Below are 115,343 nucleotides of genomic sequence, written 5' to 3'. Positions count from 1 at the left end.
CGCAACTGACAAAGCAGGAAATACAACTGAAATAAAAACCGTATTTACAGTCACAGTGGATTTTGACAGCTTAAGCTGGTTAACTGAAAGCTTTGTTAATCAGGATGGTATAGCCCATTCTCTTACAAAGAAATTAGCATCAGCTAAAGAAGCAGCTTCTATAGGGAATCGTGAAGCAATGGCGGGTGTACTTAAGGCCTATACAAATCAAGTTGCTGCACAAAGCGGGAAGTCGATTACCACTGAACATGCTGATTTGCTCATATCATTGGCAGCTAATCTAAAATAATAATATTGAATGAAGGACCAAAATAAAGCTGGTCCTTTTTCTTATTCAATCCCTAGCTTTTGAATAAATTTTCAAAATAATGTAAATAATTGTAATAAAAAGCTTTTAGGAGAGTTTGTTTATGTTACATGATAAAAAGTATTACGTGGAAGATCCAGATTTTTTAGAGAAAAGAATAAAGGTTGCCAAAATGACGAAAGATCCTTTATTGCAAATTGAAATGTTTGAAAATGAGACAGCAAAACAAAGGTTGCTGCAATTGGTTTCCGTTGCACAGGAGACATTTTTATATACGAGGGATACGGTGGAAATACATACCTCAGATCTTAATCTTTTGTTTAGAGCAATACTTCATTTAGTCAGACTAACGAAAGATGATCTTTCCGATCTTGAATATTGCTATGTTTTAAGTAATTTAGATAATGTCACCACGAAATTGATACAATGTTGTGAAGAGATAAAAACATATTCGGACTCACCGATGGTTCGAAAGAAGAAACGGCAAGGTTACTTTGATTAATGAAAAAAGGTGCTGGCTCAAAATTAGAGACCAGTACCTTTTTTCCAGCTATCCCCTTTCCCCTTTAAGCAGCATCAAATCAAGATATAACTGGCATTTTTGATTAAAGTCAGAAAAGTCTATATTAGTGAGTTCAGTTATTTGCCTTATTCGATAATTTAAGGTGTTAGGATGAATAAACATCTGCTCTGCAGTTGTCTTTAACTTACAATTATTTACTAGGAAATATTCAAGTGTTTTTAATAGCTCTGTTTGACTCTCTTGATCCTTTGCTTGTAGGATCTGCAAACATTTATTTTGGTAATTTCTTCTCTTGTTCTTATCTTGGATAACATCAAGATACCGGAAAATTCCCAGCTTTTCATATTCATATGGGACATTTTCCTGCGTGCCCAATTGGTCAGCAATCTCCACAACCTCAAGAGCTTCTTCATAGCTTGAGGATAGGAGCCTAATATCCTGATATTCATTTCCAATCCCAATATAAATATTCGAATAGCGCTTCTCATCAAAATTCGTTAATAAATTTTCAATGATCAGTAAGCCTGCTGCTGTCGGGGAATATTTAAGGGAGTAGCAGCCGATAATCATGACAATATTTGATTGATTAATTAGAACATGACTGGTATTATCCTTTAAATTCAGATAGGATTTGATCGTTTCTTTTAATTCCTCAACAAGCTCTTCCTCCGCATTCACAGCATTCACCACCATGATGGTGAAAATCGACGGCAGGACGATATCCAATTGTGCCGCTTCCCATCTTAGCTCCTTCTCATTTTTAAATCCATGATTAATCGCCTTTCTAAAGAAGCGTTCGATTTCTTCTTCCTTCTGCTGCTTAATCTTATTCTTTTTATAAATGGTTTTCCCTACATGAAAGGAGACTTCATATAAAAACTCCATTTCTTCTTCTGTAAGATTCTCTTCTATTTCTTGAACCCAAATATACCCCATAATCATATCTTTATATTTTGCGCTTACCACTACGCGCTGGTTTAAGCCAATTTCCTTCATTTCATTAATTCTAAACGGAGTCGGAATGGTTTTTAATTGATCAATGATTCCTGTTTCAACAAATCTTTCAAAAATATTTAACGGGCATTTTTTTGCAAAAATCGTTTGCTGATTCGCTTGATCAAAGTGATCCACATAATAGGAATTGTAAGCTAGCAGAAAAAAATGATCACTTTCAAGAATCACCGGTTTTTTTAATCCATTGCTTATATGATCGATCATATCATTTAGATCAGATAAAGAGAAAATTCGTTCTAATAACTCGTTCATAGGCCTCGTTCTCCTACTTCGTTTTATCCTTATCATACTTTGCAATTGGGTGAAAGTATAGTTCAATTGGCAAGAAATCTTCCGAGATTTCTTGCGTTAAGGATTTCATCTGCCCTTCAAATGTAAAAATCCCCTGAAAGCTCAGGGGATTTTACTTTTATCTTTATAAATCATTAAATTTCAATTGATATCATTACATTGATTTTGTAAACTCAGAAAACCTCTCACTAACTTGTGCAGAAGGCTTATTAGTAAGTAAACTAACAATATACACAGCTAAAAGACTTGCTGCAAACGCTGGTACCATTTCATACAGGAAATCGGACAGCCCTAACTTTGACCAAACGATCACGATGATCGCTCCTGTAACCATTCCTGCAAGCGCACCCCATTTTGTCATTCTTCGCCAATATAAGCTTAAAAGAATGACTGGACCAAATGATGCCCCAAAGCCAGCCCAAGCATAGCTAACTAACCCTAGAATTGTGTTGTTTTGAGTCCATGCCAGGCATAAAGCTAAAATTGAAACAACTAATACGCATAATCGCCCCATGAAAACAAGCTCTTTATCAGAAGCTGACCTGCGGAAAAAGGTCTTGTAGATGTCTTCAGTTAATGAACTTGATGTAACAAGTAATTGTGAGGAAATTGTGCTCATAACCGCTGCCAATATTGCAGATATTAGGAAGCCTGTAATTATAGGATGGAACAGGATATTTCCTAATTCAATAAAAATCGTTTCAGGGTCAGCAATTTTCATACCTTCTTTCGAATAATACGCAATACCCAGAAAACCTGTTAACATGGCACCAATCGTGGAAAAAATCATCCAGTTCATCCCAATTCGACGGGCCCTTTTGATTTCTTTTACAGACGTAATCGCCATAAAGCGGACAATGATGTGCGGTTGTCCAAAATAGCCTAGCCCCCATGCAAATAATGAAATGATGCCGAGGAAGCTTGTTCCTTGAAAGATATCCAACAGCTCTAGATCAATTGAACGAATTTCCGAGATAGCTTCTGTTGGACTGCCAATTTGGAGCAATGTCACTATAGGCACTAATATTAACGCAACAATCATAATAATTCCTTGTACAAAATCAGTCCAGCTAACAGCCAGGAATCCCCCAAATAATGTATAGGCTACAGTGACCCCGCCAATAAGCCATAACCCTGTATGATAATCAAGATTTAAAATGCTATTAAACAGCACACCGCCTGATACCATTCCAGACGAAACATAAAAAGTAAAAAAGATAATAATGATAAGACCTGAAAACAAGCGAAGGATCTTCGTTGTATCATTAAAGCGGTTTTCTAAAAAGGCTGGAATTGTAATGGAGTTATTCGCCATTTCCGTATAAGTACGTAAGCGTGGTGCTACATAAAGCCAGTTAGCCCATGCCCCCAATGTTAGACCGATCACAATCCAGGAAGCCGATAAACCTGTCGCATACATGGCACCAGGCAAGCCCATCATAAGCCAGCCGCTCATATCAGATGCACCAGCACTTAATGCTGTCACTGCCGGACCAAGATTCCTTCCTCCAAGCATATAATCTGATAGGTTTGCCGTACGTTTATAGGCATAATAGCCGATTAAAAGCATCCCAACCATATAAACACAAATCGATAAAATTAGCTGCAAATTAACCATTTTATTCCCCCATCCATTACTTTGTTTCAATTTTTATATAAAATATTTTATAAATATACTATAAAAGTAGAATAATAGAAAGCAGATTTTTTCCCAAAAACTTTATCTGCTTTCCATTAATAATGGTTACAGCATTTCACTAATTGTTTTTGCTTGCATATGGAGTGCTAAGTAATCCGGACCTCCTGCCTTTGAATCTGTTCCTGACATTTTGAAGCCGCCAAATGGGTGATAGCCAACAATTGCGCCTGTGCAGTTTCGATTAAAATATAAGTTTCCTACGTGGAATTCCTGTTTGGCACGTTCGATATGCTTTCTGTTGTCGGTAATCACCGCGCCTGTTAGCCCATATTCTGTATTATTGGCAATTTTAAGAGCCTCATCAAAATCTTTTGCCTTGGCAAAAGCAACCACCGGTCCAAAGATTTCTTCCTGCATGATTCGTGCATTTGGATCAAGATCGGCAAAGATTGTCGGCTCAATAAAATAGCCTTTCGAATCATCACCGTTTCCCCCGCTCATTAAACGGCCTTCTTCTTTCCCAATCTGAATGTAATCCATAATCTTATCAAATGAGCCTTGATCAATAACCGGCCCCATATAGGTTTCTGCCTTTTCTGGATTGCCAGTAATTTTTTGCTCTGTAATTTCTACGACACGTTGCAGAACTTGATCATACACATCTTCATGTACAACAGCGCGAGATCCTGCTGAGCATTTTTGTCCGGCAAAACCAAATGCCGAAGTAAAAATAGCTTGTGCAGCAAGCTCCAAATCACAGTCTTTATCGACAACAACTGTATCCTTTCCACCCATTTCAGCAATCACGCGTTTTAAATGCATTTGACCTGGCTGAACCTTTGCTGCGCGTTCAAAAATACGAGTACCTACTTCACGAGAACCAGTAAAGGTAATAATGCTTGTTTTTGGATGATCAACTAAATAATCCCCAACTTCAGCACCACTGCCTGGAACAAAGTTTACAACTCCCTTTGGCAACCCTGCTTCTTCTAAGACTTCTACAAATAAAGCAGCGATTACTGGTGTTGCACTAGCTGGTTTTAAAACGACTGTATTTCCCGTCACAATTGGAGCAACTGTTGTACCAGCCATAATCGCAAATAAGAAATTCCAAGGCGGGATCACAACTGTAACACCTGTAGGCGTGTAGATATATTTATTGATTTCACCTTCACGACTATTAACAGGCTTGCCTTTTGCCAATTCGATCATTTGGCGGCCATAGTATTCCATAAAATCAATCGCTTCAGCTGTATCAGCGTCCGCCTCATTCCATGGTTTTCCTGCTTCTTTCACTAACAGTGCAGAAAAATCATGCTTTTTACGGCGCACGATGGCTGCTGCTCTAAACAAGATGTTTGCTCTCTCTTCCGGATTCCAATAACGCCATTCTTCAAAAGCTTCTGCTGCAGCTTGGATCGCCATCTCAGCGTGCTCCTTTGTCGCTTTGGAAACAGTTCCGACAACTTCTTCTTTATTAGCGGGGTTATAGGATATAATTTTATTTTCTGTTGAAACTCGCTCACCATTTATCACAAGCGGATAATCTCTTCCCATTATTTCGTTTACATTAGCTAGTGCCTTTTCAAAGGCGATGCGGTTTTCCTCAATACTAAAATCTGTAAATGGTTCGTGTTTGTAAGCTGTTGTCATAATAATCGACTCCTTTTCGTTTGGTTATTTTTTTGTCATTCCCTTTAGAGCAAACGCAATATTTGCCGGACGCTCTGCAAGTCTTCTCATAAAATAGCCATACCAGTCATTTCCGTATGGAACATAAACTCGCATTTTATAGCCTTCCTTGACTAGTTCCTTTTGTGTTGCTGTTCTCATCCCATAAAGCATTTGAAACTCAAATTGAGTGGTTGGGATATCATGTTCTTTTGTCAATTTTTTTGTATATTCAATCATTGCATCATCATGTGTTGCAATGGCTGTATAATTTCCATTTAATAAATTCATTTTTATGAGCTTTTTGTAATTTTCATCAACATCTGCCTTCACTGGAAAGGCTACTTTTGCTGATTCCTTATACGCTCCTTTTACTAATCGTAAAAAAGGTTTATATTGATTTAAATCTTGGAGATCTTTTTCTGTTCGATATAAATATGCTTGTAAAACTGTGCTAACATAGGTGTAGCGTTGTTTAAAATCTTTGAAAATATCAAGTGTTTTTTGGCAGCGTTGTTCATCCTCCATATCGATCGTAACCATTATTTTGTGCTTTTCAGCTGTATCCAAAATTCTCGTCATATTTTCAAAGACAAGGTTTTCATCAATGTCTAAGCCTAAGGACGTCATTTTTAATGAAACCTGAGAATCCAAGTTTTGTGCAGCTATCGTTTCAATTGTTTGAATGCATTCTTCTGTACGTTCCCTTGCAATAGCTTCATTAGTAACAAACTCACCTAAATGGTCAACTGTAACCGAAAGCCCCTCTTCATTTAATTCTTTTATAAATTTTATGGAGCTAGGAAAATCAAGACCACCGACAATCTTACCTGCTGCAATATTTCCTCCCCAATTTTGGGCTGCTTTATTTAACGCTTTATTTTTGGATAGATATAAGAAAAAATCTCTAGTAAGTACTTGCACTGCATACACCCCCATAGGATCAAGCTAATAAAAGTTTCATAATGTTTCCTTAATGATAATTTTACAATTGTGACCAAACTGTAACAATGTAGCGGAAATACAAAGATTAAGCCTTGTCTTTGTGTATAAAGCACAATTTATTGTGTAAACGCTTTAAAGCGCTAGAATCTTAGACTTTACCACTTTTCTAAGTGGTCTATATAATACTTGTTCCACAGATTGGGGATGGTTAAACAATTGATGTCATTTCCAATCATTCGGTCTTTTACCTACCATCGATAATAAGGAATTTATCTGTGATGAATAAAAATGGATCCTACCCAGTAGAATCCATCTTTATGATTTACCTATTCTCTTGTTTTTCACTAGGGATTAGTATATCCAGCCGATAATCAAGCTCTGCATCACATGAAACGGCAAGTGGAACGACCCCGTGTGCTGCATCGGTGTGCCCTAGCATGCGATTGCTTGCAGCTATTAGTTTTTGGCGTTTTTTAATTCTTGACAGCCGCTCTTCTCCAAGCTCGTGTCGGGTTGATTTTATTGTATCGAAGGAGAAGCTTATCTCTCCATTTTGAAATGCTTCTTGATCTAAAAACTCGAGGCTCCCCTCACGGAAATTTAGATAGAGCAAATCACCTGTTTTTAAATAGAGAATTCCTCCACGATCTTTTGCTTCTGGAGTCATGTGACCAACTGCAGCACCATAGGTTACACCTGAGTAGCGGCCATCACTAATCAGAGTAGCTAAACGCTTCAGCTTTCGATTGGCGTTTATATGCTGCATCGGAGTAAACATTTCCGGCATACCAAATGCTACAGGACCCTGCCCGGATATTATGATTGAGATTTTTAAGCTTCCTTCCTTCACCATGACATCAAATAGCTCTTCATAGCCTAATTGTTTGTAAGATTCATATAACTCAGGTGTATTATGAAAAAGCATCGCTAGTAAATTTTCGAAGGAAAAGCTGCGGTTATCTCTTAGCTCATCTAATAGCTTGCTATTTAATAAACCTTTATTTGCCTCATCTTCATTTTCATAGTAAAGTACAAATGCACACTTTTTATCAAACATATTAAGCTGATGTGTTGTCATGCCGCTAATCTTTACAACAGCGCTTTCAAAGAAGTTTCCTTTAAGAACATCAACACCGCTGAATGCTCGTCTAGGAGTTGATAAAATGATTGGATTTTCTTTTACATTACCAGCAGATAATGCGCCTGTTTTAGTTGATAAGCGATCAAGCCAGGTTGTACCAGTAGCAGTAGGTGCTTCAACATCCATTGGGACACCATTTTCAAGCAATTCATGGAAAAGTGTCTCCATGCCGCGGCTAGATCCTGAGCAGCATTGGGTAGCCAAAGCAAAAATATCCCGGCCTTCTGTTAAACTATAATTAAATAAATCTGGTATTGGAACCTCGTGGTGGATCTCATCCAAATCCCATAGGCTGAATTTGTAACCTCCATATAACATAGCTGCCACAATATGCATCATAAGGTTGGTTGAACCTCCTGAAGCACTATGGATACGGATGGCATTTTTAATATTTGCCGCCATAATATTTGAAACGCCGTAAACAGGATCATTTATCATTGTTGCTAAACAATCCAGCGATTGATTAACTTGTTCTTGTGTAGGAGGTGCTGTAAGCAGTTCTAATGCCGGATGGACAAGTCCCATGCCTGCAACGAGGTGGCGTGAGCTATTGCCAGTTCCATTAAATGCACAAACACCGCCTTGGCCATCACATGTATGTACCGCAAGCTGTCTTTCATATTCATCATGCTCGGTTTGAGTAATAAACCCATGCTCCTTTGCCCGCTGCAGGACACCTTGAAACGCTGTATTTGAGGAGCATTGCAGGATATATGCCATCGTATCACGGAGGTCGAAGGCAATATCCTCCGCTCCTTGTGCTTCTGCACGTTTTGCCACTTCCTCAAGTTCAGCAAACAATTCTTCCGGAATAATCCCTCCTTGGAGGACATGTGCCGGAGCAAAGCTGGCAAAAAATGGCGCCTCACCGCGATCTTGTCTGACACGATCTAAATGAGCAAGCGCACTGACCACTCCCAATGGCTGTTTATCACAGCCTTGAATCACAAATGCACCATGGTAACTATGTGCTTCTAGCTGATTAACGACCATTTGTGCAACAGCATTCCGGCTTTGCAAAGAATAACTCATCCCTTGATTACTTTGGGCAGTTCCATCACACATAACAGGAGTTGAAAAATAAAAAGGCACACCGCCATTTTGCCAAATGCGGATCGCTGCTCTTGCAGAGGTTTGAAAATCCATAATATGTGCAGGATGGTCAGAAGATCCGCCAATGATAGCGATTCTAGGTGCATTTTCATGTAAGCGATTATACACCTCTTCCAAAGTCCAATCAGGCTTTCCGCCCTCATATGCAGATCCAAGTATTTGTTTTGAACGATCAAGTAAACCAGCAACACAAATCGGCTCATTTGCTTTTCCTTGAACATTGTCGCGGTAAGGGTTAATTGAGTTGTTGATATATGGGTACTTGATGGACATTATTAATATTTCCTCCTTTTGTATAGGGGGGAATGTCAACCATTTCTCCTCTCCCTTTATAAGTAAACCTCTCTAGCAGTATTCTCTACTTATAGGACTGTTCCTACTAAAATGTAGCTTTTTCACTAACTGCCGGAATACCTAATCCTTTTGCACCAGGCTTAGACATAATAGCATCTGGATAATAGCGTTCAATCATTTTCATGCCAAGCTGTGCCCTGCGAACTCTTTCTTTACATAGTGCTATATTTGTTGCATCGAGATGGGTGCCGGAAGGGTAAACATCTGGATGATTACGTAGTCCGAATTTAATGTAGACAGGTGCTAATACGCGAATAAACTCCGGAATTTCATAATGCCGAATAAATCCCCCGAAATTATCCGGTACTTCAACATATAGATCAATTGGGATGTCAATTGCTTGTCTAATCGCTGCCAGCTTCGGTAATGTTAGAGCAGTTGGAACATTATATGTATCCGCTCCTATATCCTGCATTAATTTAATGGACACAGGATTTGCCGCCATCATTTGAACTGACACCTTTACGACAAAATTCTGAGGAAGAATGCCTTGTTTTTTCATTTCCTTTGTTAATAACAACAAGCCCTCATCCGCAACTAAAGCACCTCTTAAACCAAGCTCAGCGCCTCTTTTTAAATCCTCTATCGCATAAACAAGCTGATCTGCCCCTTCATGACGAAGGGCGATTACCTTTCCGGCACTTGTCAACGGCTGTGCACCTATATCCCAAGTGCCTCTTGGTCCGACAAAAAGACTTAGTTCCATTTGTTTTTGAGCACTCATTAAGCACATTTGCTTAATCTCTTCGTCGGTTAACAACATAATGCCGCTTCCTTGTGAAACACGGTGAACAGTCAGGTTTAATTTCTCGATTTCATCAAGAGTCGCCTCTAAAGCTTTTGGTCCTTCAACACTTGGAATCTCAACACGGTATTGCGCCCCATCAGGAAAGCGTTTAGTTGAGGTTGGAAGATCATATAAATCTCCTGGTGCATAGCCTAATGATGCCAGAAAATCTCTTGAATCCTTCATTATCGTCACTCCTTGAACTTAAAATTTTTGAAAAGTAATTCGACATTAAGAGAAATCGCTTACAAACATCTCTCAAGAAAAGAATCCGATAAAGAACATTCAGCCTCTTTTATACAAGATCAGGTAATTGAATTATATAAGAAATAAGACCTCTCCATTAGAGAAGCCTTATTTCCAACACCTTTACTAATTATGATTGTTTAGCAAGGCGAATTACATTCCAAGAAAGCTTAGGTAATACTGCAGTTACTACTCCATTCTCAAGTTCAGCATTTCCATTTGAATGAGGAGCAACAGGTGTACCTTGAGCAGAGTTCGTTTGTTTAAGATCATCATTTTCAAGAACAATATGCTCAATGACCTTATAGCCTTCAAAATTACGAATATCGCACTCTAGATGTAAGCCATCATTCAAATCACGGTTTACAGCGAAAATCGTTAATTGTTCATTTTCTTCATTATATACTGCTGTAGACTCTAGTAATGGAACATCTGTAAAATCTTTACTATCATATTTTGGACTTGAAATAACCGGATTAAGGGCTACCCCTCTACCATAAACAGATGTATGCATATATGGGTAGAAAATCGTTTGCTTCCAAGCAGTTCCATTATCTTCAGTCATAATTGGCGCAATAACGTTTACTAGCTGAGCAAGGCAAGCAATTTTCACACGGTCCGCATGCTTTAATAATGTGATCAGCATACAACCAACTAATAATGCATCTTCGAAGTTATAAATATCTTCAAGCTGTGGAGGCGCAATACTCCATGGTTCAATTAACTTATCCTGTTCTCTGCTATGGTACCAAACGTTCCATTCATCAAACGAAAGATTAATATTCTTTTTGCCGCGTTTCTTTGCTTTAATATAGTCGGCAATCGAAATAACTGATTTAATAAAATCATCCATTTCAAGAGATAGTGCTAAATAGTTAGAAATATCATTGTCTTTGTTTCCATAGTATTGATGTAAAGATATAAATTCAACATGATCATAGGTATGGTCTAAAACGGTTGCTTCCCAATCGGCAAACGTTGGCATGCTGCGGTTTGAGCTTCCACAGGCAACCAATTCAATTGAGGGGTCAACCCATTTCATAACTTTTGCTGCTTCTTGGGCAATTCTGCCATATTCAGCTGCAGTCTTATGTCCAATTTGCCAAGGCCCATCCATTTCATTTCCTAGACACCAGGTTTTAATGTTATAAGGGTCTTTGACACCATGGGAGATTCGGAGATCACTATAATAAGAACCACCTGGATGATTGCAATATTCAACTAGATTTCTAGCTGCATCAATACCGCGTGTTCCCAAGTTTACAGCCATGTTTACTTCAGCATTAACGAGCTGTGCCCATTTCATAAACTCGTTCGTTCCAATTTCATTTGTTTCCGTTGTACGCCATGCAAGCTCTAAACGGCGCGGACGCTGGTCTACCGGCCCTACTCCATCCTCCCAGTTATATCCCGATACAAAGTTTCCGCCTGGATAACGAATAAGCGGTACTTGAAGTTCCTTTACCATTTCAATGACATCTTGGCGAAAACCATTTTCATCTGCTTGTGGATGTCCAGGTTCATAGACACCGCCATATACGGCACGACCTAAATGTTCAACAAAGGAACCATAAATTCGTTTATCAATCTCAGAAACTTTAAAGTCCTTCTCTAAAATCATTTTTGCTTTTTTGCTCATAATGTTTCTCCTTTCAATATGTAAATATAGTAGGAATTGGAAAATATACTAGAAAGAAAAGGGTCAAAGCTATTTTGAGCAAATGTGCCTGACCCTTTGCACTCTCTTATTGACCTATATTCGCTTCTACTGTTTCTTGCGCTTGTTTTAAAGCTTCTTCAGCAGATTGTGATTTCTGTCTAAGAACATTGTTAAACGTGTTTGTATTTAATTCAGTGATAACATCAGGATAATGTTCAGTCACATTGATATTTGGAATTTCATCTTTAATTTCTAGTAATGTATCAAAGATATCATTACCAAAATATTGATAAAACTTGTTATCTTCACGAACAGCAGGGTCTTCCCAAACATCCCAGCGTGGCGGATCAAAACCTAAAACCTTCCATAACTGAATATTAGCTTCCTTCGAAAGCTTGGCAAATGCTAAGAACTCTTTTGCAAGCTCAGCATGTTCTGTTTGGTTCGTAACGACTGTACCTGTTCCCCCCATACCAACTGAACGATCTCCACCTTCTTCCCAAGCTGGCATCGGACGGATCACCATTTTACCCTTTAGGTCTGGCATGTAGTCTGTGAAACGGCCCATATACCATAAAGGCATAGAAATGGAAGCAGCTTTTCCTTCATTCATGTATGCATAAAATTCCTCAGCATGCACTTCTCCGCCTGGAGTAAGTTCAGCAATCTTATGCTTGTCAACAATATCACTTAAAAATTGCAGTGTTTTGATATTCGTTTCATTATCAAGCGTAATATTTCCCTCTTCATCAATAAAATCTGAGCCTTGCTGCGCAATCATCGACTGAAAATTAATCATATCTCCTGTCTGTACAGTCGTCATAACAGCATCCGTGTTTTCAACTACTTTTTTACCTGCTTCAACATAGTCATCCCATGTCTTAATGGTTTCAATATCAACGCCTGCAGCATCCATTATTTCTTTATTGTAGAACATGACAGTTGCTCCAACATGCGTTGGCATCCCATAGTAGTTCCCGTCTTTAGCATAAAGGTTAAGCCGTGATTCAATAAAATTAGCCTTTTCAGGTTCTACGTATTCATTCATTGGCAATAATTGTGGTTCACCTTGTAAGTAGTTTGGGAAACGGCCAACTTCGATATCGGCAAGATCAGGTGCACCTTCACCAGATTGTAATGCTAATAATAAGTTATTGTGCATTTGGTCATAAGGAAAGGTTTCAGCAACCAGTTTGATTGGTCGATCAGGATTTTCTTCATTCCAACGATTTGCTGCATCTTTAAAGAATTCCATGTGCAATTCAACAAAAGTCCAAAATTTTAATTCAGTGGCATTCTCGATGTCTCCGCCTGTTACTTCAGACTCAGTCGCTTCACCACCGGCTGATTCTCCACCGCCACCGCCCGAGCATGCCATTAGCAGGGCTGTCATTAAACTTAAAAGTAAAGCTAACAAACTTTTCTTTTTCATGTTTTTTCCCCCTAATTTATTTTTAAAATTGCATTGTTAATAACTTATTTAATACAGCAAATACTTCACCTCCCTTAAGGAGACTGGAATTGAAGGCTAAGTTTAACGCTTACATTTTTACTACTTAAACGTTTAAATCATTAATTTATTTCAGCAGATAAATGCGTTGTTCTCTCTGTTTTAGCAGTTACTTGTTGTCTCTGGTCAAGCTGGTTAAAGATTTGTAATGGCAGCCACATGCAGCAAATTCCAATTGCACTAACTGTAAAAAAAGGGATTACACCTGGATAACTAAGCGAACCATATACAAGACATAAAACTATTGCACCAGATACGATCGTATATTGAAGCTTAGATAGTCCAATAATGAGTGCATTTTTAAAATGTTGGAGGCAGGTAGCCTTATAGTGTACAAGTAATGGAAAGGACCAGATTACGAGTATCGTATAGAAAAAAATAATAAAGTAAAACGCAAATGGCACAATAAAGATCATTTCACTATTATTACTAACAATCACTCGATAGTTGAAATAAAGAATGATTCCCATTACTGATAAGGTCCAGCCCATCAAATTTGCAGCCTTAAATTCATGAAGGTAAATGTCTTTAAACGTAGTCCAAATTTTTACTTTATCACCCATTAGCCACTTTCTTGCAATACCTAGCACAGCAGCCGTAGCAGGGAAAATTCCGGCTACAAATAAGCCAAGGATAGAAAATATAAACCAAAGTATATTCAACATGACAAGGCGTATCACCCAATGGAGCATGTTATCTAGTTTTGTGACAATCTGGTTTCCATTCATATGACTTACCACCTCTTTTTACGCTGAATGAAATTATCCTTTTACCCCACCAACTGTAAGACCAGCAACAAAGTAACGCTGGAAGAAGATAAATAGAATGATAATTGGGACAATTGTCATGACTGACCCTGCGATCAAAATATCGTAGTTATTCCCATAAGGAGTTAATAAAGTTGCTAGTCCAATTGGTAATGTAAACATATCATTCGATCTCAAAACAATTAATGGCCATAAAAAGTTATTCCAGCTTCCTAAACCTTGAAGAATAGCCATCGCTGCCATTGATGGCGCCATAAGCGGCAACATAATTTTAAAGAAAATACCATATTCATTTGCACCATCTATTCTAGCAGCATCCATCAATTCTTTCGGTAAACCAAGAGCATATTGTCTAAAGAAGAATACGGCTACTGGCGCAACTACTGCAGGAAGAATAACAGCTGTATAAGTATTGATTAAGTTTAAATTAATCATTAATTGAAATAGTGGAAGCATGAGTATTTCAAATGGAACCATTAAAATAAATAGAACGAATCCAAAAATAAGATTTTTCCCTTTAAAATCGTAGAGTGCCAATGCATACCCTACCATTGAGGAGAAGAATAATGATAAAACAATCGTGATGACAGAAATCACCAAACTATTCGTAAACCAACTCCAATAATTTCCCCCTTGAGAAAAGATATACAAATAGTTATCAAGACTCATCGTACTTGGATCAAAGACTAAGCTAATCCCGTTCCTCATTAATTCCGATGAGGGTCTAAAGGATGAAATTAATAGATTTAAAATAGGGAATAGAGCAATAAAGGAAATAATAACAAATCCGATGTTTGTAGCCCAAATTAAGACTTTAGAATTGTTCTTTTTCATTTATTGACCCTCCTTTTTAAATGCTCCAGTAAGAATTAATTGGATAAAGCTAACAACAAAGATGATTAGCATCAAGATAACGCCAATTGCTGCACCGAATCCCATATCATTTTGTTGAATACCTTGTTGATATAAGTAACCAACGACACTTAACCCAATATTTCCTGGTGATCCAGCTTCCCAAAATACAAAACTTTCTTCAAACATTCTAAATCCATGGATCACTGAAATGGTGACGACAAATATCGTTACTGGCTTTAGAAACGGAAGAGTGACATGATAGAATTTATTAAACGTTGTTGCTCCATCTATTTCTGCAGCTTCATATAATTCCTTTGGAATATTTTGAAGCCCTGCCAAAAAATAAAGGATATTTACCCCCATCCATTTCCAAGAACAAAGTAAAACCATTAAAAACATCGCAGACCATGCTTGGTATCTCCAATCAACAGATTCAAATCCTAAAAAGTTTAGAATTTGATTAGCTGCTGCAGTATCCGTTTCACCAAACATTAGTCTAAAAACCATACCAGAAACAATTGTAGACGCTAAAGCTGGTAAAAATAATGAAGCCCGGAAAATTGTTTTTAATTTTACTAACTTAGAATCTAATAAAACGGCTAAAACAATTGGGAGAATGGTTAAGATTAAGACTGTTAAAATAACATAAGTCGTTGTATTTGAAAGCGCTTTATAAAAAGTTGGATTGAATACTCTCGAGTAATTGTTTAACCCTATAAATGTAACTTGACCTGGCAGTACTTTTTGGAAGCTCATAATAATAGCTTGGATTGACGGAAATAAAGAAAAAATCAAAAATGAAAGAATGAAAGGAGAAACAAAAATATAAGGAACAACTTTTTTTGAATTTAAGAAACTAAGTAATTTTTTCTGACTTTTAACCGGTGCTGCAAGTTCTTGGGATTTTATCCTTGATTCAGGTAACATAAAAAACCCTCCCCAGAAAATACTTATAACGCTAAATTTTTAAACCTTTGTCTATGAAATATTGTTGATAAAAGTAAATAGGAACTATGAAATCATTCGATAAAATTCATTGATGAAAAGAATTTTTGAAAATTAAAGATTATTGCATTTCCGATCTCAACTTTTCAATGACCATTTTTTAGCTAAGCAGCTTGTTATTTTAAGTCTTATCTTAGTTGCTAGAAATATGAGGTAATTTGTGGGCGAATATTTTTAGAACTATGTGCTTTTCATTTTGTAGCCATCTGTTAAAATACATGATGATTTAAAGAACATACTTTGAACTTGATACACCTCCTCTGCCTGTTGTTAACGCTTACACAATCGATTAAAAAAATAACTATGTAAGCTTTCTCTACTTTTCCTTATAATTTGTACGAACGTCTTTAAGTTTTTTTATCTTACAAACTCGTACGCATATATTTCTATTGCCTATTATATGAGAGTATTTTATTAGTTTCAATAGTTTTTTTAATTTTTTTAAAATTCGAAATCAACTTTACTGAAAAATCAGCCATTAATCCCAAAATCTATTGGTTCACTAATTTGTTAAGGTCTAATTCTTTTGTTGAATTACGTATAATGAGATCTGGCTCAAATACAACAGATTGTACTTTTTCAGCCATTTTTTTGGATTGACCGTTTTTCTCTTTCAATAGGTCTACGATCATATTTGCAGCTTTTTCTCCCATTTTGAATTTGGGATGACAAATCGTTGTTAATTTTACTTCCGTTAATTTCCCCATAAAAGAATCATCAAAGCCAATTAGAGATAGATCCTCTGGAACACGTATGTTTTTCTCTCTTAGAACATCTAACAGACTGATCGCCAACTCGTCGTTATAACAAACAATAGCTGTTGGCTGAACACTTTGCTCTAAGGATAAAAGCTTAGTAAGTTCTTCAACCGGCTTTGTTGTTTTTTCATTTGAATTATACGTGACGATAAAATTCGGATTTATAGGAAGACCATATTTTCGATGTGCTTTAATAAAGCCTTTCATCCTTTTTACACCTTGAAGATCATCTGTTTTAAAGAATCCGGCTATATTTGTATGTCCCAATTGAATAAGATGCTCGGTTTGGATATAACCGCCCTTTTCATCATTCATTGTAATACTTAAAGGCTCCAATTCATCATAATAAGCATTAACCATAACATAAGGAATGTTTAAACGTTCAATATTCAAATAGTAGTTGATATTTGGGTTGGAGATAGCACTTTTTGTAGGTTCTACGATCACGCCTTCAAAGGGTTCGGTTAAAATTTTTTCTAAGACCCTTTTCTCCATTTCATGATCGTTATTTGTACTAAAAAGATTTACATTGTAGCCATGTTTGCTTAAATATGCTTCAGCTCCGCTAATAATGGAAGGGAAAATATAATCTGAAATAAAAGTTGTAATTATCGCTATATTTCTTTGGTTACCCCCGCTTTTTAACCGGTTATCACTTGATCGATCCGCACAAAATGTGCCTGCTCCCTGCTCACGATAGAGCCACCCTTTATTCACAAGCTCGCCTATAGCAGCACGAACAGTATGACGACTAACACCGAACTGCTTCATTAATTCGCTTTCTGAGGGTATTTTTTGATGAGGCTGAAAAGTTCCATCAAGGATTCTAGATTTAATTTCTTGCTTCACAATATCATGTTTAGTTGCCATAAAAACACCTCTTATTGTTTAGTAGCTGTTGGATTTAATTTAAATTAGAAAAAGATTCAAATTATGATCTTAAATAAATTACATGTACGAATATTTACTCTAATTATTATAAAAGAAACATATAATTCAATTGCAGGACAACCAAGAAACCGTTTACACAATCCTTCAAATTCCTTCTTTTCTCTTCTTATACGTAAGTGTTTAGTTATTACCTAATAATAGTATAAATTGTACGTATATTCAAACAATTTATGAGAAAATTAACACCTTCTGACATTTACTTTTTTGTTAATCTTCTCGATTAGGTCTTGGTTATTCATATCAAAATTGTTCATACAACTTTTAATCCAGAAACCTTAAACAAGTATATCCCGTACTAATGTATAGTACGGGATATACTGTAGACATTTATATCACCAGAGCAGCTTGAGTTCGACCATCGTTTAGCAACAATTACTAGTTGTCTTTTACCTGCTTGGCTATTTATTCTTCAACTTCTCGGCAAGTTCCTCCAATCGATTGTACTGCTGAATACAATAGTGACGTCCTTCCTTTTTCAGATACCCTTTTTCACAAAATTGGGCAAGAACATGCAATAAATGTCGGTAAGAGACACCTAAAAAATCACAGACGGTTACGTGTTTCTCCTTATAGACTTCTTCATCAGCGGTTTGCAAGATAAAATCCGCTAGCCGGTTTTCAAGAGGAAAGGCGAGACTTTGGGAATACTTTGCAGCCATTTGTGTTGCTTTTATACTTAAAAACTTGGTTAGTTCACGCAGAAATGTCACATCTTCCAACATTTGGGTGCGGAAGTGGTGAAAGGGAAGCGCAAAACAAACCGTCTTAGTTGAGCTTTGAATCCCTTTTGTATAGTACACTTCATTCAACAATTCCATTTCCCCAATAAAATCATTCGCATTAATAAAATTAAGTAAGGAAACTTTCCCATTTTGATGTGTTACATAAATTTTCGCTTTTCCTTCTATGACATAAAATAAAAAATCCGGGCGCATGCCTTCTTGAATAATCCATTCGTCACGTTTGTATTCATGCACTTGGATATACTCTTCAATTGGAAAAGAAAATAATTGGGCAATAGAATACTTATCCAAATAGTGTTGTCTTTTCTCATTTTTATAATTTTTCATAACCCACCTCAGAAATATGAGATATCTCATATTATTGTATGTGACTCCATGATATTATGCAAACAATGGAGGGATACATATTGAACACACAACGCTGGATGAGTCGACAATTTTTCAGTTTTTATATGACATGGGGAATTTTTCTGCCCTATTGGACAGGATGGATGATTTATACAAAAGGGATTTCGGTATCACAAGCCAGTTTGATTATGAGCATAGGCTTAATTGCAAGAGGTTTTTCTACTTTAGTTGCGTTTCCTTATTTATCGGGGAAATATAGTAGCAAAACCTTATTAAATGGAATGGCAGTCGGGACAATTCTTTCAATTTTGTGTTATATTCCAGCAAATTCCTTTGCTAGTTTACTTGTAGTAACGTTTCTTTTACATTTTTTTTACCCAACGTTGATGCCTGCTTTAGATAGTGCGGCAGGCTTCCTTGTACAAAGTAAACAATTAAAACATTACGGGAAAAGCCGTTCATGGGGATCGATCGGATTTGTTGTGGCTGGCATGATCTTAACCTTTTTTACAGGGGCGCTTGGAGATGAAGTGATTTTATGGACGCTGTTACTTGGCATATCGGTTTTCATTCTTCTTGGTTTTATGCGCGCACCGGCTATTTTATTGGAAAAACCGCAAGCAGATCGAACAAAAAATGGCGGCATGCTGGATTTATTTAGGGTTGAACACTTTGGTTTGGTGCTCGTTATTGTGATTTTACTACAATCTGCACACGCCTCTTATTACAATTATGGCTATATCTTTTTACAAGAAATCCATGCACCGAAATACCTAATCGGGGCGATTATTAACATTGCCGTGATCGCAGAAATTATATTTTTCTTGATTGCAGATAAGAGCTTTCATAAATTTTCAGTCGGGTCCTTACTCACACTAGCAGCATTTGGTTCAACGGTACGTTGGATTTTAGTATTTGCCTTTCCAAATGTCATTGTTTTCTGTATCGCGCAATCATTGCATGCATGCTCATTCGCAATGGGGCATTATGCCTTTATGAAATACTTAATTAAACATATTCCTCCTGAGCAGATTCCGAAAGCACAAGGAATTTATTCAGCGCTGGCACTTAGCTGGAGCACTGCAGCGTTTACGATTTTTGGAGGTTATTTATACGAAATCGAGCCAAAATACGCCTTCCTTGGGATGATTATTTGTACCATTCCATCGATGATGATTGCCCTTCATTATCGAAAACTTGAACATAAAAAGGAAGCTCCCTTAATGGTTAATGCTGGATGAAGGCAAACCATGCTCTTATTAATCAAAAAACAGACAGATGCATAAAATTTCTGTCTGTTTTTTTGCCTCTTCTTTAGTAAACATACACTATAATTCTATTAGCCTGCTGAACTTCATGCTAATTTCCCCAAAAATCTTCCGCTAATCTTATTGCTAGTTCATCGTCAGATAACGGATTTCGATGAGTATTTTCCAAATAAATATGCTTTTCTGTTTCTGGCATCAAATATTCTTTATACCATAAAAAGAAATCAGGACTATCTCCTTGCATTCTTAGGAATTTCCTTAAAGCTTCTAGTGAATAAATGGTACTTTCTATGTTTGTTAACCAATCTGCACGATAGAAATTCTCCCATTTTCCATGTTCGGCTTGTTTTAACGCTTTCTGACCTTCCCGGTAAGACCAAATGGACTGTGATGCATGAACAAAGTCGAGAGGATGATCATTTTGAATGAAAGATAAATATGCCTTACATAATGAAATAAACCCTTTACAACCGGATACATGTAATACTACTTGTAAGATCAACTGATCATAAAACCTCTGCTGATCTGTTTTTGATAGTTTAGAAGAAAGCTGTTGGCATTCAATCAATAACTCTTCCCATCCCACTAAACCATTTTCACATTTTTCTTTAAACCATTTCACTTGATCGGTAAAAGAGATGTCACCTGTTGCCCAAAAAAGCTTTTGCAGCGGACTCTCCGCTTTCCCTTGAAGCCAATGGCCAATTATTTTTCTTGCAGGATGGTGGTAAAATTCCTCACCAGCTTTGTCATCAGCATTTGGGCCATACTTGATTGTTCTTGTAAAGAAGCTTTTGTACAGTTTTATTAATTCTTGGTTATGACTTGAATAAAGACGGCTTATAAATTCTTGTAAATGCTCTTCTACATCGATCGTTCCATGACTCCATAATTTACTAACAAGATCTAATGGATAGAGATGAGGACGAATATTTCCGCTATTCAACAAAAGATAGGATGACACACCAGCAAAAAATGACTTTTCAACTTCTTCTTTTATCAGCTCTGGAGGTGATGGAAACATTGTTAAATGATTCGATGCTTGAAGATCATGAAATGTGATATGATAATACATTCCATGTTCCCCGGTATCTTTAGCTGTTGGCAAAGCAGGAATTCTGTAGTTTTCATTTCCTTGTCTCCGCGAAACCATTTTACCGTATCCATTATCTGCCCAAACTTTGATAATGTTATCTGGGACCTGTATATGCCCTTCTTTATATAATTCGGCTATTTCACCATAAAGGGCCATGCAACAGACGGGGTGTTCAACAGCTTTACGAAGCATTTCATATTGCTTATAAACAACTTTAGAAATCAGTGCTCCTCTTTTTTCAGGTGTATCAAATTCAGGATCATATAGCCAAAATGGGGCATCTCCTTGTCCTCGAAAAGAAAGAACCCATACAATTTTGTCATCTTTTTGTTTCTGAATGGCTTCCTCCCATAGAGATTCAAATAAGTCTGGATGTTCTTTATAGCTTGGCCTTTTTCCTGGAAATGCACGTAAAAACATTTCTGCTCCTAATGGTTCTGCGTGGTGATGGGTTACCCATAAACCCATTTCCGTCGCTAAGTCTCCATGAATCCCACTTCTTGGAAGGTCCGTTCCAGGAATCACCATATTTCCGCCGCACCTTAATAAAGCCTCAAATACTGGATACCATATTTCTTTTGTTGGCGGATATTCTTCCTTCCAGCCGATCAGGCACACCTCATCATTTACAAACCAGCCGCGGTATTTCACTTTTTGCTCTGCTGAATCAAATTTACTTGTGGGAATGTGAATTTCAGTTTTCTGGTTAACTTGCAAATCTGCCCAAAACCAAAAAGGGTCTACTCCTAAATATTGCTGGCTATAGTGCAGCAAACCGTAAATAATCCCTAAATCATCATTTCCAATTATGTTTAGTGTCCATTTTCCATTGTTATTGGTAAACCGGAAACCGAAAGCTTCTGGCCTATCCGGACATTCATCCTTATTGTTAGTATATCTAATCGTAATTGTAGCCTCAACTTCAGATTCTACTTTCAATTCTGGTTGATGACCAAATACTTTTTTATGATCTCTGATAATCATATCCAGTGCATGTTGTACTGGCTTTGTAATGTTTTCAGGTACAGAAATAATACAATGACGATCAATCACTACATGTGAAACATTATGCATGATTTTCCTCCTAATTAACGGTGATGGCTTTTTAGTTTTAGTAATATTTTTTAAACCATTTAGCGGCGGTCTTTGAAATCGCATACAAAAAATAATCCTCGACAACTTGGCTTTAGGTTTATTTTCTTATATTTTATTGAAGTTTTTCACGGGGTTAAATCCAAAATTCAGATTATTTATTATAAAAAACAGTGTAACAGTTTGATATTCAAGCTTTTTCCTCAATAAAAGGAGCTTTCCCTAATTCATTTTGACATGTAATGATTTGTTTTCTATAGTTATATAAGTCGGTCTTCATAAAATAAAAGGAGGAACCTTTATGGCCAGTAAAGTTGACTCGCGTGAAAAAATCCTTCAAACAGCATCAAGACTTTTTCAGCTGCAAGGATATCATGCAACAGGATTAAATCAAATTATTAAAGAAAGCGGTTCTCCTAAGGGATCCCTCTATCATTATTTTCCAAACGGCAAAGAAGAGCTTGCGATTGAAGCTGTTAAATATACGAGTCATTACATTGAATCAAAACTGAAAGAATTCATGAATTCAGTAGCTGATCCAGTAAAAGCGATACAATCATTCATTCTTGACACAGCTAACCAATTCGATCATCCAGAGAAGATCGAAGGGATTCCAGTCGGATTACTAGCCAGTGAGACTTCCTTATTAAGTGAGCCTTTGCGTGAAATCTGTGTGCAGTCCTTTAAAAAATGGGAAGACATCATAGCTAATAAATTAATTGAAAATGGGTTTAAAGACAATGAAGCGTATAAGCTAGGAATGTTGATAAATGCGATGATTGAAGGAGGAATCATGCTTTCGATCACGAATCAGGATAAAACACCTCTCCTCACCATATCTGAAACCATTCCAAAACTTATAACGAAAAAAGGGTAGACATCTTTCAACCCTTTTACTACAATTATATAGACTGGTCTATTATAAATAAATATTCGAGGAGTATTGTTATGACTCATATTCTTACAAATGTGCTGCCAGAAGAAAAAGTTCCCTATTTACTTAGAAGTGGTGAAGGGAAACGCTATCTTTTAGGGAGACAGGTTGCCACTGTGATGGCGGATGCAAAAAGCACAGGAAATATCTTTGAAATGGTCCTCATTTCTGGTGGTAAAGACGATGCTTTTCCCCCCCATCTCCACCAGCAAACTCATGAAGGTATAATTGTCCTTGAGGGGCGACTTGAACTAACCCTAAACGACGAACATCACCTTCTCACTTCATGCGATTATGCTCATATTCCTGCAGGAACAATACACAGCTATCGCATGAAGAGCCATAGAACTCGGTTTGTTTCTTACACGGCAAAAAGTGAAACAGCGAAGCTTTATTCTATAATTGGAAATCCTTACGATAAAGTAGAATATCCACCGCATGTGAGCAGCAGTCTTGCTGCAGAACGTTTCGCGGATGCTGCTGCCAAGGCTGATGTAAAATTTATCAATGATGATCAACCGTTAAAGCCGGCTGTACTTGTTACGAATAATGTGCGACCAGATCAAGTCATTCCATATGTGCTTGAATCAGGAGAAGGGGATCGTCTGCTAACTGGTGACCAATTGCATCGTATTGTTGCTGCACAAATAAATTCTGATGGACAATTTATTATCGTTTCTTCTGAAGGCCCTAAAGGTGACCAGATTGTAGAACATTACCATGAGCATCATACAGAAACCTTTTTTTGCCTCGAGGGGCAAATGACAATGTGGGCAAATGGAGAAGAGATCCAACTAAATCCTGGTGATTTCCTGCATGTACCTGCAAATACGATTCATTCATACCGTTTGGATTCGCATTACACAAAAATGGTAGGATTGTTGGCATCCGGTCTATTTGAACCATTTTTCCGCATATTAGGTGATCCATATGACCATTATATTTTCCCTAATGTACCCCAACCTCTGCGATTTGATAGAGTACTAGAAAAGATTGATACATTGGATCTGAAGGTTGTCAGCAAACCACCTCAAGGATAACGCATGATGTCATGAGTAAGAGACATGCTCTCTTGCTCATGTACATTTATATAGTGAAAAATGATTTACTAATAGAGGGAGAACAAACATGAATCAAACGATTATTAATACCGAACAAAAACATCGCGAAAAGCTGATCATGGTTCTGGCTTTCGCCTTAGTGATTTCGGTCATGAATTCGACTATGTTTAATATGGCTATTCCCACGATTACAAAGGAATTTCTGCTCCAGCCTTCCAAAGCCGGTTGGATTGTGACAGGATATATTATCGTCTATGCGATTGGTTCGGTTATGTATGGAAAATTAGCAGATCGCTACAAGCTAAAAAATCTGATTACTGCAGGATTAGCCTTCTTTGCTCTGGGATCATTGCTTGGTTTTATGGCAGTCAATTTTGAAATGATTGTAGCTGGACGAATTCTTCAGGCAGTGGGAGCTTCCGTTATGCCTGCGACCTCAATGATTATTCCAGAACGCTACTTCTCCATTGAAACAAGAGGAAGGGCACTTGGGATTTCTTCAGCTGGAATGGCTTTAGGTACAGCTATTGGACCTATTGTTGCAGGTTTTGTCACGAGCTTTATTAACTGGCATTATCTCTTTATCGTTTCCCTTTTAGCTTTGACCACTCTTCCCTTTTTTAGAAGATATTTAGATGATGAAAAACCTGATGAAGCAGGAAAAACTGATTTAATTGGGGCAGGTTTACTTGCAGGCACTTTAGCATTCCTGTTACTCGCGATTACCCAAAGCTCACTTTGGTGTGTCATTATAGGAATGATCTTTCTGACCTTATTTATATGGAGAATTTGTACAACTGAAGACCCTTTTATTCAAGCCAAGCTGTTTAAAAATAAAAAATACACAATTGGCATTCTTGTTTCAGGCTTAAGCTCGGGAATAGGTTTTGGGATTCCATACTTAACACCGCTTCTCTTGCAAGATGTCAATGGCCTTTCACCTATTATTAGCGGCTTCATCATGTTTCCTAGCGCTTTATTAGCAGCTGCTTTAGGGAAAAAAGCTGGAAAATTAGCAGATATGAAAGGAAACAACTTTTTAACCTATACAGCCTTATGCAGCTTTTTTATTGGTTACATCTTATTATCGTTGATGGCGGGATTATCTCCTTTTGTCATCATGGTTGTCTTGGTATTTGCTTGCACTGGGCAGACATTCATTCAAATTGCCTTAGCCAATACGGTTTCCCGGACGTTACCGAAGGATCAGTCTGGAGTAGGCATGGGCGTATTTATGATGACAAACTTTATTGCTGGTGCTGCTGCCACCACCTTCATCAGCAAAGCATTAGAAATAAAAGATTCTGCCCTTCATTTAAACCCTTTTTTACAAAATCAAGAAGGCTTAAATTTTAGCAATATTTATGCTGTATTGGCTTTGCTTATCGTGATTGTCTTTCTTATTTATTCTAGTCAATTTAGAAAGGCTTCACGTCAGAAGGCTATTGGTAATCATGTAAAATAGAAGAGGCAGTCTCAAAAGGGTCTGTTCCTTTTGAGACTGCCTCTTCCTTTGAATTTTTCAGCATGCATAGAAAGACTGCACCTTGAAGAAATATTACGAATCTATCATTAACTTTTTATTTTTGTTAATTTACGAGGATAGACATTTGTTCTTTCAGCCCATTCTTCCCATGTTTTTTTCATTTCATTTACAAGTACTGGATATTCATCCTTCAGATTATGCATTTCTGTTCGATCATTTTTAATATTATAAAGTTCCCAATCTTTTTCTCTTATTTTTGATAGTTTCCATTCTCCCTGACGGATCCCACAATGATGCTCATGCTCAAAGCAAAGTGTTCTTTGCGGAGTATTCTCTCCTGTGAAGATCGGCATTAAACTTTCGCCCTCCATCGGAAGAATGTTATGTCCCTTATATGTTGCAGGGTAAGAAACACCTGTAATCTCAACAAAAGTGGCCATAAAATCGATAAAATGTCCTGGACGATGATCAATTTCTCCTTTACGTGTCACCTTTTTCGGCCAGTGAGCGATGAAAGGTGTACTTATTCCTCCTTCATGACCATAGTGTTTATATAACCGAAGAGGAGTAGTGCACACATTCGCCCATCCTGAACCATAACTATGATAGGTATCAGGGCCACCCATTTTCTCCAAGTCATCTTTGCGATGTAAAAAATTAGACGTTGTAATCCAGTCATCAAATCCCCATGGATCCCATTCAGCACAGGCTCCATTATCAGAGCAGAATAAAATTAACGTATTGTCTAGTTCCCCATTTTCACGTAAATTTTCAATTACTCTACCGATATTCTGATCCATACGATCGATCATCGCAGCATAGATGGCCATTCTTTTGACTAAATCTTTTTGACGATCAGGATCTATGGAATCCCATGGTGGATTTGTTCCATGAATATCCCTATCCCTATTCCAATATTCTGATCTCGGTGTTAATGATGTATTTTCATCAACGATTTGCAGCTCTTTCATCCGTTCTAAACGCTCTTCCCTAATTTTATCCCAGCCTTTTTCATATACCTTTTCATATTTAGCAATCTCCTCTTTCGGAGCCTGTAATGGAAAATGCGGTGCATTATATGAGAGGTAAAGGAAATATGGGCGTTCGTCTTCACGTGATTCCTCAAGGAAATCTAATGCATGGTCAGTAATAGCATCTGTCGCGTAAAATTCACCTTCTTTGTAACTGCGCTCTGGTCGGCCATCAGGCAAACGTATGTATTCTCTTTTATCCCAAAAACTTGTAAAGCCTCCTAAAATACCGTAAAAATCATCGAATCCTCTCTCAATTGGACCATGTTTACCAACATGCCATTTACCAGATAAATACGTGTGATAACCACCTTCTCTTAAAACCTCAGCAAGAGTAACACACTGATCTTTCAAATGGCCGCGATATCCTGGGGTTTCACGATCCTCTGTCATCTCTCCTACCCCAGCTTGATGTGGATATAATCCGCTCAAAAGTGAAGCACGGCTTGGACAACAACGAGCCGAATTATAAATTTGTGTTAAACGGAGACCATCTGTCGCAAGTTGGTCTAGATTTGGTGTATTGATCTCACCACCAAAACAGCCTAAATCTGAAAATCCTAAATCATCTGCGAGTATCAATAAAATATTTGGCTTGTCAACTGCCATACTTATCCCTCCACAACTTTTTTATACGATTCCAATTCTGATAATCTAGTAGAATCGTTAATCGATTTTATCATTGATGTATTCTTTTTAAATTAAGAAACAAATCATTAAAATAGGACGTTAAAAGATACCGATAATATGTTTCGTTACAAATATTATGTAACTTTAGTTATAAGAATACGTTTACATATTTGTATTGTCAACTATTTTCATTTTTTAATTTCTATTTAATCGTACTAAAAAAGAGCCTTCTTTTAAAACACCCAAAACATCTCTGAGTTCTTATAGATAAAGCTCCTCTATTGTCACCTGGTTTTATATAAATGAAATAGTTAATAAAGTCATGTAGGTTTTCAGTTTGTTTTTAGACAGCGAAAAAACTGTAAAAATCTATATTATATTTTAATAAATATAAATTAAACTAAATTAGTTGTATCATTAAACGAAATTAAACAGAAAGTTAAAATAATTCCCTATCCATATTCCCATTGAAGATGTAATTAGCCGCCTTTTACTACAAATGCAACATGAAGGATGACTATTTTTTAAAATAAAAGTAAATTTATTGTAGCAAAAATTGTTAAGAACGAATATTTGTTTGCTGTTATAGTGGATGTAGGGTAGGTGAAGGGAAATGAATTATGTGATCTGTATACAACGAACGCTTGATTACATTGAGGAGAACTTGCATGAACAAATAACTTTAGAGAAATTAGCAGAGATTGCTTGTTTTTCTCCTTTTCATTATCATCGTGTATTCCAAGCAATGGTCGGAGAGTCTGTGATGGATTATGTTAGAAAAAGAAGGCTCACTTATGCAGCGGAACGATTATTCTATACAGATGAAAAGGTAATAACGATTGCACTCGATGCAGGGTTTCAATACCAAGAGTCATTCAACCGGGCGTTCAAAAAGCATTTTGGCGTTTCACCGAAGCAATACCGAAAGGCAACTAGAATATCTGGACCCTTACGTGGTAAAGCCTGCCTAAATACAAAACCCTTACCAGGAGGAGATAGGATGGAACCAACCTTTATCACTAAACCAGCATTTCACATCATTGGATACGAACTGAAAACGAAGAATGAAAATGGTCAAAACAAAATCGATATTCCTGAATTTTGGCAGCAGTATATACAAAATAACTTGGGCACAAAAATTCCAAATCCCTTACACAAAAATGTGGAGCTCGGCATTTGTACTAATTTTCAACCTGAAACGGGTGAATTCGATTATATCATTGGGAAGGAAGTAACGAAGCACACCCAAGCACCTAAAGGAATGGTATCGATAAGTTTCCCAGAGCTGGAATACGCGGTATTCACTACGCCAAAGTCAAATGAAGAATCGTTTATCGCTTCTATTCAGTCGACATGGAATCATATTTTTACAGAGTGGTTTCCAAAATCGGGCTATGAACATTGTGGATCAGTAGAATTCGAGCTTTATGACGAAAGATGCTACGGTTCAGAGAACAAAGAGATAGATATCTATATTCCTGTCAAAAAGCGGACTGTAAAGGCATAAAAACACAAATCCCATCGTTGCAAAAATTGGAATTACAATTTATGTATCTTCAAAAAAGCCCTATCTCATTGATAATACTGAGAATTGGGCTTTTTCTATTAATCTAGCGCTCCTCCAAATTTACCGATCGGAGTACGTGTTCCATCTAAAATGACTTTTTTTACCATCTTATTTAACCCCAATTAGTTCGGGTGCCACGGTAAAGGCAGCTTCCGTTTTTTCTTTTATTTCTTCTACTGTGGCACCGTTTAGTTTTTCCGTAAGCACCATACCTTCTGGTGTAAAATCGAAGACACCTAAGTCTGTAATCAGTCTGTGTACAACCTGCTGGCCTGTTAGCGGGAGGGAACATTTCTTCTTAATTTTACTTTCTCCATGCTTGTTTACATGCTCCATAATGACAACTACTCTTTTGGCGCCATTGACAAGATCCATAGCCCCTCCCATTCCTTTGACCATTTTTCCAGGAATCATCCAATTGGCAAGATCACCAGTTTCAGAGACCTCCATTCCCCCAAGTATTGCTAGATCAATATGACCGCCCCGAATCATCGCAAACGACTCCGCACTATCAAAATAAGCTGCACCTGGTACTGTTGTAATCGTTTCCTTTCCTGCATTGATTAAATCCGGATCCTCTGTACCAGCAAACGGATATGGACCAATACCAAGCAGGCCGTTTTCTGACTGCAATAACACACTGAAGTTTGCAGGTATTTCATTTGCGACCAACGTAGGCATTCCAATTCCAAGGTTGACATTCATACCATCTTTTATTTCCTGAACCGCTCTTTTTACAATTGTCATTCTTCTATCGCTCATTATCTTCACGCCTCCCTTTGTTAAGCCTCTTGCACGGTCAATCTCTCAATTCTTTTTTGATAGTTTGTACCAACTAGCAATCTTTGAACATAAATACTTGGTGTATGAATTTCTTCTGGATCCAACTCACCTGGTTCTACGATTTCTTCCACCTCAGCGATGGTAATTTTGCCTGCCATTGCTGCTAGCGGGTTGAAATTACGTGATGTTTTTCGGTACACAAGATTGCCAAGCGTATCCGCCTTCCATGCTTTTACGAGGGCAAAATCTCCGACGATACCGCGCTCAAGCAAATAGGATTTTCCGTCAAACTCCTTTATTTCTTTTCCGTCTGCAATTTGTGTGCCAATCCCTGTAGCCGTATAAAAGCCAGGAATCCCTGCACCGCCGGCTCGTATTCTTTCTGCTAGTGTCCCTTGTGGTGTTAACTCTACTTCCAATTCCCCACTTAAAAATTGCTTTTCAAAAATTTTGTTTTCCCCTACATAAGATGAAACCATTTTTTTGATTTGCTTATTAGCAAGCAATAGACCTAACCCCCAATTATCCACTCCACAGTTGTTACTGACAACGGTTAAATCTTTTGTTCCTTGATCACGTAAAGCTTCAATCAATTTTTCTGGAATCCCGCATAATCCGAAGCCACCGACTATTAAGGTCGAGCCATTACGAATATCTGAAACCGCTTCCGAAAATGAAGTCATGACTTTGCTATTTTTCATTCATTTCTCCTCCCACTATTTACTGGACAAAGATACCAATACTTTGAATGTTCCTTATGTAAGAGTTTACATTCAGTTTGTTTATAAGTAAAATACATAAAAAGAATAGATTGCATGAATAATAGGAATAAATATAGGAGGGGTTCACAATATGGAGTTACGAGATCTTAAAGCCTTTATCGAAGTGACGAATCATCAAAGCTTTACAAAAGCCGCTGCACATTCCTATTTGTCACAGCCTTCTTTTAGTAAGGCCGTTAAAAAGTTGGAAGAAGAACTGCATGTAGAGTTATTCGACCGTTCAACAAGGCATCTCCGATTAACAGATGCAGGAAAAATAGTTTACCAGCAAGGTCAAAAAGCACTTTCATCTTTGTCAGAGATCAAGATATTACTAGACGAACTGATGGATATTGCAGCAGGTGAGATAAAGATGGGGATTCCGCCTCTAATCGGCACCTTGTTCTTTCCTGACATTGCGCTAAGATTTTATAAAAAATACCCAAATGTATCACTTGAGCTTGTCGAGCTCGGGGCGAAACGTATTGGCGGGCTCGTTGAAAATGGCCAAATTGATCTTGGCATTATTGTGCTTCCAACAAATGAAGCTTCATTTCATTGTTACCCGTTTTTCACCGATGAATTTGTTGTATATGTTCATAAAGACCACCCAGTAGCAGGCCGAAGTGAAGTATTCTTAAGTGAATTAGAAAACGAACATTTTATTTTATTTTCTGAAGAATTTACCCTCCATGATTACATTAAACAAGCATGTTTTGACGCAGGCTTTCATCCCACTATTGCCTACCAAAGCTCACAATGGGATTTACTTATCGAACTCGTCGCTGCCAAGCTCGGAATCACCTTGCTGCCGAAATCGATCTATAATAAGCAAAATAATCCGAACGTCTGCATTATTCCATTGTCTGAACCGCTATATTGGAAATTAGGTATTATTACAAAAAAAGGTGCGTATCATCCTTTTGCTTTGAGAAAGTTATTGGAGATGTTGGGTGCGGAAGGAGAATAGAAAGTCATAATCAGATGTTAATATTCGAAATGAAGCATATATTTCTTTAAAAGACTTATGGTACTACAAAGCATTGGGTTATCATTTCTTCCTATCAATTAAGTTGTTACTTAAAAAAGGAGGCGATGTAAAGAAATGACTGTTTCTAATAGAAACTATCCAAAAAAGGTAACCGTGAATGAAGTTGGGCCAAGGGATGGATTACAAAATGAGAAGACCTTTATTTCTACAGAGGATAAAATTGCTTGGATTAATCAATTATCGCAAAGCGGCTTATCGTATATTGAAGTAACTTCCTTTGTTAACCCAAAGTGGATTCCTGCATTAGCCGATGCATATGAGGTTGCAAAACAAATAGACCGTGTCTCAGGCGTAACCTATGCAGCACTCGTCCCAAATTTGAAGGGATTGCAGCGAGGTTTGGAAGCAAATATTGATGAGGTTGCAGTCTTTATGTCCGCCAGTGAAACACATAATAAGAAGAATATTAACAAATCAATCAATGAAACTTTTCCTATTTTAAAAGAAGTTGGAAAAGAAGCAATAGCAGCTGGAAAAACCGTTCGCGGATATGTATCTACTGTTTTCGGGTGTCCATATGAGGGACCTGTTTGTGCAGAACAAGTCTTAAGAGTATCAGAAACTCTATTTGATATAGGCGTTAGAGAAATATCATTAGGTGATACGATCGGTGCGGCAAATCCTCTACAGGTAGAGAAAATGTTAGACATTCTTCTTAAACGATTTCCTTCTGAACGATTAGCTATGCACTTTCATGATACCCGCGGTTTGGCAATGGCAAATGTTCTAATATCACTTGAAATGGGGATTACTAATTTCGATAGTTCAATTGGTGGGCTTGGAGGGTGTCCTTATGCTCCTGGTGCATCTGGAAATGTAGCAACAGATGATTTGTTGTATATGCTGGACGGAATGGGCATTCAAACAGGGATTCATCAGGAAAAGCTATTGGCTGCAGCTAAATTCATTCAGGAAAAAGTGGGAAGACCGTTACCGAGCCATAGTTTACAGGCTTTTAATTAGGTCTTATTAAACATACTTGATATTCACGATTTTAAATCTTAGGTTTACTTTATTAACATTTTAAAAAATCGAATTAATCGTAACCGATCATGCAATACTTTCAAATATAGCAAGAAAAATAATCAGATTCCTACCCCTAACTAATTTAAGTAGATATAGCCGCTCGTTAATTAAACATTTAAAAATATTTATCCGCTTCAGGTACACATTGACAAGTTTCAAAGTTGATTTTATACTCTTAATGGAACTGAATAATAAAACCTTATTAGGATGTGGATTTTTCTAGAGGTAACTCTATTTTCGCCACACAACTGCCTTTTGGCAGTTGTGTGGCTTTTTTATGTTAAATGAATGTAAACAGCAAAGCAAAGGAAGTCTTCTAATGACGAGCGTTCTTCCTGACCGAAGCTGTTCTTGTACTATCTGAACACTAATATAAAGAAAGGGGCAATAGTTATGAAAAATTGGCATTATGCGTTAGTCGTATTTTTAGGGGGCTGTTGTTACGGGATTTTATCAACTTTTGTAAAACTTGCTTATTCGGCAGGCTTTGAAGTCACTGAAGTCACTGGAGGACAATACTTTTTTGGATCGCTCATCCTTTGGATTATGGTTCTCTTATCAAAAAGGGGAAAAATCACATTAGCACAAACTTTTAAACTTTTAGCATCAGGGATACCGTTTGGTCTAACAGGAGTGTTTTATTATCAAGCTCTGCAAACATTAAATGCTTCACTCGCCATTATTTTTTTATTTCAATTTGTTTGGATTGGAACCTTATATGAATTTATCTTTTATAAGAAAAAACCGGTAAAAAATAAACTTATTTCTATTTTCATTCTCCTTGTGGGTTCAGTACTAGCTGCGGGTATTACCTCTGCTGGCGGAGCTGTTATATCATGGCAAGGAATGATTTGGGGATTGCTCTCAGCCATAACGTTTACCACTTTCATTTTTTTAAGCGGCTCTGTTGGAAAAATGACTCCTCCTATCATGAAAAGTGCGATTATTTCTACTGGAGGTGTGATTGTCGTTTTCCTAGTGTTTCCTCCAATGTTTTTATTTGATTTACCAGTCCTGACAGGAGTTGCACCGTATGGATTATTGCTTGGCTTTTTTGGCGTAGCCCTGCCACCGCTGTTATTTTCAATTGGCATGCCAAAAATCGGTCCTGGACTGGGCACAATCTTGACAGCATCTGAACTTCCAGTTGCCGTTACAATGTCATCAATAATTCTTGCTGAACATGTAAGCTTGACACAATGGCTTGGTGTTCTGCTCATATTAGGCGGAATAGCGGCCGGCAATGTGAAACATGCAATTCAAAAACAAAAACCGGCTCAAGTACAGACAAGGTCTATCTCATAAGTTAAAATTTTATAAAAATAATGGTCTGATCTTCTATAAAAGGATCAGACTTTTCATTATGTTAGTAACTAATCCGTTAAGAACAAATTATAAGTTAGTCTAGTAAAATTAACTGATTTCCTTTAAGAAAATGCTCACTTATTTTATAAAGTTACAAAAATATTTTTTAATTACGAGTATATAAACATCCCACTAACTCCTGCACCTAAAATAATCAATACTGGATGAACACGAAAATATAATAATGCTGTTAGAGAAAATCCGAAAATCATTAACATGGTAATCATATCCCAGGAGAGTGAGGCGGATAAAACACCATTAGAAATCGCTAGTTTAATAGCAGCATAGAGAATTAAGCTAGTTACAATAGGACGCAGACCATAAAAAGCTGATTTAACAAGACTGTTTTTGTGAATTTTATATAAGAACATGGCGATCACTAAAATCAACAGCAATGATGGTAAACTGATTGCAATAGTCGATACCATGGCTCCCGGGAAACCTGCAACCTTAAACCCAATGATTGTTGCACTATTGGAGGCAATTGATCCTGGAGTCATTCCTGCTAATGCCACTGCATCAGCAAAGTCAGAAGTAGTGAGCCATCCCCTGCTTGTTACTTCTCTTTCTATGACCGGAATCATCGCATATCCCCCGCCAAATGATACAGTTCCTATTATAAAAAACAAAATAAATAATTCTAACAGCATCGTCTCACCTCCTACATCCCTACTTTTTGCTTCATTTCCTTTAATGGGTTAAGTATATTTTTTTCAACTTTATCATCACGATCATTTTTCTCCAATTTGACAAAAACGACTAGTTTTTCTTTCACTTTGATGATGAGGATACCTACAATAGCGCCTAAAAGTATAATAATGACTGGGTGCCAATGAAATAAGAGCATAGCAATAAACATACTAACAGCTAAAAATGTTGTTGTCTTATCTATTAATGATGTTCGTGACATTTTGATTCCAGCATATACAATTAGAGCGACAGTTGAGGCTCGAATTCCATAAAAAGCCGCTTCAACATGAGGGTTATTCTGAAAGCTAGCAAGCATCCCGGTAAGTAATAATACAATGATAAAAGTTGGAGTCAGCGTGCCTAATGTTGCGGCGAACGCTCCTTTTATACCAGCAATACGGTGGCCAATGAAGGTTGCTGCATTTACTGCAATCGCACCTGGTACTGTTCCAGCAATAGCGAAAACATCTGTAAGCTCTTCACGTTTAGCCCATTTCTTTTTATATACGACCTCTTTTTCAATAATCGGCAGCATTGCATAGCCTCCACCAAACGTTACCGGTGATATTTTAAAGAAGATCCAAAAGAGCTGTGCGATTCTTTTCCATTCTTCCCTCATCTTTTTCCCCTCTTTTCTTCTATATTATAATAGCTAAAAAATGTGCTCTAACTCTCAAAAACAAGTATTGTTCTTATCTACTACGATATCACGTTAATCGATAGATGGTAAATTGCAACAAATGCATAGGTTATAACAGATCGTTATACCTCATCTTCCTATTGAATTCTTATGGTAATATTGTATATATACAAACCATCGGATCTTATTGATCAGGGAGGAAGTTGTTTTGAATATCGAAAACCTGAAAATGTTTTGTTTAGTCGTTGATGAGGGCAGCATAAGCCAGGCAGCAAGACTAAGCTTTGTGTCTCAACCTGCGGTAACAAGACAAATTCGCCAATTGGAGAATGTTTATGGAACCCTGTTATTCGACCGAACAGAAGGAAAATTAATTGTTACAGAAACCGGAAAAATGCTGTATCCTTTTGCAAAAGCCATTATTACCGACTTTAATCGTTCGAAAGAAGTGATTCAGCAGGCAATAGGTGAATACAATTCTACCCTCAGGGTTGGGGCTTCTTTAACAATTGGTGAGTTTTTATTGCCGAGCCTCCTCGGCCGCTTTAAAAAACTGACTCCAGATATAAAAGTATCACTTACCATTAAAAATACACCAAGTGTGCTCGAAGACTTAACAAATGATGTCATCGATATTGCCTTAGTTGAAGGACTTGTTGATGATGAAGATTATATCGTTGAAAAATTTGCAGATGACGAATTAATCCTCGTTTTTCCTGCTGACCACCCGTGGAGAGAACGATCGGAAATAAATATTGAAGAATTGGCAAATGAACGGATGATATGGCGTGAGTCCCTATCCGGCACACGTTTAATTGTAGAAAGCACCTTAAGAGAACATGGAATACTCGATAAAATTGAAAGTTATATGGAAATCAGCTCTACACAAGCAATAAAGAGCGCGGTGGAAGCGGGCCTTGGCATAAGTATTCTCCCGAGGTTAACAGTAGCAAGAGAATTGGAGCAGGGATTTTTAAAGGAAATGAAAATTACCGATATTCATATTAATCGAAGCTTATGGTTGGTAAAAAAACCTCAAAGGTTTCATCGAAACGGGGTTTCGCGTTTTGTTGAGTTCATTCAAAAATAATCCTAGGATGTGAACAAATGAAAACGAAAAAAAATCTATCTTGCTGTAACATTATCAGAAAAAATGAAAGAAAGGAAAATAGCGCAAACGTACAAACTTCACAAGTAATGGCACCTAGTAAAACTATGTTCACAGAGAAAATGGTATATCTCCCCGGCGGGGAATTTTTAATGGGTACAAATGAAAAGGAAAGCTTCCCAGCTGATGGTGAGGGACCTGTACGAAAGGTGGAAGTAAATCCATTTTTAATAGACAGGTACGCGGTAACGAATGCTGAATTTAATGAATTTGTAAAAGCTACAGGCTATAAGACAGAGTCAGAGAAGTTTGGCTGGTCATTTGTGTTTCATAGCTTCTTACCTTCAAAGCTTAGGAATCAAGTAAAACGGGTTGTTCATACACCATGGTGGTGTGCTGTTGATGGTGCTTTCTGGTACCAGCCGGAAGGACCCGGCTCATCGATTGACCAACGGATGGATCATCCTGTTGTCCATGTAACCTGGAATGATGCCCTTACCTTTTGCCAATGGACAGGTAAACGATTACCGACAGAAGCTGAATGGGAATATGCAGCACGCGGAGGCCTTGAACAAAAAAGATATCCTTGGGGTGATGAATTAACACCTAATGGTGAGCATTACTGCAATATTTGGCAAGGCACTTTTCCTGAAAAAAATACAAAAGAGGACGGCTATGAAGGGACAGCCCCTGCTCAGTCTTTTCTAAAAAACGATTTCGGCCTTTATAATATGTCAGGAAACGTTTGGGAATGGTGTTCTGATTGGTTTAGCAGAAGCATTCATAAAAGAGGCGGACGCACGAATCCGCAAGGACCTTCAACAGGCGACACAAAGGTGATGAGAGGCGGTTCCTATTTATGTCATGAATCATATTGCAACCGTTATCGTGTAGCAGCACGAACCTCGAATACACCAGATAGTTCATCAGGGCACCTAGGGTTTCGTTGTGTAGCGGATGTGTAAACGATTAAAATAATCGAAAAATTTCCTTTTTATTAAAGGGCTGCTCAATAGGTTCAGATTCCTTTGAGTCAGCCCTGCTTTATATTTGATAACCCTATAAGACTACTTCCTTACGTTCTAAGTCGAATTATTTAGTCATGTTTTCGCTTCATTTCATCTTGTCACTTGAGGACACCTCAACCAATTTCCACTTTTGTGAGGCCTCATTATTATGATCATGAATCTCAACAACCGTACCATCCTCACGTCTGCCCTTAGGTACTCCCAAGGATTTCCCACTGTTCATTACATGAAAAGAGAATGTACCATCCCAATGATCGGTTATGCGCCAATGTTGATTCCCATAGCCAAAATATTCCCAAACTTGAACATCATCACCGTTTGCGACTCCAGAAGCATCCAAGACTTTGTTGCTATAAGAAGAAAGAACTTTATACACTCCTGATCGATTTCCTTCAAAATTCCAGGTCTGGTTTTCGGAGGCACCCCTAGGAAATATTTTTACTTTTGAACCATTGGTTGTTCCATTAACAGTAAGTGCTTTTCCGCTATTCACATCGACAATTTGGTATGTTGTTTTACTAGTCACTACTGTTGAGCCAATAAATTTGCCATTATTTGTTGTTGCCGAAATAACTGCTCTGCCGTATCCAACCATCTTTACTTCAGCAGTATCATGATCTATTTTCTTAACCTCGGCAATAGCTGGATTGCTAGATTGCCATTTAATCTTCTGTTTTTTTGCAGAAAGAGGGAGTACTGATGCAGATAATATATGTGTCTCACCAGTCCTGAGTTCAAGTTTGCTATGGTCCATCACAACTTTGCTTGATGCCGTCCCATCATTCGTTGCTTCCTTCCAAATTCCTCTTAATGGATACACCTTTAATGAAACGATTTTTACCTTTCCACCTTTTGTATAGAAGCTCATACCATCACTTGCCCCATCTGGAAAAACAACATTTGAGAAAACAACTTGGCCGTCATTTCCAAACACCTCAATAGAGGATTCGTCAACAAATATGCGCATTTTAACGCGGTTGTTTTTCGGTTTTAATGCTGTTTCATGGAAAGTAGAAAACTTCTCTGAAAAATCTATTTCGCCTGATTCTGTTCGATCGAAAAACATTTTTGAATCGGTGACATTATAGCCGACAATTGTTTTTTGGTCACTTGATTCTCTTAGCTTGAAGCCGAATTCAGCTGAGCTGTTATTTTCAGGCAACTCAAATTCTGCGATGATTTCATATGCTGTCCCGTTCAACCCAGCTAACAAGTTCGTATCATTAGGCTGCACAATTTGGTCACTCCATGAGAAAACTTCACCTCTTAGTTGTGCTAATTCCTCAATCGGCTTTTGAAACAATCGCACACCTTCTCCAGGTACAGTCTTTAATGTTAATTCACGCGGAATGGACATTTGTCCTTGCCATGGGGAAGTAGGAAAACTAAACGGATAGTCCCAATTACTCATCCAGCCTAAGGAGATGCGACGACCATCTGATGGTGGTATATCAGAAAAAGACATGGCTGCATACATTTCTTTGCCGAATTCATTTTTTAATACAGTACCTGCCGGATGATCACTTACAAAACGGTTTCCATCAAATGTCCCTACAAAGTACTCAGAATCCGATCCGTTCGTTTTTGGGTTTGCCCCAGTACTGATAGACAACACCCATTTTTTCTTATTTTCATCTCCATCAACCGGAAGCTGAAAGAAATCCGGGCATTCCCAAACTCCACCTCTCACATAATTACCATACCCAAATGATTCAATCATTTTCCAATTTAACAAATCGGTTGAGGTGAAAAATCGAATATGATCTCCTCCAGATACGACCATTACCCATTGCTTATGGTCTTTATCCCAAACAACTTTTGGATCGCGGAAATCCCAGCCCTCTCCTCCATAGAATTCACCAATATTAGGGATGATCGGATTTCCTTCATAAAATTCCCATGTCCTCCCCTTATCTCGGCTATATGCGACGGCAATTTTTTGATCTCCATTATGTTTAGCAGGATTAAAGGATGTATAATAAGCGATTAAACCCGAGCCTTCTTCATTAAATAATCCTGAGACATTGTTTTTGTCAACAACAGCTGACCCAGACCAGGCATGCCCCATCTCATTCCAAGGAATTGCAATCGGCAATCGCTTCCAATGAACAAGATCTTTACTTACCGCATGTGCCCATTTTCCTCCATCCTGGTGAAAGAGATGGTATTCACCTTCATAATATACGAGCCCGTTTGGATCACTTGCAGCCCCTCTTGCCTGAGTATAGTGAAACTGTGGTCGATAGAGCTCTGAATAATAATCATCATAGTTTGTCGCATAAACATTTTGGAAATAAGCTGTTCCATTATACACATTTAATCCAAACTTTCCGCTTGTATAAGCAGAGTCATTCACATCTATAACAGGTTCCGCATATCCGTCTACATAAACCTTTATTTGTTCATCCATTGCATGTACTTCAAAATGATAGGTTTTTCCCGTTTCAATCTCCCAATCTGCCATTCCAACCGTACGATCGCTATTGAGATCCAATAAACGAACCTTATTTAAATTAGGGTCAATGTTTAACATATATCCTCTAGTTGCGTCTGAATTCGCACGAAAAACCAGTCCGGCAGTGCCATTTTTAGTCACATTATCCACCTTTAGATCTCCTTCAAGAACGAAATTTGTTTCCGTCCTTTCAGCGATCCGATACGTATTTTCTGCCCCATTGCTAATGCCTTTGATTCCATTAAGGTCTGGTGTCCATTCACCATTGTAAGAAATCCACCCATCTAAATTCGAGTTTATATCACTAACAAGTATGTTTTGAAAGACTGCATTGCCATTGTACGCATGAAGCCCTAAGAACCCCTTTGTATAGGTATCATCATTAACACTGATCACAGGGTTTGATCCGTTTTGCCAATATACCTTTAAAACAGTTCTTTCTGCTTTAATGCGGATACGATAGAGATTTCCCTTTTCAATCGCCACCTTGCTTTTGGCAATGACTCTATTATTTTTCGTATCATACAACCGAATAAGGTCATTCTTGGAATCTATTTGCAAACCATATGCCTGCAAACCTGTTTTATTTGAACGAAAAATTAGAGTTCCAGCGGCATTTGCATCTTCTATACTAACATCAGCTTCAAAATTGAAGTTTGCAGCAGCTGTACGAGATATGGCATATATAATTTCTTCTGATTTTGCCTTTGCAACAAGTCCTTGTGAAGAAGGAACCCATTTGCCGCTTTTCATGTCCCAGCCTTCAATATTGGTAACGGTTTCATTTATTGACACATCACTAAAAGTAGCTGATCCTTTATCCACATGGAAGCCTGTAAAACCTTTCGAATGTTTTGAATCTTTTTTATGAAAAAGCATGTCATCATTAAGGAATACTTTTATCTCTGGCCCATCAACAGTTATTTTAAGTTTATAAGTAACACCCGTTTCAATTTCTTTTTTAATAGGCTCTGTAATGTTTATGTTTTTGTTTATAGAAACTAATTTTATTTTGTCCTTTTTTGGTTCCAACCTAAGCATATAGCCTTCTGTTCCAAATTGATTTGCGCGAAAGATCACTGAGGCTGCCGCATCATTAGAGGATGAAGAATCGATCATGACATTTGCTTCATAGACAAAGTTGCTCCCTACCTCGGTATTCGATAAGTTAATAGCTGGCTTTTTCTTTTCACTAACTCCTTTCATATCACCAGTTGTGTTTTTCGTCCAAGAACCTGATAAAGGCAAATAACCGAATATAGCCGTATTCGGTTCAGATGCCTGTGCTTGAAGTTGGCTATCAATAGATAGAATTGAAAAAACGAATACGACCAATAAAACTAGTTTTACAGCATTTGATAGGTTATTTTTCATTTCATCACATCTCCAAAACAATTTTAAGCGTTTACATTTTCTATATAATAAGGATTGAAGGAAATATATCCGTCAATCCCAATACCTATAAATAGCTTCAAAGCTCAATCCCAAATTGTACAAAGCTCAGTTAGTTCCAATGTATTTACCTTCATATTTCCAATATGAGAAAGCAAAATTAGTTGTTTGCGGCCTTCACTAGGATACAACAGGCTCGTAATAGCTGCTTCACCATCATTGGCAAAGATCTCAATTGATGAAATATCTAAGAATATCTGCATGTTTATTTTGTTATTCTTCAGCGTTAATGGCGCTTCTTGAAGAACGGGAAAGGATGCTGAAAATTGATGTACACCCGAATTTGCTCGATCGATGACTAATGTTTCCTGTAAAACGTTGTAACGAATCTCGGTTCGATCAAATTCAGAATGCTGAATAATGAGGTCAAATTTTGTTCCATTTATTTTTTCAAGCTCGATATTTATCTCCACTAATTGGTTGTTCATATCAAAGCATACTGGATTGTCAGATTCTACGAGCAAGTTTTGCTGCACGCTTGTCTCTCGTCTTATCAAATTGATTTCAGATACCGGCTTTTGAAGCAAACGAATTCCTTTCTCATTGGAAATCAACGATAATTCCCGTGGAAGAGTCATGGCACCTCTCCATTCTTTTGTTGGAACTTGATTAGCATATCGCCAATTGCTCATCCACCCGATATACATCCTTCTGCCATCCTTAGCCGGGATATCAGACCAACTAACGCCTGCATAATTATCCATACCGTAATCTAACCATAAAACTGTTTCATCTTCATGATCATTGACAAAGGTTTTCCCGTCAAAATCACCAATAAAATATTGTGTTCTGGAACCTTCTTTGCTTGTTCCTGTATCTCCAATGCTAACTAGCATGACCCATTTGATTTTATTCTCTTCATTCTCTACCGCTAATGGAAAGAGATCCGGACATTCCCAAAATCCAGCATGTGAGCCAGCATTGCTTCCAAATTCACTTGCAAACTCCCATTCTTTTAAATTAGGAGAAGTGTAAATCGTTACCGATTGACCAGTAGCTAGTATCATAATCCACTTTTTTGTAGCATCATGCCAAAACACCTTAGGATCGCGAAAATCGGTTTTCGTATAGTCTGAAAGAACTGGATTTTTCTCATATTTCACCCAGGTCCTTCCATTGTCTTTGCTATATGCTAAACATTGCCGCTGACGGATCCTTTCTGAATCCGGATACGTATCATTGCTTGTATAGATCGCGACTAATCCCGGCTGATCATCTTCGAAGAAACAAGATGAATTATGCCAATCTACAACAGCACTTCCAGAGAAAATTGTTCCGTGTTCATCAGGAAGCAGGGCGATCGGCAGCTGTTCCCAGTGAATGAGATCTTTACTAACCGCATGTCCCCAGTGCATTGGGCCCCAGATCGTATCAAAAGGGTTGTATTGATAAAACAAATGGTATTCACCGTTAAAATACACCATACCATTTGGGTCGTTCATCCATTTCTCTTCTGGCGAAAAATGAAATTGCGGACGATATTGTTCTTTTAATTTTTGCACCATTTTTCTTCTCCTTTTTTATTAAACTATTTATCAAAAAAAGGCTGTACTAAGAAAAGCGCAAGCTCCTTGATCAGTCTATGGCAAATAAGACGCTCATGAATAGAAGGCGTTCTTTGCCTTCAATTCATGGGTGGCTGGACCCTAAAGGGGCTAGGCGCTGGAGCTAGACACTAAAACTAAGTACAAAATTTTATGCTTTCTTACCTTTGTAAAAAACTACATACAGCCTTTTTTGAACACTATCTATTGATTTTGTTGATTTCGATCATAACCTGTTTGTTTAATATCCAACCATTCCTGTAAGCCTAGTCGGTTTAATTCTTTCAAATAGGCATCCCATTCTTCTTCTACTTTTCCGTTTGTCATCCATTCCGCTCTTTTTCTGTTCACATAAGCAAACAAATCGGTTTCAATCGTTGCCAGATTGTCTAGTTCTTCAAGTGAGAAAAATACTTTTGGATACGTATTTTCTGCTTTCATGTAAGGGACCATGACTTCCTTCATTAAATCCAGTCTCCACGCAGCATCATCTGGCTTTGTCGTAACGGAGCCATAGTATTCATCTAAAATGGCTAACGGTCCATTGATACTTGTTTTTTGTCTTAACTCAACAGGTGCTGTGCCTTCCAACGGCAAATGCTTTAACATATTCTTTTCTTTATCAAATTCAAAAATGTTTTGCTGCTTTTCATCCCCATATGTTCCCCAGTTGTTTTGAACGGATTGATGCGGATCATATAATTGATCGATCCATTTTGCTGTTAATTCCAGGTTTTTATTTGCACTTGTTATGACCATTCTGCCTCTGTCAAAGCCCATTCCATTTGTTCTTGTTGCATTAATATGACCATCCGGACCTGCTAGTGGCGGCATTAACTGATATTTATCATTCATCCCTGTAATATTTGCTTTATCCCATGTGAAATACATGCCATAGCGCTCATCTTTTCCTTTTGCAAGATATGTGTTCCAATCATGCTCAAATGCCTCAATATCAATTAAACCTAATTTATATAAGTCAGCAAAATAAGCAATTGCTTCTTTGTAGCCCTCATCAGCTGCGGTAAATAATACTTTTCCTTCATTGCTTACAACCGTATGATCCCAGTTATCACCCAATCCAAAGGATCCAAATAAGAAGGCAGGATCTTCACCACCATGGTTAATGATAAAGGACATTGGGATTTCATCAGCTTTCCCGTTACCATTAGGGTCCTTTGTTTTAAACGCAAGTAATACTTGTTTTAATTCCTCTGTTGTTTTTGGCATTTTTAGTCCTAATTTATTTAGCCATTCGACGTTTATCCAAGGGAAATCATCAATTGAATGGATATTCTCCTTGCCAGTTCCTAGCTCCTCAATCCAAGGGAATGAATAAATATGCCCGTCTGGTGCTGTCATCATCGCTCGATATTCAGGTGCAGCCTCTAAAACTTTCTTTAAGTTTGGCATATAGTTGTCTATTAAATCTTCAACAGGAATAATCGCACCATCTTTTGCTAGTTTAAGTAAATCATAGTCACTGTAGCCTGCATCCATGATGGCATCAGGTAGATCACCACTTGCAACAGCCAAGTTCCTTTTTTCAACAAAAACATCGTTTGTATAGTTCTTCCATTCAATATGAACGCCTGTTTTTTCCTCCAACCGTTTGTAAATTAATTTTTCGTTAGGATCCTTTGGAGCTAATGGCGAGCTTTGCGTGATAAACTTTAATGTCACCTCTTCCTTTAATGGAAAAGAAACCTTGGAAAGCTCATAATCCTCTGAAGAAGATGTGTTTTTGCTGCTGCATCCAGATAGTAATAAAAATCCAATAGCAGTAGAACACACAATTTTTCTTACATGTTTCATCCTAATATCCCCCTATTATTTTGTAAGTGTTTTCAAATTTATTTAGTAATTGGTTCATTATTTTAATGAACCAACCATAACACCTTTTTCAAAGTACTTTTGGAAAAATGGATACATCACAATCAATGGAAGACTTGAAATGACAATGGCTGAGTATTTGATCATTTCAGAAACCTTGGCTAGTTCAGCCATCGCTAATTGATCACTTATCATCCCAGGCTCTGCTTGGTTCTGAATTAAAATCGATCTTAAAACAAGCTGCAATGGATGCAGTTTAGGATCTTCAAGATAGATCATCGCATCAAAATAAGAGTTCCACTGACCAACAAAGGCATATAGTGCGAGTACAAAGATGATCGGTTTTGACAGCGGTAACACAATTTTAAAGAAAATGAGTAAATCGGATGCTCCATCCACCTTTGCTGCTTCATGCAATTCTGTAGGAATTCCTTTAAAATAAGTCCTTGCCAAAATAATATTCCAAACATTTACAGCCCCTGGGAGCAGGATTGCCCAGATGGTATTTAACATTCCTAAATCTTTTACGACTAAATAGGTTGGAATTAATCCGCCGCTAAAGAACATCGTAATCAAAAACAGCGTCATAAAGAAATTTTTCCCGACAAAACCGTTTACTGATAACGGAAAAGCAGCAAACACTGAAACCACAACCGTTATTACCGAAAAACCAACAGAATAGAGGATCGCATTTAAAAACCCTCTAATCATCGCATCATCAGATAAAATCCGCTTATACCCTTCAAGACTCCAATCAGATACATGAAAGGAAATGCCTTGATTTAATAACACGGTTGGATCCATAAAAGAGGCAATCACAACATAAACCAAAGGAACCAAGATCACTAATACAGCTAAGCATAGGAAAACACTATTTAAGGATAAAATGATGCGATCCATTCGTGTATGTTTAATCAATTTGAAAACTCCTTTCTATCAATATAAACCTTCACCTTCGTTTAATTTTTTGACAACGAAATTCACCACAACAAGCAAAATTACATTGATGACCGAATTAAACAGTCCTACAGCAGTGGAGTAGGCGTAATCACCTGCTTGCAACCCAACTTTATAGACATAGGTTGGGAGAATTTCAGATGCCGGTAAATTCATAGCCGTTTGCATTAAATAGGCCTTTTCAAAACCAATTGCCATGATTCCTCCTGCACCGAGAATAAAGATAATCGCCATTAATGGCTTTAGTGTCGGCAGATCGATATGGATGATTCTTTGTAAAATATTTGCCCCATCAATTGTCGCAGCATTATGAAGCTCAGGATCTACATTGGCTAAAGCAGCGACATAAACAATCGAAGACCAGCCGGCAGCTTGCCAAATTCCAGAAAGAATATATATTGACCTGAAGTATTCCGGCTCTGACATAAACATAACCGGCTTTCCTGTTATGAAGGCAATGATGTTATTGATCGGCCCTGTCGGTGATAAGAAAATGAACAACATCCCGACGATTACGACCACTGAAATAAAGTTTGGTGCATAGAGGATAAGTTGAATATTTTTCTTCACCGCATTTCGCCTGATTTGATTAATCATTAAGGCTAATAGAATCGGCACTGGGAACCCTAGCAATAATCCATACAAGCTAAGCTTAAGCGTACTCATAAAGATCACTTCAAAATTTGGTGATGTCAGAAAATCGGTGAAATGCTTAAATCCTACCCATTCACTGCCTAATATTCCTTTAATCGTGCTAAAATCCTTAAAAGCAATAATCGCCCCATACATTGGAACATACTTAAAAATAATTGTAAGAATAACTGCCGGAGCAATGAGCAAGTAGAGAAAATAATTTTTTCTCATATACTCGATATTGCTTTTGATTTTTGTGTTCTTGCCGGTTTTGACTGAAACATTGGTATCACTCTTTACCTTTACTAATTCTTGCAATCTGTTTCCCCCTTTGTGAAAAAATGAACCGGTAGAAAACTTTCAGAGAAATCAACCGGAAAGCGATTTCAAATTTTCACCTTTCGTTCATTTGTCTTCACCAACTTTATGTTCTCTTTGTGATTTCAACTATATCAAACAATGAAAAAGGAATATTTCAATTTTTTCGGATGTGGATATTTAATATTTTTGGGTGTTTTTTGAATAAAAAAATCCCCTAGTCTAATAACTAGAGGATATCTATTGAATATCATGTAAGCTCTTATTAATTTTTTCAACAGCCTCATCTGCTGATGCTTTTATATCCTTTCCGCCAATTCCTACTTCCTCAAACAATTTTTTGATCGCATCACTTACGACAGGATAAGCTGGTGTAACAGGCCGATTCTTTGAGTAATTTTGGGCTTGTTGGACAAAAATATTCTTCGGGTAGGTGGTAAGCTCAGGAAATTCTTCAGCTACTGAATATCTCGCAGGAAGATCACCTGTTATTTCTACATACCTTTTTGATCCTTCGAAACTTGTCACATACTTAATAAATTCCCATGCTTCTTCCGGATATTCAGACTTTGATGAGATTCCTAAAGCCCAGCCGCCGTTTGGTGCAACTTGATTTTTCGCCTTTGGCAGCGGCGCCACTCCATAATCTTCTCCCAACTTAAATTCCGGAAAATTCTTTTCAAATTCAGCTAATGTCCAAGAACCTAAAACTGTCATGGCAAGATGACCTGAGACAAAAGGATCTGGCGGCAATTCTACGACAGCTACTTTATGTTTATGATAGAGATCCTGATAAAATTGCAGTGCTTCTAACGCATTTTGCGAATTTAAATAACCGTCTGAAGTGTTCGCATCAGGACTTAAAACCTCTGCACCAAATTGCCATAAAAGCGGCATTTTAAAATATGCCGGTGCCTCGCCACCGTTAAACCCTTGAGCAGGATCGATGCCATAAATACCCTTAGCAGGATGATTAAGTTTTTTAGCAATCTCCAACACCTCATTCCAGGTCATTGGAGAATGAGGATCTTTTGAAGGAAAAGGCACTCCACCCTCTTTAAATAAGTGCATATTATAAAATAAAGCCACTCCTGACTCTACTACTGGCGAAAGATAAATTTCATTTTTATATTTTAATCCATCGAGCGTGGAAGGAGGGATATCGTCAATATTTCCTTCTGTCTTCATATAGTGGTCAATCGATAATAATGATCCGGAATGGGCATATAAAGCTAAATTCGGACTGTCTATTGACATGATATCCGGGGGATTTCCCGCTGCGATCTCTGTTCTCAGCCTCAATTCATAATCCCCATATGGAATGGAAACCATTTGAATATCTATTGAAGGATGGGCTGCTTCAAAAGCAGCAATAAGTTCTTTATACGCATCATTTTCTAATTTTGTCCCATAATTTCTCCAAAAGGTAAGTTCAATTTTATCCCGGTTCTCATTTAGCCTCAAATCTTGATCCTCTTGATTACTTGTGTATGTTTTGAAAAAAGAAAACGTATATCCTGCTATTGCGGTAATAAAAACAATAAAAATAATAATAGCGGTTCTTTTTTTCATAGTAGCCCCTTACCTTACACTTTGATTCAGCTGTAGAGACTTACGGAATTCAGCTGGTGTTTGACCAAAATGCTTTTTAAAAACAGTGCTAAAATAACCGGAATTTGAAAACCCTGCCAGGTAAGCCACATCGATAATTTTTAACTGTTCGTCTTTCAAAAACTCGCGGGCATTCGTCATTCGCAATTCGACGAGATAATCACTAAAATTTTTCCCAACATGTTGTTTAAAGATTTCAGATAAATAAGCACTGTTGATATGAAACTTTTCTGATAAAGTCGTAAGAGATATTTCACTTGCATAGTGCTTGTCCAAATAACGGCGGACATTTTCTACGATAACCAACCCATTTGAAGAATAGCGGGCGTCTTTTACTTTCTCTATAATCAATTCTGCTAATTCAATCAGCTGTTCCATTACTCTCTTATGAGCATTAAGCTCCCAAATCCGTTGTTGGCAGGTCCATATCATTTCGTTTGTATCAAGATCATATTTTGTTGCAAGTGAACCTAATAAAAATAATATTCGATTGGCAACAAATGAAAAAGACATCATGGAATGATTATGGCTCTCACCTAAAATCGACTCCATATTTTTCTTAAATTCATCATGATTGACATTTTCAATTGAATTAACCAATTTTTTCTCAACAGAAGAAGAAAACTCAACGATTTCTTTCGTAATTGTCCCATCAATCACTTGGGAATATGTGCCGGGCTGACTTTGGCTCCATGAAAGCAATGCTGAAATATAACCTGTTTTAAACTCTGTAATACCTGTCACAATCTTGCCAATTCCAACAACCGTCTCCACATTTAAATACTTCTTCACATTTCTTTGAATGATTTGAACGATGCTGGCTGTTTGATTCTGATCTTCAGAATCGATCAGATGAATAAAATGAAGCATATTGGCATAACTTGCATCATAAAAAGAGTACGTTCCTTTATAATCCTGAGAGATTTCCTTGCACAACATCGAAAACGGAAGCCATAATTCCTTAACCAATTTTGGGTTGGAATCAAAAGCTCTTATTTCTACAGTGAAAAACTGAACACGCGCATTTATATTTGCAAATTCCGCTAATTGAAGCTGTTGTAATCTCTCTATCGCAATCGTAAGCTCAGACCATTCCTCTTTGACTAAATGAAGTAAATATTGTTCTTTCATTTCTTCTAACTGATTATGAACCAATCTGTTCATTCTTTCGGTTTCGAGTTGTTTTTTCTTTTCTTCCTCTATTTCACACTGTATTCTTTTTAAAGCATCAATTAATTCATCAGGAGCAACCGGCTTTAGTAAATAATCTTTTACTCCTTCTACGAGTGATGTTCTTACATATTCGAAATCAGAATAGCCGGATAACACGATCACTTTCACATCAGGATGCTCGATATGGCATCTCTTAACAAATTCAATCCCATCCATGATTGGCATTCTGACATCCGTTATGACAACATCAACATTGATTTTCTTTAATAATTCAAGTGTTTCTTTTCCATTTGCAGCTTCCCCAACAATATTAAAGCCTTCCTCTTCCCAATCAATCTTCATTCGCAGCCCTTTACGAATTTGAATTTCATCATCTGTGATGATAACCTTCATCATGTATATCCCCCTCTGCAACTTTTATACATAATGTAATACTTGTACCTTTCCCCACTTCAGATTGGATGTTAAAAGTAAAACGATCCCCGTAATATAAATGTAATCGACTGATGACATTCTTAAGGCCTATGCTGTTGCCTCTGCTTTCTAATACATGTGTTGTTTCATTCTTTTTATTGATATTTAAGATGTCATCTTTCACCACATTAGACATTCCTGACCCTTTATCTTCTACTAGAATGGTAAGGAGATCTTCTTTCAATTCTGTTTTAACTTTAATTTCGGCTTTTGTTTTTTCTATGAAACTATATTTCACAGCGTTTTCTACAAGCGGTTGGATAATAAATTTAATAATCGGTATCGTTCTTGTTGCTTCATCTTCTTCAATTACATATGTGAGAGCACCTTCATACCTTATTTTTAGAATCTCTATGAAACTTCTGATATAGGTAATTTCTTCACCTAATTTAACAACGTCTGTTTCCGTGTTTAATGAGTATCTCATCATCTTGCCCAAATAAATGCTTACATTCATTACTTCTTTCTTTTTTCCTTGGACGGCTAATCCTCCAATAATTTCGAGTGTATTATTCAAAAAGTGAGGATTGATCTGTAATAAAAGCGCTTTATATTCAGCATCTTTTCTTCGAATATTTGCTTCATATTCTGTTTGGATTAAATGATTGAGTTGTTCAATTGTACGATTAAAAACCTTTATCACATATCCGACTTCATGATTATAAGATTTTATTGGAGGCATTACTCTTTTTGCTGCGGCAAAATCTCCTCTTTCTACTAATCTCATTGCTTTTGTAAGCTTACCTAAAGGACTAACAATATTAGAAGAAAGCAAATAAGACGTAATGATCGTTATCAAAAAAATTAAAGCGCTTATGATGAACAAATTCTTTTGTAACTGATTGATTTTGCCAAATAACTCTGCCTTGGTAATTTCGCTAATGAGAACCCAGTCTCCAACTTTTAATTTTTGATAGAATACGAGATAATCTTCTCCATTGTAGCCTGTTTCGATCAAGCCTTTATCCTGACTGTCGCTGGTTATTTTCTTAAAGCTTTTATTGATGACTTCTTTAGGTGTTTGTACTTGGCCTGATAAAACATTCAATCCTTGTTGATCTAATAAATAGACTCGACCGCTTTCTCCAAGCTTGATTTTGCTTAAGGCGGTTTCAAGCAAGGATGATGGAAAGCTTACTTTAATAATTCCGGATAACTCTAACATATTCATATCAAACAAAGGGATCAGATAACTATTCATGTTTTTTTCACGCATTTCTTGATGAAGTTGAAAGGCGTCTTTATGAGTTTTTACCCATCTTTGATCATTGTCTAAAAAATCTTTGTACCACGTCATGTCTTTTAATTCCGGTATATTCCCCCATGTACCTGTCCCATCATTTAAAAAAACGGATATCGACATTCCATTTGAATTATTAACCATCATCGATGATAGCTGCATTTTCAATTGGTTTTTTATTAATAACCGTTGCGCACTTGATACATTTTCCTTTTCTTTTTCTGTCTTTAACCACTGTTGAGTTGCTTGATTGATAAGGACTTGTTTTCCAAGATCTTCTGCTTGGGTCGTAATAGAATCAATATATAGTGAGTACTGATCCATCATTTCAAGTGTTGAGTCTTTTGTTTGTTCTTCAATGACCGATGTAAACCAGGTAGGAATAATGATAGACAAAAGCAGGAATGGCACCGTTAGTAATAACGTAAAAATAATAAACAGGCGATTTCTAAGTGAAAAAAACATTTGCCCCTCCTGGAGAAACTCTTAAAATTGAATAAGCAAAGGGATACTTGCCTTATTCAAACTTAGTCCCTCTATTTTCAGTAATCGTTTTTTATAAATTTATCATAGCCTCTCACATCTTGCCATATGATCCTTTTGTTATTCCTTCGTCATATTTTATACAAATTTACGATAAGTTTATTGGCATCACACTCTTTTAAAGGATAGAAATTCACAATAAACTGAGCTACTATTATGATATAAGCAATAATACAAATACTTCTTTTATAGGAGCGAAGCCCTTATGAAGCTAGCCATTATTTTAGTCATAATTATTGGTTTATTATCATTAGTTGGCACTATTTTATTAGGTGGAAAAGGTGATCAAAATTACGATGAAGCAACAAAGGGGAATATCTCCAGGCTTTCATGGATTTATATTATTTTAGGAATACTTGTGGTCATTGCATTTGCGCTTTACCTATTTTAAATGCTATATATAAAGTTTTTTGTTAAATTGGTTCTTCTTTTTCAAAGAAGAACTATTTTTCTAATATTAGAAAAAATCCAGATTCATGATGAACTGGATTTTCATAATTATTAACTTATTCAAACCGCAATACAAACTCAGTTTCATTATGTACCTAAATGATTTAATAGTTCCTTAAGCATTTTAAAAGGAAATCTCTTATTGTCAGAGATTCGTAAACTCAAAAAGGAGGCTTCTCCTTCACAGTACCACCCAAATTCGGGCTGATGGGTAAATTGAATACCCTTTATAGGATATCCAATGCGATCGATGACCTCATCTTGAATGAAATCATCTGAAAACAGTGCGAGTGACCGCCAGGCCTCTTTTGTTTTTTGATGGATCCGTTCTAAATCATCAGCATCCGTAATGGCCATAAAGTTGCTAAGCAATATGTAAGGAGCACTAGGATACTCAGGCACTTGCTGAGCTAGAAAATTGCCTAGTGCTTCAACTTCCTCGAAGCGCAGCACGGCGGCATGTGGGTGTGAATCATCAAATTTTCCAATTTCAATCCCGGTCGGAGCTGAACGATCATAGATTTTCAATGAAGTGCTCGGCAAATATTCACCCATCTCCAATAAAAGACCAGAGTCCTTTGTAATTGGGAATCGAATTGGATTTTCGTATTCATAAGCAAAAGGTTCATCGTCTATCACGAATTCATTTTCCCAGACTTCCGGGTCAGTTTCGAGAAAAAAATAATCGATCCAAAACTCCCTATGATGAAGTGCATTTTTCCATAATTTTTTCAAGCTGTTCCCTCCCTTATCACCATTATAATATGAAGCAGGAGCCGGTATCTATCATAGATACCGGCCTCATACTATTTATTTAATTCACATTATAAGCCGAATAAACCTCTGATTACCGAAAAGAGGGCCTTGACAACGGCTTTTTTATCAGCTTCTGTATAGAAGCTATAGGTAACTTTTGCCCCTTTTGAACTATATTTGCTTACCCTTTCATCACATTTAAAAGAAGTACTGCATGGTTGTTGTTCAACATAGATCCTTCTTACTCGATCAGGTGTGATGCCATTATCTTGAAGCCAATGATCCATCATTCCTTCAGCATGCACTCCCTGGCCTGGCACCCCTTGATATTTTTCAGGGTTTGACCTAATTTCATTATGCGATACATTGCGGAAGGTTTTTCGTTGGACCTGGCCGTTCTTATCTACATATTCGACTGCCGCATAGGTAAATGCACCATTGAGAATAGCGTTCTTTCTTCTATTATTCGGTGCATTCTTTGCATCTTCTGCCCGTTGATTAATAACCATCAAGCTTAAATCGGTGCAACCATACGGGACCTGACCTGATACGTTTGGATTCTTTAATGCTTTCGTACATTGATTTTCCTCACCGCGTTCTCTTGCTTTCGTTCTGACATGTGCCTTTACCTCAGCTGCGATATCTTTAGTAGCTGTTTCGGCTTTAGTCTGGGTCTGAGTTGTTTCTTCTTCACCTTCAAAAACATCGGATTTTGAAGCTTGATCCACAACTGCTGCTGTACCTACAACCGCAACGGTTCCAGCAACTGCCCAGCCTATCGCTTCAGCAGAAATTGGAATTAACACAACAACGAATGCGAAATGGCCGTCATATTCCACGTTTGTGATCGGATTTCCCCCTGCAAAGGCATAAGGGTTGTTTGTATATGGATCCGTTGTGAGGCTCATATCTGATAACGCCCCGTTGTACATATCACGGCTCAAGAAACGGTTTAAGCCTGGATCGTAATTCCTGAAGCCCATATCATATTGCTTAGTTGCGGGATCCCAGCGTTTTGAATTATACCTGTAATTGTTATACGGCTCTTGATCAGGATTGTTAGGTTCAGGCTTATCAACGCCTGTAAATGCCTTCTCATCATTTTGCCCGTAAGCGGTATATCCATAAGTAGCTCTGGTGCTCCCTTTGTCATCTGTCAATGTCTCAACATCTGTATGAGGATTGTAGCCATAGTAGGAATCTTCTTGTCCTTCATTGTCAGTGTATTTTACCATCGACAATCGTTCGCCCCATGGGGAATACTGATAGGATTTTGTAATCTCTCCGGCAATTTCCTCATTCAGGACATTATCTGAGAGGCCAAGATAGTTGAAATTGGTTGTTTTTGCGCCATCTTTCTCTGCATTAACCGTTTGGCTCACTGTCCGATCTAACGGATCATACGTATATCTTGTAACCTCTGTATTTCCCTGTTCGTTCAACTGTTGATGCTCGGATACTCGGTCAAATCCATCATATTTATATCTCTCAAGCTGTTTATCATTGGCTGTTACTGTGTCTAATCGGCCTGTCGGATCATAGTTGTAACTTACCGTGACACCGCCTGTTTCCATCGTTTGGAGACGGTTGCGGTCATAATTAAAATTCGTTTTTTTGCCGTCAATCGTTTCTTCAATCACATTGCCGTTCGCATCATGCACATAGGTTTCGGTTTTTGCGTTATCACCGGTCTTGGTGTATTCAACAATTTGTCCCATGAGGTTGTACTTATAAGAAAGCACACTATTTACTGATTTATTGTCAGCGTCAAGCATTTGAAGGGTATCTTTCACTTTATGACCGTCAGCATTGTATTCAAGCGAATGTTGATTAACAATGGTGCCATCAGGCTTTTTCTCTGTCTGCTGTTTTAGTAAGTTATCCCAGTAGTAAGAGTAGGTAACCACATTGCCATTGCCCTTTTTCTCCTGCTGCTTTAATCCGTTCTTTGTATACTCATAAGTAGTAACCTTTGGTTCATTGCCATTTTCTTTATTGGTTACTTTTTCAACCTGATTTAATTCATTAAAAACATAATCTGATATATCTTGATCATGCTGTCTTTTAATTGCATTCCCATTTGCGTCATAGGAATACGTCGTTGTATGCAGATTTTTACCGTCTTTTAATTCCTCGACTTTCAGGATCTCATTCAGTTCCGTATAGGTCATTTCATAAGTATCCGTTTTCGATCCTGAGCTTGAATCGGTCATTTTTATTAGATTAGCATTGGCATCATAGTAGTAATCTAATTGTTTGGATTCTTCGTCTTTCGTATTTCCTTTTTCTCGAACTAATTTAACGGCATCTGCTATGACTGTTCCGTTTGCTTTGTTGGAAAGAGTAAGCTTCCCAGTTTTCTTTTCATCAAAGGTGTATTTACCAAGGGATACCCATTCTCCGGCATTTTCCTTCTGATCAACTGTTTTTTCGTTTGTTCCTTTTTCGTGTTCAATCGTGAAAGGAGCATCACTTGCCGAGTCAGACCGGGCAGGATATTTGATATAAACCGTATACTCACCTGATTCGGGAATATGCAGCTTCCAGCTAAATTGATTCTGTCCGTTACCTTTATGACTATAAAAATAGTTATATCCGTGATAGCCTTTTTCTGCGTCAGCTGTTTCCCAATTATCTGTCGACTCTATGTTTTGCTTGTCACTATTATCGACAAGAGCAACTTGTTCGCCTACGGGGAATCCGTCATCTGTTTTAGACTTCAATTTCCCGTCCGGATAATACGACCAGCTCATTGTCCGACTGCTCGAACCTCCTGCACTGGTAAGAGTCCGTTTCGTCTGCAAACCAATCTCATTGTATTCAAAGCTTGTTTGGATATCCCAAGGGTCGCTCGAACTTTTAACCCATCCGTTGTCAAAGTAGGAATACGTATTGTCATTGCGAACTTTCTGACCTTCTGATGGAGGCGCACTCACTTTTGTTAAATTGCCTACTTCGTCATAATACTTAATCAGTTTATGTTGTTCGCGATCACGCGGATTATCACTGGATGGATCAATCGGATAGATGATTTCTTTTTCTCTGTTTAGGGCATCGTAAACAATTTTTTGTGTGAAATCGTCTGTTTCTGCTGTTTCCATTCCTCTTGGTGCGATTACCTTCGTCCGATTCCCAACTTCATCGTACTCATAACGCATGACGGCCGTTTTTCCTTCTTCGTGAGGAATCCTCATTTCCTCTACCAGACCGCGTTCATCATAGACAGTCGTTAGGGTCCGGCCCTCTTTATTTACAACTTGAATACGGTTGCTGTCATGGTCATATACATATTTGATGCTGTTTCCTTTTGCATCAATTTCTTCTATAACACGATGATTGAGATCGAATTTAGCTTGGGATGTATAATCATCTTTTTCTTCTGTTTCATTTCCTTTTGGTTCGGTTATTTTTACGGTGTTTCCTACCTTGTCATATTCATAGGTAATTTTGTGATTTTTACTGTTGGATGTACTGATCAACTGATCCAGTTCGTCATAAATATAAGTTGTTGTAAAATCAGTTGGATCATCAGGCGTTAAATTCCCTTTTGGTTCAGTTTGTTTGACAAGGTTTCCTATCAGATCGAATTCGTAAGTTGTTTTTCGAACAGGTGATGTATCGGAATCTTTCGGCTCAATTGCTGTAACCATCTGATCGACAGCATCGTAAGTATAGTCCGATTTCGCTCCATTTGGTGCTGTTTGACTAATCACATTATCATTTTGGTCATAAACTGGAGCAGGTGTGACAATGTATTCTCCCTTTTCTTGATCCTTAGGGACTTTACTTGTGAGAGGGCGGTTGAAAACATCGTACGTATATTCACTTTTCTTCCCTTTGGCATCTATGATGGAGAGTACTTCACCGCGCTTCCCATATTGATAGCTGGTTTCTTGTTTAAGCGCATCGGTAATCGTCGTTGGATAGCCATTTGGATCATATCCATAGTTCTGTGCATCAGAATCTCCATAAGTGGTAACACCGCCGTTTGCATCAGTGACCGTATGCAACAGGCCTGTCGTTCCATAATAGGTGTACGTAGTCGTGTAATCTCCCGATTCTTCGGTAGCATTTCCTTTAGGGTCTGTGACAGATAACAAATTGCCTGTGCTGTCATAGGTAAACGTATGGACACGACCTTCAGGACTTGTTTTTTTCACAAGGTCAGCGACATGGCCATCTTTAGAATATTGATATTCAAGCTTTTGCGATTTTCTCTTAGATGGATCTTTAATGGCGTTATTGACAGCATCGGTTTTTAACACCAGCAGTCCGTTATCCTCATAAGACCAGGTTGTCACTGCTCCATTTGGTTCTTCAAGGCGATCAACATTATGATCGTCGTCCCAGTGCATGCGGGTTGTTAAATTTTTGGCATTCGTAATTTCAGTGGGATTTCCATACCCGTTTATTTGATATGTTGTTTTATGCTTGAGCGCATCGGTAACTGTTGTGATTACTTCTGAATCATTGTTAGGCGGATTATCTGTGTCTTCATAATCAAAACGGGTTACTCCCTTTAACCTGTCGATAATTTGTTCTATTTTCCCGTTGTCTTTACCGTTTTCAATATAGCGAAACTCTGTTTTATTGCCGCGTGGATCGACAGCAGCTACCATTTTCGTATGGATGGATTTAGCATCATACACAAACTGGAAAATTTTTGCGTCTTTTGTTCCAGCTCCATCCGTAATTTGAGCAAGAGTGCCGTTTCGTACGTCACTACTATTATCATTATAAGTAAACTCTAATGTACGTCCTGAAATATCCTTTATCGCTTGAATTTTATCGATAATTTTCGGGTTTTTTGTTTCATCCTTGGTGTAGTAATCAATTTTTAACGTTTCTCGTTTAGAAGGATCAATTAGCGCGGTTAAAAATTTGGTAGGTTTCTTGTTAGAGTGGCGCTCTTCATACACAAACTGCATTTCGTTTCCATTCTTATCACGTGTGGCAACCTGGTACCCATCTTCATCAAAAATAAATTGGGTACGGTCAGAGCGGGTAAATATCCATTGACGTTCTTTCTTTTCCGTTTGAATCATTTCCAAATAAAGATTGACTCCAGCTGGTTCAACATACTCAGGCTTATCTGCCTTTGAATCTTTTACGTAAAAGACATGTCTTGTCCCGTCTCCGTCAGTTAAGGTAACTTCTCGCGGAGGTTTATTACCATTCCCGACAAATTCAAGCGGACTACCTAGCTTCATTATATTTGAAGCAGAAATTGTCCAACCATGGCCTAGCGGAGAGTCAGAGGTATCCAAGCTGTTGTACGTAAATCGTATAAATGTCGATAGCCCCAGTCCTGGATTATTAAATGGATCATAGCTAAAGACCATGTTTCCGTTATGTAAATTCACCATTGCTGTAGATCCAGCTCCGGTATTTTTACCAAGAAACTGATAAAACTTTTCCAGTCCAATACCATTTGACGCAGGATCTTCAATACGTACAGTATAATCGCCGGTTTTTGGCCCACCGTTTTCTGAAAGCCATTTCTTGTTCTTTTGATTGTAAAGATCCCATTTTAAGATATATTCATTAGGATGATTTCCCTGTGCACTCTGTATTGGGGTTTTTATCTTAGCTGTAAGGGTAACAGATTTCCCAGGAGTAATGTCTTGGGGTAAAGAAGTTTCTAAGCGACTTCCTTCTTTTGTTATATCCTCTCCATCTGGCAGCGTCCAGTGATACGAAAGCACAAAGTCCTCCGCTTTCATTGTCTCACCGGTATTGTTCGTAACCTTTACTTGTACACTATAAGGATTTTCATTACCAGGAATCATGCGGGCAGGCGTATACGGTGCTTCGTATGCAGGAGGTGTGTATTCTTCCTCATTCTTCACCGAATTACTAAAGATACTGCTTATAATGAGCTTACCTGAAGCACCAATACTTTCAAAGTTAGCATTCTTTAAAAAGCCCTGTACCCCTTGAGTAGCAAAAACCAGGTTTGGCTGGCTACCCACAAAAAATACTAAAATAATTAACATCAGCAACAACCGTCGAACTGCTCTTGTCCCTTTCATATTAACCTCCTAATCAATTAATTTAGTGCCTGTTCATGAAAAGGTTAAATAATGAGTGTACCTACCTTTTCCCCCCTTTAATACGTTTTTCAAGACTATCTATTACAGTTTAAAGAGATTGGGATTTTATACCAAGTTAGCAAAGACCTATTCTAGCATTATTTTACAACATCAACAAAAACAGGATAAAAGTAACAAAATGCGAGGATGTTCAGACGCCTTTCATGCTGATATCCCTCATGGAGAAAGTAAAAAAACATATTATTATGAAGAAGATGATGGAGCGATGGCATCCGCCTTCGAATGAGATAGAAATGCATCCAAAGGAGCAAAAGAGTGGGAAGTCCTCACACATCTAGGTAACAAGGAGTTCTTCACTGCCTCCGTTGTTGACTCCTTTTAACCCATTTTTTATCATTGCTTACCCCAGGACCGAAATCTTTAATGACACGGTAACTCTTTCCGATCATTCACTTGAGGTATTTTTTCTAACATCTTGATTGAAGTTTTTTCGTTTAAATCTTATAAAACATAAATAACGGTATTGTTAAACATGCCTGTTTATGACAAATGTTGAGTATCCTCTCAAATCTTATAGTTTATAATCTTCGAACTTTATCATCGAATAAAATAAAAAGGAAATCATATACAATTGTCGAATTGATTAAATGAAAAGGTAATATGACAGGAGTTACCAACTATATAAAGAGATACGGGAGGTTTTGTTCATGAGTAAGAGAGTACTGATTGTTACTGGAGATGCTGTTGAGGCGCTTGAAATTTTTTATCCATATTACCGATGTCTGGAGGAAGGATTTGATGTAACGATAGCTTCACCTTCTGTAAAAAAACTGCAAACGGTCAGTCATGATTTTATTGAAGGTATGGAGACATATGTTGAAAAACCTGCTTATGGCATCGATTCGCAGCTATCGTTTGCAGATGTGAATCCATCAGACTATGACGGGTTAATTATTCCTGGTGGCCGCGCACCTGAATATATCCGCTTAGACGAATCCTTGCCGAATATTGTCCGTCACTTCTTTGAAGAAAATAAGCCTGTTGGTGCAATTTGTCATGCCGCACAAGTGCTAACGGTCGTACCAGATCTAATGAAGGGCCGGGAGTATACAGCATATATTGCTTGTAAACCCGATGTAATAGCATGTGGCGGTACCTATATTGAAGAAACTTTACACATTCATAAGAACCTTGTTTCCGGTCATGCGTGGCCTGATCTGCCAGGGTTTATGCGGGAATTTATTAAATTACTGAAATAATGTCAGATACCACATAGCATAATATGAATTGACGTTAACAAGCGACCTTATTACTTTTTTTCAAAATAATAAGGTCGCTGACTTATTTTCCTTTTCAACTGCGTTCATTAAGCTAATTTCCCCACTGTAACCTAACAAACCTTTCACTTGACCTATATTTCGAAAACGCTCACAAATTGTTCAAAAAAATTCATTAAAAACGCTTACAAAAAAATAGATTTTGTTTTATAATATAATAAAATTTAGTCAATCATACACCTAAGGAGAATACAGTGATGAAACAGTTTGTTTTTTTAATAGATACAGGTAATGAAACAAAAGAACATAAAATCAATGCTGCCGGTATGACAGATGCAGTGAAGCGAATTAAAGATATGAAGAAGGATTTTATGAAAGGTGACAATTCACATCTTAAGATAAAATTTAAAGGCGTTATATATGAAAACGCTTACTGATTTCTTTTTACTTTCCAGAAATTTTGTTTTTCTTTCTAAAGTTTTTATTTCAACATACCTTCTAAAACATTGATCCGAATATCGGACATTAATGAGTCCCTTATTCGGATTTTTCTATTTTTGCAAGAATTAATAGAAAGAGAGTGGTAGAATCAGATGGAAAATCGGGCAGGAACATTTTTAGGGAAAAATCTCGCAAATGTACAATTGGATGTTTCCATTGCGGCTTATACAAAGGTCCCTAAATCTTGGCGTGATGAAAATTATACAACTGATTTTAATAAGCTTTATTACATCATGGAAGGTGAAGGTTTCGTCAAAGTAAATCATGAGACGTTTTATCCTAAAGCTGGTGAGCTTTATTTACTGCCTTCGGGCTCTGTTCAATCATATGGAACAATAAGCGACAATACGTTCGGAAAATATTGGTGCCATTTCACTGCGAAAATCGGTGATTTTCATTTATTTCAACTAATGAAGACACCCGTTTTTATCAAGCCGGAAGAATTTGAACTAGAAGAAAAATTCCAGCAACTTATTTCGTACATGCATAGTGATCGCCTTTCTAGCACCTTCCGTGTTCATTCCATCCTGCTCGAAATCATTGCCGTATTCCTTGAGAAAAGCCAGACGATTCATTTTAAAATGAATGCATCCCCTTCATTTGATAAAATGGATGTCATTTTAACCTATATTGAAGAGCATTTGGATGGAAATTTATCTGTGGAATCTCTTGCACAAATGGCTAATTTCCATCCAAATTATTTTATTTCCGTTTTTAAGAATTTTACTGGTTCTTCGCCGATTCAATACATAAACCGCAGAAAAATTGAAAAAGCAAAGGAGTTACTTATCGTTAGTGAACGAAATGTCTCATCAATTTCCGATTCAGTAGGGATGGAGCTTTCCTATTTTTCAAGAGTATTTAAAGAACTTACAGGACTTTCTCCAACTTCATTTCGTGAATTATCAGCAAAATCACGTATCAATCCGAAGTAGATTTACGGATAAAACGTATTTGCCGGTGTCGTAGTCGGGCACCATCTTGAATTAAATAAAAACGTAATCAACGCTTTGTTTGCTTGCTCTGTCCCAATATAACGAAGAGCTTCTGCTGCATGAGCACGTACATACCGGTTTTCATCCTGCAAAGCGATTTCCAATTGAGGAACTGCCGGGTCTGCTGATGCACCAATTCTTGATAACGAAAGACCTGCCATAAAGCGAACCTGTGCATCCTCATCTTGTAAACAACAGATTAATCCGTCGACAGCATCCTTAACCGGACTGCCGATCATTCCAAGTGCTTCAGCAATCGATCTGCGAACGATCACCGAAGCATTTTCTAGTAATCGGTTCAGAGCAGGAACGGCTTCAGCAGCCTGATGTCTCTGTTCACTAAGAGCAAAAATCGCGCGCACTACTGTTGTGGTTCTGCTATGATCCAATGCTTGGATTAAACCTGGAATTGCTTCTTTTCCTGCAATCGATAACCCATAAGCAGCGAGCCGCGACACATTGCTATTATCATGCTGCAAGGATGATAACAGGCTTTGGACACCAGCTTTCCCACAACATGCAAGCTCATAAGCAGCATTCAATGCAACTGGTTCAAATTCATCCTCTAACAAACTTAGCTTATTTTCGATCAAATCGGACGAACATGTTGCAGTTGATGCCATGCTGCCAATTTTCCCTGATAACCAATTCCAAGTTTCTTCCCACATTACGTTATGCTGGGCAAATAATGCGCTAGTTGATTCAGGAAGCTTCCACGCGCCTTCAACATTGTTCCAGCTTGGCTTTGTTGGTGCTTTTGTGCGCATAAACTCAAACTTAAGCATAAATCGCGGGTTTCCAAGTGTGTTTGGTGTGGCACGATGCCAAATATCATAGTGTATTAAAGCAAATGTACCTGCATCTCCACATGCTAATACCTCTTGATCCAATTCATCAGACTCAAAGACGCGGGAGTCGTAATTTTGGGTACCAGGCAGGATACCGGTAGGACCCAATTCCGCTGGTGTATCCTGTGGAAAATACATAATCATTGCCCACCACGGATGATGGTTCCGCATGCGGTTATAGCCCCAATAACTGTCCTTATGCCAACCTCCTGGCACTGATGAGGCATTATAATGACCATGTCGATGGGCATGCAGCATATAATCAGGCCCGAGAACACTTGTCAGTGCTCCCGTAATAACCGGATGTTCAAATACTCTTTGCAGCTCTGTTACTCTTGGTAATAAGTTATTTCCTGGATTCCCCTCTTCCTCATACACTTTCAATAACTGTTCATTTAATCTTTCATGGAATTCATTAGAAAAATCGGTTTTTAAAACGAGAAAACCATCTGTTATAAATCTTCTCATCTGCTCATCTGTTAATAAAAGCGGATTGTTTTCACCAGCCATCCCTTTATTGCCTCCTTTAACATACATTGAAGTTTCACGATTATTATAAAAGAGGCAAAATTGGAAAAACATAGAGAAAATTCATTTACATTTGTACAAAACTAAGGTGTTTTTTTGCCTAAATGTTCTCCATAAAAAAATCAGGTATTAAACCATAAGAGTCATTTTCTCTTTGATTTAGTACCTGATTGTTTAAAAGGTATAGAGAGTTAAAGATTACTAACTAACACTTTTTTCAACATGCTCCAACCAGTTGATTTCATCTTCTGTCAACACAATTTTTGAGCCTTCATAACATGATTGTAATTCCTCCTCATTTTGTGCACCAATAAGAGCACAAGTAGGAAACGGTTGATTCAATACATATGCCAGCGCGATTTGAATTGTTGTAACTCCCTTCTCTTTCGCTAATTGTTCTGCGCGGCGAAGGCGTTCCCAGTTCTCATCACTATAAAATACACGAACAAGATCTTCATTGCTTCGATCTTCTGGTGTAAAGCGGCCGGTAAAGAAGCCTCTTGCTTGGGAAGACCAGGATAGAATCGGCAGCTGGTGTTCTTTATGCCATGCACAATCAGAGGCATCAGCTGAAACACAGCCCGCCCAGAAAGGTTCTTTTGCTTTCGCTAAACTTAGATTAGGACTGCTGAAGGTGAAGCCAACAAGTCCATTTTCTGCTGCGTATTCATTTGCCTCCTGCAAGCGTTGCACTGTCCAATTGGATCCGCCAATTGCTTTGATGCGCCCTGCTTTAATATGTTCATTTAAAGCATCGATAATGATACTGACTGGTACATTAGGATCATCACGATGCAATGCATATAAATCAATATAATCTGTTCCAAGGCGCTCTAAGCTCTCAAATAGATCTTTAGAAATGGCCTCCGGATTAACACGTGGACCATTTTGATCATGATGTGCTCCTTTTGTAAGAATGACAACATCTTCACGATTATTACGATCCTTCATCCATTGGCCAATTGCCACTTCACTTTCTCCGCCACAGTAGATATAAGCGGTATCAATGGTATTGCCGCCTATTGCAAAATAACGATCTAATACACTGCATACTCTTTCATAAACACTTGGTCTAAAATAGTCGGACCCTTGAATAAGAGTCGTTACCGGTTTATCTAATCCTGGAATCTTAATTGTTTTCATTACTCATTCCTCCTAGATTATTAGATTTCAACACGACGGCGTTCTTTTGCCGATGTTAAACATGCATCAAGAACCTTCATATTCGAAATGGCATCTGTTGCTGGAAAAGGAAGAGGCTCACCAGTCAAAATGCTTTTCCCTAATGCATCTGCTTGTAAGGAATATTGATTCAAACGAGGAACTTCAACCTCTCTCTTTCCGTCTTTTGATATAACATAAAAGTTGTCTGATTGATCTTGATTAACAACAAATGCTGAAGGAACCTCGATACGGCCTTCTGTACCAAGAATTTCAAGCGTATTTCTAAAGGCTGCCCACATCCCGCAATCAAATGTAAGAGCGACGCCATTGTCGAACTCAAGGATGCCGGATGCCATCATATCTACATGATCATGTTCTTCAGAAAAAAAGGCGTGGACAGTGGCAGCTTGAGGTTCCTGGCCAAGCAGCATCCGTGCTGCACTAATTGGATAAACCCCTACATCATACAGCGAGCCACCGCCCCATTCTTGTTTATAGCGAACATTTCCTTTAGCTTTTGCATTGTTAAAGGTAAAGGTTCCGTGGATGCCGCGGAGCTCTCCAATTTCTCCTGATTGGATTACTTCTTGAATCATCATATAACGAGGGTGATAACGGTACATAAATGCTTCTGCAAAAACAACGCCCGCTTTTTCACATGCTGCAACCATTTCGTCAGCTTCACTAGCATTGATCGCTAATGGTTTTTCACATAATACATGTTTTCCTGCTTCAGCTGCACGAATTGTCCATTCTTTATGTAAGTGGTTTGGCAGCGGAATGTAAACGCCATCAATATTTGGATCAGCAAGTAACTCTTCATAACTTCCATAGGCTGTTGGTATCTTCAATTCTTCTGCAGTTTGTTGTGCTTTTTCTAGTCCGCGACTAGCAATCGCAGAAACTTCTCCTGTTTCAGACTGTTGAATTCCAGGGATAACGGCCCGCTTAGCAATACTTGCTGAACCCATGATCCCCCAACGAATCTTTTTCATTCCGTTCCTCTCCTTTTTAGTCTTAGTTAATACTATATTGTCATTATATAAGACTAAGATTAAAATAAAAATAAAATCTTATTGCTCTATATATGAAACAATTTTGCTATGAAAGAGTGATCGCTTTGCATAGACAATATTTACTGCCTACATTAAATGACCATGAATATATGATTCTTCCTGAATCAATCGGCTGGTACTATGATGCACCTGAGCATGATGTCGATCGTAAGGTAGGTACATTGAATAATTTTAGTATCCATTTTGTTCTATCAGGAACGGGGTTTGTGGAAGCCGATGGAAAGCAATATGTATTAAAACGGGGGGACGCTTTTTTGTACTTCCCAATGCAAGAACAGCGATACTATAGCAGCAAGAATGATCCATGGAATATTCGCTGGGTTCATTTTTATGGGAGTATCCTTAATCAGTTTTTATCGGAGAAAGGTTTTCATTGTTATTCACTTTGGAATGTGAAGCATATAAAACCGGTAGAAGATGCCCACGAGAAACTACTTTTAGAAGCAGAGAAAAATAGTTTTCTCCATCTGTCTCGCTTGTCCACTCTTACCTATACGTTTTTGATGGAATTCATTACAAACGTGGTGCCAAGAACTTCTGATCGAAGACAAGAGCTCGATGATCGGATTCAGCCTCTGCTTCCATTAATGCAAAGAAAGGCTTGCGAGCCATTTGAATTAGATTATTGGGCAGAGCAAGCAGGTGTGAGTACTTATTATTTCTGCCGTTTATTTAAACGGGCTACGCAAATGACACCGATGGCTTTTATTACGTTATGCCGGCTTCAGATGAGCAAGCAATGGCTGTTGGACAATAAGGAAATGACGATAAAGGATATTGCTTTAAAGGCGGGGTATCCAAGTATTAGCTATTTTAATAAACGCTTCCTTGAACAAGAAGGAATGACACCGACTGAATATCGGAAGCTTTTTCATCATAAAACACTGGAGTAAAGTGTGTAGTATGTCTTGAAAACCTAATGAACCCTTTAATTGCCAGATGCAATGCGGCTTGTCAGGAATTTCGTTGACTTCCATTCCTGACAAGCTAGACGCTGGCCGTTTACATACTCGGACGCCTCTTGCTTCTGGCGGATATCGAAGCAAAGAATAAATGCTTATACTTACTATATTTTATCAAAATATTTATCTCGTTATAATAGGAATGAAGATATCCAAATGCGGCTGCTTTGAATCATGGTCTTTCGGGTATCTTTCATGTTTTATCGGTAACGGATCATAATATGTTATACCTGGCTCTACGAATGGTTCATAGTTACTTTCTTTAAACCATTGAGAAATACTTTGATAGGTTTGACCGATATCTTGATCCTTTTTGTGATGTGTTAAGAAGTAAGTCATTTTCGGTATATATATTTCTGTCATGCCATCAGGAAGTTGTTGATCTTCACTAACCTCATAAGCTGAATAATGCACAAAGCCATCAGGTCTTAGATGATAGGATAGTCCTAATTGAACGTCTGGATTGATAGCATAATCTAATTCTCCAACTCTAGTACTCATGCTTGTTATGAGATTTTTTAAAGATCCAATTTCTGTATACGAACCGCTCCACTTTAATCCCACTCCCCGATATGCAGGCAGCTCCACAATATCATATTCGAAGTTTTGCAAATTTAATTCCCACCTTCATTATTCAAGTATCACTCTTACCATTCTCCTTTATTTTTATGAACTCCTTTTGTTTCAATGAAATAATAAAAAAAATGCCAAAATGATCAGCCTATACGCCATACTAATTTCCTTCATTTTTTATTGCTTCCTATTAGTTCTTTCTCCTTAAATTCTTCTAATTTGTTTGATAGCAACCAATAAGGGTAATAGAAGATCGAAGTTGAAAATATCTATAAATTCAAATTCATAGGAGGAGATTCGTTTGTTTCGACATCAAAAAGAATTGCAGTTTGAAGTTAAGGTTGAGCGCCCAGATCCCATGCTTGCCCGTCAAGTACAAGAAGTATTAGGGGGACAGTTTGGAGAAATGACTGTTATGATGCAATATCTTTTCCAAGGGTTTAACTGCCGCGGGGAAGAAAAATATAAGGATATGCTCATGGATATTGGTACAGAAGAAATTGGCCATGTGGAAATGCTCTGTTCCCTAATTTCTCAATTGCTAGATAGTGCATCTCCTGAGGATCAAGCAGAAGCAGCAAAGGATCCTGTAACAGCTTCTATTATGGGAGGAATAAATCCCCAGCACATGCTTGTTAGCGGGCTAGGCGGATTGCCTACCAGCTCAACTGGTGTTCCATGGAATGGCTCGTATATCGTAGCAAGCGGAAATTTATTAGCAGATATGCGTTCAAATCTTCATGCAGAATCACAAGGTAGACTTCAAGTAGCAAGGTTATACCACATGACCAATGATGAGGGTGTACGAGCAACTTTCCGTAAAATGCTGGCACGGGACCGATACCATCAATATCAGTGGCTGGCAGCCATTGAGGAGCTTGAAAATAAAAACGGTGTTGTTGTTCCAGCTTCGTTTCCACCAGAGGCGGAAAAAGAAGCTCAGGAAGAAGCATATAAATTCTGGGATTTATCAGAGGGTGAAGCCTCTAGTGAAGGCCTTTGGGCAACTGGAAGTGCTCCAGACGGAACAGGCCATTTTGAATATATAGCTAACCCGATAGCAAAAGGACAGATTCCTACATCGAAAATTCCTGCAGCCGAACTTCACCATGATCTCGATTACCAGAAGGTAACTGAAGATGAATGGAAGCGAAAATAAAGAACATCCCATAATAAAAGGCTGGCAAAACCATTATAAGGTTTAATGCCAGCCATTATTAGATTTTATTCCTTTTCCTTAACTCTATTATATTTCCTTTAGAAGTATCTTCAAGTCCAAATCAATAATAGCACGATTTTCAATTATTCTCTGTTCGATGTGTTGAACGGTTTCGATTAATTGTTTATCTGCACTTTTCAAATCGAATTTTTTATAAAAGAAGCTATATAAAGTTAAATCCCTTAATTTTAAAAATAGCGGGATTGTTTCATAATCATGGAGTGTTAGTTGATTTTCTGTCTCATACCCTTTTAGAAAAGCCCTCATAAAGCTCGCAGCAAATTCTTTAAGGTCTTTTTCACCTTCACGTTCTAAACCCCAGATCAAATAATACAAAGGTATCGCCAAATCACTAGCAAACCAATGATATGAACAATCATCAAAATCAAAAACATAGATCTTTCCTTCATAATAATGAAAATTTCCGTGATGAATATCAGAATGGATCAAACCAAAATTATCCTGATGAACAGGAAGGGCATGCACTTGCTTTAGGATGAATTCCTGTTGGCGAACAACCTGTTCCGGAGCATCGATATGATACTGTTTTACATGTAATAATTCTTCTTCATACCAATCAAGCCTCTTATATTCGGAGTTTGGCTTATAGCTTTTTGTTTTCTGATGCAGCTTTCCTATTGTTTTTCCCCATGCAAAAAATAACTCTTCGTTTACTTGTTCATCCTTTATTTTTATCTGAACACCTGGAGCTTTTTCAAACAAACAACAATAAAAGTTTGTCCCATCAAGCCCCTTTACAATTTCAACTAAATTATTTTCACGTGAAGCAATCACTCTAGGAATCTTTATTCCATTGTTTTGTAAGTATTCGATCCACTTTAACTCAGCAAGTACCTGTTCTTTTGGTCGATGTGATTGATGTGTCATTCTTAAAATATAAGGTGTCTCATCCCGATAAACCTCAAATACATAATTCTCTGCTTCACCTAGTTTTTTAAAACGATTAGAATTGATTCCAAAAAAATTTCCGGCTATTTCTATCATTTTATTCGAAAATATTTTTTCAACCGCTGCTTCCATTTTCTTGCCTCCAATTATTTACGATAAAATTGTTCAATTTTTATGCAAAGGAAGATATTTACTAGAAATCATACAGATGTTAAAGTACGATTATACTATCAAATTTTTCCGTAGTTTATGAAAGATTCTATCTAAACGAAATAAAATCCTCCTTTTCCATGTTTTTGTAAAAATTAGAAAGTTATTAACGAGGGAGAGTTCCATAAAGGTGAAATTATTAACAGTTGAAAATTTAGTTAAAACGTTTTCATTAAAAGTATTAGCTGGAGAAGATAAACTCCAACAACCAATTACACAATCACGGTCACATCGTCCGGGTTTGGAATTCGTCGGTCACTTTGACTTTTTTCCAACTGAACGGGTTCAAATTCTTGGCAGAAAAGAAATTACCTATTTACATAAGTTAAGCATTGAAGAACGTCAGCTGCGAATAGGAAATATCGTCAAATACCACCCACCATGTTTTATCGTGACTGCCGGGCAAGAAGGGCTAACGTATTTAACTCAATACTGTAAAGAAGAGAGAATTCCTTTGTTATGCACAAATGAGCCTCAAACGACTTCTGAGTTTATTTCAAGGCTTGATGCTTATATGGTCAAAACACTTGCCCCAGAAATCGCCATTCACGGAGTATGTGTCAATGTATATGGAATTGGCATCTTACTTCGAGGAAAATCTGGCGTAGGGAAAAGCGAAACGGCACACACTTTGATAGGAAGAGGTCACAGGCTGATTGCAGATGATATTGTCGTGTTGAAAAAGCTCAGTCCAAGAACCATACTCGGTACCCATGATGGGAAAACAAAAGAATTTCTTGCACTGCGCAGTATTGGTTTGTTGAATGTGGTCCGTTTATATGGAAGAAAAGCTTTTCAGGATGAAACAAGGATCGCACTCGATATAGAACTGACAAAATGGCAAAAAAATTCGCTTAATAATGAATTAGAACACGAACCAAAATTCACAGAATATATGGGGGTGCAAATTCCTCATATTGAAATTCAACTCCAGCCAGGACGTGATGTAGCGGGATTAATTGAAGCGGCTGCAAATAATTGGCTTCTAAAACAGCAGGGATACAGTGCTGCAGAGGAGTTTATGAGACGGCTTGAATCTGATTCAAGCTGATCTCATTTTTCCTCTTTTATATTGATAATTAGGAGAATTAACTTTTTTTCATGATATTATTTTGTTAATTCTACAATTTTTGCACCTACACAATCGACAAGAAGCTCAGGTTCAATTTCGATTTGCATCCCTATCTTTCCTGCACTTACAATCAGTTTATCTACCTGGCTTGCACTGCTATCAATAAATGTCGGATAGTTTTTTTTCATGCCGATAGGCGAACAACCGCCGCGAATATATCCCGTCCATTTTTGTAGTTCCTTTACTGGAAGCATTTCAAGCTTTTTTTCACCTGCGGCTTTGGCAGCTTTTTTTAAATCAAGCTCCTCAGCTACAGGAATAACAAAGATGTAGAGGTTTTTTTCTCTATGAGCCACTAAGGTTTTAAAAACCGTTTCCATTGCTCTATTTATTTTTTCTGCGACAGCCGTTCCATGTATTAACCCATCTTGTGCATCATAGGTTAAAATATCGTATTTTATTTTTTTCCCATCTAGAATTCTCATTGCATTCGTTTTACTGCTCATTTTGTTCACTTTTTCCTTTCCTTTTACGGCTCAAATCCTCGCTGACTTACATATAATTGATCTTCTGGGAATACACGCGCTAGCCTATCATATACTTTTTTATATGCAATAGGACCATACCATTCTTCTAAGGCTAGTGTCTCATAAATCGCTTGAATTCCAAGCCTTTTTGTGCGCTTTCCGCCGCTGCCATCTCCCATAAAATAATCATCAATACAGACTCGATTAACAACAGACTTTAACGTTTCAGGAAAAGCTTCACTACTTGGCAGAACTGGGGCAATGGCTGCTTGTGTCGGTATCCTTGCCCCTCTTAATAACTCTAATGTTTTTAATCTAGCAGCAATTGGAGGAGCATCAGGAGTAAACTTCCTTCGGATCGTTTCGGAATCGGTTTCAATAGTCATACTTACCCGGACTTTCTCCTTTAAGGCTTGAAGCAAATCGATATCCCTGCGAACAAGCGGACTTCTTGTCTGCACTAGCAAGAAATCCGGCTGATCCTCTGCCATAACTTCCAGTAAAGAACGTGTTACTTTTTCCTTATGTTCGATTGGCTGATAGGGATCTGTGCTTGATGACATAAAAATTGTAACCTTTCCTTTTTCTTTCGCTCTTTGCAGCTCCTTCTTTAGTATGCGGGCAGCACCCTTTTTGACGTCAACCCACTTTCCCCATTCACCTTCTCTAAATAGCGATACAGGCATTTGCCGCACATAGCAATACGAACAAGCAAACGAACAGCCTGTATACGGATTTAATGAATGAGTATAACCAGCAAGAAAGCCCGTCCCTTTATTAAGAAGCGTTTTCGGATTTTTATAGAAAAGTTCATGTTTCATCGTTGGTTTTCAAGCTCCAGAAGCATTGTCTTCATTTCCAATCCGCCGCGATAACCGGTAAGCTTGCCATTTTTCCCAACAACTCGATGGCAGGGAATAGTGATTAACACTGGATTCGCTCCAATTGCAGCTCCCACTGCACGAACAGCAGCTGGTTTATTAATTGCCTGTGCAATCTCTGAATAGACTCTGGTTTCTCCAAATGGAATCTCACTAAGGGCATTCCACACAGCCATTTGAAAATCTGTTCTATGATAATCAAAAGAGATTGCAAAGCTCGTTCGTTCCCCTTCAAAATACTCAATGAGCTCCTTTGCATAAGGCTTAAGCTTCTCCTGATCTTCTATCACAAGGCTTCCTGGGAATCGTTTATCTGTCCATGCAATTAATTCGTCCTTCGGCATATTTTGTGAGCCTACGTAGCACAATCCTTTCTCTGTTGCCGCAAGATAGATGTTCCAATGTTTATGATTGAGCAATGACCAATAAATAGTAGGCTTCGTGTCGATTTTCACGTTTCATTGCCTCCTTTTAATCTCTCAAGAAAATTGCGTAGTGATTGTCCGGTCAATTATGCGTTGGCCTTCAAATATCACCCTACCCTTAGATTATATCCTCTTTTGGGGGATAATGCTCTTATCTTTGAACTTATAACAGGTTACAAGGTACCAGAGAGGTACGGCTTTATATGGGAATCGTATTAATATCGTCCTGGTTGACAAAGCTAGTGCTAAAATTAAAGAGTAAAGAGGATTTAGGATTGCACCTCTCGACTCCTAAAAAGGATCTTACCTTATCGCGGCAAGATCTGCTTTTCTTTATCGTTTCAGGAAATTATAAATTTCATTGAACTGTGGATAAGCACTGCGACATCCAGCTCCGAAGCACAGGATGTGCAAGTGCAGTCAGTGCGACAGGACGTCGCGTTTTTGACTGCCAGCGCCTATCGCCTATCAAACTTCAGATCATCTCCCTACGATAAGTCAACAGCGGTTCGCTTCGCTTACCGTGTTTCCTTTATCTCAGTCAATGCTCCTCCAGTTTGTACGGCGATGACCAAGGCGCTTGCGCTTTTGTTCTCATATTATTTTTCATTATGTTAATTAATCTTTTCCATATTATTTAATACGATTCCAAAATAATCACGTAACGCTTCTGCATATTCTTTTTTCGTATTCGGGGTGAATGTACGAACATCATCTTCTGTAAAAATGCGAAATTCATTTCCAGCTATCGTATTCCTTCCCTCATTTGTTCGAATTGCTGCCATTGCAGCTTGGGTAAAGATCGATTCAGGAGCATTCTCACACCAATATGAGGTTGTGATAAAATCAATTGCCAGCTGAGGTTCTTCAGAAAAAGAATAGAGCCAATTCCATTTTCCCTGCCTTTGCTCACAAAGAATCCAGCCATATGTGGAATCCCGCTTTAGTTTATAAAACTCGCTGCCTTGTCCCTGCACCAAATTCTCTATCATTTTAATTGGCCTTCTCGGAGCAACACCACCTACACCAACGTCACATAGATACCTCTCCCCTTCTGCCTCAACAAGTAATACATGATGTCTCCGCATTGGCGGAGGATTTGGTTCATCACGCCAAAATCTGGCAAAGCAATCAATGACTTGGTAGCCTAGCTCTTTTAATAACCAACCAAACAAAGCATTTAATTCAAAGCAATATCCACCCCGTCTGCGAATAACAATTTTGTCATATAAATCTTGAATTTCTAATGATAATGGTATTTTTTCCAATATATCAAAATTCTCATACGGTACGGTATGAACATGGCATTCCTGCAAACTTTCAAGTACTGCTGAGCTGGGATCTACAGAACCATCATAACCAATTCTATTCAGGTACCCGTGAATTTCTGTCTTTATTTCAGCTTGATTATGCTTCACTTATATCAGTCCCTCTTAAAAATTATGATTCTTTTTAAAAAAGGGTTGTTATTCATCTTAGATGAAAAGCATATCTAATTGATTTAATCATTCAATCAGCGAAATCTTTTCAAATATATCGGCCAATTGCTTTAGTTTCTTCTATTATTTTTCTTGTACAAATGTATTGGTTAATATACCTAATTTTTCAATTTCAACTGTGACTTCGTCTCCAGGCTGTATATATACTTGCTTTTCAACAGGGTAACCTAAAACAACGCCTTCTGGGGTACCTGTTAAGATCACATCCCCTGGTGTAAGTGTCATATGCTGTGATATGTAACTAACAATTTCATCTACGTAAAAGATCATATCTGACGTATTTGAATCTTGGCGGACTTCACCATTTACATACGTTTTTAATTGAAGGTTGTTAGGATCCCCCACTTCATCCGCTGTTACGAGATATGGCCCCATCGGACTGAAATCATCACAGGTCTTGCCAAGCAGCCATTGAGGTGTTCTTAATTGTAAGTCACGTGCTGATAGGTCATTGACTGTGCAATAGCCGAATATATAATCCAATGCTTCATCTTTGCTTACATATTTTGCTTTTTTTCCAATAACGACACCCAACTCTACTTCGTAATCTAATTGTTCGGTTACTTTTGGAACAGCAATTTCTCTTTTATGGCCAGTTAATGTATTATTAAATTTATTAAATAAAATCGGCACTTCCGGATATGGAGCATTTGTTTCATCCGCATGCTTGCGATAGTTTAATCCGACACAAATGATTTTATTCGGTTGTGTGACACATGGTCCCCATTGAATTTCTTCTTCATTTTTTAGATATGCAGCATCATTCGATACTGAAAGAGTAGAAATATAATCTTCTAATTGAGAAACAGCTTCCTGACCGCCTGCAATAATTTCCATCACATTTGGTTGAATTTGATCATTTGGTTTTTCACTTAAGGCTGCTTCAACGTCGATGATTCCTTTCTGAATTTTTACACCTAATGCTTCCTTACCTTCTTTTATTAACGTTACGAGTTTCATAGAAATTTCCTCCTCATTTTATTACGATAATCTGTGTGTCTTTTAAATCAGGCAATTGGAAGTCACCAATTGCTTCTAATCTGTCCTCTGACCTCAAGAGCCGAAACAACTTTTGAAAACCTTTCTTGTATTCGGGCAAAAACATTTTCAAAAAATAACACTATTTATTTATGCATCCTTGCCAAATACAACACCGCCATCAATATAAAGCGGAGAGCCCATCATAAACCTTGATTCATCTGATGCTAGGAAAAGAGCTGCATAAGCCACATCCTCAGGTCTGCCTAAATCACCGCTTAATTGACGGGTCTTAATCTTTTCGATTGCTTCTTCCGGATTTTCATAAGATTGCTTTAAATAATTTTCTACAAAAGGAGTTAAGATGGTTCCTGGTAAGATCGCGTTTACACGAATATTGTAAGCAGCATAGTCAACCTGCATTGATTTCGTTAAGGCTAATATCGCACCTTTTGTGGTTGAATAGGATGCACGGTCAGCTAGTCCCATTTCGGCAATGCATGAAGACATATTAATAATGGAACCTTTCTTTTGTTCCATCATATGCGGGAGTACAAATTTGCTTGGCAGCATGACGCCATTGATGTTTACATTGATTGTTTTGTTCCACGCATCTAAATCTACTTCATGAAGCTTGCCGACTCCACTAATCCCAGCATTATTAAACAATACATCAATACGTCCATATTTGGTTAGTACTTCGTCGACCATTACTTTAACAGAGCTTGCATCTGTAACATCGGCTTGAATGAAATAGGCATCGCCATTTGCTTCTTGGATTTCGGCTACCGTTTCTTTGCCGCTCTCAGCATTTAAATCATTAACAATAACAGATGCTCCTTCTTTTGCAAAAAGTAAAGCTGTACATTTACCAATACCTGATCCGGCACCTGTAATCAGGATCACTTTATCTATCAATCTCATATTCTTTTATCCCCTCCTTCGTAGGTTAATGCTCCAAATGATCATCTGGCTGTGCCGCTTTAACTGTTAAGCCGCCGTCAACCATTAATAAATGGCCATTAATTTGTTCCGCTTCATCTGAAGCTAAAAACACGACTGCATCTCCGATTTGCTTTGCTGTTCCCAACCGTTTCATCGGGTTTGCTTCAATTTCTTGTCGGCGGATTTCCGGGTCAGCAAGAAAATCGGTACACATATCTGTATCAATCGTGCTTGGTCCCACTGCATTTACATTGATGTTATATTTCCCTAGCTCGATCGCCATCCCCTTTGTTAGCATATGACCGGCTGCTTTCGATGCTTGATAATGCGGTATGACTGGACTTGTTACCATTAGGCTGGCAGTTGATAATATGTTAATGATTTTCCCATTGCGCTTAGGAATCATCCGTTTGGCAGCTAATTGAGATGTAAGGAATATCCCTTTTACATTTGTATTGAATGTACGGTCCCATGTTTCTTCTGTTACTTGCATAAACGGCTCAAAAGGGGCAATTCCAGCGTTATTAACCAGGATTTCAATTTCGCCAAGCTGCTCCTCTACAGCAATGATCATAGCTTCTACATCCTGCTTCTTGCCAACATCGGCTTTTATCACCATGGCTTTCCTGCCAAGCTCTTCTACCTTTTTCTGAACTGCTATTGCCTGTTCTCTTAGACTATCAGTGTAATAATTGATAGCTACATCTGCTCCTTCTTCAGCCAATCTCATGACGATCGCCTCTCCGATGCCACGGTTACCTCCTGTAACTAAAGAAATCTTATTTAGTAAGCGCTTCAATTTTATTCCACTCCTTCCCTACAAACTGATGCCAATTCTGCTGATACTAAATTCTTGATGACCTAAAATCTCTGCTTTTGTTAGTTGCCCAGATGCTACGCTGACAATTTCGTCAAATATCCTTTCCCCGGCTTGATGAAGCGTTTCCTTCCCTTGTAAAACAGGACTTGTATCAACATCAATATTGTCTGCCATTCGCTTCGCCATTACTTCGTTCCCGGAAATCTTGATAACCGGAACAATCGGATTCCCAGTCGGTGTCCCTCTGCCGGTTGTAAAGCATACAAGCTGAATGCCGCCCGCTGCCATCCCTGTGACACATTCAATATCATTTCCTGGCGAGTCCATAAAATAGAAACCTTTGCTTGGCACCTCGCTGGCAAAATCAATGACACCTTGTAATGGAGCTGTACCAGCTTTACTTATACATCCTAATGATTTCTCCTCAATACTTGATAATCCTCCTTCAATATTTCCAGGACTAGGATTTCCGCCCCTCATATCAACCCCCATACGTTCGATTTCGGCTTCAAATTTAGCAATTGAATCATATAGCTTTTTCTTCACCTCTTCATTTACCGCTTTTTCAGCTAAAAGATGTTCCGCACCGATAATTTCAGTTGTTTCCCCCATGACGATGCTTCCGCCCTGTTTAATAATCAGATCCGATGTCACTCCTAAGGCAGGATTGCTGCATAACCCCGATGTGGCATCAGATCCGCCGCATTTTACTCCAACAATTAGCTCTGAAAGAGAAATATCTTCATGTGGAATTTTTGCTATTTTTACTGAAAGTTCTTTTGCCAATTCTGTTCCTTTTTTTATAGTATTGACAGAACCTCCCTCGTCTTGAATATCAATCCATATCACCGGCTTTCCCGTCTCAGCAATTTCATCTCTAATTTGCTCAGCATTCATAACCTCACAGCCAAGGCTTACAATTAAAACGGCACCAACATTCGGATTTTTTCCCATCCCAACAAGAACCTTATGTGTCCTTTCTTTATCCTCACCTACCTGGCTGCAGCCATGCTGATGCGGAATCGCTACCGATCCTGGGACCTGCTGTTGGATGCGAGTTACGACTTGATTGGCACAGATCACTGTCGGCATTAGCAGCAGATGATTACGGATCCCTACTTTCCCATCTGGTCTGCGATATCCTTTGATCATGGTCATATTTTCAACTCTCCTTTTTCATGAAATGATTGATCTCCGCGGCCGCGAACACCGATTAGGTTATGTACATGAACATGCTCTCCTTCTTCAATGACTGCTGCAGCAACGCCAATTGACTCTCCATATTTAAGGATTGTTTCCCCAATTTCTATTCTTTTTAGAGCTAGTTTATGACCGAAGGCTACATCTTGTTTAGCTGTTAATGTACATATACGGTCTTCGATTTGAAATGATAGTACCTCACCTTTACTGACCGGGCGCAGCAATGTGACAACGCTATCATTTCGATTCATCACAATACATGAGATTCCTTCAGCAAATGATTTCACATCCATATCTTTTTCTTCCTTTCAATCGAAAGTTATTCCTTATTTATCAGTCTATCAGCAGTATATTGTTATAAAAATTGCCAAAATTGACTTCTTTGTATCAAATTTTGATATATTATAGAAATAAGAGTATGAGTGAGGTGTTCGTTAAAAATGATGCCAATTCGAAAACAATTTGAATCTGAAAAATCATTTCCTTTCCAAATGGTTTATAAACAAACGAAAGGACTTCAGCATGAACTGCCTGAGCATACTCATGAATGGTTAGAAATTGTGATGATTCATGAAGGAAAAGGGACATTTTTCATTGATCAAACGTTTTATGATTTACAGAAAGATGACCTGATCATTATTCCAAGTAATACGATCCACCGTGGCATACCAGATAAGGGTCATTCCCTCACATCAACTGCTATTTTCTTTAGTCCCGCCCTACTAAATCATTCTATTTTTGGAAAGAGTTTTTTATATTTGAAGATTTTTGAGGAATCAAAGAAAGAGAAGAATTATAAATACTCATTAGAATCAAACCATCTCCTTCAATTAAAAGAATATATCGATACGCTTATGAATGAAGTGGAGACAGAAAACCCGGACCAAGTGAATGCCATCCTTTTATGGTTGCATGTGACATTGCTTCATCTAAATCGACATTGCCTTACCTGGAAAAGAAGAGTTACTAACCAAGTCTCCTCTTTCGGTCCCGAATGGTTTAAAGCAGCATTAATTTATATTGATCAACATTTAAACTCGAATTTAGATTTAAATTCACTCTCAACACGGTTTTCCGTTTCAGCTGCTCATTTTAGCCGTGTCTTTAAACAGCTGATTGGCATTAATGTGACTGATTATATTGCTATGAAACGGATTTTATTAGCAAAGGACCTTCTTAATAGTGGTAATGAAAAGATTTCAATAGTTGCAGAACAATGTGGATTTACGAGTATGCCCCATTTCTTTCGAACATTTAAGAAGCTGACCTCGATGACACCATCGGAGTATCGTAAGAAGATGAGTATGTAAAAACATAATGCGGCTGTCTCAGTTTCCTTAAACACAAACTATAAAGGACCATATGAAATCCCTTATATTATGGTTTACTTTAGAGGCAAATTGAGACAGCCGCAATAGCTATTTTTTATAAGAAAAGGTTTTTCAACCTTTTAATAGGAGATAACTAGAAAGTCAAAGATTTGAAAAGCAATTATTTGTTATCACGTTGTTTCGCACGTGATTTTCCACCCTTTTCACCAATTTCTTGGTAAAACTCTTTATCATGATTTTCGGATGTAGCCTCTCCACCTTTTTTCCCGATCTCTTGATAGAATTCCTTGTCATGATTTTCGGATGTGGCTTCTCCGCCCTTTTGTCCTATCTCTTGATAGAATTCCTTGTCATGATTTTCAGATGTGGCTTCTCCGCCCTTTTGTCCTATCTCTTGATAGAATTCCTTATCATGATTTTTTGAAGTGGCTTCCCCACCTTTTCTGCCAATCTCTTGATAAAATTCCTTATCATGATTTTTTGAAGTAGCTTCTCCACCTTTACGACCTGCTTCTTCTAACGTCATTTTTCGATCATTATCTTTTGCCATTATTAATTCCTCCTTGATTATTTTTGTAATGATAAAAAGCTTGTCCTCTCGAACATATAGAAAATATAACCGTCTTGTTCTATGTTAAAACCTCTTTTTTTAAATATTTTAAAATAGGTATCTCAACCAACCCTTGACAAATCTACTAAACAATAAAATTAATGTCTTTGCAGATGCAGATCTGAGGGAGAGGAATGGATCAACTTTTTCAAATCTAGTTTCGTTGATGGTGTGGTATCAGCATGCAAGAGCCTCTTCATTTTTTCTAAAGCGTAGGTATGATCATCTATTTTCTCAGAAGCAACACAATCTTCAGGTACATAAATTTGGTAGTTTCGCATATACGCATCATTTGCCGTAAACAGGACACAAATATCTGTCTGTAAGCCAGTGAGAATTAATCTCTGTGCTTTTAAAGATGCAAGAAGCGTTTCCAATGTTGTTGAAAAAAAGCCGGAGTGCTTTGGCTTTATAACAAAATAATCGTCTTTTTCCGGTTTAAGTAACTCGGCAACTTCCTTTCCAATGCTTTCATTACGTAATGAGGTACTCACAATTTGTGCTCTTTCAGAGGTCCATTTCCCATAATTATCATTAATATAAATAACAGGTATCCCCATTTTCTTTACTCTTTCCTTCAAGATTAGTAATTTCTTTGCCATTGGTAATGCGTTTTTTACTAATTCTTTCCCGCCATCAAAATTCATATCATTGATGACATCAATCATCAATAAGACGGTATAAGACAAATCAGGAGCACTTCCGTTTAAGGTGTTATTTGTCTGTAGATTTTCCATGGTTCTCCTCCCCTGTTCTTACATTTTTCTTTTATCTCATGCCTTATTCCCGCTTTACACAACAGTAAAACAAGCCCTATATGTCTTCTTCAAAAAAAGGAAAGACTGCCAGGTTTCCTGGCAGCCTATAGGTTTTTCGTTTATTTTCTTAATTCTTTTTTAGTAACCGTTCCAACTATGCCATCTGCTACAAGACCGTGCGCCTTTTGAAATTGATGCACTGCTCGTTCTGTGTTTGCTCCAAATATTCCATCGACGCCTTTTGTATTATACCCTTTAGCAGTAAGAATACGTTGCAACTCCTTTACAGCGGCGCCTCTATCCCCTCTTTTTAAACTGCCGCTCTTGAATAAGTCTGAACCCGCTGAAGAAGAAGGCGATGTTGGCTTCGTCACTGTTGTGCCACCTAGCGCTTTTCTCGTTGCAGGACCGGCAATCCCATCTACTACTAGATGTCGTGCTCTTTGAAATTGGCGAACTGCTTTGTCTGTATTTGAACCAAATATTCCATCGATCCCTTTTGTGTTAAAACCTAATGCCGTAAGCTTTCTTTGCAGGTCTGCAACAGATGGCCCTCTGTCCCCTTTTTTCAGAATGGACCCATTTGCCGTAACTGGAACTGAACCTTCAGTAACCTTGTATCCGTAAGAAACGGCTATCGAATCAAAGGATTTTCCAGAAGTAACAATAATAACTGGCGTATTAACAGGTACTTGATTGTACAGCCATTCCACCTCATTATCATACATTCGTACACAGCCGCTGCTCACATAACCGCCAATTGAGCTTGGATTATTGTTTCCGTGAATTGCATAAGTGGTACCCCATGTGCCTCTGGCATTTATTCCAAGCCATCTGTTGCCAAGTGGATTACGCGGATCCCCGCCTGGAATCCCCCCTGTGTAATAGGGTCTATTTTTAATCTTGTTGACGATTTTAAATTTTCCCTCTGGTGTTAAAGATTGACTTCTTCCCGTTCCTACCTTAAATACTTTTTTTAGCTGATTATTTTCATAATAAGCAAGCTGATTAGTTGCCTTATTGATGATAATAAATTTGTTGCCTGCTGCAGAGCTGGAAGAGATCTTTCCAATACTAAAAAACATAAGAATGGCCATTAAAAAAAGTAAAAAACATTTTTTAATCAATGCTGTTCCCCCCTAAGTTGTCGATACAATTAATTAGACGGCATGATATAAAAAAATGTTTTATGTTTTTTTGAATTTTTTGGAAACAATTTCCGACCATTTTCTTATAAAAACGCAAAAAAAGCGGCTGACTCTTCATTTAAGTCAGCCACTAATTTTTTACTTATTTTAAAAGCTCTTCAACAGTTCGAAGCCACGTAGTTGCCATTAGCATATTCCCAGCTGAATTCATATGAACACCGTCTGTTGTAAGTTTATATGTACTTTCAGATTGTAAATACTCGATAAATGCTTTATGAGTTGGAATGAGTGTCGCCTCAAATGCTTTAGCAAGTTGATGGACAATTTCCACATAGTCCTTTAACAGTTTATTTCCTGTTGAGTTAACATCCTCAGCAATAATCGTTGGTTCCATTAAAAGAATGTGTGCATTTGTTTCTTCTTTTACTATTGTTAAAAGTTCTTTGTACACGCTAGAGAACTTTTCAGGAAGTACTTGCTCAATTTCAGGACGATCAAGTTGTCTCCAAACATCATTTATTCCTATTGAAATGGAAACATAATCAGGTTGGTGGTCAATAACGTCTGTTTGCCATCTTGCAGCCAAGTCCGTGACTCTGTTTCCGCCTATACCTGTATTAACAATTTGATAGTTAGCAGAAGGGTAGGTTGTGATTAAATAATCATGGATAAGTCTTACATACCCATTTCCTAATCCCTCTTGGTCTTCTCGTCTGCCGCAATCTGTAATACTATCGCCAATCAGTAAAATCTTCCTCGTTTTCATATTTATTCTCCTCTTAATATTGTATTTCATTTCTAAGTAAATTAATTTTACATCTATTCATGAAATACCTGCTTCTTTCACTTATTTGGTTTTTATTCTTTAATGGAATAAAATCTGGCACAGTTCTCTCCTAAAATACGATGTTCGGACTCAGGTGCATATTGTTTTACATAATCAAGAACAATCTCCAAAACTGATTCATAATGACCACTGACCGTACAAACCGGCCAATCTGATCCAATCATGATTCTCTCAGGCCCGAATGCTTCAAATACAATATCGAGATAAGCCTTAAAATCTGCTTTTCTCCAATTCTTCCAATCTGCTTCTGTTACCATCCCTGATACTTTTACATAGACGTTTTTGTAATCCGACAGCTTCGTTATATCTTCTTGCCATGGCGACAATACTTCATTTTTTATATCCGGTTTACCGATATGATCTAACACAAAAGGTTGATTCGGAAATGTTTCAACAAGCTGGCGGGCATAAGGAAGATGCTTTGGAAAGAGTAACAGATCATATGTAAGACCAAAGTCATGTAACATACTGATGCCTCTTTGAAAATCTTCCCTTAGCATAAATCGTTCATCTGGTTCATCATGTATGATATGGCGAACTCCTTTAAAATAAGGATTTTCCGCAAATTGCTTCAATTGTTCGCTTATATTAGGCGAGCATAAGTCAACCCAACCAACGACCCCTTTGATAAAGTCGTGTTTCTGTGCTAATTCCAAAAGCCAGCTTGTTTCCTCTAAGCTTTGTCTTGCTTGAACAGCAACTGTACCGTCAAAATGAATGGTTTTTAATAATACGTTAAGATCTTCTGGCAAAAAATCTTGTTTTAATTTTGACATGTCATCGTTAATCCAGCCATATTCCGTTTCATTATAAATCCAAAAATGGTGATGTGCATCGATCTTCATAACGTATTTTCCCCTCACTTCCAAGTTTTTTCCTTTAAGATTTCTATGGTCCTTTTCCCTGGTTTTGTCCTTTAGAAGCTTTCTATCACCCTTTTACAGTTTCTACTCCCCAACTTTATTCTCGTTCAATAATCGCCTTAATCACATTTGACTGCGGTAAAAGCCACTCCGCAAACTGTTCAGTCACCTCGTTAAAAGAGCATCGGTGTGTAATCAAAGCTTCTAAATGAATTTTTTTCGCTTTTACGGCTTCCATTACATTATTAAAATCCTCTTTTATTGCATTTCGACTCGCCATTAGTGTCAGCTCTTTTTTATGAAAATCCGGATCATGGAAGGTAATATCGCCCTTTACCAAGCCGACAAATACTAATGTGCCTCCATGTGCTGCGTATTGAAAAGCTTGATTCATCGATTGCATGTTTCCTGTAGCATCAAAAACAAAACTAGGGAAATCTCCATCCGTTATTTCTGATAACTGATTAATAGGATCATTTTTTGCATTGACTGTTTCATCAACATTTGCCCAACTTCGGCAAAACGCAAGCCTTTCTTCATTAATATCCATTGCGATGACATGTGCTCCACGGTATTTTGCGAAAGCCATAACTCCAAGGCCAATCGGTCCTGCACCGATGACTAAAACCTTATCACCTTCCTTTAAGGATGAACGGCGAACAGCATGGGCACCGATCGACATCGGCTCTAGCATGGCTGCTTCATCTAGTGATATATCATCGGTTTTAATTAAATGGCTGACAGGTACAGCTAATGTTTCACACATGCCGCCATTCTTATGAACCCCAATAACATGAAGTTCTGTACAGCAATTCGTTTTTCCTGTTTTGCAGGCAATGCATTTTCCGCAATGCATGTATGGAATAATCGCAACTTGATCTCCTGTATGGAATCCCCTATCATTTTCTTCGACTTCTTCAATTACTCCTGATAATTCATGTCCTAAAATTCGCGGGTAGGTAAAAAATGGCTGGTTTCCTTTATATGCGTGTATATCTGTGCCGCATATGCCAATCCGCTTTATAGTAATTAATGCCTCTCCGCTTCTTAACTCAGGCTTTTCTGTTTCAATGATTTGTAAGTCATCTGGCTTTTGGCAAATGATTGCTTTCATGTGTATCTCCTCCTAAGATAAAATAATTATCTGGACTCCCCCCCATTTGAAAACCCTTTCAAAATAGTATCATGTATATAAAGATATAAAAATAACTAATCCTGATGTTTTTATACCTTTTGATGATCATTTATAAGTAAAAAAGCAGGCTCGTATGTATAAAATACGTAGCCTGCTATCTAATCACCGAGCTAGTTCAATATTATCCTATAAAGCTGCAGTTTTTATCGGACGAATAGTATAAGATTCTCTTGCTTTAGTTGAAAAAGCAATCAAGCCATTTCCTATATCTTCAGTATCGATCACGCTCTCTCCTGCTCTTACTTCTACAGAATTTTCGATGTTAATAACGCATCTCTCTCCTTTTAAAGAACGGATCACGACTACTTTCAATTGTTTATTCTCCCACTCTATATCTATCTCAAAACTGCCTCGTGCCCTAAGTCCCCGGACATAGCCATTAGGCCATGCATCAGGAAGTGCCGGCAAGAACTGAATGCCCTCTGTATGGGATTGAAGGAGTAATTCAGCAAGCCCGGCCACAAAACCAAAGTTCCCATCAATTTGAAAGGGCGGATGGGCATCAAAAAGGTTTGGATAAACACCGCCTTTGTGATAATTTGTCTTATTTTCCTCATTGACAAGCTGAAGTAAATTTGAAATCAAATCTAGTGCACGATTTCCATCTTTAAATCGAGCCCATAATGCTATCTTCCAAGCAAGGCTCCAGCCCGTTCCTTCATCTCCTCTTCGTAAAAGCGACTGTTTAGCGGCCTCAAATAATTCAGGTGTTTCATGATCAGTAAACTGTCTGCCCGGGTATACACCAAAGAGGTGTGAGACGTGACGATGGTTTATTTCTTGATCCTCCCAATCTTTTATCCATTCCTGAAGCTGACCATATTGACCAATCTGAAGAGGGAAGAGCTTAGATCTTTTTTCTTCTAATTCTTTACAGAATTCTATGTCACAATTTAACTCTTTCGTTGCTTCTATACAGTTTGTGAATAAATCCCATATTAACGTTAGATCCATTGTAGCAGCCATACTAATCGCTGCCAGTTTTCCATTTTCGGTTACAAATTTATGTTCAGGGGATGTTGAAGGCGCTGTCACTAAATACCCAGCTTCATCCTCAATTAACCAATCGATACAAAATATGGCCGCTTTTTTCATAATTGGGTATGCTTTCTCACGTAAAAATTGCTTGTCACGGCTAAAGGCAAAGTGCTCCCATAAATGCTGTGATAGCCACGCTCCCGCCATCGGCCAAAATGTCCAAACCGGATCACCATGTCCATAGGCACCTACTGGAGCAGATTGACGCCAAATATCTGAATTATGATGTGCCGTCCAGCCTCGGCAACCATAATTTATTTCAGCTGTTCTTTCCCCGTTATGGGAAAGCTCCTCTATGAACGTAAGGAATGGTTCATGGCATTCTGCTAGGTTACAGGTTTCAACAGGCCAATAATTCATTTGTGCATTAATATTTAGTGTATAATTACTGCTCCAAGGCGGTTGAAGCATATCATTCCATATGCCTTGTAAATTAGCTGGCTGTGTTCCGGGACGAGAGCTTGTGATCATTAAATATCTACCATAATGAAAAAGCAGCTCCACTAATTTGGGATCCCTTGCTCCATATTGTTCAATCCATTGGTCTGTCGAAATCTCTTCCTTTACCAAAGAAGGACCCAAATCAAGTTCTACACGATTGAAAAGTGAAGTGTAATCCCTTATATGATTTTCTCGAAGTTTTTCAAACGTATGTTTTTTCGCATCTTTCAAGTATTTCATAACAGCTATGGAAGGAGCTTTTCCTTCTTTACGTGGGGATTTATCGTATCCATTGAAACTCGTGGCGGCAGAAAAAAACAGTGTAGCTGCTGTTGCTTGCTTAATCTGCAGACCTTCATCATTAAGCTCGTAAAAACCATCTTCTAATTTAACAGCCAACCTTCCTTCGAATGTAATAGAATTACCAGTTTCCTTTTGAGCATATTGGATTGGCTGAGCATTTTCTCGGAAATAATTCGGATCTACATTCTCCGGGCAAATTCCTTTGAGAATGAGCTCTTCATCTGAACTCTCTGTAACAGACTGAAGCAAGCTATTTAATCTAGCCGTAAAATTAAGCTTCCCCTGTTTATTTGCCTTAAGATGAATAACAATCACTTGATCCTCAAAAGATGAAAACATCTCGCGTGTGTATGTAACATCATCAATCATATACTGTACACGAGCGATGCCATCCTTTAAATCAAGACCGCGTTTATAATCACTTAGTCTCCCAATGTGATCAAATGTTAAAAGCAGATCCCCTAATGGTAAATACGATTGTGTATACGGTCCCATCATTTTCTTAGCCAGTTGATCTGCTTCTACATATTTCCCAGCAAATATTAGTTTTCTCATTTCAGGTAAATACTTTTTGGCTTCTGGATTGTTCCAATTTTTTGGACTTCCTGACCATAATGAATCCTCATTCAATTGCACTCTTTCCAATTCTACCCCGCCAAAAATCATCGCTCCTAGCCGGCCATTTCCGATAGGAAGCGCCTCAGTCCATGATTTCGCACTTGTTTGATAAGTTAATTTCATTTTGTATATCCCCCTTCATTAAAGCAGAATAAGCACCTATATTCTATAACTCTTTCATATTAATAATATCCAAAAATCATTCTTTTGGGTAAACTTCCAAATATTCTACCTTTCTATTTTGATATCTCCCTCGTCATTTTAAAAGGAGCATGCTGTTTAAAGTTCACATTCTAATCGTAAGGCATACTAGCAGCAGAAAAATAACCTGTCCATTAGGTCTGCACCAGCATCTCTAATGGCCAATTATTTCTGTTCCGACCCCATTATGGAAGGAGCCGATGAAGAATAAACCCATCGGCTTTTCATATAATTGTTTACCTAACCTTAGCAAATCTCTTTTTATAAACCAGAGTTATCATAAGCCTCCTGCATAATTTCGAGATAACGTTTAAGGTTTAATTGTTCAAACCCTTGAACATACGCATCCCATTCTTTCTCTAAATCTTTCGTTCCGGTAATAAATTGTAATGAATTCTGTTCAATATAGTCTTCAATATTTGTCCGAATCATAGCTGCTTCATCGGCAACAGCAGGATCGATCCATATTGCCCAATGCGGGAACGTTTCAGAAGGCTCTTTTCCTTCATATAAATGTGTTGCTTCTTGCAATCTGCGCTCATAACCTTCCGGTGAATAAATATCAGTTGCTTGAATCCATCCATCGCGGAATTCTCTTGGCTGATAATATTGTGCCATCGCACCCCAACTGTCATTACGAGGTTCTTCACCTTCTTTGGAAGGAATTTGTGCTAAAATTGGTTCTGCTTTTTCCTCAATGGCTACATCCCCTTCTTGATGCTTTCTCCAACTTACGCCTTCTTCTCCAAAATGACTGCGAATCTGGCCTTCTTGGGTAAACATATAGTCCACTAGCTTAATAGCGGCAATCTGTACTTCCTCACTTGCATTATTCGTTAGCACAAATGCTCCGCCAGGACTGCTTGGAAAATTGTATGTCGCATAAGCAGCATTTGCTCCTTTAAGCGGTGCAGCAGCATCATAGTCTTTTTGATACTCAGCCTCAGAAACAAATACTCCTGGATGCATGGAGGTGGCTGCCCCTAAAATTTGCGCCTCTGCATTATTACCTGTTTTTTGGAGGGCCTCCGTATTTTGTGAAAAGGCACCTTTATCGATTAACCCCTCTTCATATAAGGATTTAATATAAGAAAGCCCTTCCTTCCATTCCTCTTTATTCGCTGCAAGATCAACTTTTCCATTTTCCAAAAGCAAGCGTGATCTTGAATCATCATAAATGAAACCATTCATTAAATATGGAATAACAGATGATTCAACTAAGCTAGGAGAGCCGCTTAAGGGAACTTCATCTTGTTTTCCGTTTCCGTTTGGATCTTGAGTTTTAAAAGCTGTTAAGACATTTTTTAATTCTTCGGTTGTTGTCGGCATTTCTAACTTCAATTTTTCAAGCCAGTCTGTATTGATCCAAAGTTTATTTCCATATGAACAATGGAAACACTCATTTAATTGCGGCAATCCATAAATATTTCCGTCTGGTGCTGTCGCCATTGCCTTATAATAAGGATGATTCTCTAACACTTTCTTTATATTTGGAGCATGCTTATCAATTAAATCATTTAATGGAAGAACAACACCTTGTTTTCCATAGCGCAGTAAATCCGTTTGAGAAAACTGATCTACCCACGGTATAAGAAGGAAGAGATCAGGATAATCGCCACTGGCAAGGGCAATATTTCTTACTTCACTTGCGGAAGTTGCATCAAATGTTGTTGTTTGCCATTCGAAATCAATATTGAACTTCTCTTCAGCAAGCTTGGTGAATGAATTTGTTTCTAGATCGGTTTCAGCCCCCTGAGGAGCAAAGACCTTAATTTTGACAGCACCATCACCACCACTCTCTTGTGACACATCGGTTTTTTCATTTGAGCTGCAACCAACTAAAGCTATACTAAGAAGCAGCAAAAGTGATACAAACAGCATGATTGTCTTTTTCATCGTAACCATCCCCTTTTCCGTTAAAATGAGAACATTAAGAATCTAGTAAACATTCAATAAAGGCTAAATATCCAGCTTTTTACCCGGCATCACCCCTTTTCGTTTCTGTAAAACTCTTATCCTTTTACAGAACCAATCATCATCCCTTTTACAAAGTGGCGCTGTACAAATGGATAAATCAGCATGACCGGCAAACTTGCAACGACGATTAAGGCATATTTCATTAAATCAGCCAGCTGCTGCCTTTCCAACATTTCCGAAGCTTCCATGCCAGCAGTGCTTGTATTTAAAATAATAATATTTCTAAGAACCAATTGAAGCGGATGCAAATCTGGGTTCTTTAAGTAAATTAAAGCATCAAAATAAGCGTTCCACTGTCCTACAGCATACATTAAGACAAGAACTGCTATTATAGGCTTGGCCAAAGGAAGCACGACCGACCAGAGAAAACGCAGATCACTGCATCCGTCCATTTCACTTGCTTCGACTAATTCATCTGGTATAGAGGATTGAAAGAATGTACGCGCGATTATAACCTGCCAAACAGCAATCGCATTTGGAATCAAGAGAGCCCATCTCGTATCGACCATCCTTAAAGATTTCACAACTAAATAAGTTGGAATTAACCCGCCATAAAAGAGCATTGTAAATACGATAAAAAACATTAAAAAATTTCTGCCAAAGAATGTTTTTCTCGAAAGTGGGTAGGCAATTAACACGGTTAACGTCACACTAATGATGGTGCCGAAAAGAGTATAAATAAGTGAATTTGCATATCCCGTTATAATCTGTGAATTACTAAAAATGATTTCATACCCTTTAAAAGACAGGTCAACTGGCCATAACCATACTTTTCCTGATGAGACAGCTCCAGGGCTGCTTATTGATGCACTGACGATATATATGAGCGGATAAAGGACAACCACTAAAACGAGAGTTAAAAATAGATAAACACAAGTAAGGAAAACTCGATCAGCAAATGATTCTTTTATTTTGTTCTTACGACCAACCATTGTTACATTCCCCCCTTATTATCACCATAAGCCGTTTTTAGAAATTTTCTTTGCGAGTGCATTTACAACTACAAGCAAAACAAGATTAATAATTGAATTAAACAAGCCTACCGCTGTAGCAAAACTAAAGTTCGCATTCAATAAGCCAATTTTGTACACATATGTTGCAATGACTTCAGATGTCGATAGATTAAGTGGGTTTTGCAATAAAAAGACTTTTTCAAAACCAAGCGCCATGATGTTTCCTACACTTAGGATCAGGATAATCGTTGCAACGGGCATGATGCTTGGTATGTCGATATAAAGAATTTTTTGAAGCCTGGTTGCACCATCCACTTTTGCTGCTTCGTAGTGTGACGGATCTACACCTGATAACGCTGCCAAATAGATGATGGCAGAATAACCTGCATGCTGCCAAACGTCTGACCAGACATAAATATCCCTAAACATATCCGGCATGCCAAGAAAGTTTATTGATTCAAGTCCAAAATGTCCCAATAGTTGATTGACGATACCTAGTCTTGGTGAGAACATCAAAGTTAGCATTGAAACGATAATAACGGTTGAAATGAAATATGGAGCATACGTTACCATCTGAACCGTCTTTTTAAACAGACCATTGCGAATTTCATTTAAACAGAGTGCCAAAAGAATCGGTATAGGAAAGCCAACAGCTAATGCATACAAACTAAGGAAAAACGTATTCTTTATCAGCACCCAAAACTGCGGATTGTTGAAAAAAAGCTCAAAATGTTTAAAACCAACCCACTCGCTACCCCAAATCCCTTTAACAACACTATAGTCTTTAAACGCAATAACCGAATTGACCATAGGTATATACTTAAAAATAATAAAATATAAAACCGGTGGGATGATCAGAAGGTAAAATTGCCAATGCCTTCTTAAGGAATTTTTTGCATTGCCCCAGAGGGTTGACTTTACTTCTATGGTACTTGAAGCAGGTAAAGCCTTATTTGTTATCTCGACTTTCAACTTAACCACTCCTATCTTTTGTTTTTGGAAACGCTGTCATATTTTTGACTGCTAAACTGGTATGAATGTAGCATGAATTTCCGTTTCTTCATAGGTACAATTGAAAATGAAGGGGACAATTAGGGACTAAATGATTTACTATGTTAAGAAAATACGTTATGGATTGTGATGGAGTCTCTAATAATGGTTTGATGAAAGAAATGAGAACATGTAAAAAAGGTACATTTGATTTTGAAGGTACACTTACGTTTCTCATTGACTTTTTCACAAAAATTGAAAAAAACAAATAGATGGAACTCTATTTGTTATAAAAGTCATTTATGAGCTTGCTTCTTATCTTTACTATTTATTAATCCATCGCTATGAATGATTGTTTGCCTATAGACTTTTGGTGTTACATGTAAAACCCTCTTAAAAGCCCTGCGAAATGAATGGGCAGAATTATAGCCGGCATTAACCGAAATCTCCTCAATTGTCTGTTCTGTCGTTACTAATAGCTCTGATGCTTTATTTATACGGATTTTTTCAAGATAATCTGAAACATATTCTCCTAACTGCTCTTTAAATAGCTGTGAGACAAACTTTTCAGGGAAACCTATTTTTTCAGAGATCCGATACAAAGATAGGTCTGGATCGCTATATTCCTTTTCCAAAAACTCGATAATTAATTTTATTGCATGATCATTCGTTTCTTTTTTCTTTTTATTAACCAAACTGCAGAACTCTTCAGCCAAATCCTCAAAGTCCCTCCATACTTGCTTTATCCCTACCTTGAGTTGAATCTGTAACACTTTTTTTATTAATGCTCCCGATTGACCTGAACTTTGAACTACATTTGAATCAAACGTTTTAATTAGTGTAGATTTAATTTCTTCAAGTAATTGTTCTGCAATTTTTGGCGATAAATTCCTCTCGGAAAAATTCTTCTGGAAAATTTGGTCCAATATTTGTTTTACATCATGTGCTTCTCCTGTTTTTATTGCATTAACCAACCTTAATTCCAGATCAATTGGATAATAGAAAACCGAATTTTCTTTTTCCACATCCTGGTACCACAATATTTTGCTCCCCTTCATTAATGGGAAGGTATAATCTAAAGCCTCTTTTGCTTCATGATAGGAACGGCTAATGTCAAAATAATTCCTAAAGGATCTTCCAATGAAGGCTGATATTGAGATACGATACGAATTCGCTATTGATAAAGTAAGTGCATCGATGATGCCTTTTATTTCATTTGCAGCGTCACCCTCTTTTTCTCGATTAAAAGAAAAAATAACAATAATCTTATCTGAATGGAAATCGGTCAACTTGATGGTAGGTTCTAATTCTGTAAGGGTATGTTTAATAATAAGTCGCGATGCATTCAGCTCATCATGAATTTCTTTATTTTCCATATGGCCATAACCATTGATTTTCAAAATACCGACATATCCAACATCGCCTTGAAAGTAGACTTCTAATTGTTCAGCACGATCCATTATTCCTTGTTGGGTAGGAAATTCTCCATTTAATAAACTCTTTATAAAAGAATCCTTTATGATTTGCTTCTGATTAGTTAATTCACTTTTAAGAGATTTATTGTTTGATATAAGTTTGGATATATTTCCGTGGATAAAGTCATATTCGTTTTTATGCTTTGAAGCATCTGAACCGATTTGCTCCCTTACTACATCCATCAATTTATGGATTGGTGTGCTGTTCCGATAAGCCAAAAACAAACAAAGCAACATTCCAATTAGTAACGTGCTGCCTGTGACGATCCATGTCATATGTTTAATGATTTCTGCCTTTTCCATTAAACCTTGTTTAGGTATTCCGGCAACGTATTGCCAGTCATTAAAATCTGACTTTTCAGATAATAAAAGCGTCTCATTTTCTAGAAATTGATTTGTTGAGCCACCTTCCTTTTTTAATTTTTCAACTATTTTCTTCGTTTGCGTTTTATCAATTCCTACCATTGTTAGGGGATTCCCTTCATGATCCGCAATAAAGGCCCAACCGCCATACTGTTTAGATAATCCTTCTAACAGGCCGCCAATTTTTTGTTGATCAATATTAATAACTGCCGTTCCTAATGGTTTATTAAAGCTATTTAATGGCAGTGACTGTACATAAGTGATAACAGAAAGATCCTTCTTATTACTTATATAGGAACGAACAGGAATAATCTTCCCCTGGTGATTAGCTTCTAAAATTGTTTTTTTCCATTGATCGAAGGAAAGATCATGGTAATGATAAAGTTCGTAGAAATGGTCGACTCTGAAAAATACGGAGCCATTAGATAAAATGATATTGTAATTTTTCAAATAAATATAAGAGTCCGCTAAAAAATCGTTCGTATGAGCATAGGTTGAAAGATAACGTGACGTTTCTCTCAAACTATATAAATCAATTGGGCCAGATTCAGCAGATGCACTTAAATGCTGATTAAAACCTTCTACTGATGAAAGCTGCCTGGTAAATCTCTCTACCTCCTTCATCCTGCTTTCTAAAATATCCTTACTTTTTTTTAATATTAACAAGCTAGACTCGATTGAACTTGATTTAGCAACATTAATTGACACTTGGTAAGATACAATTCCGGTAATAAGCGGAAATAAGAGAATGATAACATATGAGAGCAAGAACTTCCTGAATGTTTTTGTTTTTAGCATTAAGTTATTTTCCCTCCATTCATTAAAAATTACGGATTTAGAAAACGCTTTCATTTTACTCTGAAACAAGAACTATAATCTTTTTTCCATTTATCTTTTATGATCCTCTGTAGACAGACCATGTTTACAAAAAATTTACCATACCTGGTTGGATATAAAAATTACTTATTCTGATATTTTTATACCTTTTCATGTCACGAGTCATGTATAATCAAAATAAAAAGGATTTTATATAAGATGAAGCCTCTGCTCAAGCAATTTAATGAACAATCTCATAAACCTTTTTCAATCGTCTATAAAGATACAAAAAATCCCCTAAGTGAACTACCCGACCATTTGCATGATTGGCATGAAATTGTCTATGTTTATAGTGGGAAAGGGATTTTTTTTATCGACCAATCATTTCATGAGATGCAAGCTGGAGATATCTTTATCATTCCGGGTAATACAATTCATCGTGCATTTCCTGACCAACAATACCCTATTACCTCAACAGCTATCTTTTTCAGTCCATTATTAATCCATTCTCCTTTGCTTAAACATTCTTTTACCTATTTGAAGCTGATCGATCTATGTAAAAAACATAAAACGTATAGATACAGCCTAGATCTAACCGTTTTACAAGAGATAGAGGAATACATAGACAAAATGAAAGATGAAGATCATCAGGCTAATCATGATAGTCAAGAGCTGATTATTCATTGGCTGCATATCATTTTGGTGTACTTAAATCGAAATTGTTTAATAGATCGCGAGAGTGTAAAGAACCCGCAATTTGAACCGGAGTGGATTAGGACTACACTCCAATATATCGATCAACACCTTAACAATAAACTTGAGTTAGATTTTTTAGCAAATCATGCTGCTGTATCACCCTCACACTTGAGCCGGGTGTTTAAGCAGCTAATTGGAATCAGTGTAACAGACTATGTCACAACAAAACGGATCATCAAGGTGAAGGAATTGCTATGGAATACAAAGGATAAGGTGAATGTGATTGCGGAGCAATGCGGTTTTCAAAGTATGCCTTATTTTTATCGGACGTTTAAGAAGCATACGGGTCTGACACCGAAGGAGTATCGGAAAATAGCCCCCTGACAATCTTTATAGAAGGAATACGAAAACAAACCAACCCTAAAGCGTGAATCTTTATGCTAAGGGTTGGTTCATTTTTTCACTTATTTTACTTGTACTTGTTGCTCTGTGATAACTACTGCTTGCTCTTGCGCCCTCAAGCATAATTCTGCTGCTTTAAAGGCATGAGCCTGAGTCATTGCATTTTCTGTTCGATTTATGCAATCTAAGATTAACTGTCCAAAGAACGGATACCCCACCTGGCCGGAAACGTTGAAATGCTGCTCTCCGTCATTATTCACTAAATAGACGTGATTTCCCTTTTCGTCTCTTGCCAGATCCACGTATTTGCGGATTTCAATGGTGCCTTCTGTTCCAATAATAAAGGTTCTACCGTCACCCCATGTGCTTAATCCATCTGGTGTAAACCAATCAACGCGGAAGTAGTTTGTCGCACCATTATCGCCAACCAAGGTAGCATCTCCAAAATCATCTAGCTCCGGATATTCTGGATTATGATAGTTTGCAATTTTACTATGCAAAACTTTTGCATCTTTACAGCCTGCATAGAATAAAAATTGTTCAATTTGATGGCTGCCTATATCGCATAAAATTCCGCCGTATTCCTCTTTCTTAAAAAACCAGTCTGGGCGGCTGGAGGCATTTAGTCGATGCGGGCCAAAACCTGTAACTTGAATCACACGCCCGATTGCGCCCTTCTCAATTAACTCACCCGCATAAACAGCTCCTTCCACATGGAGTCGCTCACTATAATAAACCATGTACTTTTGGCCCGTTTGTTCTGCTACTCTTTTTGTTTCTTTAAGCTGTTCAAGAGTTGTAAAAGGAGCTTTATCTGTAAAATAATCTTTTCCAGCTCTCATCACCTGATTACCTAGCTCACTCCGTTTTGAAGGAATTGCTGCTGCAGCGACAAGCCTTATTGAATCATCAGATAATATTTGCTCTAATGACTCTGCTGGCATAACATCAGGGAAAGCTTTGACAAACCCGGCCACTTTTTTTGGATCAGGGTCATACACCCATTTCAATGTTGCGCCTGCTTCAATTAACCCATTGCACATGCCATAAATATGGCCATGGTCAAGCGCAGCTGCAGCAAATTGAAACTCCCCTTTTTCTACAACAGGATTCGGTTTCCCTTTTGGAGCATAAGTCATTCCATCCTTCGTCATCGTTCATTCTCCTCTCTCAATGTGTTCCTGATACATCTAAATTCACTTTTTTTACGCTCTTTTTTTGAAATGTTGAATTCTTTATTTTTTCTTGCAGCATTTCATAGTAAAGATCTGCGTCAATTGGCAATTCAACTGGTTGGTTTAGCCATGATGATAAATAAATTGCATTAGAAATTTCCAATCCCTTTATTCCCTCTTCACCTGGTGCAAATAGCGGAGTGCCCTTTGTGATTGAATCAATCCAATTTTGAATAATTCCTGGATGCCCTGTGCTTTTTCCTTCAATAGGAATATCAATTGTCCAACATTCAGGATTTCCAAAACCGCCTTTATATGTTGCGTTAAATTCCCGTTCAGATTGAGTTAAGCGGTAAAAAGTAAGCTTGTTATTTTCCACGACCATCTTCCCGCGGTCACCAGCAATCTCAAAGCGGTTTGTTCCAGGTGCTTCACCTGTGGAAGTAATAAACACTCCTGTAGCACCGTTTTCATACTCTACGTAAGCAGTAATATCATCCTCAACCTCAATATCATGGTATTTTCCATAGTGACAAAAAGCATGAACTTTCTTTGGCATAAGCCCTGTTGTCCATTGCCATAAATCTAACTGATGGGGCGACTGATTTAATAATACACCGCCTCCTTCACCATGCCAGGTTGCCCGCCAATCACTTGAATCATAATAGCTTTGCGAGCGATACCAATCAGTTATAATCCAATTCGTACGTTTTATCTCACCGAGTTCACCAGCTTGAATCAGCTCGCGCAATTTTTGATAAATTGGGTTTGTCCGTTGGTTATACATAATAGCAAAGACCTTGCCGCTTTCTTTTGCTACTTTATTCATTTCAGCGACATTTTTTGTATAGACTCCTGCCGGTTTTTCAATAAGAACATGCATCCCCTTTGCAAATGCCTTCATAGCCAGCTTCGGATGATCGTAATGCGGAGTCGAAATCAGGACTGCATCAATACCGGATTCATTTAAAAAGGCATCTTCGTCTCGAAAAATCTCCACATCACCTTGTGCATCACTTACTAATGATTCAAGCTGATCTTGAAATGGGTCGCATACTGCAGTTAAAATTGCTCCATTTATCTTTCCTTTACCTAAAAGCTGAACATGTGCTCTGCCCATATTTCCAACACCAATAATTCCAACTTTTATTAAACTCATCTGCCTCACCTCATCATCTAAATTTATTTGCTCTCTTGGTAAACCCTACAGTCTAGAACTCTCTTTTTCCTTTACTTCTTTTGCAAATTTCTTTAAGTTTCGTAGACTCGTTTCTAGACATTCTAATGGAGGGCGTTCACAAATGTCCTGTTCAACTGCATACCATTCAATACCATTTGCTTCACCCCATTGTAAAATAGGAATAAAATCTATAACACCTGTTCCTACTTCTGCAAAGGTTTGCCGCTGATCATTTGTCATATCCTTTAAGTGAATGATCGGCATCCTGTTTGCATAAGGAGCTATATATTCAAGCGGATCTTGGCCAGCCTTTTTCAGCCAATATACATCTATTTCTGCTAAAATCTGATTATCATCTGATGGATCTAGTAAATAACGATGAGCATCCTGACCATCTATTTGGGTATCAAATTCAAATGCGTGGTTATGATAGGAAATTCGATATTCAGGTGCCTCGTTTGCAATCTGGTTCAGGATCCTTTTTATTTCTTTATACCCTTCTGGATTTTTCAAATCAGATGGAACCGATGGAAGAATAATATCTTTTGTTCCATATAATTCTGCTTCTTTTAATACACCATTGAGGTCATGTTTTAAACGGTCCAACGATATATGCATTCCGACTGCATGTAAGTTATTTTCTTTTAATGCAAGTGCCACTTCGTTTTCGTCATATCCTTGAGGCAAAGCGGAAATTTGTACACCTGCCCAGCCCATTTCTTTAAGCTTCTTGAATAACGGTCGGATTCCTTCCTTTAATTCCTCACGTAATGTAAATAATTGTGCTGCAAATTTATGCTCCACTTAAACACACTTCCTTTACCTATTTTTTAAACGGATTTGGCGGAATTCTTTTGCCGTTACCCCTGCTTTTTCTCGAAAGTACCGGCTAAAATGTGTAGCGCTTTCAAATCCGGATTCATACGCAACATCCTTTAACGGTTTAAGCGGTTCCATTTCGAGTAAGTATTTTGCCTGCCTTAAGCGACATTCCATCACATACTCCATAACCGTATAGCCCGTCATTGTCTTAAATACTTGAGCAACATATGATCTGCTTACATTTAGATTGTCTGCGATACACTGTAAAGTCAATTTGTTCATAAAATGCTTCTGGATATAATCTGCAATGTTTTCAGCATGCACGGCTTTATCTTCTTTTTGAAGAGGAATTTCAATCGAATTCATCTTTCCGAGCTTATGGACACTAATTAACACCTGAAGCAGCAGGACTTTCATTTCTGTCTCCGTTTGAATATCAGGAAATTCAGCCGTTCGACTTAACTCGGCAAGACGGCAAAACACTTTTTCCAGTTCTTTTGATTCTTCATTTTCATTCGTTCGGATCAAACAATTGTGTAATGTTTGAAACGTTTCAAGCAAATACATGCTGCCCATTTCCAGCAAAATACCTTTAATCCAATGAGGGGAAAATTGAATCACACTCCGAACATATTCACTCGTGGGACTAACATTGGGTTTATGTAATGTCAGGCCATCCATAACCAAAATATCCCCGGGCTCAAGATCATAAATGTGATTGTGAATTAAATATCTGCAGTCCCCTGCATGGAAAAAATAGATCTCATAATCCTGATGTGAATGATAATGGAACGGACCATTCCACTTATTTCGATAACTAGCTGTCACCATTTCACTCAATTCATCCAAACCTCCAATGAATCTAATATCATTATAGTGAAAACCATTAGTATATTCATGGTCTCAGATTATCTAGTTTTCTTTTAAAATTATCTGAGCGTCTTTTATTTTTTTGAATAAGTATTCTTTAGCTTTTTTAGTTCAATGTATAAGTCTTTTCTTCCTTTTATTTAACTATAAATAGCGGAAGCACATCACTCAACCTAGGGCAAATAGAATGATATTGAATAAGACAGAAAACTTAGCATAAAAAGGTAAACTTTCTTTAACAAAAAACTTGGCCGTCTCAATGACAAACCAAGTTTCCGATGCAAGTTTTCAATTATTCAATCGCTTCCTTTTTCGATCCTTGGATCTTCGAAACCTTCTGATAATAACCTGCGAAGGAGACAAAGGCTATTAGTGAACCCATAAAAAACGGTATAAGGAAGGTAAACATTGTTAAGCTGACATATATGATGATTCCGTTAAGCACAACCACCAATATATTATTAAAAGGATACAGTAAGGTTAAGAAAAACGAATTTTTAAGATTCTGGAAAAACTTCAAATCTGCGTGAACCGTATTTGCAAAAAAAGTAAGCGCAAACAAAAACAAAAAGAAAAATCCTACTAAAAAGATAGAGCTTAGAATAACATTAACTTTAGAGAAGAAATAGAAGTCAACTCCCCAGATAACCCAAATGAGAGAGAAAATAAGACCTCCAGACATACTTCTTACATAGTTTTCCTTATAATATGCCCAATACGATTTAAATAATGGGACATCATGCTCACCCATCACCCACTTTCTCACAACCCCAAACATTGCTGTTGTTGCTGGAAAAAAGAAAAAAGGAGCTAAGACGACGATGGTTGCTAATAGCATAAATAAAACGGATGAGTTACTTGCATAAAGTAAAGAAAGAGCCAAATAACAGATTGGCAGATTAAATCCTATCCATAGTAAATTTATCACGGACAATCGCATAACCCATTCAAATATTCGATTTAGTCCACCCATAAGATCCGTCATTACAATACATCCCGCTTTCTGAATATTCTTTCGTCTATTATAGCATTAATTTTCATTGTATTATATCTAAATAATGACTTTTCTTACATTAATATTCTATTAAACTTGCTTGTTGTTTTGGCTACAGGTGCTCGCTTATAAACTGTTCCGAAATCTTTCTCAAAGTTCATTGCCATCTGCAGGTTTTCATATATTACGTTGTTTCTGCAGAAATCAACATATTAGATCTATTCAACAAGTGGACAAATCTAAAAAAAGTGTTTCATAGCTTCCATAAAAAAATAGTGCCCTTACCCTTCACTTCCCAGAATAAGCAGCACTATCTATTAAAGTTTATTATTTTAATTCATCCATCTTAACAGCATCCATATCTGTGAACGTATAATTTTCCCCAGCCATTGCCCAGATGAATGTGTAGTTGCTTGTGCCCACACCAGAATGGATTGACCATGGCGGTGAAAGAACTGCTTGTTCATTTTTTACAACGAGGTGGCGTGTTTCTTTTGGCTCCCCCATAAAGTGGAATACGCGGGAATCTTCATCCATATCGAAATAAAGGTATACTTCCATACGGCGGTCATGAAGATGGGCCGGCATTGTGTTCCACATGTTGTTAGGTTCTAATAGAGTCATTCCCATCATTAATTGACAGCTTTGAATACCATCGGCATGGATGTATTTGTAAATCGTACGTTTATTAGATTCACTGTCAGAGCCTAAATGATTTGGCTCAGCATCTTCGATCGGCGCTTTTTTCGTCGGGTATTGCTTATGAGCCGGTGTTGAAACAATATAAAATTTAGCTGGATCAGATGCATTGCTGCTTTCAAATAACACTTCCTTATTTCCTAATCCAACGTAAAGACAATCTCTTTTATTTAATGTATATGCCTGGCCATCAACTAAAACGGTTCCTTCAGCACCAATATTAATGATGCCGACCTCGCGTCTTTCTAAGAAATAATCTGTTTTTAATGTTTCTTGATCTTCAAGCTTAAGCGCTTGCGCAGTTGGGATCGCTCCGCCTGTTACCACACGATCGTAGTGTGAATAAACTAGGTTAATTTCCCCTTGTACGAAAAGTGAATCGATTAAAAAGTCACTTCTTAATCTTTCTGTTGTATACGATTTAAAATCTGCCGGATTTGTGGCATGTCTAATTTCCATTATTCATTTCCCCTTTCGATATTAAAAATTTTGAAATACTTCGTTTTAGGCTTTGACAACCAGCTTTGAAGCACAGGTTGTGTAAGTGCACCATGGAGATTGACGTCTTGCTGTTTAACTGCCAGCGAGCCCCAAAAGTCTAGCCTTTCCATAATTTAAGGCAAAGAACACCTTTCATTCTGGAAGTATCTTTGCTTGTCAAAGCTGATCAAGACGCTTGCGATTTAGTTATGAGCTCATCCATCCGCCATCAACACATAAAATATGACCATTCACATAGCTTGAAGCCTCAGAAGCTAAGAAGACTACTGCACCTTTTAAATCATCTGGAGTACCCCAGCGTCCCTGCGGAATTCTTGATGTAATGTATTCATTTCGTTCAGTATTCGCGCGAAGCTGTGCTGTATTATCTGTTTCCATATACCCTGGTGCAATCGCATTTACATTGACACCTCTGCTTGCCCATTCATTTGCAAGTGACTTCGTTAAGCCGGCAACAGCATGTTTACTTGCTGTGTAAGCTGGCACTCGTAAACCACCTTGGAAGGAAAGCATGGAAGCAACATTGATGATTCTGCCTGAACGATTTTCAAGCATATGCCTTCCAACCTCTCTGCATAATTGGAAAACAGCATGCTGATTAACCTTAATCACTTCGAACCAATCATCATCTGTGAAATTTTCTGCTTCTGAACGGCGGATAATTCCTGCGTTGTTTACTAAAATATCAATCTTGTTAGTTAAAGATAAAGCTTCAGAGACTAATTTTTCTGCGGCCTGATCTTGTGAAAGATCAATTTTAACTTCGTAGAATGTGCCGCCAATTTCTTCAATTTTTTTACGAGTTGCCGACATATCACTCATCCCGGCACCAATAACAGCTGCCCCTGCTTCAGCAAGTCCGACCGCCATTCCTTGGCCCAATCCGCGGCTGGCACCAGTTATTAAGGCCACTTTGCCTTGTAATGAAAAAAGAGATTCCATTTCCTAGCCTCCTCTATATAAGTACGTAATTGTTCAATTTAGTTCGTTATGGTTTGATTATAACACAAATAAAAAAGATGACAACGGTTAATTGTTCGTTTGTCATCTAATTTTGGTTTTTTTATTACATTTCAGCAATCTGTAAAGTAATATTTTGAGTTTCCAGCATTTCCTTGACGCTATGATCCAATCTTGAATCTGTTACAATTTCATTCACTTCTTCCAAAGAAGCAAATTGAATTAGTGCTACCTTTTCAAATTTTGTTGAATCAGCAACCAATGTTACATGGTCTGCACATTTTATGATTTGCCTTTTCCAATCAGCATGGATGCTGTTTATGACAGTCAAGCCATGTTCAAGAGAAACACCCGTTGTTCCGAAAAACAATCTGTTTACCCTGATTCTATCCAGCATTTCCGTTGCCTGAGCACCAATTAAAGAGGAGGAGTAATTAATTCTCGTCCCGCCCAAGACAATCAGTTGAACATTGTTTTTATCCAATAAAATATTAGCTATTTTTAAATCATTTGTTATCACAGTTATTGGGAATTCCCCAAGCAATTCAGCAATTGCCAGCGTTGTGCTACCGCCATCCATGAGAATCGTCTCATTTGGTTTGATTAGCTTAACCGCCTCTTTCGCAATTGCAAGCTTTACCTCACTGTGGCGTGATTGCCGCTCAGCAATCGGGAGCATTCTTCCTTCTTCTTCAACAATAACTGCTCCACCATGAATTCGCTTTAGAAGACCTCTTTGTTCTAAGAGCTCAAGGTCACCTCTAACCGTTTTTTCTGTCACTTCCAATAACTTGCTAAGTTCAGAAACCTTCACAATTTTGCTTTTATCTAATTGTTCAATTATTCGTTCATGCCGTTCCACTGAAAGCATTGGTAATCCCCCGTTAAAAAACTATTTAGTTTTTATTATAGAACAATTTCGAACAAAAACAAACGTTATTTTATATGAAATTGATGCTTTCTCTAACAAAAAATAAGAAAACGATAATGCTTAAGGTTGAAGCAAGGGGGGAATTTTATATGGTTTCAGACTATTAACTAGCTAAGTCTGTATAATACGAGGATGCACATTTGAAGAAGAATCTTATAACTTTACGAGTTATTCTAGCAACTTTAAATTAGTATTCTTAAAACCTTTCTATCATTCAGTAAAATTCGAGTGAATCCTCTATTACCATATCGAAATATTGCTAAATAATAAAAAATAGCAAGGCGCTAAGCATTCGGCGACAAGCATAAGGCGAACAGGAATAGAAGGTGTTCTTTACCTTCAATTCCTGTTTGACTAGACCCTAGAGCCGATGGCGCCTGGAGCTAGATTCAGAAACGCAAGCTATGTTAAGAAAATATATAAATTCTGGTATAAAAAAAAGCAACCTATCACCATGATAGATTGCCTTCATCGATTATCCCCGCGCTTCTTTAACAGCTTGAATAAATCTCGCAGCTGTTGCGGTGATTTCAGTTAAATATTCATCTGTTAAAGCCTTTTTCGTGTTAACCAATGAGCTGCCGACACCGACCCCAACAGCACCTGCTCTAATATAATCTCCTACATTATCAACGGAAATGCCTCCTGTTGTAATAATCGGAATTTGGGGCATTGGGCCATGGATATCTTTAATATAGCTTGGTCCGAATACGTTTGCAGGGAAAACCTTAATTAAATCTGCACCGCTTTCAAAAGCCGTTAAAATTTCAGTTGGTGTTAAGGCGCCAGGGATGCTGACAACACCATATCGTTTAGCCATTTCAATTGTTTTTACATTTGTAGTTGGTGAAAAGACAAATTTTGCTCCTGACATGATTGCTGTTCTTGCTGTTTCAGGATCTAGAACTGTACCGGCACCGACTAGTACATCATCAAATTCCTGTGAAGCTTTTTCAATCGCACCGCATGCACCAGGCGTTTCAACCGTAATTTCCAGTACTTTTACTCCGCCTTCTTTTAACGCACTTGCGATGGCAACTATATTATCCTTTGTTGCCCCGCGAATGACCGCTGCAACTCCGGTTTCTTTAATAATTTCTAGATGACTCATGGTTGATTTCCTCCTTATCGCACTACATCTTCTCCATTTTTTGATAGCAATTGCTCAACTTCATCTCGTTCTGGCAATCCGTCTACATCGCCATTTACCATTGTTACAAGGGCTCCGACAGCATTGGCACGCTCTACAGCCTTGCTTAGTCCCAAGCCATCTAATAGTCCTGATAGAAACCCTGCAGCAAACCCGTCCCCTGCTCCAACTGGATCAACGACCTGTTTAACCGGGAACCCAGGAATTAAAGCGCTCTCTTTCTCTGTAAAATAATAAGCACCTTCAGCACCCATTTTCATGACAACGACTGATGCGCCATGATTCAAAAATAATTCTCCTAGTTTAAGAGGGTCATTTTCACCAAATAAAAATTCTCCCTCAGATACACCAGGTAAAATAATATCAGCTTCAGCAGCAATTTCAAGCAATGTTTTTCTCGCTGTTTCCGCATCCCAAAGCTTTGTACGAAGATTTGGATCAAACACAATAATACTTCCATTACTTTTGGCAAGTCTAATAGCTTCAAAAATCGTTTCTCTACAACTTTGACTTAACGCTGGCGTGATCCCTGTGATATGAACATATTTCGCTTTGGAAAGATATTCATTATCAAGATCACTTGGTGCCAGCTTACTAGCTGCTGAGCCTTTTCGGTAATAATAGACTCTCATATTATTTTGTCTTCTTGGCTCTTTAAAATAAATGCCGGTAGGTGCTTCTTGATCAAATGTTACTTTGCTTACATCAACATTTTCACTTTTTAAGGCAGCTAGAATAGCTTTTCCAAATTCATCATTGCCCAGCTTGCTAATCCAGCCAACATCATGACCTAATCTTGCAAGTCCGATTGCTACATTTGATTCTGCTCCGCCAATCTTTTTTGTAAATTGAGTAGCATTTCGCATGAATCCATCACTATTTGGCGTAAACACCACCATGGATTCACCTAGTGTTACAACATCCATCTTACATCCTCCCTTTTTGTTGTGCCCTGTAGAAATAAAAACTAGTAAATAATACTACTAGTTCTTCCAATTTTCTAATATGACTAGTATAGCTTTGCATAAAAAATTTCTCTACCTATTTTTTAAAATTTTCTAAATCGATTTATTCCGACTTCCTATTTTTAACAAATCCAAGAATCATCAACTAACCCGAAAATAGTTGAATTTCTTGTAAGTGGAAGGCTTAATTGAGATAATGTGTTTAAGAAAATTGATTTCATTCATGAAAGACGTGAACAATTCATCTAGCAAATTGAAATAATAATGATGAATCTTGAACGAACATATATTCTGATTTGAATTTTTGTATACACTTGTTCAAATTACGTTTTGGGGAGAGGGTCGTTAAATGGAAAAAGAGAAAATCAATCAAAAAATTTCAGAATTAAAAATGGAGTATATTCGTATTCAAGGTGATATTGAAAAGCTTGAATCGACTGGACATTCCATTACAAAATTGGAAGAAAGATTGCAGGAAATAGAGGCAGAATTAAAGGCTCAATATGCACATCTAAATGAATAATGGATTATATGGGCTGCTGATAGATAAGCAGCCCACTCCTTTTCATAAAGCGAATAAATGACATTTCTAATGGGAAAAAATTAAAAATTATTCCCAAAAAATTTCTTTCTACATTACTTTATAAATATAACATTAACCCGAAAAAAAAGAGTTTAATTCACATTAAAAAACATTCACTGGAGGTCATAGATGAAAACAGAAACAGATGAAAGCCTAATCAATTTTATTGAGCAATTAGCAGCAAAAGCTTGGCCTTGTTATACCCAAGAAACCTTTGAAAATTGGAAAATGAGAAGTGCATTTGGTGTGACGAAAAGAGCAAATAGCGTCCATGCCCTTGGACCGATGCCACAAGACCCGCTGTGGCTAGAAAAGATTGAAAGGTTTTATCAAGAGAAATCAATCACTCCATGTTTTTACATAAGCGAAGTTTCTCCAAAAGAGCTGGATGTTATATTAAAGTCTAAAGGATACGCAAAAGTAGATGAATGTTTTACAATGACTGCATCTTGCGAGGATCTATTAACCCATACAGTGAAGAAACCTTCATGGACCATCGAATGTTTATCAGAGCCAGATTATAAATGGATTGAAGAATTTATTCAATTAGAAGGCTTTCCTTCAAAGAGACACGAAGCATATGCTCATATTTTTTCTTCCATAAAACCTTTAAAAACTTTTTTGCGTATTTCAGAACATAAGGAAACAATTGGTCTTGGGACAGTTATCTTAGAACATGGCTGGGCATGCATTTGCAATATTGTCGTCAACAGGCAGCATCGCAGAAAAGGGATCGCCACCCATATCATGAATGTTCTGACAAATTGGGCATCTGAAAATGGTGGACATCATATGTATTTACAGGTTATCCAGACAAATCAATCCGCATTAGAGCTCTATAAAAAGCTGGGCTTTACGCCATTGTCCAAACATCATTATAGAATCTTATTCTAGAAATTATTATATAAGGATAGTAAAAACGCCAACCAATGATGTTGGTTGGCACCTTTATCATTAATTCGCAACTATAGAACTCATTTACTAGCTTCAAGTTCTTCCTTCTAAACAAACTTTTTTATAACTTTTTCTGCATATATTATATTTGGTTCAATACTATTCCAACGGTTCATGCAATGATGGATGATCATGTCTAGATCATTTTCATTTTGAGCTTCGTCAGTGTTTCGAAAAAGAATATTCATTAACCAATTTGCTAAATTCCTTAGGTGATGGCGATAGGAGTAAAATCTTAATAAATCTAGATTTAAAGATACAGTATGGTTTATCTGCATCTGATAGGAGGTGAGAAATGCTTCAAATTCCTCACCTATATAACCAAACAAATCATATTCAGGTGGTGCTATGATCGCTGTTTCCCAATCAATGATAAACAGCTTGTTTTTTTGAAGAATTAAATTTCCTCCCCACAGATCACCGTGACATAAAACCTTGTCTTTGTTCTCATTTAGAGCAAGAATACGCAGTTTTCGAACAAGATTTAGTATGTATATGATATGTTCTTTTTTTACTAATATCTGATCTCTTAAACTGTTTAATATTTGACTTTCTTTTGTAGCAGGTCCCTCAAGCACTGACATACATTTTAATAGGTCCGCTTCAAATGAGATATCAAACGTTTCCCTTTCTATGGAGCTGTTGGCGATATCTTTTGGAACCTGATGGATCGCCGCCATTTCTTTTGCAATTTCATTCAACATTTCTTTTGAGAAAGGGTATGCCTCTGCTAATGTTTCTCCTTCAATAAACGGAAACAAAACGAATGTTAAGTCATTGAATGTTGTTTTAATCTCACCATTTAGTTTTTTAATAGGGTATGTAATATTTTTCAGAAAGCCGCTATGATACAATGTCCAAGTTAATGGCAAATAGATCTGAAGCCTTTCAACTGCTTTTCTCTGTTTATCATTTTTATGGTCAAACAATTTCAAATAATAAGGAACCCCGTTGCGGCCATTCACTCTGTATGAGTATGCTGAATCACCTATCGGGATAAATTCTACACTCACAACATGAATACCATATTCTTCATGAAGGTGCTGGATAAGTATCTGATCATCAATCATATATTTTATTTTCATTTATGCCCTCCAGTAGAGGCGAACAAAAGATTCGCAGATTGGTCAAACATGGTCACGAATGGCTAGAATAGCAACATAAAGTGATTGAAAGAAAAAGACAAATCCCCAAAGGAAGGCGGGAATTTTCGTATAATGAGCCAAACTTGTGGCATCTCCTGCTGACTTACTTTTTAGTATGCTTAACATAAAAATCTGTATGGCAGATGAAACAGACTCTGTTAAAAGGACTGATGACAGAAAAAAGGATAGGAACGTTTGAAAGCCGCTGCTACCGCTATAAACTGCCCATCCACATAAGGCAATAAAAGACATAAGCCAAATTACTCCATATAGATTTCTAATCCACAGCAATAAATTGATGATTGCAATTGCTAAAAACGCATATAAAATGAATAGACTATTTCCCATGTTCAGCAGCATAAAACAACCATAAGCAGCTAGGGAAGAAAAGGTATATCCAGCATAAGAAATCACAACACTTGAAAACCAGCCGCGTTGACCTGTAATTGCTTCTCCTGATGTATTTATAAATAATTTAATTGAATACACTTTTCCATTAAGAAGTAGAGCGGCTAGAGCATGACCATTTTCATGAATCAATGTATTGATCATGGTAAGATAGCGTCCAATAATTGGGACATGGGACAAGATATATGCAGCGATTAAATAAGCGATGATTTGATTTGTTAGTAGACTTTCCAACTAAAACATTCCCCTTTTTTCAGGCTTTGTTCTTAGTCTAGGAAAAATTTCGGATCTATAATCAATCATGATTCATTAAAATATGGGACAGAATCTTTATCCTGTCCCACATTTTATTAAAAGATCAAGTTCGGCGGAGTGCCGCCCTCAAGCCCGGTTACCAAGTTTTCAGCTGCCAGCCTTGCCATTTTCTCCCTTGTTTCTTTTGTGGCTGATCCGATATGCGGCAATGTTACTACATTGGAAAGTTTTAATAATGGGTTTCCTTCGTTTACAGGTTCTGTTTCATAAACATCCAAACCTGCAGCTAAAATCTGTCCGGTTTGCAAGGCATTTATTAATGCTGCTTCATCCACGTTTTTACCTCTAGACCCATTAATAAAAATAGCGGTGTCTTTCATTAAGCGGAATTCGCTCTCTCCGATCATCTTATCGGTTTCAGGTGTATGCGGTGTCATTAAACACACATAATCTGATTTGCTCAGCAATTCGTCAAGCTCACAATATGTAGCGTTAAACTCATTTTCCACCTGTGCATTTCTTGAGCGATTGTGATATAGAATCTCCATATCAAAGCCAAAATGTCCTCGTTTGGCAATGGCTTTTCCGATATCCCCTAGCCCAATTATACCAAGTACTTTATGATGGACATCTACACCGAATAAATCCTCATCCTTCGTTCCGCTCCACTTACCTGTTTTCACATATAAATCAAGCTCAGGCATCCTTCTAGCTGTTGCAAGCAATAGGCCAAAAATAGTATCTGCAGTTGTATCAACCAATACACCTGGGGTATTGGTTGCTTGGATGCCTCTTTTTTTCAATTCTTCTATATCCAGATTATCATAGCCTACTGATATATTTGAAACGATTTTTAAATTCGGCGCTTGATCGAGTAACTCCATATTTACTTTCAAGCTAGCACCTAGCAGCCCATGTGCCTTAGGTAATTCTTTTAGAAATTCAGGATCCTGATCATTTTCTAAGTTATTAAAATACTTGATATCGAATTTTTCCTTTAATAAGGCTAAAACATCCTCAGGTACTTTTCGATAAATGATGACCATTTGTTTCAACTTTCTCCAACTCCTATTATCAGCTTCAGACCACAAATCACAAGGTCGTTACACACTTATTCAAGTTTAAAACAGAAAGTCCTGCTTTTTTCTTGAAGAAATTGAACATTGAAACAATTTCAAAGGTTGAAAGACTTCTAAAGAAATAGTGTAGGTAAAATGATAAAGGGTCAGACCCCTCTAACACAATATATCGGATCTATATAGCTAGAAATCCTATATATTAGTGTCTGTGAGGTCTAACCCTTTTTATCAACCTGTATTACGTAAACCAGCCGCAATACCGCTAATTGTTAATAACACTTCTGTTAATAGCTCTTCATTTGGCTCTTCTTGTTCACGAAGTTCCTTGATCAATTCAACCTGAAGGAAGTTTAATGGGTCCACATATGGATTTCTGCGGTGAACCGATTCTTTAATATTTGGTGTATGGTCTAGTAGTTCCTCATCACCTGTAATTTTGAGAAGAATAGCTTTTGTTACTTCATATTCTTCAACAATGTTGCCGAAAATACGGTCTGCAATTTGCTTGTCTTTTACAAGATCAGTGTATTCCTTAGCTGTTGTAATGTCAGCCTTCATTAGTGCCATTTGCAGATTATCAATGGTTGAACGGAAGAACGGCCATTCTTCATACATGCGCTGTAATAGCTTTAAGTTTTCCTCGTCCTTTGAAGCAAAGCTTTCCAATCCGGAACCTGCTGCGTACCATCCAGGTAAAAGCTGACGGCTTTGTGTCCATGCGAAAACCCAAGGAATCGCACGTAAGTCTTCAAAGCGATTGCGGTTTTTACGCTTCATAGGACGAGAGCCAATATTTAATTCTGCAAGCTCATTCAATGGTGTTGCTTCTGTAAAATACGTTAAGAAATCAGGATCCTCAAACACAAGCGATTGATACTTTTTAAGCGAAACCGCTGAGATTTCTTCCATTGCTTTTTCCCAAACCGTTTCACGTAAATGCTGCTGCTCTGACCCCTTCGCAAGGTTAACAGAAGCTTCAAGCAATGTTGAAGTTGCCTGTTCTAAGCTGCGGTAAGCAATATCCTCTAGCAGGTAGCGAGAAGATAACACTTCACCCTGTTCCGTAATTTTCACCCCTTCGCCCAGTGTTTCCGCTGGCTGGGATAAAATGCTTCTGTTTAATGGACCGCCTCCGCGACCTAATGAACCGCCGCGGCCATGGAAGAATTTCAATCCAATTCCATAGCGTTTTGCCATATCATGGATTTCAAGCTGTGCTTTATATAGCTTCCAGTTTGCCGTTAACGTACCGCCATCTTTACTTCCGTCAGAATAACCAAGCATGATTTCTTGTGAATCGCCATGAATGGTTAGATGATTGCGATAAACATCCATATTAAACAATTTTTCCATAATTTTTGGACCTGCAGTTAAGTCATCAATTGTTTCAAGAAGCGGCGCAACATTTAAATGGCTTTCAACAGTACCATCTGCATGAAGTCGGTAAATGCCCGCTTCCTTAGCAAGCACCAATACTTCAAGCAAATCACTTGCAGATTGTGTCATACTTACTAGGTAAACAAGAATTGATTTTTTGCCGAATGTATCATGGGCCTTCTTAATCATCGTAAAGACCTTAATCATTTCTTGTGTTTCTTTTGAATAATCTTCATTTAACAAAAGAACAGGACGCGGATCTTTGAGAACCGTCTCCAATGTTTTAATTTTTTCTTCTTCAGAGAGGGCAGCATAATTTTCAGCTACTTTCACTTTAGCCAAAATTTCAGTTATGGCTGCCTCATGTTCTCCGCTATGGTTACGAATATCAAGAGTAGCTAAGTGGAATCCAAATAACTGAACTTGACGAATTAATTTTTTGAGCATTTTCAACTGACGATTTGCCGGTTGATGCTTGCTCATGCTTCGCTGAATCATATAAAGATCTTCCAATAATTCCTCAGAAGATTGGTAACCAATGTCAGATTTCCCCACTTCTTTTAGACGTGTCAAAATAACGGCAATTTTCCGACGATAAACCTCATTTTCTACCGGCCATTGTTTATCGCTGCCCATATAAGCTGCTTCATCCTTTTCAACATTCGCAATTAGCTCTTCGCTTACCTCAGTACGTGTTGTGGAATGACTAAAGCGTTTCATGACTTCAATTAATGCTTCCTTATATTTTTTCAGTGCTAGTTCACGTTGTTTTTCTAATGTTTCCCATGTAACCTCTGGTGTAACATTAGGGTTGCCGTCTCGGTCTCCGCCAATCCAGGAACCGAAGCGAAGGAAATTAGGTACTTCCCACTTATAACCTGGAAATTGTTCGCTAAGACCTTCTTCAAGATCCTGATGAATTTCTGGAAGAACATCAAAAAATGTTTGATCAAAATAATAAAGACCATTGCGCACTTCATCCATTACGGTAGGCTTACGATGACGTAATTCATCTGTTTGCCAAAGAATGGTTACTTCATTTAATAAGCTTTCCTCTAGCTTTTTACGCTCTTTTTTCGTAAGCATTTTATTATCTAAGCTTTTTAAAATAGTGGCAATACGCTTTTGAATCTCAATCACTGAACGCTTCGTTGCTTCTGTCGGATGAGCTGTAATAATTAATTCCAGAGATAACGTATTTAATACATTTTGAATGGTATCTACATCAATTTCATTTTCTTTTAATGATAAAAGGGCACTTTCAATTGATGCTGGTTGTACTACTTGGTTATCTTGAAGCTGATATTCACGACGGCGGCGAATGCGGTGATTGGACTCTGCGGCATTGATAAGATGGAAGTAAATCGAAAAGGCGCGAATGACTTGTTTTCGCATCGGCGTGTCCAAGTTCACGATTTCTTCTTTTAGTTCTTTATATGTTTCCTCATCAAAGCTAGTTCGAAGAGACTTTGCCATCATTCTTAATTTTTCTACTTTTTCAAGAAGCTCCGTTCCCCCATGATGAATAAGAATTTCCCCAAGAATATGACCTAGAGATTTTACATCACGACGTAAAGGGATGCTGCTATCATTTGTCTCTATTCTAGTTGTCATAGTGTCACCTTCCCCTAAATTTGCTATTCTATTAAATAGTAAGATAATTCTATCATATCATTATTCGAGAAGAATTTCATCTTAAATTACTAAAATTGATATCTATTTAAGATTAATCTTCCAAGTTTAATCTATAAAATAGATAAACCTTCATAACTAATTCTAAAAATACCCATTTTAAACAGAAAGCAAACATAGAAATTTCACTATTTGATTTCCTTTTTCGTTTCCGAGTTACGTCTTGCTGCTGAATTTGAATGTAGAAATTCCTCATACATTTCGTTAAAGCAGCTGGCTCTAAACATATTCGCAGCATGGCCGGCATGTTTAATTTCTTTATAAATAACGTGCGGGAGTAAGGTTTCTAAATCAGTTAATGTTGATTTGTATAAAGAATCATGATCTCCCATCACCCAAAGAACTGGGACGCTAATTTTTGAAATGTCACTGCGCAAATCATAGGTTAAACGATGATAAATCGCAATTTTTAAGATATTTTCATCAAGTTCAAGACCATATCTATAATAAATTTTACGGGAAATAATCGAATAAGGATCGATTACACTTTCTTTTGGATAAATATCGTGCGAATATTTTCTTAACCATGATGGGTAGTCTTCATTGCGAATCTCCCAATAATGTTTAAACACATCAAATAGAGGGGATGGCGAATTATAATGACCGCCGATAAAGCATAGACTATTCACTTTCCTTTTCCACTTATTTGCAAATAGTATACTTGGATAACACCCATAGCTAAGTGAACATAGATGTGCTTCATTAAGTCCTTCACGCTCAAAAAGGTTCTCTAATTGTGCGACTAAGTTATCCAATGTAAAATCAACAACCTTCCCTCGATCCTCTCCATGGCCAAGTAAATCATAAGAATACGTATTAAAAGAGTGATCGAAGTGCTTCTTTTGTTTATTAAACGCATTTTTTGTGCCAGTTAACCCATGAATAAAAATAATGTTTTCTTTCATTTTTCCTCCAATAATTAAAAATGGTTACTTATACAAATACTAAGCTCATAATGTAAAGACGATATGTTCCAAAACGTTAATTTCATGTAAATAAGAAAAGCGCAAGCTCCTTGATTAGCCTAAGGCAAATAAGACGCTCATGAATAGAAGGCGTTCTTTGCCTTCAATTCATGAGTGGCTTATGCTTGTCGGGGCTAGGCGCTGGAGCTGGGTGTCGAAGCGCTTATATAATTTCTTAAAGCAAAATAAAAGCTGTCCCAAAAAGGTCGGTCCTTTTTCGAGACAGCTTATTTTCTATTCCTGCATTAACCCTAATACAATTGTAACTTTAAACAGATCACCGTCCACATTGATGTCTAGGGAGCCCTCATGCAAATCAATGATTGATTTTGCAATCGCCAACCCTAATCCTGACCCTTCTGTATGACGTGATTTATCTCCGCGTTTGAATCGTTCAAATAATTCATTCACATCATCATTAAGCTCATATTTTGAAATATTTTTAAAGGTAATCATGGCTTCACCATTTACCGCACTGATTGTAATATAAGCTCTTGTGTGTTCAAGCGAGTATTTTAGAATATTACCGATTAAATTGTCGAATACGCGCCATAGCTTTTGACCATCAACAAAGGCATAAACAGGGTTGTCTGGATTTACCACGCGAAATTGAACCCTGGAAGCTTGTATCGCTTCATTCGATTCAGCTAATGCTTGCTGAAGCAGCTGGACAAGATCAATTTTTTCCTTTACAAGTTCAATATTCCCGCTCGCCATTTTGGAGGCTTCAAACAGATCATCGATTAACACTTTTAAGCGCTTAGACTTGCGGTCGATAATTTCAATATACATTTTTCGTTCGTCCTCAGTTAACTTCTGATTTTTTAAAAGCTCAGAATACGTAATAATCGATGTTAAAGGGGTGCGCAAATCATGACTGACATTGGTAATCAACTCGGTTTTGAGCCTTTCGCTTTTCGCTTGGGCCTTTTGTGATGTTTTTACCCCACGCTTCATTGTATTGATATCTTCTGCTAGCCTGGCAAATACGGACCTTCCAACTACCTTTAAATCAGGTTGAAAATCACCATTTGCTAATGCGTGTGCATTGTTGCTAATCTCGTTAAAGTAGCCGGTTCTTTTTATAATAAGAATAAATATCGGTACTGCCACTAGAAAAAAAGCAGGGACATATCCGAGCAAAAATACTGGTTCAACAAAGATAAGAATTGACCCGGCTCCGAATGAAAAGACGATTGCCAAGAGAAGAAATACTTGTGTTCCGATTCTTCGATTCAAAAATGCGTTACTTATCATTTTAAAAAATTGAAAGAATAATGTACTCTTCCAAACATCTTTATCAGGATGTAATGCTTTAAATCGAGAGTATAGATATATTCCTTGGATAACCGTTAAAGCGAAAAAGATCGTCATGAGGATCAGTTGATAAAAAATAATTTCTAATATCCCCATTAGTTGATAACTATAACCTAGATAGGACTGATCAACAATTATAACCATTGTAATGATTGCCGTAATACCAAATAGAAGCATGGCAACATCAATCGGGATTTTATTATATATTCCCTCCCACATTTTCGGGGCAGTTCTCTTAAATATCTTTGTTTTCTTACCAATAATGATACTTACGATCAAAGCAATAACCGATGCGATTGTATAAACCCAAAATACTTTTTGCTGGTTATCATAAGTATAATAATCGACCATAATAAAATTTGAGTTAGGTGTATCGTTAGAAATCCCTATTTTACCTTCATATAAAGCATTTGAGTCATTGTTTAAGTTATTAAGCATCACTTCTTCATATCCAGATATTAAGGGCTGCTCTCTCATGCTAAGATAGCTTTGATTTTTTGTTGGGTAGCTTTGGATGAAAATCATTTTGTCATTATTTATATATGTTTCAACTGATTTGCTTTCTTTTGAAGGAAGGTTCGTGTATACCTCTCCTGTTGTGGTATTTTTTAAATAATAGACAAATGCTTCTTTATATTTTTCATATTCATGTCGATAACCTTCAAGCTCTTTATAATATTCATCTATTTTTTGTTCTTTTTCTTTTACAATTTTCTCCTTGATGTACTCGTCACTTTCAAAATTTTTCGTGATATCTTCAATTTTTTTATCTCTTTCCTTGATATAAATATCAGCAACTTTTTGATCTTCATTTGCTTGTGCTTCATCAATTCTAGATTGATACTGTTGTTCAATACTAGTAATTTGTTCGGTGAGGTCACCATATCTGAAACGGTACTCTTCAATTTCTTCATCTGAAACGGTTATCGATTTTTTTAGCTCTGCTTTTT

93 protein-coding genes (2 of these 93 cut by a window edge) are annotated in these 115,343 nt (G+C 37.6%); 23 read left to right on the top strand and 70 right to left on the bottom strand.

The window, feature by feature from the left end; genetic code table 11:
- Nucleotides 1-289: the final stretch of a family 43 glycosylhydrolase gene (locus ACSVDH_RS08695; RefSeq protein WP_439252334.1), read on the top strand. 3,182 nt of this gene lie to the left of the window's left edge; the window shows 289 of its 3,471 coding nt (coding positions 3,183-3,471); its start codon lies off the left edge, out of view; its stop codon occupies nucleotides 287-289.
- Nucleotides 290-410: 121 nt separating this feature from the next.
- Complete coding sequence (locus ACSVDH_RS08690; protein WP_439252333.1) at nucleotides 411-809, top strand: hypothetical protein; 399 nt, start codon at nucleotides 411-413, stop codon at nucleotides 807-809.
- Nucleotides 810-857: 48 nt separating this feature from the next.
- Here the strand turns inward: ACSVDH_RS08690 and ACSVDH_RS08685 are convergent, their stop codons facing one another.
- From ACSVDH_RS08685 to yeiL, 13 genes are all read right to left on the bottom strand, one after another.
- The gene (locus tag ACSVDH_RS08685; RefSeq protein ID WP_439252332.1) at nucleotides 858-2,096 is read right to left on the bottom strand and encodes a PucR family transcriptional regulator; all 1,239 of its coding nucleotides are present in this window, start codon (nucleotides 2,094-2,096) and stop codon (nucleotides 858-860) included.
- A 193-nt stretch (nucleotides 2,097-2,289) separates the two neighbouring features.
- Nucleotides 2,290-3,753, bottom strand: coding sequence for a sodium/proline symporter PutP (gene putP, locus ACSVDH_RS08680; RefSeq protein WP_439252331.1), 1,464 nt, complete (start codon nucleotides 3,751-3,753; stop codon nucleotides 2,290-2,292).
- Between the two features lie 126 nt (nucleotides 3,754-3,879).
- Nucleotides 3,880-5,427 (bottom strand): L-glutamate gamma-semialdehyde dehydrogenase, encoded by a 1,548-nt coding sequence (pruA, locus tag ACSVDH_RS08675; protein ID WP_439252330.1) that lies wholly within the window; start codon nucleotides 5,425-5,427, stop codon nucleotides 3,880-3,882.
- A 24-nt stretch (nucleotides 5,428-5,451) separates the two neighbouring features.
- Nucleotides 5,452-6,384: a proline dehydrogenase family protein gene (locus tag ACSVDH_RS08670; RefSeq protein WP_439252329.1), complete on the bottom strand. Its 933-nt coding sequence runs from the start codon at nucleotides 6,382-6,384 to the stop codon at nucleotides 5,452-5,454.
- Between the two features lie 328 nt (nucleotides 6,385-6,712).
- Complete coding sequence (locus ACSVDH_RS08665; protein ID WP_439252328.1) at nucleotides 6,713-8,917, bottom strand: dihydroxy-acid dehydratase domain-containing protein; 2,205 nt, start codon at nucleotides 8,915-8,917, stop codon at nucleotides 6,713-6,715.
- A 106-nt stretch (nucleotides 8,918-9,023) separates the two neighbouring features.
- The gene (locus tag ACSVDH_RS08660; RefSeq protein WP_299089691.1) at nucleotides 9,024-9,971 is read right to left on the bottom strand and encodes a U32 family peptidase; all 948 of its coding nucleotides are present in this window, start codon (nucleotides 9,969-9,971) and stop codon (nucleotides 9,024-9,026) included.
- A 190-nt stretch (nucleotides 9,972-10,161) separates the two neighbouring features.
- Complete coding sequence (arfA, locus tag ACSVDH_RS08655) at nucleotides 10,162-11,673, bottom strand: arabinosylfuranosidase ArfA (protein ID WP_439252354.1); 1,512 nt, start codon at nucleotides 11,671-11,673, stop codon at nucleotides 10,162-10,164.
- Between the two features lie 103 nt (nucleotides 11,674-11,776).
- On the bottom strand, nucleotides 11,777-13,123 hold the full coding sequence (locus ACSVDH_RS08650) for an ABC transporter substrate-binding protein (RefSeq protein WP_439252327.1): 1,347 nt from the start codon (nucleotides 13,121-13,123) through the stop codon (nucleotides 11,777-11,779).
- Nucleotides 13,124-13,263: 140 nt separating this feature from the next.
- Nucleotides 13,264-13,929 (bottom strand): YesL family protein, encoded by a 666-nt coding sequence (locus ACSVDH_RS08645; protein WP_439252326.1) that lies wholly within the window; start codon nucleotides 13,927-13,929, stop codon nucleotides 13,264-13,266.
- 33 nt (nucleotides 13,930-13,962) lie between these two features.
- Nucleotides 13,963-14,802, bottom strand: coding sequence for a carbohydrate ABC transporter permease (locus ACSVDH_RS08640; protein WP_439252325.1), 840 nt, complete (start codon nucleotides 14,800-14,802; stop codon nucleotides 13,963-13,965).
- Nucleotides 14,803-15,750 (bottom strand): carbohydrate ABC transporter permease, encoded by a 948-nt coding sequence (locus ACSVDH_RS08635; protein ID WP_299089683.1) that lies wholly within the window; start codon nucleotides 15,748-15,750, stop codon nucleotides 14,803-14,805.
- A 569-nt stretch (nucleotides 15,751-16,319) separates the two neighbouring features.
- Nucleotides 16,320-17,456: a GntR family transcriptional regulator gene (locus ACSVDH_RS08630; RefSeq protein WP_439252324.1), complete on the bottom strand. Its 1,137-nt coding sequence runs from the start codon at nucleotides 17,454-17,456 to the stop codon at nucleotides 16,320-16,322.
- A gap of 479 nt (nucleotides 17,457-17,935) precedes the next feature.
- Nucleotides 17,936-18,607 carry a transcriptional regulator YeiL gene (gene yeiL / locus ACSVDH_RS08625; protein WP_439252323.1) on the bottom strand — a complete coding sequence of 224 codons (672 nt, stop codon included), beginning with the start codon at nucleotides 18,605-18,607 and terminating at the stop codon, nucleotides 17,936-17,938.
- Between the two features lie 80 nt (nucleotides 18,608-18,687).
- Between yeiL and ACSVDH_RS08620 the strand changes: the two genes are divergently transcribed.
- Complete coding sequence (locus ACSVDH_RS08620; protein WP_439252322.1) at nucleotides 18,688-19,869, top strand: MFS transporter; 1,182 nt, start codon at nucleotides 18,688-18,690, stop codon at nucleotides 19,867-19,869.
- Nucleotides 19,870-19,987: 118 nt separating this feature from the next.
- On the opposite strand, the gene ACSVDH_RS08615 is transcribed toward ACSVDH_RS08620, so the two are convergent.
- Entirely contained in the window at nucleotides 19,988-22,066 is a 2,079-nt protein-coding gene (locus ACSVDH_RS08615) for a glycosyl hydrolase 115 family protein (RefSeq protein WP_439252321.1), read from the bottom strand.
- Between the two features lie 319 nt (nucleotides 22,067-22,385).
- Between ACSVDH_RS08615 and ACSVDH_RS08610 the strand changes: the two genes are divergently transcribed.
- The 3 genes from ACSVDH_RS08610 (at nucleotide 22,386) to ACSVDH_RS08600 (ending at nucleotide 25,544) form a co-directional block, all read left to right on the top strand.
- Nucleotides 22,386-22,961, top strand: a complete 576-nt coding sequence (locus ACSVDH_RS08610; protein WP_439252320.1) for a TetR/AcrR family transcriptional regulator — start codon at nucleotides 22,386-22,388, stop codon at nucleotides 22,959-22,961.
- Nucleotides 22,962-23,032: 71 nt separating this feature from the next.
- Entirely contained in the window at nucleotides 23,033-24,058 is a 1,026-nt protein-coding gene (qdoI, locus tag ACSVDH_RS08605; RefSeq protein WP_439252319.1) for a quercetin 2,3-dioxygenase, read from the top strand.
- Between the two features lie 88 nt (nucleotides 24,059-24,146).
- Nucleotides 24,147-25,544 carry an MFS transporter gene (locus ACSVDH_RS08600; RefSeq protein ID WP_439252318.1) on the top strand — a complete coding sequence of 466 codons (1,398 nt, stop codon included), beginning with the start codon at nucleotides 24,147-24,149 and terminating at the stop codon, nucleotides 25,542-25,544.
- A gap of 107 nt (nucleotides 25,545-25,651) precedes the next feature.
- Here ACSVDH_RS08600 and ACSVDH_RS08595 read toward each other — a convergent pair whose 3' ends face one another.
- Nucleotides 25,652-27,205 (bottom strand): arylsulfatase, encoded by a 1,554-nt coding sequence (locus ACSVDH_RS08595; RefSeq protein WP_439252317.1) that lies wholly within the window; start codon nucleotides 27,203-27,205, stop codon nucleotides 25,652-25,654.
- Nucleotides 27,206-27,839: 634 nt separating this feature from the next.
- On the opposite strand from ACSVDH_RS08595, the gene ACSVDH_RS08590 reads away from it, so the two are divergent.
- Complete coding sequence (locus tag ACSVDH_RS08590) at nucleotides 27,840-28,733, top strand: AraC family transcriptional regulator (RefSeq protein WP_439252316.1); 894 nt, start codon at nucleotides 27,840-27,842, stop codon at nucleotides 28,731-28,733.
- Between the two features lie 168 nt (nucleotides 28,734-28,901).
- On the opposite strand, the gene ACSVDH_RS08585 is transcribed toward ACSVDH_RS08590, so the two are convergent.
- A complete protein-coding gene (locus tag ACSVDH_RS08585; RefSeq protein ID WP_439252315.1) occupies nucleotides 28,902-29,555 on the bottom strand; it encodes a 3-oxoacid CoA-transferase subunit B in 654 nt (217 codons plus the stop codon).
- A gap of 20 nt (nucleotides 29,556-29,575) precedes the next feature.
- Nucleotides 29,576-30,277: a CoA transferase subunit A gene (locus ACSVDH_RS08580; protein ID WP_439252314.1), complete on the bottom strand. Its 702-nt coding sequence runs from the start codon at nucleotides 30,275-30,277 to the stop codon at nucleotides 29,576-29,578.
- A 151-nt stretch (nucleotides 30,278-30,428) separates the two neighbouring features.
- On the opposite strand from ACSVDH_RS08580, the gene ACSVDH_RS08575 reads away from it, so the two are divergent.
- The 3 genes from ACSVDH_RS08575 (at nucleotide 30,429) to ACSVDH_RS08565 (ending at nucleotide 33,719) form a co-directional block, all read left to right on the top strand.
- Nucleotides 30,429-31,307, top strand: a complete 879-nt coding sequence (locus tag ACSVDH_RS08575) for a LysR family transcriptional regulator (RefSeq protein WP_439252313.1) — start codon at nucleotides 30,429-30,431, stop codon at nucleotides 31,305-31,307.
- A gap of 135 nt (nucleotides 31,308-31,442) precedes the next feature.
- The gene (locus tag ACSVDH_RS08570) at nucleotides 31,443-32,351 is read left to right on the top strand and encodes a hydroxymethylglutaryl-CoA lyase (protein ID WP_439252312.1); all 909 of its coding nucleotides are present in this window, start codon (nucleotides 31,443-31,445) and stop codon (nucleotides 32,349-32,351) included.
- 456 nt (nucleotides 32,352-32,807) lie between these two features.
- Nucleotides 32,808-33,719, top strand: a complete 912-nt coding sequence (locus ACSVDH_RS08565; RefSeq protein ID WP_439252311.1) for an EamA family transporter — start codon at nucleotides 32,808-32,810, stop codon at nucleotides 33,717-33,719.
- Between the two features lie 170 nt (nucleotides 33,720-33,889).
- Here ACSVDH_RS08565 and ACSVDH_RS08560 read toward each other — a convergent pair whose 3' ends face one another.
- Nucleotides 33,890-34,429, bottom strand: a complete 540-nt coding sequence (locus ACSVDH_RS08560; RefSeq protein ID WP_439252310.1) for a chromate transporter — start codon at nucleotides 34,427-34,429, stop codon at nucleotides 33,890-33,892.
- Between the two features lie 11 nt (nucleotides 34,430-34,440).
- Nucleotides 34,441-35,088, bottom strand: a complete 648-nt coding sequence (locus tag ACSVDH_RS08555; protein ID WP_439252309.1) for a chromate transporter — start codon at nucleotides 35,086-35,088, stop codon at nucleotides 34,441-34,443.
- A 229-nt stretch (nucleotides 35,089-35,317) separates the two neighbouring features.
- Here ACSVDH_RS08555 and ACSVDH_RS08550 point away from each other — a divergent pair, with 229 nt between their 5' ends.
- Nucleotides 35,318-36,199 (top strand): LysR family transcriptional regulator, encoded by an 882-nt coding sequence (locus ACSVDH_RS08550; RefSeq protein ID WP_439252308.1) that lies wholly within the window; start codon nucleotides 35,318-35,320, stop codon nucleotides 36,197-36,199.
- Between the two features lie 17 nt (nucleotides 36,200-36,216).
- The gene (locus ACSVDH_RS08545; RefSeq protein WP_439252307.1) at nucleotides 36,217-37,182 is read left to right on the top strand and encodes a formylglycine-generating enzyme family protein; all 966 of its coding nucleotides are present in this window, start codon (nucleotides 36,217-36,219) and stop codon (nucleotides 37,180-37,182) included.
- 148 nt (nucleotides 37,183-37,330) lie between these two features.
- Here ACSVDH_RS08545 and ACSVDH_RS08540 read toward each other — a convergent pair whose 3' ends face one another.
- The 8 genes from ACSVDH_RS08540 to ACSVDH_RS08505 all read right to left on the bottom strand — a co-directional run bounded on the left by ACSVDH_RS08540 (nucleotide 37,331) and on the right by ACSVDH_RS08505 (nucleotide 51,400).
- Nucleotides 37,331-41,074, bottom strand: coding sequence for a GH32 C-terminal domain-containing protein (locus tag ACSVDH_RS08540; RefSeq protein WP_439252306.1), 3,744 nt, complete (start codon nucleotides 41,072-41,074; stop codon nucleotides 37,331-37,333).
- A gap of 104 nt (nucleotides 41,075-41,178) precedes the next feature.
- Complete coding sequence (locus ACSVDH_RS08535; RefSeq protein WP_439252305.1) at nucleotides 41,179-42,657, bottom strand: glycoside hydrolase family 32 protein; 1,479 nt, start codon at nucleotides 42,655-42,657, stop codon at nucleotides 41,179-41,181.
- 243 nt (nucleotides 42,658-42,900) lie between these two features.
- Nucleotides 42,901-44,511 carry an ABC transporter substrate-binding protein gene (locus ACSVDH_RS08530; protein WP_439252304.1) on the bottom strand — a complete coding sequence of 537 codons (1,611 nt, stop codon included), beginning with the start codon at nucleotides 44,509-44,511 and terminating at the stop codon, nucleotides 42,901-42,903.
- Nucleotides 44,512-44,568: 57 nt separating this feature from the next.
- A complete protein-coding gene (locus ACSVDH_RS08525; protein WP_299089713.1) occupies nucleotides 44,569-45,429 on the bottom strand; it encodes a carbohydrate ABC transporter permease in 861 nt (286 codons plus the stop codon).
- Nucleotides 45,430-45,465: 36 nt separating this feature from the next.
- The gene (locus ACSVDH_RS08520) at nucleotides 45,466-46,350 is read right to left on the bottom strand and encodes an ABC transporter permease (protein ID WP_299089711.1); all 885 of its coding nucleotides are present in this window, start codon (nucleotides 46,348-46,350) and stop codon (nucleotides 45,466-45,468) included.
- 327 nt (nucleotides 46,351-46,677) lie between these two features.
- Nucleotides 46,678-48,009 carry an ABC transporter substrate-binding protein gene (locus ACSVDH_RS08515; protein WP_439252303.1) on the bottom strand — a complete coding sequence of 444 codons (1,332 nt, stop codon included), beginning with the start codon at nucleotides 48,007-48,009 and terminating at the stop codon, nucleotides 46,678-46,680.
- Between the two features lie 9 nt (nucleotides 48,010-48,018).
- Nucleotides 48,019-49,614: a response regulator transcription factor gene (locus ACSVDH_RS08510; protein WP_439252302.1), complete on the bottom strand. Its 1,596-nt coding sequence runs from the start codon at nucleotides 49,612-49,614 to the stop codon at nucleotides 48,019-48,021.
- Nucleotides 49,592-51,400: a sensor histidine kinase gene (locus ACSVDH_RS08505; RefSeq protein ID WP_439252301.1), complete on the bottom strand. Its 1,809-nt coding sequence runs from the start codon at nucleotides 51,398-51,400 to the stop codon at nucleotides 49,592-49,594. The genes ACSVDH_RS08510 and ACSVDH_RS08505 overlap by 23 nt, the downstream gene beginning before the upstream one ends.
- A gap of 283 nt (nucleotides 51,401-51,683) precedes the next feature.
- Between ACSVDH_RS08505 and ACSVDH_RS08500 the strand changes: the two genes are divergently transcribed.
- A complete protein-coding gene (locus ACSVDH_RS08500) occupies nucleotides 51,684-51,869 on the top strand; it encodes a hypothetical protein (protein ID WP_299089648.1) in 186 nt (61 codons plus the stop codon).
- Between the two features lie 146 nt (nucleotides 51,870-52,015).
- Here the strand turns inward: ACSVDH_RS08500 and ACSVDH_RS08495 are convergent, their stop codons facing one another.
- Both ACSVDH_RS08495 and ACSVDH_RS08490 read right to left on the bottom strand, forming a co-directional pair.
- Entirely contained in the window at nucleotides 52,016-52,663 is a 648-nt protein-coding gene (locus ACSVDH_RS08495; protein ID WP_439252300.1) for a hypothetical protein, read from the bottom strand.
- A gap of 89 nt (nucleotides 52,664-52,752) precedes the next feature.
- Nucleotides 52,753-58,716, bottom strand: coding sequence for a golvesin C-terminal-like domain-containing protein (locus ACSVDH_RS08490; RefSeq protein WP_439252299.1), 5,964 nt, complete (start codon nucleotides 58,714-58,716; stop codon nucleotides 52,753-52,755).
- 728 nt (nucleotides 58,717-59,444) lie between these two features.
- Here ACSVDH_RS08490 and ACSVDH_RS08485 point away from each other — a divergent pair.
- The 3 genes from ACSVDH_RS08485 (at nucleotide 59,445) to ACSVDH_RS08475 (ending at nucleotide 61,450) form a co-directional block, all read left to right on the top strand.
- Nucleotides 59,445-59,996: a DJ-1/PfpI family protein gene (locus tag ACSVDH_RS08485; protein ID WP_299089646.1), complete on the top strand. Its 552-nt coding sequence runs from the start codon at nucleotides 59,445-59,447 to the stop codon at nucleotides 59,994-59,996.
- Nucleotides 59,997-60,271: 275 nt separating this feature from the next.
- Entirely contained in the window at nucleotides 60,272-60,451 is a 180-nt protein-coding gene (locus ACSVDH_RS08480) for a hypothetical protein (RefSeq protein ID WP_299089643.1), read from the top strand.
- Between the two features lie 156 nt (nucleotides 60,452-60,607).
- Nucleotides 60,608-61,450, top strand: a complete 843-nt coding sequence (locus tag ACSVDH_RS08475; RefSeq protein ID WP_299089641.1) for a helix-turn-helix domain-containing protein — start codon at nucleotides 60,608-60,610, stop codon at nucleotides 61,448-61,450.
- 2 nt (nucleotides 61,451-61,452) lie between these two features.
- Here the strand turns inward: ACSVDH_RS08475 and ACSVDH_RS08470 are convergent, their stop codons facing one another.
- The 3 genes from ACSVDH_RS08470 to ACSVDH_RS08460 all read right to left on the bottom strand — a co-directional run bounded on the left by ACSVDH_RS08470 (nucleotide 61,453) and on the right by ACSVDH_RS08460 (nucleotide 65,045).
- Entirely contained in the window at nucleotides 61,453-62,868 is a 1,416-nt protein-coding gene (locus ACSVDH_RS08470; protein ID WP_439252298.1) for a HEAT repeat domain-containing protein, read from the bottom strand.
- A 219-nt stretch (nucleotides 62,869-63,087) separates the two neighbouring features.
- Nucleotides 63,088-64,029, bottom strand: a complete 942-nt coding sequence (locus tag ACSVDH_RS08465) for an aldo/keto reductase (protein ID WP_439252297.1) — start codon at nucleotides 64,027-64,029, stop codon at nucleotides 63,088-63,090.
- Nucleotides 64,030-64,049: 20 nt separating this feature from the next.
- Nucleotides 64,050-65,045 carry a Gfo/Idh/MocA family protein gene (locus ACSVDH_RS08460; RefSeq protein WP_299089636.1) on the bottom strand — a complete coding sequence of 332 codons (996 nt, stop codon included), beginning with the start codon at nucleotides 65,043-65,045 and terminating at the stop codon, nucleotides 64,050-64,052.
- A 125-nt stretch (nucleotides 65,046-65,170) separates the two neighbouring features.
- Here ACSVDH_RS08460 and ACSVDH_RS08455 point away from each other — a divergent pair, with 125 nt between their 5' ends.
- Nucleotides 65,171-66,019: an AraC family transcriptional regulator gene (locus ACSVDH_RS08455; RefSeq protein ID WP_439252296.1), complete on the top strand. Its 849-nt coding sequence runs from the start codon at nucleotides 65,171-65,173 to the stop codon at nucleotides 66,017-66,019.
- 192 nt (nucleotides 66,020-66,211) lie between these two features.
- Here ACSVDH_RS08455 and ACSVDH_RS08450 read toward each other — a convergent pair whose 3' ends face one another.
- On the bottom strand, nucleotides 66,212-66,700 hold the full coding sequence (locus ACSVDH_RS08450; protein WP_439252295.1) for a GyrI-like domain-containing protein: 489 nt from the start codon (nucleotides 66,698-66,700) through the stop codon (nucleotides 66,212-66,214).
- 262 nt (nucleotides 66,701-66,962) lie between these two features.
- On the opposite strand from ACSVDH_RS08450, the gene ACSVDH_RS08445 reads away from it, so the two are divergent.
- Nucleotides 66,963-67,820: a manganese catalase gene (locus ACSVDH_RS08445; RefSeq protein ID WP_439252294.1), complete on the top strand. Its 858-nt coding sequence runs from the start codon at nucleotides 66,963-66,965 to the stop codon at nucleotides 67,818-67,820.
- Between the two features lie 87 nt (nucleotides 67,821-67,907).
- Here the strand turns inward: ACSVDH_RS08445 and ACSVDH_RS08440 are convergent, their stop codons facing one another.
- Entirely contained in the window at nucleotides 67,908-68,921 is a 1,014-nt protein-coding gene (locus tag ACSVDH_RS08440) for a phosphotransferase enzyme family protein (protein ID WP_439252293.1), read from the bottom strand.
- A gap of 208 nt (nucleotides 68,922-69,129) precedes the next feature.
- On the opposite strand from ACSVDH_RS08440, the gene hprK reads away from it, so the two are divergent.
- A complete protein-coding gene (hprK, locus tag ACSVDH_RS08435; protein ID WP_299089631.1) occupies nucleotides 69,130-70,050 on the top strand; it encodes an HPr(Ser) kinase/phosphatase in 921 nt (306 codons plus the stop codon).
- A gap of 56 nt (nucleotides 70,051-70,106) precedes the next feature.
- Here the strand turns inward: hprK and ybaK are convergent, their stop codons facing one another.
- The 9 genes from ybaK to ACSVDH_RS08390 all read right to left on the bottom strand — a co-directional run bounded on the left by ybaK (nucleotide 70,107) and on the right by ACSVDH_RS08390 (nucleotide 77,639).
- Nucleotides 70,107-70,577 (bottom strand): Cys-tRNA(Pro) deacylase, encoded by a 471-nt coding sequence (ybaK, locus tag ACSVDH_RS08430; RefSeq protein WP_299089630.1) that lies wholly within the window; start codon nucleotides 70,575-70,577, stop codon nucleotides 70,107-70,109.
- A 23-nt stretch (nucleotides 70,578-70,600) separates the two neighbouring features.
- Nucleotides 70,601-71,419 carry an SPL family radical SAM protein gene (locus tag ACSVDH_RS08425; protein ID WP_439252292.1) on the bottom strand — a complete coding sequence of 273 codons (819 nt, stop codon included), beginning with the start codon at nucleotides 71,417-71,419 and terminating at the stop codon, nucleotides 70,601-70,603.
- Nucleotides 71,416-71,934, bottom strand: a complete 519-nt coding sequence (locus ACSVDH_RS08420) for a methylated-DNA--[protein]-cysteine S-methyltransferase (protein ID WP_439252291.1) — start codon at nucleotides 71,932-71,934, stop codon at nucleotides 71,416-71,418. The genes ACSVDH_RS08425 and ACSVDH_RS08420 overlap by 4 nt, the downstream gene beginning before the upstream one ends.
- Before the next feature lie 584 nt (nucleotides 71,935-72,518).
- Nucleotides 72,519-73,322: an arylamine N-acetyltransferase family protein gene (locus ACSVDH_RS08415; protein WP_439252290.1), complete on the bottom strand. Its 804-nt coding sequence runs from the start codon at nucleotides 73,320-73,322 to the stop codon at nucleotides 72,519-72,521.
- Between the two features lie 144 nt (nucleotides 73,323-73,466).
- Complete coding sequence (locus tag ACSVDH_RS08410) at nucleotides 73,467-74,363, bottom strand: fumarylacetoacetate hydrolase family protein (RefSeq protein ID WP_439252289.1); 897 nt, start codon at nucleotides 74,361-74,363, stop codon at nucleotides 73,467-73,469.
- A gap of 168 nt (nucleotides 74,364-74,531) precedes the next feature.
- Nucleotides 74,532-75,305 (bottom strand): SDR family NAD(P)-dependent oxidoreductase, encoded by a 774-nt coding sequence (locus ACSVDH_RS08405; RefSeq protein WP_439252288.1) that lies wholly within the window; start codon nucleotides 75,303-75,305, stop codon nucleotides 74,532-74,534.
- Nucleotides 75,306-75,330: 25 nt separating this feature from the next.
- Entirely contained in the window at nucleotides 75,331-76,125 is a 795-nt protein-coding gene (locus ACSVDH_RS08400; RefSeq protein WP_299089623.1) for an SDR family NAD(P)-dependent oxidoreductase, read from the bottom strand.
- A gap of 18 nt (nucleotides 76,126-76,143) precedes the next feature.
- On the bottom strand, nucleotides 76,144-77,304 hold the full coding sequence (locus ACSVDH_RS08395; protein ID WP_439252287.1) for a UxaA family hydrolase: 1,161 nt from the start codon (nucleotides 77,302-77,304) through the stop codon (nucleotides 76,144-76,146).
- Nucleotides 77,301-77,639: a UxaA family hydrolase gene (locus ACSVDH_RS08390; RefSeq protein ID WP_439252286.1), complete on the bottom strand. Its 339-nt coding sequence runs from the start codon at nucleotides 77,637-77,639 to the stop codon at nucleotides 77,301-77,303. The genes ACSVDH_RS08395 and ACSVDH_RS08390 overlap by 4 nt, the downstream gene beginning before the upstream one ends.
- 147 nt (nucleotides 77,640-77,786) lie before the next feature.
- Between ACSVDH_RS08390 and ACSVDH_RS08385 the strand changes: the two genes are divergently transcribed.
- Nucleotides 77,787-78,656 (top strand): AraC family transcriptional regulator, encoded by an 870-nt coding sequence (locus tag ACSVDH_RS08385; RefSeq protein WP_439252285.1) that lies wholly within the window; start codon nucleotides 77,787-77,789, stop codon nucleotides 78,654-78,656.
- 181 nt (nucleotides 78,657-78,837) lie between these two features.
- Here ACSVDH_RS08385 and gsiB read toward each other — a convergent pair whose 3' ends face one another.
- The 11 genes from gsiB to ACSVDH_RS08330 form a co-directional block, all read right to left on the bottom strand.
- Nucleotides 78,838-79,227, bottom strand: a complete 390-nt coding sequence (gsiB, locus tag ACSVDH_RS08380) for a glucose starvation-inducible protein GsiB (protein ID WP_439252284.1) — start codon at nucleotides 79,225-79,227, stop codon at nucleotides 78,838-78,840.
- Between the two features lie 158 nt (nucleotides 79,228-79,385).
- Nucleotides 79,386-80,024: a cysteine hydrolase family protein gene (locus ACSVDH_RS08375; protein ID WP_439252283.1), complete on the bottom strand. Its 639-nt coding sequence runs from the start codon at nucleotides 80,022-80,024 to the stop codon at nucleotides 79,386-79,388.
- A 140-nt stretch (nucleotides 80,025-80,164) separates the two neighbouring features.
- Entirely contained in the window at nucleotides 80,165-81,172 is a 1,008-nt protein-coding gene (locus ACSVDH_RS08370; protein ID WP_439252282.1) for a L,D-transpeptidase family protein, read from the bottom strand.
- 163 nt (nucleotides 81,173-81,335) lie between these two features.
- Complete coding sequence (locus tag ACSVDH_RS08365; RefSeq protein ID WP_439252281.1) at nucleotides 81,336-81,959, bottom strand: SGNH/GDSL hydrolase family protein; 624 nt, start codon at nucleotides 81,957-81,959, stop codon at nucleotides 81,336-81,338.
- Nucleotides 81,960-82,051: 92 nt separating this feature from the next.
- Nucleotides 82,052-82,885, bottom strand: a complete 834-nt coding sequence (locus ACSVDH_RS08360) for an amidohydrolase family protein (RefSeq protein WP_439252280.1) — start codon at nucleotides 82,883-82,885, stop codon at nucleotides 82,052-82,054.
- A 115-nt stretch (nucleotides 82,886-83,000) separates the two neighbouring features.
- Entirely contained in the window at nucleotides 83,001-84,017 is a 1,017-nt protein-coding gene (locus ACSVDH_RS08355) for a zinc-binding alcohol dehydrogenase family protein (protein ID WP_439252279.1), read from the bottom strand.
- A gap of 207 nt (nucleotides 84,018-84,224) precedes the next feature.
- The gene (locus tag ACSVDH_RS08350; protein WP_439252278.1) at nucleotides 84,225-86,621 is read right to left on the bottom strand and encodes a glycoside hydrolase family 95 protein; all 2,397 of its coding nucleotides are present in this window, start codon (nucleotides 86,619-86,621) and stop codon (nucleotides 84,225-84,227) included.
- A gap of 339 nt (nucleotides 86,622-86,960) precedes the next feature.
- The gene (locus ACSVDH_RS08345) at nucleotides 86,961-88,595 is read right to left on the bottom strand and encodes an extracellular solute-binding protein (RefSeq protein WP_439252277.1); all 1,635 of its coding nucleotides are present in this window, start codon (nucleotides 88,593-88,595) and stop codon (nucleotides 86,961-86,963) included.
- Nucleotides 88,596-88,711: 116 nt separating this feature from the next.
- Nucleotides 88,712-89,608, bottom strand: coding sequence for a carbohydrate ABC transporter permease (locus ACSVDH_RS08340; RefSeq protein WP_439252276.1), 897 nt, complete (start codon nucleotides 89,606-89,608; stop codon nucleotides 88,712-88,714).
- A 21-nt stretch (nucleotides 89,609-89,629) separates the two neighbouring features.
- Entirely contained in the window at nucleotides 89,630-90,556 is a 927-nt protein-coding gene (locus ACSVDH_RS08335) for an ABC transporter permease (RefSeq protein ID WP_439252353.1), read from the bottom strand.
- Nucleotides 90,557-90,915: 359 nt separating this feature from the next.
- Complete coding sequence (locus ACSVDH_RS08330; RefSeq protein WP_439252275.1) at nucleotides 90,916-93,255, bottom strand: helix-turn-helix domain-containing protein; 2,340 nt, start codon at nucleotides 93,253-93,255, stop codon at nucleotides 90,916-90,918.
- 237 nt (nucleotides 93,256-93,492) lie between these two features.
- On the opposite strand from ACSVDH_RS08330, the gene ACSVDH_RS08325 reads away from it, so the two are divergent.
- On the top strand, nucleotides 93,493-94,353 hold the full coding sequence (locus ACSVDH_RS08325; protein WP_439252274.1) for an AraC family transcriptional regulator: 861 nt from the start codon (nucleotides 93,493-93,495) through the stop codon (nucleotides 94,351-94,353).
- Nucleotides 94,354-94,433: 80 nt separating this feature from the next.
- Here ACSVDH_RS08325 and ACSVDH_RS08320 read toward each other — a convergent pair whose 3' ends face one another.
- The 10 genes from ACSVDH_RS08320 to ACSVDH_RS08275 form a co-directional block, all read right to left on the bottom strand.
- Entirely contained in the window at nucleotides 94,434-95,525 is a 1,092-nt protein-coding gene (locus ACSVDH_RS08320) for a Gfo/Idh/MocA family protein (protein WP_439252273.1), read from the bottom strand.
- Nucleotides 95,526-95,541: 16 nt separating this feature from the next.
- Nucleotides 95,542-96,705, bottom strand: coding sequence for a Gfo/Idh/MocA family protein (locus ACSVDH_RS08315; RefSeq protein WP_439252272.1), 1,164 nt, complete (start codon nucleotides 96,703-96,705; stop codon nucleotides 95,542-95,544).
- 45 nt (nucleotides 96,706-96,750) lie between these two features.
- Nucleotides 96,751-97,530 carry a sugar phosphate isomerase/epimerase family protein gene (locus ACSVDH_RS08310; RefSeq protein ID WP_439252271.1) on the bottom strand — a complete coding sequence of 260 codons (780 nt, stop codon included), beginning with the start codon at nucleotides 97,528-97,530 and terminating at the stop codon, nucleotides 96,751-96,753.
- A gap of 15 nt (nucleotides 97,531-97,545) precedes the next feature.
- Entirely contained in the window at nucleotides 97,546-98,379 is an 834-nt protein-coding gene (locus tag ACSVDH_RS08305) for a helix-turn-helix transcriptional regulator (protein ID WP_299089707.1), read from the bottom strand.
- Nucleotides 98,380-98,710: 331 nt separating this feature from the next.
- Nucleotides 98,711-99,403, bottom strand: a complete 693-nt coding sequence (locus tag ACSVDH_RS08300; protein ID WP_046588915.1) for a YesL family protein — start codon at nucleotides 99,401-99,403, stop codon at nucleotides 98,711-98,713.
- 336 nt (nucleotides 99,404-99,739) lie between these two features.
- Nucleotides 99,740-100,570, bottom strand: a complete 831-nt coding sequence (kduI, locus tag ACSVDH_RS08295; protein ID WP_439252270.1) for a 5-dehydro-4-deoxy-D-glucuronate isomerase — start codon at nucleotides 100,568-100,570, stop codon at nucleotides 99,740-99,742.
- Nucleotides 100,571-100,798: 228 nt separating this feature from the next.
- Nucleotides 100,799-101,554 carry a 2-dehydro-3-deoxy-D-gluconate 5-dehydrogenase KduD gene (gene kduD / locus ACSVDH_RS08290; protein WP_439252269.1) on the bottom strand — a complete coding sequence of 252 codons (756 nt, stop codon included), beginning with the start codon at nucleotides 101,552-101,554 and terminating at the stop codon, nucleotides 100,799-100,801.
- A gap of 124 nt (nucleotides 101,555-101,678) precedes the next feature.
- On the bottom strand, nucleotides 101,679-102,443 hold the full coding sequence (locus tag ACSVDH_RS08285; RefSeq protein ID WP_439252268.1) for a DeoR/GlpR family DNA-binding transcription regulator: 765 nt from the start codon (nucleotides 102,441-102,443) through the stop codon (nucleotides 101,679-101,681).
- A 535-nt stretch (nucleotides 102,444-102,978) separates the two neighbouring features.
- Nucleotides 102,979-103,614: a bifunctional 4-hydroxy-2-oxoglutarate aldolase/2-dehydro-3-deoxy-phosphogluconate aldolase gene (locus ACSVDH_RS08280; protein ID WP_299089593.1), complete on the bottom strand. Its 636-nt coding sequence runs from the start codon at nucleotides 103,612-103,614 to the stop codon at nucleotides 102,979-102,981.
- A gap of 14 nt (nucleotides 103,615-103,628) precedes the next feature.
- Nucleotides 103,629-104,579, bottom strand: a complete 951-nt coding sequence (locus tag ACSVDH_RS08275) for a sugar kinase (protein WP_439252267.1) — start codon at nucleotides 104,577-104,579, stop codon at nucleotides 103,629-103,631.
- A gap of 388 nt (nucleotides 104,580-104,967) precedes the next feature.
- Between ACSVDH_RS08275 and ACSVDH_RS08270 the strand changes: the two genes are divergently transcribed.
- Nucleotides 104,968-105,141, top strand: coding sequence for an SE1832 family protein (locus tag ACSVDH_RS08270; protein WP_439252266.1), 174 nt, complete (start codon nucleotides 104,968-104,970; stop codon nucleotides 105,139-105,141).
- A gap of 189 nt (nucleotides 105,142-105,330) precedes the next feature.
- On the top strand, nucleotides 105,331-106,095 hold the full coding sequence (locus tag ACSVDH_RS08265) for a GNAT family N-acetyltransferase (protein ID WP_439252265.1): 765 nt from the start codon (nucleotides 105,331-105,333) through the stop codon (nucleotides 106,093-106,095).
- 107 nt (nucleotides 106,096-106,202) lie between these two features.
- Here ACSVDH_RS08265 and ACSVDH_RS08260 read toward each other — a convergent pair whose 3' ends face one another.
- From ACSVDH_RS08260 to ACSVDH_RS08235, 6 genes are all read right to left on the bottom strand, one after another.
- On the bottom strand, nucleotides 106,203-107,240 hold the full coding sequence (locus tag ACSVDH_RS08260; RefSeq protein WP_439252264.1) for an aminoglycoside phosphotransferase family protein: 1,038 nt from the start codon (nucleotides 107,238-107,240) through the stop codon (nucleotides 106,203-106,205).
- Nucleotides 107,241-107,282: 42 nt separating this feature from the next.
- On the bottom strand, nucleotides 107,283-107,942 hold the full coding sequence (locus ACSVDH_RS08255; RefSeq protein WP_439252263.1) for a M50 family metallopeptidase: 660 nt from the start codon (nucleotides 107,940-107,942) through the stop codon (nucleotides 107,283-107,285).
- Between the two features lie 116 nt (nucleotides 107,943-108,058).
- Entirely contained in the window at nucleotides 108,059-109,018 is a 960-nt protein-coding gene (locus ACSVDH_RS08250; protein WP_439252262.1) for a 2-hydroxyacid dehydrogenase, read from the bottom strand.
- A gap of 252 nt (nucleotides 109,019-109,270) precedes the next feature.
- A complete protein-coding gene (ppc, locus tag ACSVDH_RS08245; RefSeq protein ID WP_439252261.1) occupies nucleotides 109,271-112,033 on the bottom strand; it encodes a phosphoenolpyruvate carboxylase in 2,763 nt (920 codons plus the stop codon).
- Nucleotides 112,034-112,239: 206 nt separating this feature from the next.
- Nucleotides 112,240-113,016: an alpha/beta fold hydrolase gene (locus ACSVDH_RS08240; RefSeq protein WP_439252260.1), complete on the bottom strand. Its 777-nt coding sequence runs from the start codon at nucleotides 113,014-113,016 to the stop codon at nucleotides 112,240-112,242.
- Nucleotides 113,017-113,310: 294 nt separating this feature from the next.
- Nucleotides 113,311-115,343, bottom strand: the 3' portion of a protein-coding gene (locus ACSVDH_RS08235; protein WP_439252259.1) for a HAMP domain-containing sensor histidine kinase. It continues 199 nt past the right edge of the window; the window shows 2,033 of its 2,232 coding nt (coding positions 200-2,232); its start codon lies off the right edge, out of view — the gene reads right to left on this strand; it ends in the stop codon at nucleotides 113,311-113,313.

This window comes from Metabacillus sp. Hm71 (genome assembly GCF_051842955.2).
In the GTDB taxonomy this organism is placed as follows: Bacteria; Bacillota; Bacilli; order Bacillales; family Bacillaceae; genus Metabacillus.
The sequence above is the reverse complement of the archived record's forward strand: the minus strand, read 5'-3'. Positions and strand labels throughout refer to the sequence as shown.

Coding starts and splice junctions, on each gene's coding strand:
- ACSVDH_RS08540 (WP_439252306.1), bottom strand. CDS start 41,074: ATGAAAAATAACCTATCAAATGCTGTAAAACTAGTTTTATTGGTCGTA.
- ACSVDH_RS08375 (WP_439252283.1), bottom strand. CDS start 80,024: ATGGAAAATCTACAGACAAATAACACCTTAAACGGAAGTGCTCCTGAT.
- ACSVDH_RS08515 (WP_439252303.1), bottom strand. CDS start 48,009: ATGAAAAAAAGAACCGCTATTATTATTTTTATTGTTTTTATTACCGCA.
- ACSVDH_RS08240 (WP_439252260.1), bottom strand. CDS start 113,016: ATGAAAGAAAACATTATTTTTATTCATGGGTTAACTGGCACAAAAAAT.
- ACSVDH_RS08320 (WP_439252273.1), bottom strand. CDS start 95,525: ATGACGAAGGATGGAATGACTTATGCTCCAAAAGGGAAACCGAATCCT.
- ACSVDH_RS08465 (WP_439252297.1), bottom strand. CDS start 64,029: ATGAAAACAATTAAGATTCCAGGATTAGATAAACCGGTAACGACTCTT.
- ACSVDH_RS08585 (WP_439252315.1), bottom strand. CDS start 29,555: ATGAGCGATAGAAGAATGACAATTGTAAAAAGAGCGGTTCAGGAAATA.
- ACSVDH_RS08535 (WP_439252305.1), bottom strand. CDS start 42,657: ATGGTGCAAAAATTAAAAGAACAATATCGTCCGCAATTTCATTTTTCG.
- ACSVDH_RS08475 (WP_299089641.1), top strand. CDS start 60,608: ATGGAAAATCGGGCAGGAACATTTTTAGGGAAAAATCTCGCAAATGTA.
- ACSVDH_RS08590 (WP_439252316.1), top strand. CDS start 27,840: ATGAATTATGTGATCTGTATACAACGAACGCTTGATTACATTGAGGAG.
- ACSVDH_RS08340 (WP_439252276.1), bottom strand. CDS start 89,608: ATGGTTGGTCGTAAGAACAAAATAAAAGAATCATTTGCTGATCGAGTT.
- ACSVDH_RS08355 (WP_439252279.1), bottom strand. CDS start 84,017: ATGAAAGCAATCATTTGCCAAAAGCCAGATGACTTACAAATCATTGAA.
- ACSVDH_RS08440 (WP_439252293.1), bottom strand. CDS start 68,921: ATGGAAGCAGCGGTTGAAAAAATATTTTCGAATAAAATGATAGAAATA.
- ACSVDH_RS08405 (WP_439252288.1), bottom strand. CDS start 75,305: ATGAGATTGATAGATAAAGTGATCCTGATTACAGGTGCCGGATCAGGT.
- ACSVDH_RS08510 (WP_439252302.1), bottom strand. CDS start 49,614: ATGAAGGTTATCATCACAGATGATGAAATTCAAATTCGTAAAGGGCTG.
- ACSVDH_RS08520 (WP_299089711.1), bottom strand. CDS start 46,350: ATGAGAAAAAATTATTTTCTCTACTTGCTCATTGCTCCGGCAGTTATT.
- ACSVDH_RS08345 (WP_439252277.1), bottom strand. CDS start 88,595: ATGAAAAAGACAATCATGCTGTTTGTATCACTTTTGCTGCTTCTTAGT.
- ACSVDH_RS08365 (WP_439252281.1), bottom strand. CDS start 81,959: ATGAAAACGAGGAAGATTTTACTGATTGGCGATAGTATTACAGATTGC.
- ACSVDH_RS08645 (WP_439252326.1), bottom strand. CDS start 13,929: ATGAATGGAAACCAGATTGTCACAAAACTAGATAACATGCTCCATTGG.
- ACSVDH_RS08260 (WP_439252264.1), bottom strand. CDS start 107,240: ATGAAAATAAAATATATGATTGATGATCAGATACTTATCCAGCACCTT.
- ACSVDH_RS08530 (WP_439252304.1), bottom strand. CDS start 44,511: ATGAAACATGTAAGAAAAATTGTGTGTTCTACTGCTATTGGATTTTTA.
- ACSVDH_RS08610 (WP_439252320.1), top strand. CDS start 22,386: ATGGCCAGTAAAGTTGACTCGCGTGAAAAAATCCTTCAAACAGCATCA.
- ACSVDH_RS08685 (WP_439252332.1), bottom strand. CDS start 2,096: ATGAACGAGTTATTAGAACGAATTTTCTCTTTATCTGATCTAAATGAT.
- ACSVDH_RS08315 (WP_439252272.1), bottom strand. CDS start 96,705: ATGAGTTTAATAAAAGTTGGAATTATTGGTGTTGGAAATATGGGCAGA.
- ACSVDH_RS08560 (WP_439252310.1), bottom strand. CDS start 34,429: ATGCTGTTAGAATTATTTATTTTGTTTTTTATAATAGGAACTGTATCA.
- ACSVDH_RS08385 (WP_439252285.1), top strand. CDS start 77,787: ATGATGCCAATTCGAAAACAATTTGAATCTGAAAAATCATTTCCTTTC.
- ACSVDH_RS08285 (WP_439252268.1), bottom strand. CDS start 102,443: ATGCTTTCAGTGGAACGGCATGAACGAATAATTGAACAATTAGATAAA.
- ybaK (WP_299089630.1), bottom strand. CDS start 70,577: ATGAGCAGTAAAACGAATGCAATGAGAATTCTAGATGGGAAAAAAATA.
- ACSVDH_RS08635 (WP_299089683.1), bottom strand. CDS start 15,750: ATGTTACCTGAATCAAGGATAAAATCCCAAGAACTTGCAGCACCGGTT.
- pruA (WP_439252330.1), bottom strand. CDS start 5,427: ATGACAACAGCTTACAAACACGAACCATTTACAGATTTTAGTATTGAG.
- ACSVDH_RS08470 (WP_439252298.1), bottom strand. CDS start 62,868: ATGGCTGGTGAAAACAATCCGCTTTTATTAACAGATGAGCAGATGAGA.
- ACSVDH_RS08660 (WP_299089691.1), bottom strand. CDS start 9,971: ATGAAGGATTCAAGAGATTTTCTGGCATCATTAGGCTATGCACCAGGA.
- ACSVDH_RS08670 (WP_439252329.1), bottom strand. CDS start 6,384: ATGGGGGTGTATGCAGTGCAAGTACTTACTAGAGATTTTTTCTTATAT.
- ACSVDH_RS08615 (WP_439252321.1), bottom strand. CDS start 22,066: ATGCATAATGTTTCACATGTAGTGATTGATCGTCATTGTATTATTTCT.
- ACSVDH_RS08500 (WP_299089648.1), top strand. CDS start 51,684: ATGAAGCTAGCCATTATTTTAGTCATAATTATTGGTTTATTATCATTA.
- ACSVDH_RS08640 (WP_439252325.1), bottom strand. CDS start 14,802: ATGAAAAAGAACAATTCTAAAGTCTTAATTTGGGCTACAAACATCGGA.
- ACSVDH_RS08485 (WP_299089646.1), top strand. CDS start 59,445: ATGAGTAAGAGAGTACTGATTGTTACTGGAGATGCTGTTGAGGCGCTT.
- ACSVDH_RS08270 (WP_439252266.1), top strand. CDS start 104,968: ATGGAAAAAGAGAAAATCAATCAAAAAATTTCAGAATTAAAAATGGAG.
- ACSVDH_RS08570 (WP_439252312.1), top strand. CDS start 31,443: ATGACTGTTTCTAATAGAAACTATCCAAAAAAGGTAACCGTGAATGAA.
- ACSVDH_RS08650 (WP_439252327.1), bottom strand. CDS start 13,123: ATGAAAAAGAAAAGTTTGTTAGCTTTACTTTTAAGTTTAATGACAGCC.
- kduI (WP_439252270.1), bottom strand. CDS start 100,570: ATGGAAATTAGACATGCCACAAATCCGGCAGATTTTAAATCGTATACA.
- yeiL (WP_439252323.1), bottom strand. CDS start 18,607: ATGAAAAATTATAAAAATGAGAAAAGACAACACTATTTGGATAAGTAT.
- ACSVDH_RS08305 (WP_299089707.1), bottom strand. CDS start 98,379: ATGGTGACAGCTAGTTATCGAAATAAGTGGAATGGTCCGTTCCATTAT.
- ppc (WP_439252261.1), bottom strand. CDS start 112,033: ATGACAACTAGAATAGAGACAAATGATAGCAGCATCCCTTTACGTCGT.
- kduD (WP_439252269.1), bottom strand. CDS start 101,554: ATGGAATCTCTTTTTTCATTACAAGGCAAAGTGGCCTTAATAACTGGT.
- ACSVDH_RS08555 (WP_439252309.1), bottom strand. CDS start 35,088: ATGAGGGAAGAATGGAAAAGAATCGCACAGCTCTTTTGGATCTTCTTT.
- ACSVDH_RS08565 (WP_439252311.1), top strand. CDS start 32,808: ATGAAAAATTGGCATTATGCGTTAGTCGTATTTTTAGGGGGCTGTTGT.
- ACSVDH_RS08575 (WP_439252313.1), top strand. CDS start 30,429: ATGGAGTTACGAGATCTTAAAGCCTTTATCGAAGTGACGAATCATCAA.
- ACSVDH_RS08300 (WP_046588915.1), bottom strand. CDS start 99,403: ATGACGGATCTTATGGGTGGACTAAATCGAATATTTGAATGGGTTATG.
- ACSVDH_RS08410 (WP_439252289.1), bottom strand. CDS start 74,363: ATGAAACTCGTAACGTTAATAAAAGAAGGTAAGGAAGCATTAGGTGTA.
- ACSVDH_RS08425 (WP_439252292.1), bottom strand. CDS start 71,419: ATGAAACATGAACTTTTCTATAAAAATCCGAAAACGCTTCTTAATAAA.
- ACSVDH_RS08325 (WP_439252274.1), top strand. CDS start 93,493: ATGAAGCCTCTGCTCAAGCAATTTAATGAACAATCTCATAAACCTTTT.
- ACSVDH_RS08480 (WP_299089643.1), top strand. CDS start 60,272: ATGAAACAGTTTGTTTTTTTAATAGATACAGGTAATGAAACAAAAGAA.
- ACSVDH_RS08280 (WP_299089593.1), bottom strand. CDS start 103,614: ATGAGTCATCTAGAAATTATTAAAGAAACCGGAGTTGCAGCGGTCATT.
- ACSVDH_RS08580 (WP_439252314.1), bottom strand. CDS start 30,277: ATGAAAAATAGCAAAGTCATGACTTCATTTTCGGAAGCGGTTTCAGAT.
- ACSVDH_RS08390 (WP_439252286.1), bottom strand. CDS start 77,639: ATGGATGTGAAATCATTTGCTGAAGGAATCTCATGTATTGTGATGAAT.
- ACSVDH_RS08330 (WP_439252275.1), bottom strand. CDS start 93,255: ATGCTAAAAACAAAAACATTCAGGAAGTTCTTGCTCTCATATGTTATC.
- ACSVDH_RS08595 (WP_439252317.1), bottom strand. CDS start 27,205: ATGGCAGTTGACAAGCCAAATATTTTATTGATACTCGCAGATGATTTA.
- ACSVDH_RS08505 (WP_439252301.1), bottom strand. CDS start 51,400: ATGTTTTTTTCACTTAGAAATCGCCTGTTTATTATTTTTACGTTATTA.
- ACSVDH_RS08490 (WP_439252299.1), bottom strand. CDS start 58,716: ATGAAAGGGACAAGAGCAGTTCGACGGTTGTTGCTGATGTTAATTATT.
- gsiB (WP_439252284.1), bottom strand. CDS start 79,227: ATGGCAAAAGATAATGATCGAAAAATGACGTTAGAAGAAGCAGGTCGT.
- ACSVDH_RS08350 (WP_439252278.1), bottom strand. CDS start 86,621: ATGAAATTAACTTATCAAACAAGTGCGAAATCATGGACTGAGGCGCTT.
- ACSVDH_RS08525 (WP_299089713.1), bottom strand. CDS start 45,429: ATGGATCGCATCATTTTATCCTTAAATAGTGTTTTCCTATGCTTAGCT.
- ACSVDH_RS08395 (WP_439252287.1), bottom strand. CDS start 77,304: ATGACCATGATCAAAGGATATCGCAGACCAGATGGGAAAGTAGGGATC.
- ACSVDH_RS08630 (WP_439252324.1), bottom strand. CDS start 17,456: ATGGCAACTAAACATGATATTGTGAAGCAAGAAATTAAATCTAGAATC.
- putP (WP_439252331.1), bottom strand. CDS start 3,753: ATGGTTAATTTGCAGCTAATTTTATCGATTTGTGTTTATATGGTTGGG.
- ACSVDH_RS08360 (WP_439252280.1), bottom strand. CDS start 82,885: ATGAAGATCGATGCACATCACCATTTTTGGATTTATAATGAAACGGAA.
- qdoI (WP_439252319.1), top strand. CDS start 23,033: ATGACTCATATTCTTACAAATGTGCTGCCAGAAGAAAAAGTTCCCTAT.
- ACSVDH_RS08665 (WP_439252328.1), bottom strand. CDS start 8,917: ATGTCCATCAAGTACCCATATATCAACAACTCAATTAACCCTTACCGC.
- ACSVDH_RS08600 (WP_439252318.1), top strand. CDS start 24,147: ATGAATCAAACGATTATTAATACCGAACAAAAACATCGCGAAAAGCTG.
- ACSVDH_RS08275 (WP_439252267.1), bottom strand. CDS start 104,579: ATGGATGTTGTAACACTAGGTGAATCCATGGTGGTGTTTACGCCAAAT.
- ACSVDH_RS08460 (WP_299089636.1), bottom strand. CDS start 65,045: ATGAAAAAGATTCGTTGGGGGATCATGGGTTCAGCAAGTATTGCTAAG.
- ACSVDH_RS08545 (WP_439252307.1), top strand. CDS start 36,217: ATGAAAACGAAAAAAAATCTATCTTGCTGTAACATTATCAGAAAAAAT.
- ACSVDH_RS08265 (WP_439252265.1), top strand. CDS start 105,331: ATGAAAACAGAAACAGATGAAAGCCTAATCAATTTTATTGAGCAATTA.
- ACSVDH_RS08690 (WP_439252333.1), top strand. CDS start 411: ATGTTACATGATAAAAAGTATTACGTGGAAGATCCAGATTTTTTAGAG.